Consider the following 115,343-nt stretch of genomic DNA (forward strand, 5'->3'; position numbering starts at 1 on the left):
ATCATGAGATGGTGGGTTGTAATTCACGTCTGGATACGATACAGGCCGCGGTACTGGGAATTAAATTAACGCATCTGGATGCGTACAATAAAGCGCGCAAATCAGTAGCAGCGTATTATAATGAAGCATTTGCTGTTACGGAGAAGATTACAACGCCATTTGTAGCTGCTTACAGCGATCATGTATATCATCAGTACACACTTGTTTTACATGGTGTTGACCGCGATGGATTGAATAGTTATCTTGCTGAACAGAAAATTCCATCTATGATTTATTATCCGGTTCCCGGGCACAGGCAGCAGATGTTTGCATCTTTTGGCCTTACTACGACTGACATGCCAACCACTGATTGGTTAACAGAAAGAGTGATCTCATTGCCTGTTCATACAGAAATGGATGAAGAGCAATTGGCATATATTACCAGCCATGTATTGAATTATGTAAATCAGTAAGACATGAAAATTGCAGTAGTTGGAACGGGATATGTAGGGCTTGTAACCGGTACTTGTTTTGCAGAAACAGGCAATAAAGTTATTTGCATAGATATTGATCAGGATAAAGTAGAAAAGCTTTCTAATGGAGAGATCACTATATATGAGCCGGGTCTCGAAAAGATTTTTCTTCGCAATCTCAAAGAAAACCGGTTGAAGTTTACAACGGATCTGGCAACCGGCGTACAGGATGCAGAGATCATATTTCTTGCTCTCCCCACACCACCCGGTGAGGGCGGCGCTGCCGACCTGCGGTATGTATTGGGTGTGGCCACGGAATTGGGAAAACTGCTGACGGATTACAAAGTAATTGTTGACAAAAGTACAGTGCCGGTAGGTACTGCAGAAAAAGTGCAGGCGGCTATTGCTGTGAACTACAAGGGAGAATTTGATGTAGTGAGTAATCCAGAGTTTTTACGCGAAGGAGTAGCTGTTGATGATTTCATGAAACCAGACAGAGTGGTGGTTGGTACCCGTTCCGAGAGAGCCAGAAAAGTAATGAGTGATCTCTATGCGCCCTTTGTGCGTCAGGGTAATCCGGTGATTTTTATGGACGAAAAATCAGCAGAGTTGACAAAGTATGCGGCTAATTCATTCCTTGCTACCAAGATTTCGTTTATGAATGAAATAGCGCAGCTCTGTGAGCGGTTAGGTGCTGACGTGGATATGGTACGAAGAGGGATAGGAAGTGATGAACGTATCGGTAAACGGTTTTTGTTTCCCGGTATTGGTTATGGGGGTAGTTGCTTTCCGAAGGATGTACAGGCTTTGATCATATCATCTGAAGAAGTGAATTATGATTTCAAAATTCTGAAAGCAGTGGAAAGCGTAAACGATCTGCAGAAACTGGACCTGGTGCCTAAGATAAAAGCGTATTTTAACGGAGATCTTAGCGACAAGCATTTTGCCCTGTGGGGACTGGCATTTAAACCCAATACAGATGATATCCGCGAGGCGCCAGCCTTATACCTGATAGAAGCATTACTGGAAGCGGGTGCTACCGTTACAGCATTTGATCCGGAAGCCATGGGTAATGTAAGGAAACTTGTTGGGGATAAAATCAGGTATGCAGAAAGCCAGTATGCTGCACTATCCGGTGCTGATGCATTGTTGATAGCCACCGAGTGGAGCGAGTTCCGTACACCGGATTTTGAGATGATTAACAGTAGCCTGAAGAATAAAGTAATTTTCGATGGACGAAACCTGTTTGATGTAAAATATATTTCTGATCTCGGTTACCATTATGAAAGTATTGGGCGCCCCATTGCAAAATAATATGGCACAAAAGAGGATATTAATTACGGGGGCTGCAGGTTTTTTAGGTTCGCATCTTTGCGATCGCTTTATCAAAGAAGGATATCATGTAATTGGCATGGATAACCTGATAACCGGTGATATCAGGAATATTGAACACCTCTTTCCGCTGGATCATTTTGAATTTTATCATCATGATGTTTCTACATTCATTCATGTATCCGGAGAGTTGGATTATATCCTGCATTTTGCTTCTCCTGCCAGTCCGATCGATTACCTGAAGATCCCGATACAGACCCTGAAAGTAGGGGCGTTGGGTACGCATAACTGCCTGGGACTGGCCAAAGAAAAAAAAGCACGTATCCTCGTGGCTTCCACCAGTGAAGTATATGGAGACCCGCTGGTTCACCCGCAAACGGAAGAATACTGGGGTAATGTAAATCCGGTAGGTCCGCGCGGGGTATATGATGAAGCCAAACGTTTCATGGAATCCATCACCCGTGCCTATCATACTTTTCATGGCGTTGAAACAAGGATCATCCGGATTTTTAATACGTATGGTCCCAGAATGCGATTGAATGATGGCCGCGCACTACCGGCATTTATAGGCCAGGCTTTGCGTGGAGAAGATCTGACTGTATTTGGCGATGGTAGCCAAACCCGTTCTTTCTGTTATGTGGATGACTTGGTAGAAGGCATTTACCGTTTGTTGATGAGCGATTACAGTATGCCGGTGAATGTGGGTAACCCCAATGAAATTTCTTTAAAGGATTTTGCAGAAGAAGTGTTGAAACTGACTGGCTCATCCGTAAAAATTATTTATAAAGACTTGCCTGCTGATGATCCCAAACAACGCAGACCGGATATCACCAAAGCCCGTGAAATATTAGGGTGGGAGCCAAAGATTGACCGAGAAGAGGGGTTGAAAAGGACCTATGCCTATTTTAAATCCCTGCCAAAAGAAGAATGGTCTAAACAACCCAAGGAATTTATTTCGCTGAAAAACAAATAACAGATCCATGTCAAAACCGCTTGTTGTTGTTACCGGTAAAAATGGCCAGCTGGGCTGGGAATTACAACAATTGGTTGCCAATGTTGAAACTGCTTTTGACTTCTTTTTCACCGGCAGAGAAGAGCTTGATCTGAGCGACCCCGAAATGATGCTTGCTTTTTTTCAACGACACAAACCGGCATACTTTATTAACTGCGCCGCTTATACAGGAGTAGATAAGGCAGAGTCTGAACAGGAATTTACTTACACGGTCAATGCTTCTTCCGTAGGTTTACTGGCAACGGAGTGCAGTAAACTGAACTGCCCGTTTATTACAATTTCTACAGATTATGTGTTTGATGGAAAAGGAACGGCGCCTTATGCAATAGATCATCCGGCCGATCCAGTGAATTATTACGGGTACAGCAAGTGGATGGGAGAGAAACTGGCACTTGCCAATAACCCCCATACCATTGTGATCCGGACCTCCTGGGTGTACAGCAGCCATGGAAATAATTTCGTGAAAACCATGTTGCGCCTGATGAAAGAAAAGGAAGAACTGAAAGTAGTGAATGATCAGATAGGTTCTCCCACTTATGCCGCCGACCTGGCATCGGCTATTTTGCAGATCATCACCAGACTGGCAGCTGGCAATGTACATTATGGCATTTATCACTTTAGTAATGAAGGGCAGATTTCCTGGTACGATTTTGCCGTAGCTATACGAACACTTGCCGGGTTGCCTTGTAGGGTACTGCCCATACCAACCAAAGATTTTCCAACACCTGCTAAACGACCGGCTTATTCAGTAATGGATACGCAACAGATCGTTAGAGATTTTGGCGTTCTGTTGAAAAACTGGAAAGAAAGTCTTGTTCAATGTATCAGTAAATTATCCTGATCAGTGGCTGAAAAGTTGCTGCAACTGCTCCATTCTTATTCCTTCATAATCTTTTACAATCCAGTCGGCACCGGTCAGTTCTTCCGGAGTATGCGTGGTGGTTAATGCGATCACTTTCATACCGGCGCCGCCTGCGGAAGTAATACCTACGGTAGCATCTTCAAACGCAATACATTTTTCAGCGGGTAATCCCAGCTCTTTTGCTGCCAGCTGATACATTTCCGGATGGGGTTTGCCATGGGTAATATCACTTCCCTTGATCACTCTTTTAAAATATCGTTTGATCGGTATATGCGAAAACAAAAAGTCAATATTATCCTGTATGCCGGAAGTGGCTATAACCATCGGAATCTGCGCCTGGTCCAGCAGTTCGAGGAGGGCTAATAAACCAGGTATGGGCTTGATATGTGCCGCATAAATTTCCCGGTACAGACTTTCTTTTTCGTTGGTGTATCGTTCAATCTCTTGCGCAGACATATCCCGTTGCTGAAAAACATATTTCACACAATCGGTCATGGTTCTGCCGTTGAAAGAGGCTTTGTATTCCTCCATCGTCAGTTCCCGGTTTCTTCTGCGATAGAATTCCTGCCAGGTAATAAAGTGAAACTGATTATTGTCAATCAATGTGCCATCAAGGTCAAAGGCAACGGCGAATGGAGGCATTGGGGGGGATTAGAAATTAAAAATTAGAAATTGGAAATAAGTCAGGGTTGTTTGGTTTGTGCATTTTTGACTGCATCGAGGTATTGGGAGCTGTTGCCTTTGGGGATACTGAGGGATTGCCATTGGTCATTTTTAATCAGTCGTCCGAGATACACAATCTGGCCTACATGGTAAGGATAGTGTGCGAGTTGGCGCAGGATAGCATCATATACCTGTAAGGGTTCTGTGCGGATGGTGACGGTTTTGGCCAGATCTTCGGGTTGAAGGCTTTCGAGGGTATTCAACAGGCATTTCCATCCTTCATTCCAAAAGGATAATAGATCCTGTTGACTGATCTGCATAACTTCAAACTCAGCATCCCGTTGCCGCCATTCCTTTTCGCCGTCTTCCGTGAGGAAATTAGTCCAGCGGCTCATCATATTGCCGTACAGATGCTGAACGATGACGGCAATGCTATTGCTTTCGCCGGAAGGCTGGTAAAACAGATCTGCTTCAGATAGCTGCGCAAATGTTTTATCACCCAGCTCCTTGTAATACCTGAAACGTTTGATGGCATCTTTCAGAAAATCTGCTTCGAATGACATGTTTGTACTTTTTAAAGTGCAATATCGAATGTTGCTTTCTATTACGGCATAAATCCTGCCACAGAATCATCTCCTCTTTTATCTGCCACGGTTTCTTTTTTACCGTTATTCAGTACCCTGATAATTTCTGTTCTGCCAATGCCCCCACGGCTGGTTACTTTGTATCCCATGGATTGCAATTGTTTTTTGGTTTCTACGTCAAAGTCTGCTTCCACCATCACTTCATCGGGCAGCCATTGATGGTGAAATTTGGGTTTGTTAATGGCGTCATCCGCATTCATATTAAAATCTACAAGGTTAACAATGGCCTGGTAAACAGAAGTCGGGATAGTAGTGCCTCCCGGTGTGCCTACCACCACATAAGGCTTGTTTTTTCTGAGTAATAAAGTAGGTGTCATGGAACTCAGCATACGTTTGCCGGGAACAATCGCATTGGCTTCTCCACCCAACGCCCCATACATATTAGGTACACCTGGTTTTACGCTGAAATCATCCATTTCATTATTCAACAGAAAACCGGCACCTCCCACAACTGTACGGCTACCGTACCCATTATTCAATGTAGTGGTAACAGCCACCATATTACCGGCTTCATCCATGACACTCAGGTGAGTGGTTTCTTCGCTTTCTTTGATCTGGCCTGCCTTTACGGTACTGCTGCTGCCGGCTTTTTCAGGGGTATAATCACTCATGCGCTGTTCTATATAGGCATCACTGATCAATGTTTTTACGGGTACTTTATAAAAATCAGGATCTCCCATGAATTCAGCCCGGTCGGCATAGGCGCGACGTTCGGCTTCAATCATCAGCTGCACAGATCTGGCTGTCTGGAAACCATAACTGCCTACCGGGTATTTTTCGATCATCTTCAGCATCTGTGCAATCAGAATACCTCCGCTGCTGGGAGGGGCAAAACTGATTACCTGGTAACCCCGGTACTCAAATTCCAATGGGTTGCGGAGTTTGGCGGTATAATTTTTCAGGTCATCCAGCGAAATAATGCCATTGCCTCTCTGCATTTCTTCCACTACCAGCCTGGCTGTTTCGCCTTCATAAAAACCACGGGAGCCCTCTTTCTGCATCCGCTTTAAAGTGGCGGCCAATTCTTTCTGTACCAGTGTATCGCCGGCTTTCCATTTTCCTTCTTTTACCAGAGCGCTGGGGCGGGTGCTGTTTTTGATAAATGATTCGCGGGTACTGTTCAGACTGCTGGCTTCTCTTTCTGTAATGGCAAACCCCTTTTCTGCCAGATCAATGGCGGGTTGTACCAGTTCTTTGAACGAAAGTTTGGCATAAGGCAGTGTGGCAAATAATCCGGCCACCGTGCCGGGTATACCGGATGCGAGATGACCCGCCTGCGACAGGTTCAGCTGTGCATTGCCATTTTTATCAAGGTACATATCGCGATGCGCTTTTTCGGGGGCCGCTTCGCGATAATCAATTCCGATCAGCTCGCCATTTGCTTTCCGCCCCAGTAAAAAACCGCCGCCGCCCAGGTTGCCTGCACCGGGATATACCACGGCCAGTGCCAACTGGGTGGCAATGGCGGCATCAAAAGCGTTACCGCCTTTTTGCATCATGGCTACACCTACCATACTGGCCAGCGGATGGGCACTACCCACAGATGCTTTACTGAAGTTCCCTTTTTTAACTACGGTATAGTGATAGGGGTTGATGGCTTTCCCAGGCCCCACTATGGAGCGTACCGACTGTGCATGCAGGGCAAACTGGCTGCCCAATGCCAGTACACAAATAATAACTTTTCTCATGGCAGAAAATTACTGCTTTTTGGAACACCCAATGGCTTCGGGTAGTGACTGTGTAAAAAAAAGCGGCAGATATTGCTGACAGACTTTCTTTCTTCCCTACATTCACAACTCATTTATTACTATATGAAGAGATTATTATCCGGTTTGGCACTGCTCCTGCTGGCAATTGGTGCATTTGCACAGGGATTACAAAGTCCAGAACAATACATGGGTTACAAGATCGGAACCCGCTATACCCGCCACCATAAAATTGTGGAATACTTCCGCGCGGTGGCCCAGGCTAAACCGGACATGGTGAAGCTGGAGAAGTATGGAGAAACCAATGAAGGCCGTGAGCTGATGCTGGCTTTTATCGCTTCTCCCGAAAATCTGCAGAAATTGGAAACCATCCGTAACAATAACCTCGGGTTTGCCGGATTATCATCCAGCAAATCTGCTACAGAAACAGCACCGGCTATTGTATGGCTGAGCTATAATGTGCATGGTAACGAAACTTCTTCCTCAGAAGCGGCTTTGATGACGCTATGGGCATTGGTAGATCCCAATAATATGCAGAGTAAAGAGTGGTTGCAGAATACGGTAGTGGTGATCGACCCCTGTATCAATCCCGATGGCCGTGATCGGTATGTGAACTGGTTTAACGGGGCGGTGGGAACTGCGTATAACCCCGATCCGGCAGCACGTGAACATGCAGAACCCTGGCCAGGTGGCAGATCCAATCATTACAATTTTGACCTGAACCGCGACTGGGCCTGGCAAACACAGGTAGAGAGCCAGCAGCGGATCAAAAAATATAACCAATGGATGCCACAGGTACATGTGGATTTTCATGAACAGGGTATTAATGAGCCCTACTATTTTGCACCGGCGGCAGATCCTTTGCATGAAGTGATCACTCCCTGGCAGCGCGATTTCCAGGTAATGATCGGAAAGAACAATGCCCGTTATTTTGATAAAAACGGCTGGTTGTTTTTTACCAAGGAAAGATTTGACCTGCTGTATCCTTCCTATGGAGATACTTATCCCATTTATAATGGTGCCATCGGGATGACTTTTGAACAAGGGGGCGGCCCGCGTGGCGGCATGGGTGTGATTAACGAAGATGGTGATACACTAACCCTGTTGGACAGGGCTACGCACCACTATACCACCGGACTGTCGACCATCGAAACCGCTTCGCGCAACAAACAGAAACTGCTGGATGAGTTCAAAAAATATTTTGATGACGGCCAGGCAGGTAAGGTAGGAGAGTACAAGACCTATGTGATGACTTCGAAAGATGAGAACAAGATCAAAGCGGTGATTAAACTGCTGGATCAGAATGGGATTGCCCATGGCTTATTGACCAATAAGAATTTCCGTGGTTTGAATTATTTTACCGGGAAGGACGATGCTTTTGCAGATGAAGGGTATCATGTAGCAGTTAGTGCCTACCAACCCCGTTCCGTGATGGCAAAAGTGTTACTGGAGCCTAAAACAGTGGTAACAGATTCGAATACCTACGATATCACTGCATGGAGTGTACCCTATGCCTATGGCGTTAAGGGATATGCAGTGAAAGAGAAGCTGGAATTGTCGGCTGCGACAAAACTGACCGGTACATTAAATGAGGCAAAATCGGCTTATGGTGTACTGATCCCTTATCAATCATTTAACGCTGCCAAAGCATTGGCCTATATGCTGAAGAACGGAATCAAAGTGCGTTTTGCAGAAAAACCATTTACCTATAGTGGACGCAATTTTGACCGCGGTACGCTGATCGTTCTCAAAACCAGTAACCCGGCCAACTGGAATACAGTAGCCAGTGAAGCCTGCCGCCTGAATAACCTGCAACCCGTAGCGGTAGAAACCGGGTTCATGGACAAGGGAACCGATTTTGGATCGCCTGATGTGAAGATTATTAGCAGTGCTCTAAAAGTGGCCATGTTAACCGGCGACCAAACCTCTTCTCTTTCAGCCGGAGAAGTATGGCATTTCTTCGAGAAACAACTGGATTACCCCATCACCCTGCTGAATGCAGCAGATCTGGCACGGATCAATATCCGTAATTACCAGGTACTGATTTTGCCCGATGGCAGTTACCGCATTCTGAATGATAAAACGGTATCCGATAAGCTGAAAGATTTTGTACGCAGCGGAGGAAAACTCATTGCACTCGATAATGCCGTAAGCCTGATGGCTGGCGCCGATTGGGGTATCAAACTAAAAGAAGATAAATCAGAAGATAAAAGCGAATATGCCAACGTGAAAAAGTATGGTGATCGCGAAAATCAATACCTCACTAACTCTATCCCAGGTGCTATTTATAAACTGGAGCTGGATAATACGCATCCATTGGGTTTTGGCTATCCTGATTATTATTATACCCTGAAACAGGACGCCGGCGTATTTGAATTTATGAAAGACGGATGGAATGTAGGGGTGATGAAAAAAGACGCTTATGTTACCGGTTTTACCGGTAATAAACTCAAACCCAAATTAAAAGACGGGGTAGTACTCGGTGTGCAGGATATGGGTAGCGGCAATGTGATCTATTTTACTGAAAGCCCTCTGTTCCGTAATTTCTGGGAGAACGGAAAATTACTGATCAGCAATGCGGTTTTTCTTGTAGGGCAGTAAATAAATCTTTACCGGTAAAAGTCAGGCCCTAACCGGCCTGACTTTTTTGTTGAACGGCTTACCTAATTAGCCAACTAGAGAGTATCTTCGGAAACACTTAAACCTTTGGTTCCATGCGCTTCCCTCTCAAAAACATTTTACTGCTGAGCTTCCTCTTCAGTATTTCGTATACAGCCGTATTCTCGCAGACCCCGGTTACCTATAGCAGCTCAGACATCTATCTGCAGATCAAAAAACTGAATGTACTGGGTAGTGTATTGTATGTGGCGGCACATCCGGATGATGAGAACAATGGGTTTCTGCCTTATCTCGCCAAAGAAAGAATGTATCGTACCGGTTACCTGAGTTTAACCCGGGGCGATGGTGGCCAGAACCTGATTGGCAGTGAGCAGGGGGTTGAGTTGGGATTGATACGTACACAGGAACTGCTGGCAGCAAGAAGAATTGATGGATCTGAACAATTTTTTACTTCTGCGTATGAATTTGGCTTTAGTAAAAGTGCAGCGGAAGCACTCTCTATCTGGAACAAGGACCAGGTATTGGCCGATATGGTGTTTGTAATCAGGAAATTTCAACCGGATATACTGATTGCACGTTTTCCGGGTGATGCAAGGGCCGGGCACGGTCATCACTGGGCATCCGGCTTACTTGCCAATGAAGCATTTCTCGCAGCAGCTGATAAAACGAAATTTCCCGAACAGCTTAAACTGGGATTACAACCCTGGAAAGCGAAGCGGATACTACTCAACGGATTTAATTTTGGTAATAACAATGTGAGCGGGCCATTGCGGATGGATGTGGGAGGATATGATCCGTTAATTGGCAAAAGTTCGGGTGATCTTGGTGGCGAAGCAAGATCGATGCACAAAAGCCAGGGTGAAGGAAGACCCAGAAGAAAAGGGGAGATCATTGAAAATTTTGTTGTTACCGGAGGGGATACGGCTACAACAGATATCATGGAAGGAATTGTAACTGACTGGACCCGCATAGAAGGTGGCACGGAAATAAAAGCGCGCATCAACAACATCATCAAACAATACAATTTTGAACACCCGGAATATTCTGTGGATAGTTTGATTGAAGTGTATAAAACAATACAGGGCATCAGTTACCGCGGCATGTGGCGGCAACAGAAACTGAATGAATTGCAGGATATTATATTGAACTGCAGTGGAATTTTTGCGGAAGCTACTACCCGGGAAGAATTTGTATTACAGGGCGATACAGCATCCGTTGGCTTTTTTGTCAATAAGCGAAACAATGGTAAGGCAAGCCTTGAGTCGGTTTGGTTGTCTACAGACAGTAAAACCGTGGACCAGTTATTAAAAACCAATCAGAATTATTCGTACGAACTCAAAGAACCCATCAGAGAACCTGCTGTTGTAAATGCCACACAACCTTATTGGCTCCAGCTTCCACAAACTCCGGGCAACTTCAATATCTCCCAGCCCTTTTTGGTAGGTAAAGCATGGAATGATCCTTTATTGACGGCTGTTTTCAATATTAAGATTAATGATATCACTTTCTCGGTAAGACGACCGGTACAATACAAATACATCGACCCGGTAAAAGGTGAAGTATACCAGCCCTTTATTCTGATGCCGCATTTATCTTTATCATTAAGCCCGCATGTGGCCTTGTTGAATGTGAAAAATGAAAAAGGTAAACGATCAGTTGATTCGATCTATGTCAGGTATAAATCTAATTTTACCCAACAGCATGTGCCTTCTACACTTTACTTGCTGCAGGATACTGCTAAAACAGCATTTGAAAAACAACCACGCAGTTATGAAAAAGGAAAACAGTATACCATCGCATTACCGCTGAAGCAGTTTTATAATCCATCCCAGGAATACCTGGAGGCAGCTATGCGAATCTATCTTGGGGGGCAGACATATGTATATTCCAAATATTTCAGGTCTATAGAGTATGATCATATTCCCAATATTCATTACTCAGCCAAAGACCATATCAAATTTATCAATGAAGAAATCAAAACAGTTGGCAAAAAAGTAGGGTATATTAATGGCGCGGGCGATATGGTACCGGATGCCTTAAAGGAGCTGGGGTTCGATGTGAAGATCCTGGAGGAAGCCGATGTCACAGATGCAGGACTTGCCTCTTTTAATGCAGTGATTGTCGGTATCAGGGCACCTAATATTTATGACTGGCTGAGCGATAAACAGGATATTCTCAATAATTACGTCAAAACTGGCGGTAACCTGATTGCACAGTATGTTAAAAGCAATACAGTCGGAGCTAAACGATTAAAGCTGGGGCCATACCCGTTTTCCATCAGTGCAGGATCAAGGGTAACCGATGAAAATGCCACAGTTAATTTCCTGTTGCCGAAACACCCTGTTCTCAACTACCCCAATAAAATTACGGACAAGGATTTTGAAGGCTGGATACAGGAGCGCAGCACTTACCAGGTAGACCAGGCCGATCCGCATTACGAAATGCCCCTGTCTATGAATGACAAGGGCGAAAAACCCGCGAATGGTAGTCTCGCGATTGCCAGATACGGTAAGGGTAATTTCGCGTATGTTAGCCTTGTATTATTCAGGCAGTTGCCGGCTGGAGTGCCCGGTGCTTACCGCTTACTTTCCAATCTGATAGCACTACCCAAAAACAAATAAGCATGCAACCAAGAAAAAGAATCGGATTTGTAACGCTGATAATACTGGGGCTCGGTATTGGTATTTTTCTGAAAAATGTAAAGATTGGTCTGATTGTTGGATTGATGTTAGGACTGCTGGCAGGAGGTATCCTCAGCAGCAGCACAAAAAAATAGACTGTAAACATTTATGAAGCTTGCCAAATCAAATGCATGACCGATAAAAATAAAATACCACTTTTCTCTTCCTGGCGCCGTTGGTACTTTTTTGTGATCCTGGTATTAGGGTTGCTCATTATCTTTTTTGCCTGGTTTACTAAATTCTTTGCATGAGCCAATTAGACTGGATTGTTCTGGTAATTACATTAACAGCCATCATTGCGTATGGACTGTATAAAAGCCGTACTGCCAAGAATCTGGAAGGTTATTTCCTCAGCGACAGGAATATGCCCTGGTACCTGGTGCTCCTGAGTATTATGGGAACACAGGCCAGTGCCATTACTTTTTTATCTGCACCTGGTCAGGCTTTTACAGACGGTATGCGGTTTGTACAATACTATTTCGGCTTGCCTATTGCCATGGTGATTCTTTGTATCACTTTTGTGCCGCTTTTCAATAGAGTAAAAGTGTTTACGGCTTACGAGTTTCTCGAAAAAAGGTTTGATCTGAAAACAAGAACCTTCACTTCTTCTCTATTTCTTTTGTCGAGGGGTTTGTCAACCGGTATCAGTATTTATGCGCCCTCTATCATTCTTTCTTCCCTGATGGGCTGGGATATTTTCTGGACCAATATTGTGATGGGAGGTTTACTCATTATTTACACAGTAAGCGGCGGTGCCAAGGCTGTGGCCTATACGCAGCAGTTACAGCTCATCATCATTTTTGCAGGCATGTTTGTGGCAGGTTATTGTATTGTGCATTACCTGCCCGAAGGGGTAGGTTTCACCGATGCTTTACGGGTAAGTGGCGCATCAGGTAAGCTGAATGTGATCACGACCGGTGTTTCTGAAAAGGGATTCGACTGGAAAGACCGCTATAATATTATCAGCGGCGTAATCGGTGGATTTTTCCTTGCCTTATCCTATTTCGGTACCGACCAATCTCAGGTAGGTCGTTACCTTACTGCCAAAGACAATACCGAAAGCCGCATCGGTTTGCTGATGAATGGCCTGGTAAAAGTACCGATGCAGTTCTTTATCTTGCTACTGGGTGCCATGTTGTTTACTTTTTATCAGTTCAATTCATCCCCGGTATTTTTTAATAAAGCCGTAGCCGAAAAAGCGATGGCTACTCCGTACAAAGATTCACTGGCTGGTATTGAAAAGAAATTCAATGAGCAGCAGTTAATGCAGCAGCAACTGAGCAAGAATTATGTAATAGAGAACAAGGAAAATTACAAAGACAGCCTCCGCGACGGATCTGCTAAATTATCCGAGATCCAGAAAGAGTATAAAACAGTTTTGAAAAAAGCTTTGCCAGCTGACGATACCAGTGATACCAATTATATCTTTCTTCGTTTTGTGGTAGATTTTCTGCCCAAAGGAATTGTAGGTTTATTGATTGCTATCATTTTCCTCGCTGCCTGGGGCTCTATTGCGGCGGCATTGAATTCGCTGGCATCCTGTACCATGGTTGATTTTCATGTCCGTTTCCGCGGTGCAAAATATGACAGTACCAATGTGCAGCAATGTGCCGATGAATACCGTGTATCCAAATATTACACCCTTGCCTGGGGCATTTTTTGTATCGTTACTGCTGAATTTGCCACCGGTATGGGCAGCCTGATTGAAGCGGTAAACGTGCTGGGTTCTTTGTTCTATGGAGTGATCCTTGGTATATTCCTGGTAGCTTTCTATTGCAGGAAAGTAGGAAGTAATGCCGTATTCATTGCGGCCATATTGGGAGAACTCATTGTGATCGCCTTTTTCCTCTTAGACAAATACAATATCATCGGACTCGGCTTTCTCTGGCTCAATGTAGTAGGAGCAGTGGCAGTGGTATTGCTGGCCTTGCTATTGCAGGTCTTCATGAGGAAACAATTAGTAATTAATAATTAGTAGTTAGTAATTATTTCGGATTTGTAATCCCGCTGTTCTCTTAGCATCAAACATCGGCAACAGATAGTAGCCAGAAAGAGTAATTGCTAATTATTAATTATTAATTACTAATTAACCCTCCACGGCCATTCTTTATTCCGGTAAGATTTAATGAGATAAGCAATCACCCCTAACCCAATCACCGTAACACCTCCCATCATCATTTTCTCTCCGGTAGAAAAAAAGATATATCCCCAGATCAGGATAGCCAGTATTACGGGCAGGGGGTACAGTGGCATGCGCCAGGCAAAATGCTGTTTGCCTTTTCGTTTAACCAGCCATAGAAGTCCCATACCCTGTCCAATGAACTGGATCAGGATGCGCATGGCCAAAATGGCATCTATCACATCGCGTAATTTGAACAGCAGGCTGAATACAAAGGCAATACCACCCAGGTATAAGAGCGAAATATGCGGAAAATGTTTGGTGGGGTGCAGCCTGGCGAATATTTTGAAAAAAGCCCCGTCGCTGGCAGCTGCATAGGGGATCCGGCTATAACCCAGTGTGGCAGAAAATACCGATGCAAAAGCCACCCACAATATCAGGATGGTAGCAATGGTGGCAGAAGTGGAACCTGATAAATGCTGCACAAACTCACTCACCACAAATTTACTTTTCTGGATCTGTTCGAGAGGTAATACCGATGCTACACTCACATTCATCATCAAGTATAACACCGCAATGCCAGCAATGGAGATGAACATACTCCGGGGGATATTCTTCTTTGGGTTCACGATCTCGCCACCCAGATGGCAGACATTGTAATACCCCAGGTAACTATACACACTCTTTACACTCGCAAATCCGAGAGCGGCGGCAAACGCATGGTCTACCTGTAACCCGTCATTGATCTGTTGAATAGGTTCGAGAAAATGTCCGTGAAACAAACCGCCGCCAATAATCCATGACAGCGTAATCAGAACACCCACCCACAACAATACACTGATTTTGCCAATGGCTTCAATCTTCCGGTACAGCAACACAACAATCAGTATTACCAGTCCGCCACTGATACTCTTGCTCTGCCATTCTTCCAGATGGGTGAGGTAGCCAAAATATTGCGAGAACCCGATTGCAGCCGAAGCAATCACCAGCGGTGCCTGGATCATTGTTTGCCACACAAACAGGAAACTCATCAGTTTACCCCATTTGGAACCATAGCCTTCTTTCAGGAAATTATAACTGCCCCCTGCCAATGGATAGGTAGCGCCCAACTGACTCCAGATCATGGCATCAATAAAGGAGAGAACGGCGCCAGCCACCCATGCATACAGAAACCAGGGGCCTTTCATGGTCTCTGCCACTACACTTAATACCACGAATGGGCCAATGCCCACCATGTCTGTCATGTTGATGGCCGTAGCCTGTAAAAGGCTTATCTTTCTTTCCAGTTTTGGTTGCTCACTCATGTGCTTGTGAACATAAAACTATTTCTTTGTAAGCAGACAAACCCGTTATGGACAGAAAGTTTTCAACAGTTGATTGGGCCAAAGGGGCCAACATATATGAAGTCAATATCCGCCAGTATACGATCGAAGGCACGTTTACCGCTTTTTTGAATCATTTGCCGCGACTGCGGGAGATGGGAGTAGATATTTTATGGTTGATGCCCATCACACCTATCAGTGAAAAGGAAAAACTGGGAAGCCTGGGCAGTTATTATGCCTGCAGCAGTTATATGCGGGTGAGTCCGGAGTTTGGCGATCTGAACGATTTTAAACAACTGGTGAGAGAAGCACATATACTTGGTTTCAAACTCATCATCGATTGGGTGGCCAATCATACCGGCTGGGATCATGAATGGGCCATTACCCATCCGGATTGGTACGTGAAAGATGAGAAAGGGCAGTTTACCGAACGCAACGGCTGGCAGGATGTGATTGATCTGAACTACGATAATGCAGAGATGCGCTTTGCCATGATAGAAGCGATGAAGTTCTGGGTAGACGAATGTAATATTGATGGTTTCCGCTGCGATATGGCACACCTGGTTACACTGGATTTCTGGAAACAGGCCCGTGCGGCCTGCGATGCAGTAAAACCCCTGTTCTGGCTGGCTGAATGCGAAGAAGTGAGTTACCATGATGTGTTTGATGTTTCCTATGCCTGGGCATGGATGCATGTCACCGGCAAACAGGCCAAAGGAGAAGCTTCCCTGCACGATGTTCGCGAAGTGTTGCACAGCTACTCACAATATCCAGCGGGTGCCCGCAAACTTTTCTTTACCACCAACCACGATGAGAACAGCTGGAACGGAACGGAATATGAGAAATACGGTAAAGCCGCCAAAGCCTGGGCCGTATTCACGGCCACCTGGCAGGGAGGTATGCCGCTGATCTATAGCGGACAGGAGAGTCCGAATACCAAACGGCTTGAATTCTTCCACAAAGACCCCATCAGCTGGAATGCGCCACTGCGACTCGAAGATTTTTATAAAACGCTTTTGCACCTGCACAAAAACAATCCTGCTATCACAGAAGGAGAAACGTTCATCCTTCCATCCAACCATGATAACGAACTGATGGTATTCCTGCGCCGTAAAAACGATGCCGTGGTGCTGGTGGCCCTCAACCTTTCTAGTCAGGACCGCCTTATGGTAACCGTACAGCACGAATGGCTTACCGGAACATTCACCCATATTTTCTCCGGCCTCTCTTTTGCGTTCAATGGCAAAGAGAACTTCGAATTACAGGCTGGCGATTATTTCGTGTACGAAAAACAGATGTAATAATGATCTGGTGAAGTGAATAACAACCTTAGCCGTTGTTGGAGGCTGACCAATAGTGTTCGGAATATATCTTATTATTTTTCATCAAAGAGAGTTACTCGGGACTAAAGTCCCGGAAAATGATTTTTAAGATGATCTCTCCCACGCTCTGAAGAGCGCGGCAAAAGAAATAAACAATTGGCCAAGCTCTTCAGAGCGTGGATACAAAGAATAGACAGATATCTTTAGCCGTTGTTGGTCGCTGACCAACATCAGATGCAATAAACCAAAGCAGGAATTTCTTCAAAAAAATTGTATTCCATTTCTAATTGTTCCTGTTCCATGAGAAGCTGCTTGTCAGGCGACCAACAGCGGCAATCAGGCTAGGCATGCTTCTGTTTACAGCATGTTGCCTGCAAAAAAAGGTGGTCCCGAAGAACCACCGCTCAAAACATTCGCTCATTCACTCACACACTCATTCACTCATTGCATTAATCGATATCACTCAAATCCAACGGATACGGATAAGTACTTTCAAATCCGGGATATACACCTTCAATTTTTACTTTTCTTCCTTTATTGATGGAGAGGATCTTATCCAGTTCATTTACAGTTTTGATTTCCTGATCGTTCACACTGGTAATGATAAAACCTTCCTGCATTCTTGTTTTCTTCAACAAACCGTCACCGATTTTTTTCACCAGCACACCACCATTGATCTGGTTAGCAGCTGCAGTTTTACTGTCAATCGCAACCAATTCTGCGCCCAGCTTTTCCAGGATACCGGTTGTTTTTACAATATCAGTTGTACCCGCTTTATTCTTTAAGGTAAGTGATACGGTGTTTTCTTTACCACCGCGTAAATAACTCAGCGAAATTTTATCGCCGGGTTTGTAACGGGTTACCTGCTCCTGTAATTCAGGTCCGGTAGTAACAGCGGTTCCGTTGATTTTGGTAACCACATCCCCTTTCTTCAAACCGGCAGCCGCAGCAGCACCATCGGCAGGCACATCGGTTACGTATACGCCTTCGCCTTCTTTATAACCTGTTCCGAGCTCTTTTTTCTGCTCTTCAGAAAGATTCTCGCTGGGGTATTGGATCCCGATAAAAGCTCTCTGCACCGCACCAAACTTCACAATATCGGTTACTATCTTCTTCACCATATTTACTGGAATCGCATAAGAGTATCCTGCATAGGAACCGGTAGGAGAGGCAATGGCAGAGTTGATCCCGATCAGCTCGCCACTCGTATTGATCAATGCACCACCACTGTTACCTGGGTTAACGGCCGCATCGGTCTGGATAAAAGATTCGATAGCTGTATTACTCTGCCTGTTATTGATACCGATAGATCTGGATTTGGCACTCACAATACCGGCGGTAACGGTTACATCCAGATTCAAGGGATAACCGATGGCTAATACCCACTGACCCAGTTTGGCTTCATCGCTGTTACCATATACGAGGTAAGGATATCCTTTTCCTTCAATCTTGATCACTGCCAGATCACTGCTGGCATCTGTTCCCACTAAAGTGGCTTTGTATGATTTTTTATTGGCCAGGGTTACATTGATCTCATCGGCGCCATCCACTACGTGGTTATTGGTAACGATGTATCCGTCATCTGTAATAATTACGCCACTGCCGCTGGCACGCTGCTCAGGTATGATACGTGGACCGCCACCAAAGAAATCGCCAAAATCATCTCCGAACAGATCAGAGAACGGATTGGAGAAACGCTGACGGGTATTGTTATTGCTTACCTGCCTGGCTTTTGTTTTTGTTTTGATATGCACCACCGCAGGTGTGGCACTTGTTGCAGCCGGCGTAAAATCAACAGTGGAGGCCGGCGCATTGTTATTGCCGAAATACCCCGCATAGTTAACCGGCAGTTTGCCGGCTTCCTGAATACCGGCTGTTTGTCTTTCTACAAATTTTCCATAGCCCCACACGCTCATAACAGCTGTGCTGGCGCTGATGGCCATAATGGTTAAGATGCTTTTGAGGTTCATATTCATAGTACGGCTCTTTTTGGGTTAATATTTCAAATTCTATGCCTTTCTGATAGCAAATAAACGAACCTGTTTAATTGACAGTTCACCGGTTTCACCATTTAACAAATGTTTTACGGCAATCCTCGTAGATCGGCGGGGATTGTGGATTCAAGATAGGGGTAAAAACAGAGGAGGGGGGAAGATTTTTATGAAAGGGGGAGCGTGAGGCGTGAGGTGTCAGTAGTGAGTGGTCAGTAGGCTATGGCCGTATCTTCCTATTGATTGCTCACTACTGACCACTCACTACTCACTTCATAGCCCCACCAAAAACGCCATCGTATCCACTCCGTCCGCATAATCTGTCAGTCGGGGGCTTTGCGCTTGCCCAAAAGGGATCTGGCCATGACCTACCACGCACTGGATATCCGGATTTCCTTGTAACAGGCCTGTCAGTTCCGCAGGGTTTTGGTAATACTGGTAATGCAGCTGGCTTACCGGCGAGAAAGGGGATATATTTTCCGTCATCACCACCGTATCATTGTTCATGTAGTATTTATTGCCCATGATCAGCAGGGCCAGGTGATAGTCGAAATTGTGTTTGTATTTGTGGAAATCCATGAAATGTTCATATTTCCGGAGTGCATCCAGCAGGGGGATGAAATCGTATCCCTGTGGCACATACAGCTGGGTAATATTCCGGCATCCCAATCCGAAATACAGCTGTATATCATCGGCCAGTGCCGCCAGTTCTTCCGGGGTCTCGGTGCCGTCCAGAATAGCTACGGACGTGCGGTTACGGCGGATGATATGGGGGTATTTGCCGAAATAGTAGTCAAAATAACGTCCGGAATTATTGCTGCCGGTGGCAATATAGGCATCGCAGCCCGTCAGCCGTTCGGCAAACGATACCTCGTCCTGTACGGCCGGGTCCCACTCGTACAGCTTTTTCACGAGATGTTTGATCAGCACTTCATCTTTGGAAGAGGTTTTCAGGGTGGCAATATGCCCACTCACAAATACACATAAAAAATCGTGAAAACCCACCAGTGGTATGTTCCCGGCCATGACTACCCCTACGTTTTTGGGATGGGCTTGCCGCTCGGGCACCTGGTAAGCGGCGGCCCAGTCCTGCAAAAATGACGGCTTCAGGAATTGCCGGGCGATATTTTCGACAGACCTGTCTACAAATTCAGGGATGAACCACTGGTTTTCGCGGTAGGCGCGGTCTTTTAGTTCCTGCCATTCCTCAGATGCCTCCAGCATATATTGGCCCAGCCTGCCCAACAATATAATTCGTTCTTGTAAAATCATTATTCAGCCGTATTTTTGATATGCAAATGTAGAATCACTAACCCAACAAACCCATTTTGTATGGCTATCAAAATTACAGAAGAGTGTATCAACTGCGGAGCCTGCGAGCCCGAATGTCCCAACAATGCTATTTATGAAGGTGGTGTTGAATGGTCTATCTCCGATGGAACCACTGTAAAAGGCGATTTCACCCTGTTAGACGGAACGGTAGTAAGTACTGACCAGCGTTTTGCGCCGATCAGTGTAGATACCTATTACATCACACCTAACAAATGCACCGAGTGCCAGGGTTTCCACGAAGAACCCCAGTGCGCTGCTGTTTGTCCGGTAGACTGCTGTGTGCCTGATGAAATGTATCAGGAAACCGTAGAGTCACTGCTGGCTAAGAAAGGGAAATTACACATCTAATGCACATTCCGATGTGCTAAACTTTAACACCAAAAACTTGCATTTTGCTCGTGACCGGTGTATCTTAGAGTTATTAATCGCAGTATTAATAATTGTTGCTTTTAAACGGCAACAACCAGTAACGGCGGGTGATATTTCCCGTCAACGTGAGGTGAAGAGACAAGGCGTTTCTTCACCTTTTTGTTTTTAAACCCTATCTCTTTTCAAATCCTATCATTCTCTCATTAACATTCACTCATCCACTCATTCGCTCATTCACTCATTGCTACTTATATTTGCCCACAAATCAGCAATATGAAAAAACGCATCGCCCTGGTAACCGGCGGATTGAGTGGAGAAGCACAGATCAGTTATAAAAGTGCCATTACAGTAGGAAATAATGTAGACAGGGAGAAGTATGATGTATACCGTATCGACATCAACCCCGAAGGCTGGTGGTACGAACCCGTTAACGGTGAGAAATCGAAAGTGAACCGCGATGATTTTTCTATAATTGATAATGGCAGTAAAATCAATTTCGATGCGGTATTACTCTGCATTCACGGTACCCCCGGCGAAGATGGGAAACTGCAGGGATATTTTGATATGCTGCACCTGCCGTACACCAGCTGTGATGCTGCCACTTCTGCGTTAACTTTCAATAAACGTTACACAGTGGCCGTAGCCGCATTTGGTGGTATCAACGTAGCCAGATCATTACATCTTTTTAAACATACCCCCCTTACCCCTGAAGCTATCCTGGCCCAGTTAACCCTGCCGGTTTTTGTAAAACCCAATAACGGCGGCAGCAGTATTGGTATGAGTAAAGTAAATACGGCCGCAGAACTGGCACCGGCACTGGAGAAAGCCTTTAAAGAAGATGATCAGATCCTGATCGAAGAATTTATCAGCGGCAGGGAGTTTACCATTGGTGTGTTCAAAAACAAAGGAGAGATCATGGTATTGCCGATCACCGAGATAGAGACCAACAATGAATTCTTTGATTTTGAAGCCAAATACCAGGGTAAAAGTAAAGAAACTACACCGGCATTGATCGATGATGGTATGAAGAACCAGCTGGAAGCAGCTGCCAAAAGAGCCTATGAAGTACTGAATTGCCGTGGAGTAGTGAGGATCGATTTTATTTATCACACAGCCTCCGCCCAACCCTATATGCTGGAAGTGAATACCGTTCCAGGCCAGAGCGAAGCCAGTGTGATACCCCAGCAGGTGAAAGCCATGGGCTGGACACTAAAGGATTTTTATTCAGCAGTGATAGAGCAGGCATTTAGTTAATTTTCAGATTTTGGGTGGAGGAATTTTGGAATTAACTTATCTTCCTCTCTTAATCACTGAATAATCCGTAAGTACAAGATGTCGTTCATTCATAAATATATTACTTCCAAACCGCTGTGGGTTAATATCCTCGCCGCACTGGGTATCATCATCATACTGGTGCTGCTGTTTTTTGCTTCCCTTTCGTGGATCACCGGTTTCGGGAAATATGAAAAAGTGCCGGCGGTTACCGGACAGAATGCACTGGCGGCGCAAAAAATTCTCGAAGACCGGGGATTTGATGTGGTGATTCAGGATTCCGTTTATGTAGACACGGTCGCCAAACAATCCGTGATCCGCCAGTCGCCCGAAGCCGATGCTACCGTAAAACATGGCCGCACCATTTATTTAACCATCAACCGCACTATCCCCCCACAGGTAGAAATGCCCAACCTGGCAGGTTTTTCTGTAAAGAGTGCCGAAATGTACCTGCAGAGTCTGGGTTTGAAGATGGGAGAAGTCAGCTATAAACCCGATATCGCCCGCAATGCGGTGCTGGAACAGTTACTCAATAATGTGCCTATTAAACCGGGTACAAAAATCCCCATTGGTACTGTCATCAGTTTTGTACTGGGTAGCGGTATGGGTGGAGGCGAAATGGATGTACCGAATATTGTAGGCATGACATTGGATGAAGCCAGGAATTATTTAACCACCCTCAGTATTACTATCGGTTCTATTGTTGCCATGGGCCCTATCAAAGATTCCGCCAGCGCTTTTGTAATCAGACAGATGCCGGATGTATTAACCGACTCGATCGGCATAGATGGATTACGGATACCCAATAAAATGCGCCAGGGACAGGTAATGGATCTTTATATCGGACCAACCGCACCAGCTGTGGATACTGTAAGCAACGCACCCAAAAACTGATCATACAACCTATAATATACCCAACATGCAAACCATTACTGTAGAAGAACTGAAAGCAAAATTGGATACAGGAGAATCTATTCACCTTGTAGATGTAAGAGAACCTCATGAACATGCCGAATTTAATATCGGTGGACTTTTATTACCACTGGGCAAAGTGCAGACCATGCAGGTAGATGAGATCGAAGACATGAAAGACGATACCGTTTATGTCTACTGCCGCAGCGGCAACCGCAGTGGACAGGCCTGCCTCATTCTCGAAACCATGGGTTTCAAAAACCTGGTAAACGTAACCGGCGGCATGCTGGCCTGGCAGGAGAGGATTGGGAAGTAGAAAAATAGAACAGATGAACAGACGAAGAAGGAACAGACGAACATTAAATTGATTGACTCAACAATTTTCATCCGTTCTCCATTCGTTTTTTATCTGTTCATCTGTTCATCTGTTCATCTGTTCATCTGTTCTACATTCGTATATTCACCCCCACCATATAATTCGTTCCCGCCATCGGGTAGTAGCCGTTTTCGGTACTGAGGCTGTTATTGTAGATGTAATTGTAGGTATATCCATTGGGCTCATACTTTTTGTTGAAGAGGTTATTTACCTGACCAATGATATTCCATTCTTTGAATAACAATTTCTTGATGCTGTAAGATGCGCGGATATTCTGTATGAAATAGGCATTCAGTTTGCGGTTTTCCTGCTGGCTGTTATCCATGTATTGTTTGCCCACATATTTACTGATAAAACTCAACTCGAATGATTGTGTGGGTTGCAGGTTAATGGTGGCACCACCCACCACTGAAGGGGAGAAAGAGATATTTGTGTTCTTGTGTGCTACTGCATTCTGATCGCCGGTATCCCAGTTGTCAATGTACTCAATAAAAGAAGCCACTTTATTTTTACTGATCGCAAGGTTGGCCGCTACATTGATCCAGGGGGTCAGCACGGCTCCTGCCTGCAACTCAACTCCCAAACGATAACTGTGCGGGATGTTGATGCGTGTATACGATCCCACATCGTTGATCTGTCCGGTTAAGACCAGCTGGTTATAGTAATACATGTAATAGATATTGGCCCCGGCATGAAAACGGCTGTTTCTTTTTTCAATACCCAATTCTATATCGTGCAGGGTTTCTGCTTTCGGCTGACTTTTAACACCTGCCTGAAAATCATCCCGGTTGGGTTCTTTGCGAGCCAGTGCATAACTGACAAAAGCCTGCCAGCCATTGTTGGTATAGGTAATGCCCGCTTTGGGATTGAGAAAGTCGAAACTTCTGTTCACAAACAGCGTAGGGTTGCCCTGGAAACCTTTCATATCGTGGTTTACATGGCGGTACTGCAGATCGGCAAAACTTACCCAATGGGTACTTACCTGGTGCTGCCATTTGGTATAAATATTCACATCAGTTTTGGTGGCCGGGTAATTATAGTAGCGATAGTCTTTCGAAACGGTACCGGTTTGCATCCAGGTTATATTGCCGAAATGATGGCCGTCGTATTTGGTCCAGCCGCCACCAAAAGTGAGTTCATCCTTACTGTTTTTATATTGCAGGGAAGCGATCTGTCCATAGAAATAATTATCCAGCCAGCGCTGCCTTACCAGGTCTGTTTTGCTAACTGTAGCGCCACCCACCACTACATTGGGTAAGCCATATTTGGCATAAGACTGATCGGCTTTATATTCTTCGTAATAGCCTTTCCCCCTCGTTAAAAAAGCGGCTGTATTCAAAGACCATTGGCTGTTGAGGGAATGATTGAAGAATAACTGGTAATGGGTTTGGGTATAGTTATCTGTCTGGTTATCGTAAGGTGTTCCTGTTTTTTCTGTGCCTGCCGGGTTATTGGTGCGGTCTGTGTTGAGCAGGTTTTCCGGTACACCATACCATGCCTGGTAGGTCTTTTCTTTTCCGGAAAAGATATTCAGCCGCAGGGATGATCTTTTATTGAGATAGGCAGTACTTACATAAAAGGATTGCAGATCACTTTTGGCCCGCTGTATATAACCATCGCTGTTGATCCGGCTAAATCTGGCATCTACTGTAAAATGACCGTCAATTAAACCGGTACCGGCTTTCAGCGTGTTTTTCCAGGTGTTGAACGAGCCGAAACTGTTGTTCCACTCGCCGTAGGCTTTCTCATTGTATTCGTTGGTAGCCAGGTTAATGGTACCGCCAAAAGCCCCCGCGCCGTTAGAAGAAGTTCCCACACCTCTTTGCACCTGGATGCTGTTGACAGAAGAGGCAAAATCGGGCAGATCTACAAAATAAGTGCCCATACTTTCTGCATCGTTATAAGGAATACCGTTCAGTGTCACATTTACCCTTGTGGCATCGCTGCCGCGAATGCGGATGCCGGTGTAACCCACACCATTACCTGCATCTGAATTAACTACTACAGAAGGGGTCTGGTCAAGTAGGAAAGGAATATCCTGCCCCAGGTTATTTTTTGTGATCTGTTCCTTGGTCAGGTTAGCTTTCGCAAAAGGTGCCCGGTCTGAGGCCCGCAGCGATTTAACTTCGAGGGGTTGCAGGTAAAGACTGGTGGCCGTTAAGCGGATGTCAAGTTGCAGGTCTGCAGCCGCTACTGTGACGCGTTGGGTATATATGGCAAACCCAAGGCTGTTTACGGTTAGTTCATATTGTCCGCTAGTGGTGCTTTCGAAACGGAACTGCCCTTTTTCGTTGGTCAGGGTTTGCCGGTTGCCCAGTCTTACAGAGGCCCCGGCAACCGGGGTTTGTGCATTGTTTTCTCTTACGGTGCCCTGTAGCAGGCGCTTACCGGTTTGTGCAAGGGCGATGATGGTCAATAATGTCAACATCGTTGTTCCCAAAAACTTTTTCATGTTTTTTGCTTTAAAAAGTTAATAATGGGAACAGGGAATAGCTAACGGAGAGGTATCAGGAAAAATGTACACCTTCCCTTCGCAGGAATTACCCTGTTCAGGTTCAACGGGTATTATCTCAGCCGTACAGTTATGCGTGCACACATAACAGACAGCACCCCGAGGAATGATCTGGCACAAAAATAGGGATTCGGGAAATCTCTCACAACTGTAACTTTATCAGCAGAACGTCGTTACACTGAAAAATACCCCAATCATGAAGCGGATTTCTATTGCAGTCATCTTACTGCTGGGCTTTTTTACCACCCGGGCGCAGAACGAAAAGAACCTGGTGGTGGATGCCAATGCCGAGGTCAGGAATGTGAGCGGTTTTACCGGGATCGAAGTATCCGGCGCCATCGACCTGTATATTTCCCAGGGCAATGCTGAGGCCGTGGCCATCAGTGGCAATACGGATGAGATCAAGTCCCGGATCCGGACCGAAGTGCGTTCCGGCATCCTGCACATTTATTTCGATGCCAAGGGCCTGAACTGGAAAGTTTGGGGCAATAACAAGATGAAAGCCTATGTAACCTATAAAACCCTCGATAAACTGGAAGCTTCCGGTGCCTGTAATGTAAGGGCCACCGATCCCATCCGCCAAACGGAATTAAAAATGGAAATGTCGGGTGCCAGCGATTTCAGCGGGGAAGTGGTACTCGAGAAATTCCAACTCAGTGCCAGCGGAGCCTCCAACGTAAGGGTAGGTGGTAAGGCAGATAACCTGTTCATGGATGCTTCCGGTGCCTGCAATATCAAAGCCTATGAATTATCGGCCGATATGTGTAAGATTGATGCCAGCGGTGCCTCCAATATCCGGATCACGGTGAACAAGGAACTGAATGCGGTAGCCAGTGGTGGCAGCACCATTTATTACAAAGGAACCGGTCTGATCAGGGATATCAGCAGTAGCGGAGGGGCTTCTATCAAGAAGCGTTCCGACGATTAATTCAACAAACATTTGGTTACTAAGCTCCGTACCCCTACTTTTGCACTCCAAACATCGCGAGGTAGAGCAGCGGTAGCTCGTCGGGCTCATAACCCGAAGGTCGGAGGTTCGATCCCTTCCCTCGCAACTTTAAAATGCAATTATTTGATTGTCAAATAATTGCATTCTTTTTTAGAAAATCCTGATGCGTTTTCTTTAAATTTCTATTGATCTAAAGTTTTTCATTTTCCTTTTTATTAGATATTGCTATCCAAGTGCGTTTGACAATATCTATTTTTTACTGAAAAAGCAGTTGTCTTTAAATATCAATGCATTAAGACTATATTAAACCTGTAGGTTGATTAATATGATTTAAATCTTGATCGTAAAGAAATTTGGTGTTTATAGAGTTAAATGTCTAAAATCCCATTGAAAAAATCTATAGTCCCGTTATTATCATTATTTTGACATAATCATTACGAGAAATTAAAAAAAGTGTCTTAATTTTCAGAGTAAATTATTATAAAATGGCTGATAATCAACAAAATATAATTCAAGTTCCCCCTATATTGCCAGATAAACTTGATTTCGACACGGTGATAGCTAATGAGAAGATTCCTAAAATTTTCGCTAACGGTTTTTTGTTGGCTCATTCGTTAACTGATGCCACAATTATTACTCAAATCGGTGCAACTCCAACTGCTGCTGTATTTATGTCTTTTCCGGCTTTGAAAAATTTACATAAAACTCTTTCTGGAGTTATTGCAAATATAGAAAAGGGGTTAGGCCATGAAATTGAGGACATAAAGACTATTCAGGATTCTTGGAGTAAAAATGTTTTATCTGACAAAAAAGATAAATGACTATGAATGATGCTAATAAAATTGAAACTGTATATATGTCTCAGCCTTCATATGTTTATGAAGAAGCTTTAGTTATAGGTACAATATTTAACTCCAATACCGCATCAAATTTGTACAATTTCAACGCTGCTACTACCAAGTTTAATCAATTTGAGAGTGTTTATAAAGAGTTGAAATTTGAGAAGGAAGCTATTTTAGATATAGCTCATGACATTATTGAACATGCAATTCTATTAGGTAAAGAATTGACTATATCTAAAACTGGCGATAATGAAGCCCTAATTTACACTAGCTCTAATGGGGATTTCAAGAACATTATTATTGATGATGAGGGCAATATAGAATTTCTATTTATCTCAGCTAATAGAAGCGATTCTTACAATGAGTACTTCCCTTTTATTGGAAATATTAACGCTCAGGAGTTGGCCGGAAAATTATAAAACCGAAGAATTAAATCATGCCATGTCCTGAATCTATTCCCGATTATTTACATAGAAATAATAGGCCTAAATATTCTTCTGACGAGTATTTAAATGATCATCGGTTATATTCGGTTCAAACTAAAGACAATCCTGTAAAATTTCCAAATACACTTACTGCAATATCCTGTAAGTGGTCTTTAATAATTAAAGAGGAAGATGTTATAAAATCTAATGAACCGCCCATTGGTAATGATTATAAATTTGCTGTTGTCGAAGATGTAAGGAGATTAAGTGTTAGTGTTGAGAAGAGAGATAAAGGAATCCAAGAAGGATGGCACACACTTTCTTGCGTTATAGAACATGCCCCGGAGGAGTGTGAATATTCTCATAGCGAAATCCTTATTAAACATGTTTATGTTAGTGAGGAGGCGGGAGAAAAAGTTACAAAAGAACATATAATTACATATGATGATTGGGTTTCAAAAAACACTATTCTTACGAAAGGGAATGCTATAATTTCCCAATTAAAAGGCAATTATCGACTTGAATTAATCAAGTTATTTTGTTACCCAAACATTATTGAAGGGCAAATTGATACTGTCGCTAATCCGGCATCACTTTAGTATTTAGGAATATTAAATGGTAAAAGCATATCTTTACAATAAGAACGGTTTGTTATTAAACTTAAGTAGATCTTATAAATTAGCTTTATGTAATTGTTTAGTCGAATTCAAAATATTTGACAATCAATCAGGTAGGAGGAATGAACGTTCAAGATTCACTCCCTTCCCTCGCAACAAAATAAACCAGGGCCTCGTTTTGAGGCCTTTGATTTTAATAAAAGATGTCGTTTGTAAGGCATCGAAATAATGTAAAAGGGTTTAATTACCCTTGTGAAAAGCCAGAAAAGGCTTTTTTGTTCGGCTAGAGGCTACTCTGGATACTGAATGTGAGATACCGGCTACACGCGGTTACCATTGGCAGACCCCATATAATGGGTGCGCTACTGCCTGTCTCCCTTCATTTTCCGGAAATACTAACAGGGTTTAAAATCATGGACTTCCTTTAACCGGATGTTCCCAATACGGATGATATGAAAGCAGGATTTGTAAACATATTCGGTCGTCCCAACGCAGGCAAAAGCACGCTGCTCAACGCATTGATCGGGGAGAAGATGGCGATTGTATCGTCCAAAGTGCAGACTACCCGTCACCGCATCAAGGCATTCCTGAATAAACCCGGCGAATACCAGGTGATCTTTTCCGATACCCCGGGTATCATCGATCCCAAATACAAACTGCACCAGCGGATGATGGATTCTGTGAAAAGCGCCCTGGAAGATGCAGATGTGGCCCTGCTGATCGTAGATGCCAATGAGAACCTGGAAGAAGTGGATACTATTTTTCAATCACTACGCCTCAAAGTTCCCTGCCTGGTGGTATTGAATAAAATTGATGAAGCCGCCAACGGAAAAATTGCGGAGGCAGAAAAATTCTTTGCCGGCAAAAGCTACTGCAAACAGATCGTAAAAATATCTGCCCTGCAGAAAGTACACCTGAACAAATTGCTGGATGCTATCCTGGCTTTACTGCCGGAAGCAGCACCCTTTTACAGCGAAGACGACCTGAGCGATCTGCCCACCAAATTTTTTGTGGGAGAAATGATCCGCGAAAAGATCTACCAGCTCTTCGGCGATGAAATTCCTTACCATACCGCTGTTATGGTGAATGAGTTCAAGGAAAAGGAATCCCTGGTCAAGATCCAGGCAGATATCATCGTAAACCGGGAAACCCAGAAAGCCATCATCATCGGCGATAAGGGCAGCATGATCAAACAGATCGGTATGATGGCGAGAAAAGATATTGAAGAATTTATCCAGCAGAAAGTGTTCCTCGAACTCTTTGTAAAAGTGAGACCGAAATGGAGAGACAATGATCTGCAGTTGAAGGAATACGGATATAAGTAATTAAAAATTAGAAATTAACAATTAACAATTAAAAATTGAATAGACGGGTGGTAGGTTAGTAGTTAAACATTACTCACACTAATTTCTAATTACTAATTAAATCAACGTTTACATTTTTGAATATAATACAACAACTATGAGTTATACAGTAGCCATCGTGGGAAGGCCCAATGTGGGAAAGAGTACTTTATTTAACCGTTTACTGGAACAGCGGAAAGCCATTGTGGATGATATCAGCGGGGTAACCCGTGACAGGCAGTACGGACTGGCCGACTGGAACGGGAAGGTATTTAACCTGATCGATACCGGTGGTTTTGTACCGGGCAGCGATGATATTTTTGAAACGGAGATCCGTAAGCAGGTACGTATTGCCATTGAAGAAGCAGATTCTATCATTTTTATGGTGGATGTGGCCACCGGCATCACCGATCTGGACGATTCCATGGCCGATATGTTGCGCCGCGGTAATAAGCCGGTGTACGTAGTGGTGAACAAAGTAGACAATGGTACCCGTGAACTGGAAGCCACTGAATTCTATTCATTGGGTTTCGAACATAATTTCTTTATCAGCAGTATTTCCGGCAGCGGCACCGGCGAACTGCTGGATGCAGTTACCGAACCCATAACCGCAGAAGATGTAGAAACGGCGATGAAAGACAGCGGGCTGCCTAAGTTTGCGATCATCGGTCAGCCGAACGTGGGTAAATCATCCCTGCTGAATGCCCTGATTGGTCAGGAGCGAACCATTGTGAGTGATATATCAGGAACCACCCGCGATAGCATCCATACCCATTATAACCTGTTCCAGAAAGAATTCATGCTGATTGATACGGCCGGGATCCGTAAAAAAAGCAAGGAAAAGGAAGACCTGGAATTCTATTCCATCATCCGGGCCATCAAAGCTATCGATGATGCGGATGTGTGTCTGATCGTGCTGGACGCCCATAAAGGCATCACCGCCCAGGATATCACTATTTTCAGCCTGGCCGTGCGCAAGGGCAAGGGGGTAGTGGTACTTGTAAACAAGTGGGACCTGGTAGAAAAAGACACCAATACCGCCCGTGATTACGAAAAAGCCCTGAAACAGAAACTGGCGCCGTTTACTGATGTGCCCATCCTGTTTATCTCCGTAAAAGAGAAAACAAGGATCTTCAAAGCCATTGAACTGGGACTGGAAGTGTACGAGAACCGCCAGCGCAAAGTGCCTACCGCCAAGCTGAACGAAGCCATGTTGGCAGCCGTGGCCGCCTACCATGCACCGGTGGTGAGGGGAAATTCAATAAAAATCAAATATGTAACCCAGCTGCCGATTCCGGTACCATCTTTCGCTTTTTTCACCAATTATCCGGATGATATCAAGACCCCGTACCGGAATTACCTCGAAAACCAGCTCAGATTGAAGTTTAATTTCAAAGGGGTGCCTATCAGGATCTTTTTTAGAAAGAAATAAAAAATATGTGTTAAAATTTGAAAAATAAATCTGGATTACTATCTTTGCCGCCATTAAAAACTCAAAAAAACAAGTACAAATGAAAAAAGTATTCGCAATCTTAGCAGTAGCCGGCTTCATGGCTGCTTGTAACTCTGGTGAAAATGCAGCTCCTGCAGCTGATACCACTGCAACTGCAGTTGACACAACTAAAGCTGCTATGGACACTACAGCCGTAGCTGACACTACCAAAGTTGCAGCTGATACTACTAAAAAGTAATACGTAATTCAAGTATTTGGTTACTGAATATTACTTCTTGCAAGAAGGTCCTCCCGGTTTACCGGGAGGATTTTTTTTGTGCCAGTTTGTACCAAAATGACCGTTTAGGGGCCGATGGCATCAATATTGACTTATTTTTACCGACTGATCTAAGCGCAGGGCTGTAGTGGCTATGTGACATTTTGACCCAAGAAAAAAAGTATGACGACAGATAAAATGTTTTTCCGGTCGGACGAGGATACGGATTTCATGCCGATCATCCCGATCAATGAGAATGATAGTGAGCAGGACAAAAATATTGTGATCCCTGATAGTTTACCCATTCTGCCATTGCGTAATACGGTACTATTTCCTGGCGTGGTACTGCCGATCACGGTAGGGCGGGATAAGAGTATCAAAGCGGTGAACGATGCCTATAAGCTGGATAAACTGATTGGTGTAGTGGCACAGAAAGATGCCAATGTAGAGGAGCCGGCCCCCGGCGATTTATGTAAAATAGGTACGGTGGCGCGGATTGTGAAGCTGATCAAAATGCCTGATGGCGGTACAACTATCATCATCCAGGGAAAAAAGCGATTTGAGTTGCTCGAAATGACCGGTGAGGACCCGTATTTCAAAGCAGCGATCCGCACTTTGGCCGATGATGAAGTGCCCGAGAACGAGAATTTTAATGCCTATGTCAGCAGTATCAAAGACCTGGCTACCCAGATTATTCAGTTATCGCCCAACCTGCCCACAGAAGCTTCCATTATTTTAAAGAATATCGAGAACCCTGCCTTCCTGATCAATTTTGTGAGCAGTAACCTGAACAGTGACCTCACAGAAAAACAATCCCTACTCGAGATCAATGATGTGCACCAGCGGGCAGAACGGCTGGTCTTTATTCTGCAGCGCGACCTGCAGTTTGCCGAGCTGAAAGATAAGGTAACCAATAAAACAAGAACGGAGATTGATAAACAGCAGCGTGATTACTTTCTGCAGCAACAGCTGAAGAGTATCAAAGACGAGCTGGGCGGCGATACCAATGAGCGCGAGATCAACGAAATGAAGAAAAAAGCGGAGGGCAAAAAATGGCCCGAAGCTGCGAAAAATCTGTTCAAAAGCGGGATCGAGAAACTGGAAAGGATGCATCCTACCACGCCGGATTATTCGGTGGTGTACAATCACCTGGACCTGATGCTGGATCTCCCCTGGGAAGATTATACCTCAGACAATTACGATCTGAAGAATGCCAAAAAAGTACTGGATACCGATCATTACGGCATGGCTAAGATCAAGAGCCGTATTCTCGAATACCTGGCCGTATTAAAACTGAAAGGCGATATGCGTAGTCCGATTCTTTGTTTTCTCGGCCCTCCGGGTATCGGTAAAACATCGCTGGGCCGTTCCATCGCACATGCTATCGGTAGGAAATATGTACGGGTAAGTCTGGGTGGATTACATGATGAAAGTGAGATCCGTGGGCATCGGAAAACCTATATCGGTGCCATGCCTGGCCGCATCATCCAGAATATCCGCAAATGCAAATCATCGAACCCGGTGATGATCCTGGACGAGATCGATAAAATCGGGAGCGATATGCGTGGCGATCCTTCTTCTGCTTTGCTGGAAGTATTGGATCCCGAACAGAACCATACTTTTTACGATAACTACCTGGAACTGGAGTATGACCTGAGTAAGGTACTCTTCATCGCTACCGCCAATAACCTTCAGAACATACAACCCGCCCTGCGCGACAGGCTGGAAATCATTGACCTGAGTGGCTATGCGGTAGAAGAAAAAGTAGAGATCGCCAAACGCCACCTGCTGCCCAAACAGAAAGAGGCACATGGACTGGCCAAAGTGAATTTTAAGATCAGTGATAAAGTACTCGAAAAGATCATTGAACAATATACCCGCGAAAGTGGTGTGCGTGAGTTAGACCGGCAACTGGCCAGCATCATGCGCTACCAGGCCAAGGAACTGGCGATGAAGAACAAAGTGAAATCAACGGTTACTGCACAGGATGTAGAAAAAATCCTGGGACAGTCCCGATACAGTAACGAGATCTATAAAACGGCCAATATGCCGGGTGTGGCCGTTGGGCTTGCCTGGACCTATGTTGGGGGCGATATTTTATTCATTGAAACCATACTGGGCGATGGTAAAGGAGAACTGAAACTGACTGGTAACCTCGGTAATGTAATGAAGGAAAGTGCCACTACTGCGTTGAGCTACCTGCAGGCCAATGCTAAAAAACTGGGTGTGGATCCGGAACTTTTCTCGAAGAAAAATATCCATGTGCACGTGCCGGAAGGGGCTGTGCCGAAAGATGGTCCGAGTGCGGGCATCACCATGTTAACTTCTCTCACTTCAGCTTTCACCGGCAGGAAAGTGAAACCTTTCCTGGCCATGACAGGAGAGATCACTTTACGTGGACAGGTATTGCCGGTGGGGGGGATCAAGGAAAAGATCCTGGCTGCCAAGCGGGCGGGCTTAAAAGAGATCATTCTCTGCTGGCAGAACGAAAAAGATGTAAATGAAATTGAAAGCAGCTTTATCAAAGGTGTTCAGTTTCACTATGTAAAAACCATGCAGCAGGTAATAGACCTGGCTCTGGTATAAAAAAAGAGGGGTTTCCCAAAACCAAATGCAGAATCTTTTGTAATAAGACTAACGGCATCACTTCATGTTGCCGGTTTTTAGGATACTATATCCCCCAGCAAGTGGGGGATTTTTTTTGCCCTCTCGGAAACAGGCATCTTGCCTTAGATTTACAGAGAATTCAGCCCATGCGTTTTTACCTCACTTTATTGACAACCATCTGTGTGCAATGGCTTTCCGGGCAAACGCTGGGCGGGAACGCTGTTTTTCATTTTTTATCGCAACCCAATACGGCGCAGGTGGCTGCGCTGGGCGGGTATAATATTTCGGCCATCAGTAAGGATGTGGGCATGTCGTTTCAGAGCCCCGCTTTATTGCGCGAAAGCATGCACCAGCAAATGAATGCTTCCTTTCATTCCTTTCTGGCCGGGATCCGGAATTACAGTTTCACCGGTGCCTGGCAACTGGCAGAAGCCAAAACCACCATTGCAGCTGGCACTAATTATTTTGATTATGGAACGATTACCCAAACCGATGCCTCGGGCATGATACTGGGTAGCTTCAGACCGGTAGATTATGTAGTGCAGGTAATGGCCAGCCGACGGTACAAAGATTATTTCCGGTACGGATTGACCATGAAATATATCCATTCCAATTATGGACAATACCGTTCTTCCGGATTGGCTTTTGATGTGGGGGTGAGTTATTACGATTCGCTGAACCAATTGCAGGTAAGTATGGTGGCAAAAAATATGGGTACACAGGTAAAGACCTACGATGGCAGCAACCGCAAAGAAGAACTTCCCTTTGATCTGCAGGTCGGGGTTACCAAACGTTTAGCCAACGCACCTTTACAGTTTTCTGTAACAGCCCATCATTTGCAGCAACTGAATAGCTATTACAACGATACCAGTTTCCGTGCTTCGGAAGGGGAGATTGGGTATGCGGCTAACAGTACTGTGCAGAAAATATTTTCACACCTGGTTTTCTCTGCACAGGTATTTCTGCACGAAAAACTAGAATTGGATGCAGGCATTAATTTTCAACGGCGGCAGGACCTGAATGCCTATAACCTGTCCAGTGGATTAAACGGATTCACATTCGGTACCGGTATTTTTCTTCGTCGCGTACATATCCGTTATGCAACCGGATTGTACCAGCGCAATCTCTTTCACCAGTTTTCGATCAACCTGAACTGGAGCGGTCGCGATATGTAGGATCGTTTATTGCACGGTCAGGTGCAGGTAAATAAAAGTAGAATCGTTCCGGCAGGGTTTTCTGTTGCCGGGATCCTGGCTGATGGCCAGGCTTATATTTTCTTCACCCTTATAAGCAGGGTTGGATTGGTAGTGATAAACATAGGAGAACTGGTCTGATTCGTTTTCCAGCTGGCTGATGGTATAATTGGTTCCTTTCTCCAGCAGGCTTGCCCAATCTCCTTCATCACCATAGGGTGCCAGTGGCAGCCAGAAATCTGCCCCCGCCATGATTGTTTTATCGATCCTGATCTCTGCGGGCATTTCTCTTTCCGAAATATCCTTGCGGCAGGAAGCCATTACGAACAGGAGCGCAAACAGCGAAAGGAAGTAGAAATAATTCTTTTTCATCTGCATGACTTATATGCAGGATAAGATACCCCTGAGGGCAGTTCTGTTGCCCGCCCCCAAAAACTGTGCCCTTGTGCCTTGGTGTGATTATGCTCACACCAAGGCACAAGGGCACAGTTATTTTTTATTTATTTACCGGTTCCTGTTTTCTTGGGTGGCATTAATACTGCAGGTTTTTTAACAGGAGCAGCAGGTTGGGCCTGAGGTTTATCGCCAGGTTTCTTGGTGTCTTTTTCTTTTGGATCCGTAGTGGCTGGCGTAACCGGTTTTACCACTGGTTTGCCATCTTCCAGTTGCGATTCTGGTACAATGTCTTCGATCTTTATTTTCTCAGGTACTCCATAATCAGTAGAAGCACCGGTACCCATATCTTCCACTTCACCACCCAGTACCGGAACACCGCCATTGCTGTAATCGATATTGATATCATTCACTCCATCCGGTTTCACAAATGTGAGTTTGGTATCAATACCACAGTTGGGGTCGGCAGCTGCTTTGGCCATGAAATAGGCCCAGATCGGCATGGCGGCCCGTCCGCCTTCCCCGTTTTTACTTTCTGTATTAAAGCGGATAAAACGGTCATCACAACCCACCCAGCCACCGGCGAGGAATTGCGGTGTATAGCCCATGAACCAGGCATCACTGTTATCGTTGGTAGTACCTGTTTTACCGGCTATTTCCATATCACCCGGTACATCATAACCCCAGATACCGGCACCGGTTCCGTTGGTCATAACCCCCTGCATCATTTTGATCACAGAATAAGCGGTTACATCGCTGATCACTTCTTTGCGGTGAGGCGTAAAAGTAGCGAGCACATTCCCGTTCCTGTCTTCGATACGGGTGATGTACATGGGTTTGGCATTAAAGCCGCGACCAGGGAACATACTGTATCCCTGCATCATTTCGATCAACGATAATTCAACGGCACCGATGCCGATAGAAGGGTAGGCAGGTATATTGGAAGTGAAATCACACTTACGCAGAAATTCTATTAATCTTTTGGCGCCCTCATTACCGTTATTATCCAGTTGTTTCAACACATAGGCCGTAGCACAGTTTCTTGATTTGGCCAATGCCAACGCCATGGGCATAGTGGCACCGGTACAGGTTTTGGTGGTAGCGGGTACCATGCCATAACCGCCGAAACTCTGCTGTTGGTCGTACACAATGGTATTGGGTGTAAAACCGGCTTCTTCAATGGCCAGACTGTATAACAGCGGTTTCATGGTAGAACCTATCTGGCGTTTGGTATTGATATTAACGTGGTCAAATTTAAAAGTCTTGTAATCAATACCTCCTACCCATGCTTTTACCTGTCCATCCAGCGGATTCATGACCATAAAACTGGCCTGTAACATCTGGCGGTGGTATTTGATGGAATCGATCGGTGTCATGATCGTATCCTTTCCACGCGCATTGTTCCAGGCAAACACATGCATGGGCACTTTCTGGTCAAAGGTTTTGCGGATTTCATCCTCTTCCATTCCTTCCTTCTTCAGGTTGCGCCAGCGGTCGCTTTGTTTAGCCGCAGCTTCGATCACATTTTCATAGCCCTTCCATACCGTTCCTTTTTTGATATTCTCCTGGCTGTTCAGGAGCTTCTGCATGTAGTTGATGTGTTTGGCCACGGCTTCTTCGGCATACAACTGCATGCGTGGGTTAATGGTGGTATAGATCTTCAATCCATCGCGATACAGATTGTAGTTATCGCCATTGTTCTTTTTATGCTCTTTGCACCATTTCTTCATTTCTTCTCCCAGTATCATCCGGAAGTAGGGACCGAGACCATTGTTCTCGTTCAGTTTGGTGTAATGCAGGTCAATCGGTTTGCGTTTCAGGATCTCTGCTTCAGCACTCGTAAGATCACCCTTGGTTACCAGGCGGTTCAATACCAGGTTCCGCCTTTCGAGCGCCCTGCGGGGATTGGTACGGGGGTTGTAGATACCGGGACCGTTGATCATTCCAATCAGTACAGCGGCTTCTTCCACACTCACCCTGTCGGGTTCTTTCTGGAAAAAAGTGTTGGAGGCGTTACGGATACCGTACACATTATCGCTGAACGCCACCGTGTTCAGGTATAAAGTGATGATCTCTTCCTTGGTGAAATTCCTTTCCAGTTTAACCGCAATGATCACTTCCTTTAATTTCTGGATACTGCGGAGGATAAAATTCTTGGTACTCCAGTTTTCGGTAAACAGGTTTTTGGCCGTTTGCATGGTGATGGTACTGGCACCGCCCTCACTGCCAAGATAAAGAAAGGCGCGCATCAAAGAAAAACCGTCGATACCGCTATGGTCATAAAACCGTTTATCTTCTGTAGCTACCAGCGCATTTACCACGTGTTTGCTGATATCCCTTGTTAACACGTTTACCCTGTCTTCAATATAATATTTACCCATCGGGGTACCATCATCTGCAAATACCTGGCTGGCCTGTGAGGCAGAAGGATTCTCAATATCATCTATCGATGGCATATCGCCGATCCAGCCCCAGTTGAGCATGAGCAGGAAGAGGATAACAAAAGCGAACCCTCCCCAAAAGATCTTCCAGAATGTTTTTACAGACTTCGTCATAACTGCTGAGATGAAATGTATGTTTCGGCGGTCAATCTACACAAGATTTACAAAGCCGTTGTTTTTTTCAGGTTAAAATTTATCCGGAAATACCTGGTGCATAAAGGTATGATAACCTTCAATGTCCTGTGTACTGATCAACAGCTCCATATTGGCATTGCTGATCAGGCTGAAACGGTATTTATCGGTGGTTAACCAGGGAATGATCCTGGTTCTGGCCAATGGTTTTACTTTGTCTATATACGTAAGCGCATCTCCGGCATTCACAAATGGCCCGAACATGAGAAAATTGTACTGGGCATTGATGCGGCGGTTATATACCTGGATCTGCCTGTCGGCATAAAAATCCTGATTATAACGGTTAAAAGCGTTGCGGCTTTCGGTTACAAAAATGGGGTCTACATTATTCAGTAACACTACTACGTATTGGGTATCTGATGCATTGAATGTATAGGTCTTGTTCAAAGTAGGCGCAGCGGTCACGGCATTGCCAAAATCGATCTTTTTCAATTCTTTGGGGCCTACCTGTTTTACCGAATCTTTTTTCATCACTGCGGCAGTGGAGATGGTTTTGGTATCACTGATGTCAACCAGTTGTTTGGGTGCCGCTGCCAATTGTTTGGGGGCATTCAGTGCGGTATCTTTTGTGCGGTTGGTATTGGCAATAACCGGTGCTGTTGCATTCAGGTCTACCCGGCGGGAAGCCCGATCATCTGATTTATCCAGGTTTAGATTCGTCAGATAAGCTTCGATCTGTTCTCTCCGCTTCAGTACATCAATCATGGTTTTGGCTTTTTCTGCCAGCGGCGAACTGCCAAACAGGCCCACAATATTTTCCAGCCGGTTAATGGCCACACTATCCTGTTTCTGTTTTACATAATAGATCGATTCGATATACAGTAACTGCGGTGTCCAGTAGTTCTTGCCAAACTCTTTGTCTGCTTTCAGTTTGGCTTCCCTGGCTTCTTCAAACCTGCCGGATAGGAACATGCCATAAATATCTTCGTATTGTTTCTGCGCAGGGTCTGCTTTCTTTTTATCTGCCATGGCGGTATTTAACTGCGTCAGCATTTTACCACCCGGGAATGCTGTTTTTAATTGGGCCAGGGCTGAGTCTGCGCGACTGGTTCTGCCCGTTTTTTTGTAACAGTAACTAAGGTTGAACAAAGCCTGTTCTACTTCCGCACTTTCCGGATAACGCCGCAGCAGTTCTTCATACATCTCAATAGCCGAGGGATAATCTTCCAGCTGGTTCTGGAAAGTAAGTGCATTGGATAAAAGGGCTTTGATGATGGCCTGGTTGGCAGCACTCTGTTGTTCTGCCGTTAGCGGTATATCCCTGCCAAGCGAAGCGAGGTTTACTTCTTTATCAGCTGTTTTCCGGCTGCTGTCTTTACCCGATTTCTCAGAAGTGGCTGAGCTGGTGATGGTACTTAACGAACTGTTGACTGCCGTTTGCCGGCGCCAGTTATCTACATTGGGACGGTTGCCCCATTTGGAAGCAAAGTCTACGGAACCTTTTGCTTTTACAGAATTGCTCAAGAAATAAAATTCTGAACCACTGCTTCCGAAAATATCTGCAGGTTGGTTGGCAGAACCTGCCAATGTGTTGCCGAAAGAGAGATTATCGGCCGGCACCTCTTTGATGCCTTTTTCTTTGCGTAATTGTTTGAGTAGCTTTTTCAGGATGGCTTCTCTTTCTTCGGGTGCGAGGTTGGCCAGGCGCAGCAGGCTATCTTCCCGTTGAATGGTCTCTTCATTTTCGCTGATAATCTTCAGGGCTGGTTTTCGTTCTTCTACCCGTTGTTTGTCTTCTTCTTTTAACACAGCAGTCTGGATACTATCGTAATACCTGTGAGCGGCCCCATATTTTTTGATGGGGTAATTCATGTCTCCCAATAAAAGAAAGCTGAGTTCGCGTTGTAACGGGTTCTGGGTATTGTAGCGGATACTATTTAGTAACAGCTTTTCAGCGGCTGTATAATTTTTACGTTTCAGTTCCAGTTGTGCGGCGGCGTAGTAAATGACATCCCGATTGGCTTCGTATTTATCGCGCCGGGCCATTTTCAGTAACTCGTCCAGGTTCTGCTGGATGGCGTTCTCCTGTGTAGCGGAAGCCATGGCTACGATGTTCATGCGGGCATATACTTCCAGTAGTGGATCGGTAGTATGTTGTACGGCCCTCTCAAACAGTTGAATGGATTTTGTTTCCTGGTTACCCAGTTGGTATAACTGCCCGGCCAGGTATTCCCAACGTGCTTTTTCCTGTTTCGAAGCTGCTTTGTTCAGTGCCTTCAATAAATGATCGGCCGATCCGTTGTATACCTGTTGCTTGTATAGGAGATAAGCCATCATCTCATGAAAATCGGCCTGCAAGCGCTCCGGAAAATTAGGATCCGTTCCGATCAGTTCCAGTAAACCTGCGGCTTCTGCCAATTGATCCAGCTCAATATAATTGCGTACCTGCCACAGAAAACTTTCGTTGCGGCTGGGCAGGGCAGTAGTGAGTTTTTTCCAGAGACTCCGGTTCTCATTGGTAGCGATGGTAAAAACACCATTGGTATTACTGGCATTACTACCGATCGGAATATCGTATCCATTGTCTTTGGGAGAAAAAGCGTAGTTGATATAATGAAATACCGAGCTGGCCGAGTCAAAATCTTTCCGGAACAGGTAGGCTTTGCCCATGAGCAGGTAGAGTTTGTCTACCCAATCGCTGCGCAGATCATGCAGCAAAATGCCAGCTGTACATTTGTAGATGATGGAATCCATCTGGCCCTTGGCAGTTTCTTCGAGCGTATAATTATAAAAGGACAAAAGTTTGGTATAATCGTCCTGAAAACCGGCTTTGGCATTCTCTAATGCTTCGTTCAGTTTGGTATTGGCATTGAAATAATAATTGAACCGGCTTGTTGTATTGTTATATATCCGGCGCGGCAAAGTGAAGGGTTTATTACCTGTTCTTTCAGAAGGAAGGGTCCTGTTTTCGTAGTTTTTGGGTTTCTTCACTTCTACAGGAGCGCCAGCGGCCTGTGAAAAGGCTTCAGCAGCAAAGAGCAGGGAAAAAAAGCAAAGACAGCAGGTTAATAACCACGTATATCTCCGGTCGTATGTTCGTAGTGGGATCAGGTACATAAAATGTGTCTAAAATTACAGTTATTTCTCAATTGCGCATGGTGAAAAGCAGATTCGTTGTTACCTTTAGCCTGATTTAACAAAATGAGCAATTTAGAAATCAATAATACCCTCAAACGTCTGCGTAACAGCTACCGGCTGGTGGTGATGAACGACGACACTTACGAGGAAGTAGTGACCTTCCGGCTTACCCGTTTCAGCGTGTATATCGGTCTGAGTACCATATTTGTGGTGTTGGTAGGATTAACCATTGCGCTGATCGCCTTTTCGCCCATCAAATATTATATCCCCGGGTACGGAACCCGTGAAAGCAGAACCGCTTTGCAGGTGCTGAAAATACGTACCGATTCGCTGGAGCAGGCCATCCGGTACAAGGAACAATACCTGGAAGGGGTTAAAAAAGTACTCTCCGGCAATTCGCCGGCACAGCTGGATACCATCCCGGTAAACTTACCCGGTACAGAAGCTTCAACCGAATAAGGGTATGCCAGATAAACCACCTTCCTACAATGGCCTGATGCAGTATGCCGGTTTTGCAACGCAGCTGGTAGTGGTATTGTTGCTGGCGGTATATGGTGGTACCTGGCTGGATAAGAAAGCTGGTTTCCGCAAACCGCTGTTTGTTTGGCTATTACCTTTATTTTTACTGGTGGGTATGCTGATCAAACTGGTCAGGGATCTGTCAAAGAAATCATGATATGAAAGAAACAAAGTCCTGGTACCTTCCTTTTGTTATTGTTTTTGTGCTGGTGTCAGTTACCAGTTTTTTATTGAAGGAGAGCCTGGCAACTATTAAGATCAGCTGGCAGGTGGTGATGGGTGCCAACCTGCTTTTATTCCTGTTCGCTGTGCTGAATATCTTTGCCCAACTGAAAACCATTGCTAAAGCCAAACCGGCAGCGGTGATCAGGGGTGTCATGCTGGGTACTTTTCTCAAGTTGATCGGCCTGGCCGTAGCCACTGTTATTTACCTGGTAGTAGCCGGTCCCGGCAGAAGTAAAAACGCCATTTTTGTAGGCATGGGATTATATTTTGTCTATACCTGGCTCGAAGTTCGCATCTCTTTACGGATGAAGTCAAAACCATAATGTCGGTATCAGAACATCCCATGCAGGCCCTGGCGGATTTTTTACCCGAAGGAACATTTGAGCGGGTAGTCAGTTATATTCATCACTACAAAGTACATCTCACCATCAGCAAACAGCGCAAATCTGTGCTGGGCGATTACCGGCATTCCGGCTGGGGCAGCAATCACCGTATCAGTGTAAACGGTAACCTGAATAAATACGAGTTCCTGATTACTTTATTACACGAGCTGGCCCATTTACTCACGTATGAACTGCATAAGAACAGGGTAGAACCACATGGAAAAGAATGGAAAGCGAACTACAGCCGTCTGCTGGTTGATTTTGTGCAGCAAAAAGTATTCCCGGCCGATGTGGAGAAAGCATTGCAGAAATCCATCAACAACCCCTCTGCCACCGCCAACGGCGAAACAGAACTTTTACTCGTACTGCGAAAATATAATGAAGTAAAAAGAGAGGGTATATTACATGTAATTGATGTGCCGGAAAATGCACTTTTCCAGACCGAAAACGGCCGGATCTTCCGCAAAGGCGCCCTGCGCAGAAAACGGTTTGAATGTGTAGAAGTGAAAACGGGTAACCGCTATACCTTCAGTGCCATTACCGAAGTCAGGCTCCTGCCCACGGCCTGATTTTTCTGTAACGGGATTGTTGTAGATTTAGACAAACAAACCCGTATGAAAAAGATCTTTTTCCTTGCTTTTATTCTCTTCACTTCCATTCATGTTGTTATGGCTCAGGCAACTGCTGATAAAAATTCCAAAGCCTTGTTACGGCATGTGGTTTTATTCAAGTACAAAGACCAATCAACGGCAGCGGATGTAAAAAAAATAGAACAGGCTTTTCGCGAACTGCCTTCCAAGATCAGCCTGATCAAAGATTTTGAGTTTGGGGTAAATAACAGTCCGGAAAACCTGAACCAGGGTTTAACACATTGTTATTTCCTGAGTTTCAGTTCTGCCAAAGACAGAGATGCCTACCTGGTACATCCTGCTCATAAAGCATTCACGGATATTGCGGGGCCGCATATTGATAAAGTAACTGTGGTAGATTACTGGCAGCATAAGTAAGTAACGATAGATCAGGTTCCTGTTAAACTCTTCTATGCGTTTGCATTTACTCATTTTCTGTTCTGTATTGTTGTCTGGTTTCGCGGAAACCAGTGCACAGGGAACAGCTATGCAGCAGTTGGATTCATTGGCAGGAAAATATATCCGTTCACTGCGGAGCCATGTACAGGAGCGGATTTACCTGCAAACCGACCGGCCTGTTTACCGGGCAGGGGAGCAGGTGTTTTTTAAGGCTTTTGTAGTAAAGGCAGTTTCCGGAAAACCCTCCCGGCAGAGTAATCTGTTATATGTTGACCTGGTGGATGAGCGAGACAGTAGCAGAAGCCTTTTTTTACTGCAGGCAGGAGCGTTCAAAACGGATGGTAGTTTTTCGCTGCCGGATACGATGACTTCTGGGCATTACTGGTTACGTGCTTATACCAAATTGAGTTTACAGCATGCGGCAGCGCCCATGGCGGTAGCGGCTTTGTATGTGATCAATTCTTTACAGCCCGATCCACACCCTCTGAAAGCAACCAAAGCCATGCCAGTTGCCGACAAAAAAGATGCTGTATTGGTACAGTTTTTTCCGGAAGGAGGTACGATGGTAGGAGGGGCTAGCACCCTGGTGGCTATCAGAACCACCGATACCAAAGGGAATCCGATTGCAACAACCGGTTTTGTAAAAGATGAAAAAGATTCAGTAGTGGCTATGGTAACTACGAATGCTGCGGGGTTGGGAAAATTCAGTTTTTTCTGCTGGACATGGCGCAAATACCAGTTGCATCTGCAAAGAACAGCGCTGGCGGATATGCGGTATACACTTCCGGCGGTAAACCTGTTTGGTGCACAGCTGGCGGTACATGAAGTGAATGGGGTACGTAAACTGCGGGTATTACTGGAGGATTCTGTTTTTCGCAGAGATAAAGTAACCTATGTATTGGGTGTGGCCGGAGACAGCCTTTGTTTCTCGGGCGTAGGCAAAGGTTCTTACGATCTGGTGATACCCGAATACCGGTTTCCGAAAGGGATAGCCCATTTTATTTTGTTTGATGAGAAACAACAAACATTGAGTGAAAGGGCTGTGTATATCAACGGGAATGAAACCAGCATAGCACTAACAGCCGACAAGCCGAATTACGGAGCCAGGGAAAAAGTGAATTTGTCTTTACAGGTTACCGATGCCGGTAACCGGCCGCAGGTAGCTTCTTTTTCGGTAGAAGTAAATGATATAACGAGAGCAGCTTTTTACGAACCACTCAAATCCATCGAGCCGGTGAATCAGGAAAATAATACGATTGCAATTGCTGATTGGGCCGGTAATCAACCACGTTCTGCAGAAGATTGGGAGCTGTTATTACTCACACAAAAAAATAGGCTTTCATCCTTTAATATTCATCAATCCATACCGGAATCTCCTGTGATAACAGAAGACAGCAGTTTGTACTTAGCCGGAAAAGTACTCGATGAGCGCAACAGGCCCCAGGCAAAAAAGATCATCACCATTTTTGGTGATCTGAAAACAAAGCTGTTTGAGACAGATACCACCGATGCGGATGGCCGGTTCATTTTTCCTTTTACGGCGTATGATGACCAGACCCGGTTTAACCTGCAGGTAACAGATTTCTCCGGCAGATTATATCCCGGAAAAATACAGATGGATACGCTATTTCATTTTCCGAAAGTAACTACCCCTGCGGCCGCCAAACAGTATTTTGAAATGACAGCCATAGAAACGGCGCGGAAAACGATGGTGCGTCAGTCGGTACAGGACACCCTCACATTCAAACGCGGAAAAGAATGGCTCACGGATGTAACCGTTACCGGTTTGGTTAAAAAAGATCCGGGATATGATGTGAAGAAAAGGCAGAGCCTGTTCTCCAAGATCATACCACCCGAAGTGTTTGCGAAAATGGGTGGAAACAGTCTGAGTAATGCCATTTTCCGTGTGCCGGGTATTCATCTGCGCAATGGTTATGTAACGGTGAACGGCGGTAATTCTTTTGCCATTGGGGCAGCCACGGAACCGATGTTACTGATAGACGGGGTGCCTATTCCGTCAGATACTTCTGATAAGTTGCCGGGTTCTGAACCCAGTCCTGTGTTACTGGCGCTGAACAGAATTGATCCCAGCACTGTTGAGTTTATAGAAGTGCTTACCGGACCGGAAGCGGCTATTTATGGCGTTAGGGGAGGCAATGGGGTTATCATCGTCAATACCCGTTCACGTATGATGCTGGACGAAACAGGCAAAGCCAATGGCATCCGCAACCTGGTTGTAAAAGGCTTTCATGTATCGGAACCTTTTGCACAAAGAGATTATGCTGTAAAAGAGATCCGGAACAGTAAACTGCCCGATACCCGTAGCTTGATTTTCTGGAATGGGGATGGATTAACAGATGATAACGGTAAAGCCGCTATTTCTTTTTATACCGCCGATGCAGTAGCCAGTTACCAGGTAACCGTTACGGGTATCACGGCAAATGGTATGCGTTTTGTGCAGTCAATCACCCTATCCCGCAAATAAAAACGCCGGCTGTAGGTACAACCGGCGTTGAAAATATGGTTCAGTGAGAATTAAGCTACTGCTTTTTTTACCAGGTCAGCTGCTTCGCTTAACTGGATAGCAGACTGTACTTTCAGCCCGCTTTCGTCGATCAGTTTTTTAGCTTCCACCGCATTGGTTCCCTGTAAACGAACAATGATCGGGATATTGATATTGCCCAGTTTGTTGAAGGCTTCAATAACACCAGCCGCCACACGGTCGCAACGAACAATACCACCGAAGATATTGATCAGGATCGCTTTCACGTTAGGGTCTTTCAGAATGATACGGAATCCGGCTTCTACGGTTTGTGCATTGGCAGAACCGCCCACATCCAGGAAGTTGGCAGGCTCACCGCCACTTAATTTAATCATATCCATGGTAGCCATGGCCAGACCTGCACCATTTACCATACAGCCTACATTACCGTCCAGTTTTACAAAGTTCAGGTTGTACTGTCCGGCTTCTACTTCGGTAGGATCTTCTTCTGTTACATCACGCAGTGCGGCAATATCCGGGTGACGCATCAAAGCATTGTCGTCGATGTTCATCTTACAGTCAACGGCAATGATCTTTTCGTCGCTGGTTTTGAACAGTGGGTTAATTTCCAGCATGCTGCAATCCAGTCCTACATACGCATTGTACAGGTTGGTCACAAACTTCACACAGCTTTTGAAAGCTTCGCCGCTCAGTCCTAGGTTAAAGGCAATTTTTCTTGCCTGAAAACCCTGGAGGCCACCACCTGGGTGTACCCATTCTTTGAATATTTTATCGGGAGTGTTATGGGCCACTTCTTCAATGTCCATGCCACCTTCAGTACTGTACATCACTACATTCATACCCTTGGCACGATCCAGGAGGATGGAGAGGTAGAATTCTTTTACGGGGTTAGGGCCGGGATAATATACATCCTGGGCCACCAGGATCTTGTTTACTTTTTTTCCTTCTGCACCGGTCTGGATGGTTACCAGGGTACCGCCGAGAATATTTTTGGCAATCGTGGTTACATCTTCCAGGCTTTTACCAACTGCCACGCCCCGCTGCTCAGAACCGGCGATTTTACCCTTTCCACGGCCACCGGCGTGGATCTGGGCCTTAATTACGGCGAAATTGTTACCCGTTTGGGTCTTGATCTGGCGGTAAGCCTCTTCTGCGGCCATTACGGTATCTACGGCAATGCCCTCCTGAACGGGAACATTGTATTTTTTCAGTAATTCCTTGGCCTGGTATTCGTGAAGGTTCATGTGGGGAAAAATTTTTGCGAAGATAAGCGAAACCCTCATTCAGAATTACGCATAATTATTATTGTTGTAACATTAAATCTCCTATTTTTACTCCCGCACCGTAAAATAAACTACTTAAACAACCACCATTATGAAAAAAGCAATCCTCGCCTTAGCAGGCATCGCCTTTTTAACAGGCATTTACTCTTTTGCCCCTAAAAGTGTTAAACAAGACGCAACCCTGACTGTAAACACTGATAAAAGCCGTGTTGACTGGGTAGGAACCAAAAAATCTGATTTCCATACCGGTATTTTCCCGCTGAAAAGTGGTACCGTAACCGTAGACGGTGGTAAACTGAAAGGCGGCAAGTTCGTGATCGATCTGGCTAACCTGAAAGTAACCGATGCGGGTGGTGGCGAGAGACTGGCCGGTCACCTGAAATCTGCTGATTTCTTTGATGTTGCCAAATTTGCAGAAGCTACTTACGAGATCACAGCTGTTAACTATACAGATGCCAGCAATGCAGACATCAGCGGTAACCTGACTGTAAAAGGCATAACCGTTCCTGTTAAACTGAAAGCACAGATCCGTAATTCAGATGAGAAAGGCTTTTTTGCGCAATCATTCCTGAGCCTGGACAAAACCCTGGTTGGGATCAATTATGGCGCAGGTAACGTTGCCAATGATGTACAACTGGCGATTCACCTGTTTGCAAAATAAAACGATTTACCCCCCCCCCACCGAAAAGCATTGGCGAACTGTCAATGCTTTTTTTTGTCCGGAACCCTGGTTTCCGGGTAACTTGCTCTTATAAAAATGCTAACTCATTTAACTGAAATACTATGTCAAAAATCAAAGTCGCTGCTATTGAACCCAAACAATTAATCGATGGTTATCTCGCCAGGTTTATTCATACAGAAAATATGACTTTCTCTTTTGTTGATGTGGAGGCTGGCAAAACATTGCCAGCACATGCCCATCACAACGAGCAAGTGTCCATCATGCTGGAAGGAGAGTTTGAGCTGACACTGGATGGGAAGCCGATCCGTTTTAGTTCCGGAGAAGTGATCGTGATTCCTTCGAATACGGTGCATTCGGGATTGGCGGTAACGGATTGCAGGATATTGGATGTGTTTTATCCGGTGAGAGAAGATTATCGGGCGTTGGGAAGCAGGTGAACACCGAACACCGAATATCGAACAACGAATGTCGAAGTAGGGTAGTTATCATAAGAAATCCCGCTCTAATGGAGCGGGATTTCTTATAAGGAAATGTACTTCGACATTCGACATTCCCTGTTCGATATTCGATATTCGTTCTCTCTACGCCGAAGCTTTCATTTTTCTGATCTCTTCTGTGAGCTTGGGAACTACTTCGAACAGATCGCCTACGATACCGTAATCTGCGGCTTTGAAAAAAGGTGCTTCGGGGTCTTTGTTGATGACCACTATCACTTTACTGCGGTTTACGCCGGCCAGGTGCTGGATGGCACCGGAAATGCCGAGGGCAATGTATAAGTTGGGTGCTACCTGTACGCCGGTTTGTCCTACGTGCTCATGGTGTGGCCGCCAGTGTGCATCACCCACGGGTCTGCTGCAGGCGGTGGCGGCGTGGAGTTCTTTAGCGAGGTCAAGTAACACGCCCCAGTTCTCGGGTCCTTTTAAACCGCGACCACCACTTACCACAATATCGGCTTCTGTTAAAGGCACTTCGCCGCTTACTTTATTAACGGCAGTGATCTTTACTTTGGACGCATCTACGGCTACATTCAATGCCACTACTTCGGCCGTACCTTCTCCGGCAACGGTCTGGTAACTGTTGGGGTTGAGAGAAATGACTTTGATGGGAGAGTTAATACTCACATTGGCAAAAGCTTTACCGGAGAACACTGTTTTGCGAACCACGAAACCATTGCTCGTATCGGGCAGGGCACAGGCTCCGGTTACCACGCCGGCTTTTAAACGGGCTGCCACACGGGCCGCTACCGCTTTGCCGGTTTGGTTATGCGAGAAAACCAGCACATTGGCGCCGCTGGCAGTAACTGCTTCGGCAATGACTTTGGCGTAGAGCTGCGCATCTACATGGTTCAGGGTTTCGTTGGCTACCTGGTGTACTTTGGTAACCCCGTATTTACCGAGCGAAGCCAGGTTATCGTTCACCGTTCCGAGTACCAGCGCTTCGGCCGTAGTACCCAGTTGTTTGGCTACCTGCACACCATAGGTAAGGGCTTCGTAAGCGCCTTTTTTGATGTGGTTTTCTGTCTGATCAACGAATATTAAAACTGACATGGGGTGTAATTTGAGAATTTGAAAATGTGAGAATTTGAAAATTTCCCGTGGCTGATAAAAGAACTAACTGTTCCAGTGTGCGACGCAAGCAAAGCTGAAGGAAGCAATAAAGTCTGGCCCAAAATAATTCCTAACTCCAGACTCCCAACTCCTAACTTTTATATTGCTTTCGCTTCTTCGTGTAATAGTCTTACCAGTTCTGCTACATTATCCGCGTCTACCAGTTTTACGCCGGCTTTGGCAGGGGGCAGTTCAAAACTGACCACGCTGGTTAAAGCGTCTACAGCTGTGGGTTCTACCACCTGTAAAGGTTTGGTACGGGCCGCCATGATGCCGCGCATATTCGGGATCCTTTGTTCGGCTACTCCTTTCTGGCAGCTGACCACCACGGGCAGACTCACTTCGGCCACTTCTTCGCCGCCTTCAATTTCGCGGGTGATAGTAGCAGTGGTTCCGTTGAGTTCAAACAGGGTTGCCAGAGAAATATAAGGGGCGTCTACCAGTTCGGCCACCATACCACCGATAGAAGAGCCATTGTAATCGATGGCTTCTTTACCGGTGAAAATGAGATCGTAAGCGCCTTTTTTGGCTATTTCGGCAATCTGTGCGGCGATAAAATAGCTGTCGGTACTGTCGGCATTTACGCGGATAGCTTCGTCGCCACCCAATGCCAGTGCTTTGCGGATCACGGGATCGCAATCGGGTCCGCCCACCGTAACCAGGTGAATGGTAACAGAAGCGTCTTTTTCTTTTAATTCAATGGCACGAACCAGGGAGTACCACTCGTCGTAAGGGTTGATGATCCACTGAACACCGGTCTCATCGAACTTCGTATTGCCATCGGTAAAGGCAATTTTGGAAGTGGTATCCGGGGTTTTGCTGATACACACAAGAATTTTCATAAGGAATAAGTTTACCGTTAATTAGTTGCATAAACAACTATTAGCAAATATAGGAAGGTTTTGAGAGTAGCAAAGTTTTGTGGAAGAAAAATTTAGAGAGTTGGGGGTTTGGGGTTTGGAGTTTGGGGTTGGGGAGAAATTTTGTTTGGTTGTTAACTCCAAACCCCAAACTCCAAACCCCAAACTTCCTCTTACCTTTACCACATGGATAGAATAGCCAGGATCAGGGAGTTTTTGGTAGCCAGTCCGAACGATAATTTTCTTCGGCACGCATTGGCGCTTGAGTATTTAAAAATAGGGGAGGATGCTCCTGCGCGGGAACTGTTTGAAGCCATTCTGACGGAATCGCCTGATTATGTGGGGTCTTACTATCATCTGGCCAAACTTTTGGAGAAAATGGAAGAACGCGAGCTGGCGATACAGTGGTACGAAAAAGGAATGGCCGCCGCCAAACAAGCCGGTGATAATCATGCGTATAGTGAGCTGCAGGCGGCGTATGAGGACCTGGTATACTGATAATTAAAAATTAAAAAGTAAAAATTAAAAATTTGAAATATTTTGACTTTTGAATTTTGACTTTTTACTTTAAAAGCAACGATTGCCCACATGAATACGACTACCCGTACATACGATCCCATTGCCTACAAAACTCCCACCGGTACTCAACTGAACTGCAAAGGATGGATACAGGAAGCGGCATTGCGGATGTTGCTGAATAATCTGGACCCGGAAGTGGCCGAGCGGCCGGATGACCTGATCGTGTATGGGGGCAGGGGAAAAGCAGCGCGGAATTTTGAGAGCCTGGACCTGATCATCAAAGCCCTGAAAGATATTGAAGCAGACGAAACCCTGTTGATACAAAGCGGTAAGCCGGTAGGTATTCTGAAAACACATCCGGATGCGCCGAGGGTATTGCTGTCCAATTCACAACTGGTTCCCAAATGGGCCACCTGGGAGCATTTTACCGAGCTGGAGAAAAAGGGATTGATGATGTACGGGCAAATGACAGCTGGTAGCTGGATCTATATCGGTTCGCAGGGAATTGTGCAGGGAACCTATGAAACTTTTGCAGCTCTCGCAGATAAACATTTTGGCGGAACCCTGCGTGGTAAACTTTGTGTAACGGCGGGGTTGGGTGGCATGGGTGGCGCACAGCCTTTATCAGTTACCATGTGTGACGGGGTTTGCCTGGTGGCAGAAGTAGAAGGCTGGCGCATAAACAAAAGACTGGAGACAAAATACCTGGATGTAAAATATGAAGTGATTGATGAAGCCATTGACCGGGCGCTGGATGCCAAAGCCAAAGGGGAAGCATTGAGTATCGGTGTATTGTGCAACGCAGTTAGTTTGCTGCAGCGTTTGTTGGAAAGAAATATTGCAGTGGATGTATTGACGGACCAGACATCTGCACACGATCCCCTGATCGGTTATGTGCCGCATACTTTAACCAATGAAGCTGCGAATGTGCTGCGCGAAAAAGATCCGAAACAATACATTGAACTGAGTTACGATAGTATGAAACTGCATGTGGAACTGATGCTGGAGCTGCAGAAAAAAGGAGCCATCACTTTTGATTATGGCAATAATTTACGGGCACGTGCGCAGGAAAGAGGTTTGCAGAATGCATTTGATTTTCCGGGTTTTGTGCCGGCGTATATCCGTCCATTGTTCTGTGAGGGCAAGGGCCCTTTCCGCTGGGCGGCTTTGAGCGGCGATCCGGCGGATATTGCCGTAACGGATGAACTGATCATACAAATGTTCCCCGAAAATAAAAGCCTGCAGCGCTGGATGAAAATGGCGCGGGAAAGAATTGCTTTCCAGGGATTACCTGCGCGGATCTGCTGGCTGGGACAGGGTGAGAGAGAAAAAGCAGGTCTGGCATTTAATGAACTGGTGCGTACCGGAAAAGTGAAAGCGCCCATTGTGATTGGACGTGATCACCTGGATACAGGATCCGTTGCATCGCCCAACCGCGAAACAGAAGCGATGCTGGATGGCAGTGATGCGGTGGCCGACTGGCCGGTACTGAATGCACTGGTGAATACCGCGGGAGGTGCCAGTTGGGTAAGCCTGCATCATGGCGGCGGTGTGGGTATGGGATATAGTATTCATGCAGGTATGGTGATTGTGGCCGATGGAACCGATGAGGCCGCAGCCAGGCTGGCGCGTGTATTACGCAACGATCCGGGTATGGGTGTGATCAGGCATGCAGATGCGGGGTATGATATAGCATTGGATACTTTGCGGAAATATCATCTGTCCATTACCGATCGATTAAAATAAGGCGGAACCAGCGGAAACCTTTATTTTCATTCCTGTTGTTATTCAAATCGGGTTTCCAGCACATGAGAAAAATTTATTTGCTTGCCCTTTTACTAGTGGCATCTTATTCTATGCATGCCCAGAAAAGAGGGCAGGCGAGGATCGACTCCCTGCTTTCCCAACTTCCTGCCATGGCCGAAGATACGGGCAAGGCGAAGCTGATGATTGATCTGTCGAATGTATATGCAGATATCAATCCTGCAGAAGGCATCCGTTACGGAGAATCGGCCCGGGAACTGTCTGAGAAAAAACAATATACCCGCGGACTGATGGATGCCTATAACGCCATTGGTGTAAACTACAAGATCAAAGGCGATTTTGACAGATCGATCGGTTATCATAACAGGGCTTACGCCATTGCGGAACAACTGGCAGAAAAAAAAACGATGGCGGGCTCTTTGGGTAGTATTGGTTCTAATTATCTCTATCAGGGCGCTTATCCCAAAGCGCTGGAGAATTACCTGAAAGCCCTGAAAATGCACGAAGAAACCGGTAACAAAGCCGGTATGGGATCTGTGATCGGTAATATCGGTAATGTATATTCCTATCTGAAGGAATACGAAAAATCATTGGCTTATTACGAGCGGGCTATCCGCATTTATGAGGAGTTGGGTAATAAAGCAGGTGTTGCCGCGTATACCGGAAATGCCGGGTATATTTATCTCTACCAGCATAATTTTTCCAAAGCCATCGAATATATCAGCCGTGCTTTGCAGGTGAATGAAAGCCTGGGTAACCTGAATGCGATTGCCGGTAACTCGCAGGGCATTGGCAGAGTTTACCAAACGCAGCGTAATTATGTAAAAGCGATTACCTACTACGAAAAAGCATTGCAGATAGCTGAAAAAGTGGGCAATAAAATTGCCATTGCGCAGAACCTGTTAACCATGGGCGAAGTGTACCTGCAGGCGGCCAAAGACACGGTTGCTTCTCCATTCAGCGGCGAACTGTCTACCCGCAAAGGATTACTCACCAAAGCTTTGGCCAATGCCAACCGTGCCATAACTCTTCGTAAGGAGGCCAAAGATGTTAACGGGCTGAACTTTGCCTATGACACCAAATCGGAAGTTGAATTACAATTGGGAGATGCGGTTTCGGCACTGGCTTCTTACAAAGAACATATCACTTACCGCGATAGTGTGTTTAATCTTGAAAAAACAAAAGAGATCAACCGCCGCGAACTGCAGTATGAATTTGGTAAACGCGAAGACTCCTTGAAATACCAGCAGTTAGTAACCAGTCAGCAACTGGTACAGCAGCAATTACTCGGCAAACAGCAGCAGCAGCAATTGCTGCTGGTGGGTAAAGAGAAAGACCTGCAACGGCTTACTTATTTACAGCAACAGGCCACCCTGCAGCGCGAAAAGGAACAACAGGCTTCGCAGATGGAGAAAAATACACTGGAAGCGAGGTTGGCCAAAGATATCAGCGACAAACAGATTGCCCAGCAGCTGCTGGAGATCCGGTTTAACCAAAAGCTGACCTGGTTCCTCGCGATTGGTATGGGATTGATACTGTTGATTGCCGTACTGATTTTTCAGAACCAGCGCAGAACCCGGAAACTGAATACAATTATCAGTAAACAGAAATCAGAACTGGAAGAACTGGGTTATGTGAAAGACCGGATCTTCAGTGTGGTGAGTCATGATATGCGTTCGCCGGTAAATACGCTGATCTCTTTTATTGATATTCTCGAAGATGCGGATATCCCTGCCGATAAATTACGCTTGTATGCGGCCACTTTGAAAAACCAGTTACAACATACTTCTGTGCTGATGGAAAACCTGTTGAACTGGGCATCGAGTCAGATGAAAGGTTTTACTCCCAGCATTGTTCCGGTGCCGGTAAAAGAACTGGTCAATGAAACAGTGGCTGTTTTGCAGAAACAGGCCGATGAAAAAAACATCCGCATCATCAATCAGACGGATGAAGGGTTGATTGCCTCAGCCGACAGAAACATGCTGGCACTCGTGATACGCAATACGATCAGTAATGCCATCAAATTTACACCCAATGGAGGTGCTATCGAGATCAGTGCTCTACAGAAAGAGGGGCAGGTATCCATCAAAATAAAAGATAACGGCACAGGTATGCCGGTTGAAAAAGTCACAGCCTTCAATGATCCCGTTTATCTCCAGTCGCTCGATACCCAACGCGGAACTGATGGAGAAACTGGCACGGGATTGGGTTTGCTCTTATGCAAAACATTTACCGTATTGATGCAGGGGAATATCCGGGTAGAGAGCAAACAAGGAGAGGGGAGTGAGTTTACGGTGGTGTTGCCAGCGGCGTAAAGGGAGGGAATATCGAATAACGAACAGGGAACGCCGAATACTGAACGGAGGACAAAGAACAGACGAACAGATGAACAAAAAAGAAGAGCCACAAATGCGCACGATGTTAAGTGACGAATTTGTGGCTCTTGCATTCATTAGGTAATAATGGAAATGTCAGCTGCAAAACTTCGACATTCGATATTCCCTGATCGATATTCGATATTCAAACGAAGCGCTCAGCTTCCTCTCGATCCACCGGTTTTGATCGGTTTCTTACCGCCGCCCATGGGTTTGGCTGCATTGGGTTTGGCAATGAACTTGGATCCCTGCAGTCCACCCTTGGTGCTCTTGCTGCCGGGTTTACCGCTGTTTTTATTGTTTACTGGTAATGCCATATTGCATGATTTTGTGTGAAAGAATCTGCAGTAAGATAAACAGTTTCCCGCTATTGTCCAACAGAATTTACGGATGACGGATTAACGGATGACGGATCTTGTTTTGAAAATTGTTATTCGTCAGCTTTGTGACTTGCTGGGGAGATTGTATATTGGTTATGTTTAAAACAATTTTATGGGCAAAGGCAGACTGGAAGCTTTTAGTGATGGGGTGCTGGCGATCATCATCACGATCATGGTACTGGAAATGAAAGTGCCGCATGGGGCCGCCTGGGAAGATCTGCAACCGCTGGCACCGGTATTCATGAGTTATATCCTCAGTTTTGTATATGTGGGCATTTACTGGAACAATCATCACCACCTGCTGCATGCCGCTCACCAGATCAATGGAAAAATCATGTGGGCCAATAATCATTTACTGTTCTGGCTTTCGCTGATGCCCTTTTCTTCCGGCTGGATGGGAGAGAATCATTTTGCACCACTGCCTACTGCTGTTTTCGGGCTGGATCTGCTCATGGCTGCGATCGCCTATTTTATACTGGCCCGTTGCCTGGTGGGTTTGCATGGAAAAGATTCTACCATTGGCAGGGCCCTGGGCATGGATGTTAAAGGAAAAATTTCTGTTGTTGTATATGCCCTTGCCATCCCCCTCGCATTTGTAGCCGGGTGGATCAGTCTGCTGTTGTATGCATTGGTGGCGGTGATGTGGTTAATACCGGATAAACGGATTGAGTTGAAATTAGCAGAAGAGCATTCCGAATTAAAAATTAAAAATTAAAAATTCGCGAATCCGTCATCCGCCAATCCTTACGCAAGTCTCCGGTTTAGCTCGTCATCTATCTTCTTAAAAAGATGATAAGGTTTGTACACACGCCAATCGGGTAACTCCATGAGCTCGATATAGTAGTTCAGTTTCTTTTTCCTGAAATCCTGCTGGGTGGCTTCGGGCATATTCAGGGAAACGATCCAGCCATTCTGTTCGCTGGTTTCTTCGTACCATTCCTGGTAATATTCTTTATCGCTGCTGTGAAAGTTGAGTACGTTCTCGGTGATGATAATGTATTTGTAAATGCCCTGTTTGTATAACAGATCCATCACTTCCCGCTTCAGTTCCATGATATCATTCTCGATGGCATCATTCCATTCGCCCAATAATTCCATGATGGCGAAATTGAGTTCATAATCCACATAAATGATCTTGATGTAGAGTGTACGGCTGCCAAAATCATCCCATTGCGGATGGATATAATAATTGTACACGGTTTGCGAAAATTCAAACTCGCTGTAAGTTCTGCCAAAAAAAGGAGAGCGGGGGTCTTCCTCCGCTATATAAATATGCCGCCAGTTATAAAAAGGTTCTATTTCGTGCATATTATATCTAAGAGGCCGAAGCGGCTTCTACTGCTTTTTTGACACTGCCGTGTTTCAACAGCAGGTCTTTGGCTTTTTCATAGTCGGCCAGTTGCAGGTTATCCATCACCATTTTTACGCCACGGTCAACCAGTTTTACATTACTCAACTGCATGTTCACCATTTTGTTGTCTTCCACCCTACCCAGTTGTATCATAACCGTGCTGGAGATCATGTTCAGCACCAGTTTCTGTGCGGTACCGCTTTTCATACGGGTGCTTCCGGTAATGAATTCGGGGCCAACCACTACTTCTACCGGAAAATCAGCTTCTGCCGATACAGGAGAATTCGGGTTACAGCTGATACTACCGGTAATAATGCCTCTTTTACGGCATTGTTTTAAAGCACCAATTACATACGGCGTGGTACCACTCGCTGCCAGGCCCACCACTACATCTTTATCGCTTACAAAATGTTTCTGCAGATCGCTCCAGCCTTCGTCTATACTGTCTTCTGCAAATTCAACCGCCTGGGTTATGGCTTTTTCGCCCCCTGCGATGAGACCGATCACCAATCCGTAAGGAACCCCGAAAGTGGGCGGACATTCACTCGCATCCACAATACCCAACCGGCCACTGGTACCGGCACCGATATAAAACAACCTTCCGCCGGCCAGCATTTTATCGCTGATGGCGGCAGTGAGTTTTTCGATCTGTGGGATCGCTTTGTTAACCGCTTCGGGTACGGTACGGTCTTCCGTATTGATATTCTGTAATAATTCAAGGATCGACATCTTCTCCAGATGACGGTAAGTAGACGATTGTTCGGTTACTTTAATAAAGTCTGACATGCCAGTAGTTTAACGGTGATACGTTAGTAATCCCTGCATCGGGGCCTTAATCACTTTGCCCAGTTCCAGTTCATAGGAATTGCAAAGGTCCTTTAATACATCTCTAAAACCAAATGCAATACTGCCGATGAAATGGATAGGTAAGGTCCAGCTTTCCCGGTACTTGTATAAATGAGTGAAAAAGAAGTCGTTCAGCCCATCTTCAATAATATTTTCTATCATATAATGCCCCCGGTTCTCGGCCAGAAAGATGGCGTAGGAAGCCAGGTAACGGTTGGCTAACGGTTGTTTGTACACATGGTCAAGGATCTCAATGGTAGATACCTGGAAGCGTTTTTCAAAACGGGCCATCAGTTCCTCATCAAACGTATTGTACAGGTAATACTGTACTACTTTTTTGCCGAGATAGGCACCACTGCCTTCATCGCCCAGTACATAACCCAGTCCGGGACTGTTTTTGACGATCTTTTTGCCATCATAATAGCAGGAGTTGGACCCCGTTCCGAGGATGCAGGCAATGCCTTTTGATCTGCCACATAAGGCCCGTGCCGCTGCCAGCAGGTCGGTCTGTACTTCTATGACAGACGCCGGGAACAGCGATTTCAGCACTTTTTTAACAATCGCGGCATTGTCTTTATTGCTCAATCCGGTACCGTAAAAATGGATCCTTTCGGGTACGACCTGTTTCAGTTTGGGGAGTAATTCCTTTTGTAACAGCGCTTTGATCTGGGCCTCGCTCAGGAAATAAGGACTGATGCCCTGGGTTAAGATGGTTTTATTCCTGTTGCCCTGTACCAGCCGCCATTCGCATTTGGTAGCGCCACTGTCTGCAATCAAAATAACGGGCATAATCTCTGGTTGAATGTTAGGTATCAAGTTCCGGATGCGAATTTACGACAACAATCAAATAGTTGCGGTTATTATCGCACACAACTTATGCCATTCATCCTAAATAGCAAACCTTTGCGGGCATTCAAACTTTAATATGGATATTTGCGTTTGTTATAAAAGATCCTAAGATTCGTATATATGGGAAGTAAAAAACTGCAGATCTGGCTGCCCGTTCTTTTCGCTGTTGTGATGGTGATCGGGATGGCTATCGGCTATCAATTAAAGGATAAAACCCTCGGTAACCGTTTTTTTAATCTTTCGCGCAGAACCTCCCTGCAGGAACTGGTGGAGCTGATCAAGGGCAAATATGTAGACAAAGTATCTTCCGACAGTATCAACCAGCTGGCTGCAGATGAACTTTTATCGCACCTGGATCCCCATTCGGTGTATATCCCTGCCGACCACCTGAAGGAAGTGAATGAGGAGATGATGGGCAATTTTCAGGGTATCGGGGTGGAGTTTCAACTGCTGGATGATACCGTGCATGTGATGCATGTGATGGAAGATGGTCCCTCGGCCAAAGTAGGACTGAAAGTGGGCGATAAAATGCTGCTGGTAAATGATTCGGTATCCGTAGCAGGTAAAAAACTGCAACCCGATGATATCCGTAAACTTTTACGTGGTCCGATGGATACGAAAGTGAAAGTGCAGGTGTTAAGAGGAACTGAGAAAAAAGAAGTAGTGATTACCCGTGGGGTGATACCGGTATCGCCGGTAGATGCCGCTTATATCATTGCCCCCGGAACCGGTTATATCCGCATCAACAAATTCGCGGAGCGTACCTACGAAGCGTTTATGCAGCAAACGGAAAAACTGCAGCAACAGGGCATGAAACAACTGATCCTTGACCTGCGGGGCAATGGGGGCGGACTGATGAAAGAAGCCACTGATATTGCAGATGAGTTTTTAAGTGGCGACAAACTGATCGTTTATACCGAAGGGGAACATGTACCCCGTTATGAATACCGTTGCAAACGGAACGGCATTTTTGAGACCGGTAAACTGGAAGTATTGATAGATGAAGGTTCTGCTTCCGCCAGTGAAGTGCTGGCAGGAGCTTTGCAGGATTGGGACAGGGCCACCATTATCGGTCGCCGCTCTTTTGGCAAAGGCCTTGTACAGCAGCAGTTCCAGTTAACCGATGGCAGTGCGGTTCGCCTGACCATTGCGCGTTATTACTCGCCGCTGGGAAGAAATATCCAGAAACCCTACAGCAAAGGCAAGGCAGAATATGAGGAAGAGCTGGCTGAACGGTTTCACAATGGCGAAGTGGTAAAAGGAGATACCTCTAAACAAACCGGTAAACCGTATAAAACCCCTGCTGGAAGGATTGTGTACGGTGGCGGTGGTATTACCCCCGATGTATTTGTGCCCTTTGACACTACCCGCATGGAATCTGACCTGTTGAAAATGTATTACAAAGGCACTATCGGCAATTTTGTGTACCGGTATTATATGCAGAACCAGGCTTTTTTTGATGGCATTCCCAATGCGGCGGCACTGGCTACCCGTTTTGTGCCGGGTGAGAAGGAGTGGGCCGGATTGAGCGGTTATGCCCGCAGGGACAGTGTGGACCTGTCTGGTGTAACAGCAAAGGGTAAACGGGAAATATTGAAAAGGATCCAGGTAATGATGGCCAGACAGATCTGGCGTACAGAAGGCTATTTTGAAGTGAGTAACCTGCGCGATGAAACGGTGCAGAAAGCGCTGCAGGGACTTAAATAGCCTCGCAGGCAGGCATTCGCAGGAGAAGTTGCCGGATTTGTGTTTTTTCTTATTAGATTGCGCCCGGTTTACCACCAAAACGATCACAACAAACAAGGAATATGACTATTGAACAGTTTAAGGAATTAACATTGGAAGCGAAACTGCAGGTCTTGAAAAAATCCGGCGAATTACTGGGTTCTTACGAGCGTAACAATGAGAACGGCGGTCCGAAAACCCCGGGTGATATTTATGCAGTGCATGATTTCTGGGTATACCTGAGTGATGATGAAGAAACCATCGTTCCTTCCCGCAGAAATCCTTTGCCAAAGGAAGAAGAAGAAGAATAATAATTTTCCATCGCATCCCGTACCTGTTCTCCCGGGTTGGCCAGATCATCGGCCGGCCTGTAATGGATAGGGTATTTCATACCATTTCCCCTGCAAAGGGGATTTTTTATTTACAAGGAGTTACGCAGGGTTAAAGCAAAGGGGATAGCTATCTGCTGCATCGATTGTTCGAGAATGAGTTCGGCGGTTTTTTCGCCCATCAGCTGAAAGTCGGTGGAGATGGTGGTGATGCCGTTAAGGATAATCTTTTTCAAAGGAGTTTCGTTGTAAGAGATCACACCTACATGTTTGCCCAGTTTCATTTTGGTGGCCAGCACTTTTTCCAGCAAAATCACCAGGTCATCTTCCATGAGGTTGATGTATACTTCGCCTTCTTTGATGGGTTCGTTGGCGATCTGGTGTACCACTTTGTAGTTGAAAGCATACTGCTGACAGAATCGGGTAAAACCCTGTAAGATCTCCTGCGGATGATAGGTATAAAAGGGAACGATGATTTTGATGGTATGGTATTTGGCCAGCTGCGGCAGGGCTTTTTCCAGTGCACTGTAAATATCTTTCTCAAAATTCTCATATACCGCTCCGAAAGTTCCTTCCATACCCGGTACCAGTTTGTCGAGCAGGATCAGTTTATGTTTCGGGATGGCATTCAGCACATCATGCGCATGATCTCCTCCCACCATAAAATGCGGAATGATCACATAATGCGAATAATCCTTCGCAGCATTCTGTAGCAGCCTTTTGAAAAAATCAAAATCATTGTTGTAGATATAAAAATCGATGGAAGCCAGTTCGCCCAGCGATGCTACCAACGCATCGTAAATGATCTTTTTATGCGGACTCAGTTTATTGAACAGCAAAAAGATCTTTCGTTGCTGTTTCGGGTTGGCATTTTTTACAAAATAGCCCTTGCCCGGTACCGAGCCGAGTACGCCGATCGATTTTAAATATTTATATCCTTTTTCTGCCGTATCGCGGGCTATCTCAAACTCAAAACTCAATTCGTTAATGGAGGGAAGCATATCATCTTTCCGGATCCGTCCTTCCGCAATGGCTCTGATAATGGATTGTGCCAGCTGCAGGTACTTGGGGGTAGCTGAATAGTAGTCGATGGAAAGATGCTGAAAAATGTTTTTTTTCTTCATAGCTATCGCTGCAGTAGCCAAACTTACTGATTCTGGCGCCAAACTGATGATACCTTGTATTTTTAGGGAAGAATTCAGGGGCTTTGCCGGGATAAGCATGACGGTACATGACAGCAAATACCTCATAGCCAATAGCTTTGAAATCAGTAAATTCAATTTTGCTTAGCCATCCTGAAAATAACTGCTCATGGGTATCCTCTTTGGTGTCATTTTCCATTTTATCGGCGGTTTTGCCTCCGGAAGTTTTTACATGCCTTTCAAAAAAGTAAAAGGCTGGAGTTGGGAAAGCTTCTGGATCGTAGGTGGTATATTTTCCTGGCTGATCGTTCCGCCGGTGGCGGCATGGCTGACCATACCCGGTTTTGCAGAAATCATCCGCAACAGTTCCTCACAGATTCTGGGAACTACTTTTCTTATGGGTTTACTCTGGGGTATTGGCGGCTTGCTGTATGGATTGGGTGTTCGGTACCTGGGCATGAGCCTGGGTAATTCGGTGATCCTTGGTTTCTGTTCCGCATTCGGTTCCCTGATTCCCGCCCTCTATTACAATTATGTGCCAACGCCCGGTAAAGAAAAACAAACACTGGATTTTATGCTGCACAATACCGGCGGTCAGTGGGTATTGGTGGGGGTATTGGTTTGTATCCTGGGTATCGCTATCTGCGGTCGGGCCGGTATGCTGAAAGAGAAGGAGATCAGTGATGAACATAAAAAAGCCTCGGTAGCCGAGTTCAGTTTGGTAAAAGGATTGATCATTGCAACCATTTCCGGCATCCTCAGTGCCTTCTTTAATTTTGGTATCGAAGCCGGTAAACCCATGGCAGAGATCGCCAATACCAACTGGCAGCTGGCACATCCCGGTGAAGGAAATTTTCTCTTCCAGAACAATGTAATTTTTGTGGTGATCTTATGGGGTGGCTTAACCACCAATTTTATCTGGTGTATGATCCTGAATGCCCGTAACAAAACTTTTGGTGATTATACCAACCGCAAAACACCGTTAACGGGAAACTATCTTTTTTCGGCACTGGCTGGTACTACCTGGTTTCTCCAGTTCTTTTTCTATGGGATGGGCGAAAGTAAACTGGGTAATGGCGCCAGCTCCTGGATCCTGCACATGTCTTTCATTATACTCGTGGCCAATATGTGGGGTATCATGCTGAAAGAGTGGAAGGGGGTGAGTGGTAAAACAAGAGCAACGATCATCATAGGGATACTTACCATCATGGCTTCGGTAATGATTGTAGGGTATGGCAATTCCCTTCCCAAATAAATTAACTATATCAAACTGTAACTGTGAAGCAAGCAAAAGACTTTAAACATGTAAGTTATCTGTGGGACGATGCAAAAGCTGCATCTATGGCCGGAGATGAAGTAGCACTGCTGATCTATCGTTCCAACCTGTTGGGCGCAGATCTGCGTTTAACCAATTATGGAGGTGGTAATACTTCCTGTAAACTGATGGCGAAAGACCCGCTAACGGGAGAAGATACCGAAGTAATGTGGGTGAAGGGCAGTGGTGGCGATCTGGGCACCCTTAAAAAAAGCGGACTGGCCGCATTGTATGTGAACCGCCTGCATAACCTGCAGAAAGTATACCGCGGTATTGCCCATGAAGATGAAATGGTGGCTTTGTTTAATCACTGCATTTTTGATCTTGATTCAAAAGCACCATCGATCGATACACCGCTGCATGGATTTCTTCCCTTCAAACATATCGATCATCTGCATCCTGATGCAGCCATTGCCATTGCAGCGGCCAGAGATGGAAAAAAAATCACACAGGAACTGTTTAAAGGAACCATCGGCTGGGTAGATTGGCAAAGGCCAGGTTTTGATCTCGGGTTACAACTCAAAGCATGCCTCGCAGAAAACCCCGGCATCCGCGGTATTATGCTGGGATCGCATGGTTTGTTTACCTGGGGCGATACGGCTTATGAAAGTTATGTGAATACACTGGAAGTGATTGAACAGTGCGCGACTTTCATAGAAACCGCAGTAGCATCTAAAAAAGTATTCGAAGGAGAAAAGATCGCTGCGCTGCCTAAAGAAAAACGCAGACCGCAGGCAGCAGCACTGGCACCGGTTTTACGGGGTTTCTGTTCTACACATACTAAAATGGTGGGCCATTTTACGGATGATGAAAGGGTATTAACCTTCATCAACTCTCATGCATTGGGCAGACTGGCACCCATGGGTACTTCCTGTCCAGATCATTTTCTGCGTACCAAGATCAGTCCCTTGGTACTGGCGTTATCTCCGGATCAAAACCTGGAAGATGTATCTGCGCTTCAACAACAACTGGCGCCCGTTTTTGAAGAATACCGGAAAATGTATGCCGAATATTACAACAGTTGTAAACATGCCAACAGTCCGGCCATGCGTGATGCCAATCCGGTAGTGATCTTATATCCCGGGGTAGGTATGTTCACTTACGCTGCCAACAAACAAACAGCCCGAGTGGCGGCGGAGTTTTATACGAATGCGATCAATGTGATGCGCGGTGCAGAAGCGATCTCTGCCTACACCTCACTTCCCCGGCAGGAAGCCTTCAATATCGAATACTGGTTACTGGAAGAAGCCAAACTGCAACGGATGCCCAAGCCCAAAGCTTTGTCGGGCAGGGTGGCATTGGTTACCGGTAGTGCCGGTGGTATCGGTAAAGCCATTGCAAAAAAAATGGCGGAGGAAGGTGCCTGTATCGTGGTGAATGACAATGATGCAGACCGCTTGTCAAAAGCAAATGCCGAGCTGCAACAACAGTATGGCAAAGATGTATTTACCACTGTGTTACTCGATGTGACCAATGGCGATGCAGTAAGGCATGCCTACGATCAGGCAGCATTATATTTTGGTGGAGTAGATATTGTGGTGAACTGTGCCGGATTATCCATTTCAAAACCACTGGAAGAACATACGGAAAAAGACTGGGATCTTTTATACAATGTACTGGTAAAAGGCCAGTTCCTGGTTACACAGGCAGGTGTGAATATGATGCGCAAACAGGGAACCGGAGGAGATGTTATCAATATCGTCAGTAAGAATGCATTGATGAGTGGTCCTAATAATGCCGGTTATGGTTCCGCCAAAGCGGCACAATTGCATTTGAGTCGCCTGAATGCAGCCGAACTGGGAAAGGATAAGATCCGTGTAAATGTGGTGAATCCCGATGCAGTAATCACCGACAGCAAGATATGGGAAGGTGCCTGGGCCGAAGGAAGAGCGAAAGCTTACCAGGTTACCGTAGCAGAATTGCCTGCTTACTATGCGAAACGTACCCTGTTGAACGAGATCATTCATCCCTCCGATATCGCCGATGCCTGTTTTGCATTGGTAGGAGGATTGTTAACCAAATCAACCGGTAATGTATTGAATGTAGATGGCGGAATTGCTGCCGCATTTGTAAGATGATATGGTCAATTGTCAATGGGCAATTGTGAATGGTGAATGGTCAATAGGATATTCTATCAATCAGTAGCCATTCCCAATTCACCATTGCCCATTCACCATTCACAACTGCCTATTCACCACTCACAACTCACCACTATGCCTCGTGTCGCTTTTAAAATGCAGTTGCACAAAGGATTTGAAGAAGAATATGCGCGCCGTCACCGGCGGATATGGCCCGAGCTGGCGCAATTGCTGCATGAATCAGGCATTGAAGACTATTCCATTTTTTTGGATGAAACCACGCTTGAATTATTTGGTGTGTTGAAAATAAAAGACAAAACCCTGCTGGAAAAGTTGCCAGCCAGTCCGGTAATGCAGAAATGGTGGGCCTACATGAAAGATATCATGGAATCTCATCCGGATCATTCGCCGGTAAGTGTACCTTTAAAAGAAGTTTTTTATCTGCCATAAATTATACAGTTAACGATTGCATATGTTGATGAATTCACAAATCATACAGGCCCATAACGAAAGATTATCCGTACAGCATGCCCGCCGTTTTGCATTTGCTGCAGAAACGATTTCCGGTATCGAAAGTATTTTACAAAAGCTGATCGATTTTCAGATCGCCATTCCTTCCTGGGCATTGGGCACCGGCGGTACCCGTTTTGGCCGCTTCAGTGGTGGCGGCGAGCCACGTGCACTGGAAGAGAAGATTGAAGATGTGGGATTATTGCATGCGCTGAACCGATCGAGCGGTGCTATATCACTGCATATTCCATGGGACATCCCATCTGATCCCAAAAAGATAAGAGAACTGGCCGCACAACACGGATTGGGTTTTGATGCAGTGAACTCCAACACTTTTCAGGACCAGCCCGGTCAGCAGTACAGTTATAAATTCGGCTCTCTGCAACATGTAAACAAAGCAGTAAGAAAACAGGCGATAGCACATAACCAGGAAGTGATACAACAGGGGATCGCGCTGGGTTCGCAATCACTCACCGTATGGTTATCGGATGGCTCCTGTTTTCCCGGTCAGCTGAACTTCCGCAAAGCTTTTCAAAACACATTGGAAGGGTTACAGGAAATTTATGCGGCTTTACCGGCAGATTGGAAAATGTTTGTAGAGTACAAAGCCTATGAGCCTAATTTTTATTCTATGACAGTGGGTGATTGGGGGCAATCGTTATTGTACGCCAATAAACTGGGCAACAAAGCCTATACACTGGTTGATCTCGGACACCATTTGCCCAATGCCAATATCCAACAGATCGTAGCCTTGCTGCTGCAGGAGAAAAAGCTGGGTGGATTTCATTTTAATGACAGTAAATACGGCGATGATGACTTGACCGTAGGCAGTATCGATCCTTATCAGCTCTTCCTGATCTTTCATGAACTGGTAGAGGGGATGGATGCCAGGCAGATGAACCATGCCAAAGATCTTGGCTGGATGATCGATGCGTCACATAATGTAAAGGATCCGCTGGAAGACCTGCTGCAAAGTGTAGAAGCCATCATGATCGCCTATGCGCAGGCGCTGCTGGTAGATGCTGCTGCTTTAGAAGAAGCACAGGAAAACAATGATGTAGCCGGGGCGCAGGAAATATTACAGGAAGCCTACAGAACCGATGCGCGCGCGATGGTAGCGGAAGCCCGTTTGCGTGCCGGCGGGGCATTGGCACCTTTACAGTTATTCCGCGACAAATCAGTTCGTCAGCAATTGATAAAAACAAGGGGCGATAAAACCACTGCTACCGGCTTATGAGTAAACTACCTGTCATAGCCGTGTTTGATATTGGCAGGACCAATAAAAAATGTTTTCTGTTTGATGAACAGTACCGGATAGTATGGGAACAATCTGTGGAAGTAGCTGAAACAGAAGACGAAGATGGATTTGCCTGCGAAGATATACATGTCCTCACGGCATGGATAAAGCAGACGATGAAGCAGGTTTTGCAACTGGAAGGATTTGCTGTAAAAGCCGTTAATTTCTCGGCCCATGGCGCCAGTTTTGCGTATATCAATGAACAGGGGCAGCCGGTGGGGCATTTGTATAATTACCTGAAACCTTACCCCGAAGCATTGCAGCGGAAATTCTATACCAGTTACGGCGGTGAACAGGCTTTTTCTTTGGCAACCGCATCACCTGTGCTGGGGAGCCTTAATTCGGGTTTGCAGGTGTACAGATTGCAAAAAGAAAAACCGGAACTATATGCACAGGTCCGGTATGCATTGCACCTGCCGCAATATATCAGTTACCTGGTTACAGGAAAACCCTGTGCAGAAATTACCAGTATCGGTTGTCATACGGGCTTGTGGCATTTTTCGCAAAGGCAATACCATGAATGGGTGTATGAAGAGGGATTAGATGAAAAATTTCCCTCTGTACTTCGTTCTGATGCGGTACTAGAAGCAAGGGAGACGTATGGTAAGATCAAGGCGGGCGTAGGATTACACGATAGCTCGGCGGCACTGGTTCCTTATTTGACTTCGTTTGCGGAACCCTTTGTGTTGCTTTCTACCGGTACATGGTGTATCGGTCTCAATCCATTTAATACAGAACCATTGACTGCTGCCGAATTGGAGCAGGACTGTTTATCTTATCTGAGTTATCAAAGACAACCCGTAAAAGCTTCGCGTTTATTTGCCGGACAGGAACATGAACTGCAGGTAAAAAGATTAGCCAAACATTTTGCAGTGGCAGAAAACTATTACAGACAGGTAGATTATAATGAATCATTGCTGGAAAAAGTATTTACTGCCAGTAAAAAAGAACCGGTGTTTACCGGTTCGCGTCCTTCTGCCTTTGGCGAAAGGGAACTGAAGGGTTTTGCGGGTTATGAAGAAGCCTATCACCAGTTGATCAGTGATATCATGCAGCAGCAGCAATTGGCTATTTCGCTGATACTTTCTTCTCATCCACCCACCCGAATTTTTGTAGATGGCGGTTTCGCCAGAAATTCCGTGTTCATGCACATGCTGGCCGCCGGTTTTCCGGCAATGAAAGTGTATGCGGCGGCTGTATCGCAGGCTTCTGCCCTGGGTACAGCACTGGTACTGCATGCTGCCTGGAACACACAGCCCCTTCGTCGGGATCTGGTAGCGCTCACAGCCTATTCCAGTGGCAGTTGACATTGATATCTTAACGTAACTTTATTGACTGCCTGTTTTGGGCAACCTGTAACTTTGCAGTGGTCTAATTGTTTAGAATATGTATTTTTCGTTGATGAAAAAGAACCTGTTTCCGGTTTCCATATCTGTCGTGTTAGCGATGGGACTGTTTGCCTCATGCGGTTCGGCCAGGAACAGTCAGGAATCAAACCTCGTACAAAATAGCTATTGGCAGAAAGACAGTCTAACCGTAAATGGCGATAATACCGACTGGACCAACTCTTTCACTTTTACAGATGAGAAAACTGGATTGTCCTGCATCGTTTCCAACGATCGGGAGAATGTATATGTACTGGCAGCTACCGCTAACGAAACAACCATACAAAGGATACTAAGAGGTGGACTAACCTTATACATTAATAACCACGGCGTGAAAGAAGAAGCAGGTGCAGCAGGCATCAGTTTCCCCACAGGTAACAGGATACAGCGGGGAGATAAACTGCTGAACGACCGCCCCGAATTGCAGCAGAACAAACAAGTGGCATTAGCTGCCGTGCAGGATTATTCTCTCTTCGGGTTCCCTGATCTAAAAACACCGGAGAATTTTGACTATGGTAAATCCAATCCTGTGGGAATTCAACTGGCAATCGGGTTAAACGCCACAGGTGCATTGGTGTATGAAGCTGCGATTCCCCTGGCATCTTTTTTAAGTAAAGCGGCAGCACTAAACCCCGGCAGAGCCAGTATTGCCATGGGTTTAGTACTGGAAAATGTTCCGGGGCAGCCGGGCTCGGGTGGTCGGGGTGGTGGCTTATCCATTGGCAGCGGTTTGGGCTTTGGCTCTTTCGGCAGTGGTGGCGGGGTAGGTTTATCAATAGGTACAGGAAGTCTTGGCAGAATTGGTGGTGGTAACCGGCAGGGAAAACCTACCAAACTCTGGAAGGAAGTGATGCTCTCCAGGCCTCCGGCAGTTGCTCCCGCTAACAAGTAATCCTTCTTCCGACCTTAGCCGTAATTCACTTGTTTTTTGTAAATTGTTGCTATCAAAACCTCTAACGATGGCAACTTCCCGTAGAAAATTTTTGCATACACTGGGTGCTTCCGGTTCATTATTACTGGCCGGACTTCCTGCAATGGCAGATCCCGGAAAAGTACAACAGTTATTATCCTCCGTAAAAGTAAGCGCCAATGACAAAGTGCGGATCGCTTTGATAGGAGCCGGTATCATTGGTCATTACGATACCGAAACAGCTCTTAAAGTACCGGGTGTGGAACTGGCTGCAGTTTGCGACCTCTACCAGGGCAGGCTGGACAGAGCCCGGGAGAAATGGGGTAATGATTTGTTTGTTACCCGCGATTACAAGGAAATTCTTTCCCGAAAAGATATCGATGCTGTTTTGGTTTGCACCTGCGATCACTGGCACGATCATATCACGATCGACGCACTGAAAGCAGGTAAACATGTGTACTGCGAAAAACCCATGGTGCATCATGTAGAAGAAGGACTGGCTGTGGTGGCCGCACAAAAAGCCAGTGGCAAAGTGTTGCAGGTAGGAAGCCAGTCGGCCAGTTCGGTTTTATTTTTAGAAGCGCAGAGATATTATAAACAGGGTATCGTGGGCGAACTGGCCTATGCAGAAGCTTACAACGACCGTAACTCAGCCAATGGTGCCTGGCAATATACCATCCCTTCTGATGCGAGTCCGAAAACCATTGATTGGGACAGGTTCCTGGGCGATGCGCCGAAGATCGCTTTTGATCCCGTTCATTTTTTCCGGTGGCGTAATTACAAAGCCTATGGTACAGGTGTAGCTGGTGATCTGTTTGTACACAATTTTACAGGCCTGCATACGGTAACCGGTTCTTATGGCCCGGATACCATCTACGCAGCAGGTGCTTTGAATTACTGGAAAGATGGCAGAGATGCCTATGATATTGTAACCGGTATTATGCGGTATCCAAAAACAGCAGAACATAACGGTTTCCAGTTTTTTACAAGAGTGAACCTGGCGGATGGTGCAGGTGGGGGTGCGGGCAATCGGTTTATTGGTACAGAGGGGGTGATTGAAGTAAGATCAAACAGCATCCGCGTCAAACATTTTAAAAGACCAGTGGCGCCGGGTATTGGTGGCTATGATTCGATGGAGAGTTATACAAAAGCCATGCAGCAATCTTTATTGGCGGATTATGATGCGAAATACAGTGCAGAAGATAAAAAAGCGAAAGTAGGGGAGGAAATCATTTTTGAATCGCCTAAAGGGTATGACAGCAGGCTGGATCATATGATTAATTTCTTTGAATCTGTGAGAACCGGTAAAACAGTATTGGAAGATGCTTCTTTTGGACTAAGAGCCGCAGGCCCCGCCATTTTATGTAATACCAGCGTTGAGAAAAACGAGGCCATTCACTGGGATCCGGTAGCGATGAAAGTAATTAAAGCAAAAGCATAGTTTTATAATACATCCATCAGTAAAATCATCATGTATATATATCCTGTTAATGTAAGACTACTCGTTATTTCTTTTCTGCTGTTATCAACTGTTTCTGCACAGAAGGGGAAATCCATACAGGCCTGGTTCACCAGTCCGGGGCAAAATGTATTTTTCAAAAAACAAGTAACGCCTGTTTATTTCAAAAGCAAGGATTCAGCCCGGCAAACCGTGATTGAGATTGATGAAAGCAAACGTTATCAGTCGATCGATGGTTTTGGCTTCTCCTTAACGGGAGGCAGTGCCTTGAACCTGATGAAAATGAAGAAGGAGGAACGCCTGGCTTTGTTGCAGGAATTATTTGGTACAGAAAAGAACCATATCGGCACCAGTTATCTCCGCATCAGTATCGGTGCATCTGACCTGGATGAAAAAGTATTTTCGTACAATGACCTCCGCGAAGGCGAGAAGGATGCTGAACTAAAACGGTTTGACCTCGGTTATGATAAAAAATACCTGCTCCCGGTTTTAAAAGAGATTCTGCAGATCAATCCATATATCAAAATCATGGGGTCGCCCTGGTCGCCACCGGTATGGATGAAAAACAACAATGATACCCGCGGCGGTAACCTGCTCAAGTCTGCTTACCCTGTATATGCCCGTTATTTTGTTAAGTATATAGAAGCGATGCGCAAAGAGGGAGTCAGGATAGATGCGGTAACAGTGCAGAACGAACCACTGCACCCCGGTAACAATCCCAGTTTACAGATGCTGGCCAATGAACAGGCTGAGTTTGTGCGCGATCATCTCGGACCTGCTTTTGCTGCCGCCAAACTGAGCACTAAAATCATCATCTACGATCATAACGCAGACAGGCCCGATTACCCGATCACGGTACTGAATGATCCGGAAGCTAAAAAATATATTGATGGTTCTGCCTTTCACCTCTATGGAGGAACGATCGATGCTTTATCGCTGGTGCATGATAAACATCCTGATAAAAATATCTACTTCACAGAGCAATGGGTAGGGGCACCGGGTAATTACCTGGGTGATATCAGCTGGCATGTAGAGAACCTGATCATAGGTGCTACCCGCAACTGGGCCAAAACGGTATTGGAATGGAACCTGGCATCTGATGAGTTCTACAAACCTTTTACCGACAGGGGAGGATGCACCAGCTGTCTGGCAGCTGTAACTATTGATCAGGGTAAAAAGAAAGTAATACGCAATCCAGCGTATTATATCATTGCACATGCAGCCAGATTTGCAAGACCGGGTTCGGTACGGATAGGTTCCAATATGGTAGCGGGATTACCGAATGTGGCGTTTAAAACGCCCGCGGGCAAATATGTATGTATTGTGCTGAACAAAGAAACGGCTATCCGGAATATTACCATCCGCTGGCAAAATCAGACAGCCGATCTGATCATACCCGCCAAATCCGTAGCTACGTATACATGGTAGATCAGGAAGAACTGTTTCTCTCTATCAGGCTGCTTTTGATCACAATCTTGTCTACCCGGTTACCATACACTTTTTTCTCTACCATCCTGAAGAGAAGCGAAGCAGCTTCCTTACCTATTTCAAAAGCTGGTGGTGTAATGGTGGATAAGGAAGGTGAGAGGAGCGAAGCCGTTCTTAAACATGAGAAACTGATTACTTTCAGATCTTTCGGGATCTTCAGATTGATTTCGTTGCAGGCATAATAAGTAGAGATCGCCAGTTTTTCTACAGAAGAAAGAATGGCATCGGGTCTGCCGCGCATTTTCAGCACTTTTTTGATCAACTCCTGGTTGGCTGCATCATCGTTGGAGCATTCCACAATCATTTTAGGATCCTGTGGCAGGTTATACTTTTTCAGTGCAGCGAGGTAACCATTCATCCTGTTAACAGTGGTGGACAGGTACCCGGCCACTCGCAGGTAGGCAATTTTCAGGCACCCCGCTTTGATCAGTTGCTCTGTGGCTTTAAAACCTCCGTCAAAATCATCTGTTGTTACAGTAGGACAACCGGGGTCATCCGGTACACGGTCAAAAAACACCACAGGGAAACCCGCATTCTGCAGTTCAGTGAGCTGGCTGCCGGTAGAAGTATCGCTGCAAAGCGAAATCAGTACACCATCTACACGCCCACCCTGCAGGTGTTTGATGGTAGATTCCTGATCCTTGGCATTTTCGTGGGTAAGGTAGGTAAGTACATGGTACCCTTTTTGCTGAGCCACTGTTTGAATACCATTGATGGCAAGGGCAAAATAATTATTGGCGATCTCGGGAATAACTACGGCAACTGTAAGACTTTTTTTTCTTCTGAGACTGCTGGCAAAGGGGTTGGGCTGATAATTCAGCTTTTCGGCCATTTCCAATACCCGTTTTTTTGTTTCGGCACTGATTTCGTAACTGTCGCGCAGTGCCTTCGATACCGAAGAGATCGATAAACCCAGTTCTTCTGATAGTCTTTTTAAATTGATACTGCTCATAAGAGTGGTGATCAGTTTTTCGCACCAGCTATCAGCTGCGTGGCAACAACAATCAGTCTAATATACTGATTTTACGAAAACAAGGGAAAACGTTTTCGTAAAACCCGGTAAAGTTTTGATAATAACCGGTGTATCACGAAAATGGGCGTAGAATTTTTTAGTAGTTCTACGCCCGTTTGGCTAAACAAACCGGATCTATTTTTTCGCTTTCAGTGCTTTGTATCTTAACAGGGCTTCGATATAATAATAGTCGGCATAGGTAAGTGGCACATCTATCTCTGAATTGCCCGGTAAATGTCCGGTGCTGTGTTTCAGGATAAACCCGCCATTTTGTCCATATGGGGCTGTATAGGTAGGCGATGATAATGAACGGATCACTTTTTCCGCAAATCCGGTATACGAATTACCGGATGTTGGATCAACATATTTCGTTAGTTCCAGCAAGGCAGAAGCTGTAATAGCGGCCGCCGATGCATCGCGATAAGTGGCCGGGATCTCAGGTGTGTTATAATCCCAGAAAGGGATTTTATCTTCCGGAGTGGTGGGATGATGCATGATAAACGCTGCGATCTTTTTTGCATGTGCCAAATACCTGGAATCTTTTGTACAACGATACATCACTACATACCCATACAAACCCCATGCTTGTCCCCGGGCCCATGCAGAGTTATCCGCATACCCCTGGTGTGTTTTTTTGGAGATCACATGCCCATCACTGATATCATAATCCACCACATGCCAGGAACTGTTGTCGGAGCGGTAATGATTTTTCATGGTGGTATTGGCATGCGTTACAGCGATCTTGTAAAAGGAAGAGTCGCCGCTGAATTGTGTGGCCCAGAACAGCAGTTCCAGGTTCATCATATTATCGATGATTACCGGGTATTTCCAGGCACCATGGTCCCATGATTTGATCACACCTGCGGTAGGGTTAAAGCGGGTAGACAAAGATTTGGCGCTGTTCAGCAGAATCTGCTCATATTCTTTGGATGGCCTCAAACGGTTAGCGGCGCCAAAACTGCAGAACATCATAAAACCCAGATCGTGGGTGCCTTTGTTGAATTGTTCATTTTCAATGATTTTCTCTACTCTCTTTTCTTCCGCCAGCAAAGCAGGATCTTTTGCATATTCATAGAGATATAATAAGGATCCGGGATAAAAACCGCTTGTCCACCAGCTGGATTTGCTGGTCTCGAATTTTTTAGTGAGGGGATAGTAGGTTTTCGGTAAAACATCGGCCGGCAATTGTGTGCTCAGGTATTTGTATTGCAGTACTGCTTTTTGCAGGGCTGAGTCAATTACTGTCAGTAAATCCGGTTGAACTTTCTGTGCCTGTTGTGCAGGCAGGGATCCCGATAGAAGAGCCAATAGCAGGAAGCGACCGATTATTTTTTGTATCTGCCACATATAAAATGGTTAAGGTGAAGTCTTTGTGTGAAAAGAGAATGCCACACAAGGTGCGGCATTCTCTTTTGTGCTTAATAAACAATACGGATAAAAGAGTTATTCAGGAATCTTATCCAATGGCGCAACATTTAGTTCTGCACCTGAATAGCCAATATTCTGATTGATGCGCCCATCTGTATTACCCTGGATTGCGGATTGAGGAATAGGCCATAACACATGGTAAGGGCTTATCTTCATCATATCCTGGTGGTTGGTAATGAAATTCTGCGCATAGAAAACATTTTTCTCTAAAATCCGGTCAATCATAAAATTGGAAGTAGAAAAGTTAGCCAGTGTATAGGTTTTGCCATTATAGGATTTACCTGTTTTGGCAAATAAATAGGCAATTCTGGTTAACTCTGTTTTACGCCCTTCCTCATAGTATAATTCCCTGGCTCTTTCATCCAGCACAGTACCAATATTCATGCTGGCAGCATTGGTGTAAGGGGCGCATTTAGCCCTTGTTCTTACCGCATTTATATCTGCCATAGCGAGATCATTCTGACCTTTCCATACGTAGGCTTCAGCACGGATCAGGAAGGTTTCTGCCAAACGCATCACATACCAGTCTGTATGACCACCTCTCATTGGTGTGTTTTCAATATCAGGAACATATACTTTGTAATGAGGCCATGGGTACCATCTGCGTAAAGTGTCTTTACCGTTACATAATTGTTTACCTGTAGAACTGAATAGCTGTAGCCTTTGACCATAATAAGGATCCACCCCTTTTAAAGCCGGATTACTGTAACGCAGGTTTTCCATGTACATCCAGTTGCCAGAGGTAGAATCATGTCTTAGATCCTTTACATCATCCCAGATATCCTTGTAGTGATAAGATGTTGAGCGGCATCGGCCAATACCCCTGCCATACCATTGCATATTATCAAATTCAACTCCGGCGAGCGGAGAAATGCCTACACCGCCATTGGGTGTAACGATACCGGCAATGGAAATTCCGGGAACACAATTACGCATGGTCTGGATACCGCCGGCAAAGTTATTAGGAACACCTATACGTTCTGTAACCAGGAATAAAACTTCTGTATTGGCTGCAGCAGCTTTATTTTCCGGACGGTGTAAATCCCAGGTTACATTTTTTGCGGCATTACCCGCATCAATACCAAAACGGTTTGTCATCAGTTTATAGGTGCCACTATTTATTACGGCCGAAGCGGCTGTAATGGCCTCATCAAACAATCCAAGTGAAAGATTGATCTTTGCCAGTAAATGATACACGGCGCCCTTGTTCACATCACCTTTATCAGCAGTCCAGGGTACATATTGAACAGCAAAGTCGAGGTCTGACTTCATTCGCTGCAGAATCACTTCTCTTTTAACTGAAGCGTAATCTGTTTTAGCTTCTGTTAATTCTTTTAATGGACAGGGAACATCTCCAAACTGATTGGTTAAGCGGTAGTAATCATAAGCCCTGTAAAAATAGGCTTTGCCTAAAATGATATTTCTGGTCGCTTCCGGTATAGCAGTAGCCGCCGGCAAACGGGAAACAATTGTATTGGCTAAACGAATGCCAACCCACTCCTGGTTCCAATACCAACCGATTTTATTGAAATCGCCACTGTTCAATTGTGCGTCCGGTTTGATCTGCAGGTCCATATTCTGCGCCGGACCGGTTTTGTCATCTGTTCCTTCTACTGCCACTTCCGAGAAGATGGTTTCAGTGATGATGGGGGCACCATCGCCATACCATTCGTCGCGAAGATTGCGGGCACAGGCATTTAAGGCAGCATTAAAACCAATGGCATCTACCAAAGTATTTTCAGGAGAATTGATGGATAAGGGTTTTGGTTCCAACCAATCCTTCTTACAACTCTCTAAAATCATCACGCCAAGTAGCATGATGGCTGATGAACGGATTATTTTATTAATATTTTTCATTTACTTTTTTTTAACAGGTTAGCTTATAAAGTAAGGTTTAATCCAAAATTATAAGTCAAAGGTGTTGGGGTTTGATTAGTCGTTCCATTGGCACCATGATATTCCGGATCAAAATAATCCCAGTTAGAGAATACTTTCGCGTTTACGATGTTGAAATAAACTTTGAGAGCATCAATTTTCCATTTTTTGGTAATTTCTCCGGGAATGGTATAGGCAAGACTAATATTACTTAACCTGATAAAGGAAGATTTTTTATAATGGTTCCAGGTAATACCGCCACCTCTCTGGCCATATAACTTGCCCCATTCATTTGTAGGATTGGAAGGAGTCCAGTACGGAGTTTCATAAAAGTTTACACGATCATAAAATACCAGTCCCTGGTTTCTTTCTCCGTTGGTAGCTTCATTGAATCTGGTAATCTGCCCCATTTTCGCGTATAGGGTAAATGAGAAATCAAAATTCTTATAAAGTTTAAATTCATTTCTCATGTTCCAGGAAAATTTAGGTGCAGAATTGCCTACAAATTCTCTGTCTGCTACGGTATATTTTCCATCACCATTTTTATCATTCAATCTGAAATCGCCAGGGGTAAAGCCAAATGATTTGGCCAGGGCAGCATCAGCGGTTTGCCACACACCTATTGTTTTGTAATCATAAATCTCAGAAATAGCATGACCGATAAACCATCCATTGTTAATATCATCTTTCTCGGATGAACCTATTTGTTTTCCGGTTGCATCATAATCCGGAGTGGCGCCGTATAAATGGATGATTTTATTCTGGTTGCTCCAGATCCCAAATGTGGTGCTCCAGTTGATATTTTTCTTCCGCATGTTCTGGGTAGTAACAGAGAATTCAAATCCTTTGTTTTGTACCTCACCCAGATTTACCAATACAGAACTGAATCCTGTAACAGTAGGTAACGAGCGGTTAACCAGCAGATCTTTGGTAGTTCTGTTGTACAAATCAAATGTACCACTAACTATACCTTTAAAAATGGAAAAGTCAATACCAAAATTCACAGAACTGTTTCTTTCCCATTTCAAATTCGGGTTCGACAGGTTGTTTGCCTGTACATAAGAGGTATTATACACAGCTCCACCTGATGTCACAAAATTATAGGTGCCTGAGGAAAGGTTTGATAGGGCGGCATAACGACCGATTTGTCTGTTCCCGTTTTCACCATATGAAATTCTCACTTTGGCATAATCAAGCCAATTAGCTGTTTTCTTCATGAACCGCTCTTCACTAATAGCCCATGAGAATGCGGCAGAAGGGAAGGTAGCTCTTGGATTAGACTGGCCGAATGCGGAATAACCATCCCGTCTTGCTGTGAAAGTGAAATAATAACGTTGGTTATAGTTGTAGTTGATACGTCCCATCAAGGCATCGCCGGTTTCGTACTGATCGTCGCTGGAAACAATAGGGGCCAGCGTACCTGCCTGTATGGCATTGTATCCCAGGTTGTCATTGGGTGCAAAATTTTCTGCCTGAATATTGGTATTCCATGACTGGAATTTTTCCGCATTGAAGAGGAAGGTAGCTTCAAATGTATGTTTACCAAATTGTTTATTCCAGCGGATAATGTTATCCCACTGCCAGGAATAAACAGTCTGATTTCTTCTGTTCACGATACCTTTTCTGGAAGCCACATCCGGCTTTTTAGAAGAGATATGCTGGTATTCGCGCAACACATCGTAGCGGGGTGAAAAGTTAACCTGGTAAGAAAACCCCCATGGCAATTTCCCTTTAGCAAAAATCGAGGCAAAGAAATCGTCGTACTTGTATAAACGGTTGGTGTATGCCTGATCTAAAAAAGGATGTGTATTGGAACCAGGGTCGTCATTGGAACTTTGCCTGAGTGTTACACCATCAGCCTGATAGAATGATCCCCATGGCGGAGTAGAGGCAATATCTCCAAACCTGACAGGTACACTACTTTCATCCCGGTTGGAATACTGGAAATTAATACCTACGGTTAAAAATTCAGCAGCTTTTGCTTCTAAATTAAAACGGGTACGGAAGGTTTTGTACTGGTCACCAACAGTGATACCTTCATTGGTAAGGTATCCCAAAGAGAAATAATAGTTATAATCATCTCTTCTTTGTGCAATACTTACGGTATGATCATTTTGCAGGGCATTTTTATTATAAATCAGGTCTTCCCAGTTCAGATAATTCCCGGCTTTGATATTGGTTTGTTCTATGGGTTTCCACTCGTTGCGGTTAAGCCACACATTGGTAGGGTCAAGACCGTTTGACCCATCGAGTGCCAGCCACTGTGCTACTGTAAAGGTAGAAGGCAGTTTGGCAGGATTTAGAAACTTATATTGAATACCAGGTTTGGAAGTTGAATCAAAGTTGGTTTTAGCCCATTCTGCCGCTTCACGGAAATCCAGGATTTCAGGCCCGGTTAACAGATGGGGTTGGTTAACCACTTTATTGATACCGAAATTGCTGTTAACTGTAATAACGGGTTTGCCGATTTTTCCTCTTTTAGTAGAGATCAGTATAACGCCATTGGCAGATCTGGCACCGAATACGGCAGCAGAGCTGGCATCTTTCAGGATATCAATAGTAGCAATATCGTTCGGGTTGATATCGGCCATGGTGCCGGGATAAATTACGCCGTCAAGCACTATCAGCGGATCGGAGCTGGCAGTCAGGGTACCCTTTCCCCTTACCTGTAAACTGGCACTGGCACCCTTGGTACTTGGGTCAAAACCCACATCCAGGCCAGGTGCATTTCCGCGAAGCATATCCTGTACGGAACGTGGATTTTCATTTTCAAGTTGTGTGGCTTTCACCTGCACAACCGAACCTGTAAGGTCTTTTTTGGTACGTGTACCATATCCAACTACTACTACATCATTCAGTCCAGACACTTCTTCTGCGAGTGAAATGTTGATACTGGTTTTGCCTTTTACGGCTACTTCTTTGGTTCCATAGCCCGTATAACTGAATACCAGTGTACCATTCTCCGGCACATTGGGGATCGAAAACGATCCCTGGGCGTTGGTGGTAACTCCTCTTGTAGTACCCTTAATCATCACACTCACACCTTCGAGTGGAGAATTTTTGGCATCAGATACTTTACCTGTAATAGTAACAGGAGGTGGTTTAAGGGCAGATAGCTTGTATTCCACCCTCCCGGCTTTTGCCGGATTTGCGAAGGATCCCGAAAATATCACAAAACATACCAAGCATAGTATGCACGTGAACGGGCCTGCTTTGAAAGCATTCGTTTTTTTCTTCATAATGGCAAGTGTTGGTTTTGATGAATAACAGTTGCAAAGGGTGGTTAACCCTGGTTTTCGCAACCATTAATTGTTTGTTAAATTATAATAGTTTTCCAAGTCTTTATCAATCCATCGGATTTTGTCTTCCGATTTCTACGAAAAGGTTTTCGTAGATAAACCCCCTTGCGCCCCCCGGTTAGCAGTAAATTTATTTGCGGTAAATTGATCAACGATTGCTTATGCCAACTACTAATTTATTCTCCGGAATACTGTGTGTCACAGTAAGGATAATCCCTTTAAACGATTGGTGGCAAAGGGTTTCGGCGTATGCTACTGATTGTTTGTTTGCCGGGTTATCTCGCCGTTTTTTTTCTGTAACCGCTTTTCCCGCTACGCAAAACAGAAGCGGCTATGATCGATACTGCCTTGCGACTGCTGCATGGCACCCCAATTTTGTTTTCAACACGGTTGCGGTTAGCTTCCACTATGTGGAATTATTGCTTGCTTCATCAAAACCTGAATCAATCCTTTAAAAATCTGATTATGGTAAAACAACCAATGTATACCCTCTTTTTCCGAAGTCTTTTTTTTGTTTTTCTGTTACTAACTGTACTGCCAGTGATAGCCCGGTTAGACGGTAAACTGAAAAACAGCCGGGTGCTCGTGTATACGAAAAACGGCAAAGGGTATGTACACGATAATATTGCTTCTGCCGTAACCTGTGTAAAAGAACTGGGAGCCGCCAACGCTTTTACGGTAGATGTATCCGATGATGCATCTGTATTTACAGAAGCCAATCTGCAGAAATACCAGTTGCTCATTTTTACGAGCACCAATAATGATGTATTTGATACAGATGAACAGCGGGTAGCCTTCCGCCGCTATATCGAAGCCGGTGGCGGTTTTGTGGGGGTACACTCTGTTACAGGTACGGAACGCAACTGGAAATGGTTTAAACAGATGCTGGGCGAAACTTTTTCATGGCATGCCAAAGGGCAGGTATTCCGGCTGAAGAATATCGATCCCGCACATCCTTCTATGAAAGATGTGCCGACTACCTGGGACCGGCATGATGAATGTTATTTCGGAAAAGAACTCTATCCCGGTATGAAAGTGCTGATGGTACACGAACTGAGCTCGCTGCAAAAGGACCAGGCCGATCTGATCGATAAAAACAAAGGTTCTTTTGCGGATTATTACCCTGCCGTTTGGTACCAGCAGTTTGAAGGAGGAAATATCTGGGTAACTACACTCGGCCACAGCAAAGAAAGCTACCAGGACCCCGTATACAAGAACCATTTATTACAGGGTATCCGATATATTGCTACCCGATACAAGGGACTGGATTATTCAAAAGCACATGCTATTTCAAAAGATGACCCTCTTAAAAACTAATACTATGTCAGCCAAAAAACCATTTAACCGCAGAGATTTTGTGAAAACAACCTTTAAGGGCGGTGTAGCCACTTCTCTTGCCATGACAGGATTTCCTACCATTGTTCCCGCTTCTGTATTCGGGAAAAATGCACCAAGTAATAAACTGAACATTGCAGCCATCGGTGTGGGAAGGATCTCCCGCGATCATGATATGGCAGAAACCCTGAAATACGATCATGCGCGGATCATGGCTGTTTGTGATGTTGACAGCAAACGTCTCGCGGAAGGGAAAAAATATGTGAATGATTACTATACCAGAAAAACAGGCAAGGCATACGACGGGGTTACCATGTACAGCGACCATCGCGAGATGTTACTGAATAAGGATATTGATGGTGTACTGATCAGTACCCCTGATCATTCGCACGCTTACCTCGGTATTCATGCGGTGGAAGCAGGGAAGGATGTGTACCTGCAGAAACCCGCTTCCTTAACCATTGCCGAAGGCCGGGCTTTGAGTAATGCGGTTCACCGCACGGGAAGGATCCTGCAGATCGGCAGCCAACAACGTTCTTCTGTGCAGTTCCGTTATGCGGCCGAACTGGTTCGTAATGGCCGTATCGGTACATTGAAAAATGTGTATATCGGATTACCCGGCGATCCGGGAGGTGACGAAGAACCTGAAATGCCCATTCCTTCTACCTTGAATTATGATGCCTGGCTGGGATCAACCCCTTATGTATATTATACGGAGAAAAGGGTACACCCGCAGAATGGTTATGATCGTCCGGGTTGGTTGCGTTGCGAACAGTTTGGTGCCGGTATGATCACAGGATGGGGAGCACACCACATCGACTGTGCGCATTGGGGCATGGATACAGAATATACCGGTCCGGTAGAAATTGTTTGTAATAAAGTAACTTTCCCTTCCAAAGGTTTATGGAACGTACATGGCATTTTTGAAACCCAGGGAACCTATGCCAACGGCGTAAAAATGATCGTGAGCAATGAACTGCCCAACGGTATCAAGTTTGAAGGAACCGAAGGCTGGATTTTTGTAACCCGTGGTAACTATCGTGCCAGTGCCAGTGATCCGGTGCAGAGTAATGCCAATACAAAGGCACTCACTGCCAGTGATGGTAAGATCATCACATCTGTGATAGGAGAGAATGAGATCAACCTCTATAAAAGTGCCGAACAGCACGGCAACTGGCTGGATTGTATCCGTACACGCCAGCAACCTATTTCACCAGTAGAAGTAGGACACCGTTCCTGCTCTACCTGTTTGCTGCATCATATTTCCATGAAAGTGAAACGTAAGATCAACTGGGATCCGATGAATGAGCGTTTCATCAATGATGATGAAGCCAATAGCATGCTGAACAGACCACACCGTTTTCCGTATGAAGTAAAAGGACTGGATTAATCTATCATTGAATAATTGTAAACTGATATCAACAGCAAATGCGTACTACATTATTAACAGGACTTGGTTTATTGCTATTACATGCTGCGATGGCTCAACAGAAAGTAAAACTGATCACGCTGGACCCCGGGCATTTTCATGCGGCGCTGGTGCAGAAATCCATGTACCCGCAGGTAGATCCTACGGTGCATGTATATGCAAAGAAAGGACTGGACCTGCAGTTGCATCTCGATAAGATCAAGGGTTATAATAACAGCACTGTTTCTCCCACCAGCTGGAAAGAAGTGGTGTATGAGGGCGATGATTTTTTTAACCGGATGCTGCAGGAAAAGGCAGGTAATGTAGTAGTGCTGGCAGGAAACAACCAACTGAAAACCGATTATATTCTCAAATCCGTGCAGGCGGGTTATCATGTGTTCTCAGACAAACCAATGGTGATCAATGAAAAAGGGTTTGGTCAGCTGAAGCAAGCGTTTGCCACAGCCAAAAAGAAAAATGTATTACTGTATGATATTATGACGGAACGGTATGAGATCACAACCATTCTGCAGAAAGCTTTCTCGCAACAACCGGCCTTATTTGGTAAGCTGCAGAAAGGTACAGCCGCCAATCCTGCTGTAACCAAAGAGAGCGTACATCATTTTTATAAGTATGTATCCGGTTCTGTGTTAACCCGCCCGGCCTGGTTCCTGGATGTGGCGCAGGAAGGAGAGGGGATCGTAGATGTGACCACACACCTGGTAGACCTGGTGCAATGGGAATGTTTTCCGGAGCAGACGCTCGACTATACCACAGACATAAAAATTCAGGCTGCGAAAAGCTGGCCCACCACTATCAGTAAAACACAATTTACAGAGCTAACCAAGTTGTCTGAAATGCCCTCTTATCTCGATAAGTACACGGATAAGAGCAAACAGAATATTCAGGTACTTTGCAATGGCGAGATCAATTATACCCTGAAAGGGCTGCATGCAAAAGTATCGGTGATCTGGAATTACAAAGCGCCCGATGGCACCGGTGATACCCATTATTCCATTATGCGCGGAACAAAAGCCAACCTGGTGATCCGTCAGGGTGCAGAACAGAATTTCAAACCTACTTTGTACATTGAGCCGCTAGCGACAACAGCTGCATACGAGAAAGCGGCAGCGGAAGTAGTAGAAAAAATCGCGCAGCAATACAAAGGGATTTCTTTGAAAAAAAATACAAAGGGGTGGGAAGTAATTATTCCGGATGTGTTGAAAGAAGGACATGAATCTCATTTTGCACGGGTAACGGAGAAATACCTTGAGTATCTTTCCAAACATAATATGCCGGCCTGGGAAGTGCCAAATATGCTGGCCAAGTATTACACCACTACGCAGGCACAGAAACTGGCCGCCAAAAAATAAATGTATGAAAACACTAACCTTTGCCGGAAGTATTTTTTGGGTTTGCCTGTGTTGTATTTCCTTACAGGCCATGGCGCAGCTAAAACCGTTGCAAACCATCAAAGGAACTACTTACAGGTCTATTTTTGAGATGCTTCGGGATGTACCTGGTTTGGAGGTTACATTGAGTAACGACAAAACAGGTGGTTCTGTGGTTGTTCGCGGGATAGGTAGTTTTAATAACCAGAAGCCGCCGCTCTTTGTAGTAGATGGTGCAATTTATTCAGGCGATATCAGCGCTGTCAATCCACAGGATGTAGACGGGATCAGTGTACTGAAAGATGCCGCATCCGCATCGGCTTATGGTGCGCAGGGGGCAGCGGGGGTGATCCTGATCACCACTAAAAAGGGGCAGGGCGTAAGCAGACAGGCCGTTGTATCCAGTTACAATGCATCGGCCTATACTTATTTTATAGAACATAAAACACCGCTGAAAGTGTTTGATCATAATGATAGTGTGATCATGGAAGGTGTGATACAAAAGCAACAGGATAGTGTTTTGGTCTTTATCAAAAAAAGAAAAGAAGTACGGGTAGCCCTGAGGGATATTAAAAGAGTGGAAATGATACACGAATAAAAGGAGTGGACGCTACATCGTTTTCGTAAATTTAAAAGAGCCATAACGCATATCAGCCAAAAAAGAATCAAATTCATAGAATCAATAAACGAAGGACATGGAATCGAATGAGTTGTTTTCACTAAAAGGGAAAGTAATTGTTGTAACTGGCGGAACAGGCATTTTAGGCGGGGCTTTTGTAAAAGGAATTGCAGCAGCAGGTGGAACAGCGGTGATCCTGGGTCGCAATGCAGCCATAGCAGAACAAAGGGCTCAGGAAATCATAAGCAATGGTGGTAAAGCACTGGCTGTAGTAGCAGATGTACTGGAAGAAGCAGATCTGGTGCGTGCGAGAGATTTTATACTGGAGAAATGCGGCCGGATAGATGGGTTGGTAAACGGTGCAGGCGGTAATATGCCGGAAGGAGTATTACAGCCGGATGCTGATATCTTCTCCATGAATATAGACGGAATGAAAAAAGCGATGGTGCTGAATGTATGGGGTACCATTATTCCTACACAGGTATTTGGCGGTGTAATGGCGAAAAGCGGCGGCGGTAGTATTGTGAATATATCTTCTGTCAGTTCCAAACAGGTGGTGACCAAAGTGCTTGGATACAGTATGGGTAAGGCAGCGGTAGATTGTTATACCCAATGGTTTGCTGTTGAAGTAGCCAACCGTTTTGGGGATAGTATCCGCGTGAATGCCATTATGCCTGGTTTTTTTCTTACTGAACAGAACAGAACCTTGTTAACCAATAGCGACGGCAGTTTTACCGATCGTGGTAACCTGGTCATCAAAAACACCCCTTTCAAACGTTTTGGTAAACCGGAAGAACTGGTAGGGGCATTGATCTACCTGCTGAGTGATGCATCCCGTTTTGTTACCGGTATGCAGCTGGGCGTAGACGGTGGGTTTACTGTATTCAGCGGTGTATAATCCTTTTATCCCTTTAACACAGAAGCCATGAGCGAATATTTTTTAACGGAAGATTTTTTATTACAGGGAAAAGCAGCGAGGCGGTTATACCACGATCATGTGAAAGGGCTTCCTGTGATCGATTACCATTGCCATTTGTCTCCTGCAGATATTGCCGCTAACCGGCAGTTTGCCAACCTGACCGATATCTGGTTAAAAGGCGATCATTATAAATGGAGGGCACAGCGTACCCTGGGTGTGCCGGAAAAACTGATCACCGGCGATGCAGGTGACGAAGACAAATTTCATGCCTGGGCCAGGGTGGTTCCGCAAACCGTGCGCAACCCTTTGTTTCACTGGACACATATGGAACTGAAGAATGTGTTTGGCATCAACGGGTATCTCGATGCGAAGTCGGCTTCCTCCGTGTATCAAAGATGTAATGAATTATTGGCACAGCCCTCGCACAAAACAAGGGCCATTCTGGGTTCTTTTAATGTTGAATACATCGGTACCACAGATGAGCCTTGGGATAGTCTTGAATATCACCAATCACTTGCAGCAGAAAATTTCTCTATCCGGGTATCACCTTCTTTCCGTCCTGACCGGGTACTGATGATCGGCAATAAAAAAAGTTTTTTTGATAACCTGGCACTGCTGGAACAGGCAAGCGGTATTACAGTAAAAGATATCAACTCCCTGTTGCAGGCATTACAGAACCGGGTGGATTATTTTCATGCCAATAGCTGTCGAGTATCCGATCATGGATTAACACAGATGCCTGCCCGCTTCGAATTCAGCGCACAGTTGGAATCTGAACTGCAGTTTTTTCTGTCAGACAGAAAAGGCAGTTATTCCGACCCGGAAGCGTTCATGGGGTATGTATTGGTGCAGCTATGTAAGATGTATCATGCCAAAGACTGGGTACAGCAGTTTCACCTGGGCCCTATCCGGAATAACAATACCCGCCTGAACCAATTACTGGGTGCGGATAGTGGTTTTGATTCCATCGGTGATTTTCCGCAGGCTTTACAAATGTCAGTATTCTTCGATCATCTCGACCAGTCCAATCAATTGGCCAAAACGGTTATCTATAATATCAATCCCTCCGATAACGAAGTGTTTGCGACCATGCTTGGAAATTTCAACGATGGCAGTATCAAGGGTAAAATGCAGTTTGGTTCCGGCTGGTGGTTCCTTGACCAGAAAGAGGGTATGGAAAAACAGCTGAATGCCTTATCCAATATGGGATTGATCAGTACCTTTATAGGGATGATCACCGACAGTCGCAGTTTCCTCTCGTTCCCGCGGCACGAGTATTTCAGACGCATTCTTTGTAACCTGTTAGGGGATGAAATGGAGAAGGGCATCCTGCCGAATGATGAAGCCTGGATCGGAGGTATTGCCAAAGACATCTGTTACCATAACGCGAAAGAATATTTTAACCTGTAAATTTTCATTCAAATACAATTGCCATATGTCAAACTCACGCAGGGATTTCATCAAGCAAACCGCTAAGGCAGCAGCCGGCACTTATATTGCTACGGCAGGTATCAGTGCACAAAGTTATGCGCGTATCATGGGTGCCAACGATCGGGTAAGGGTAGGTGTGGTGGGTTTCTCTGACCGTCACCGCAGTTCGCATATCCCGCCATTCATGAAGTTTTATAAAGAGATGAACTTTGATATTGTTGGGGTATCCGATATCTGGAAAAGAAGAAGAGAAGAAGGCGCAGCCTTCCTGAAAGATAAAATGGGGCACGATGTTACCGGTTACCGCAACAACGAAGAAATGTATGCAGCCAAAGCTGTGGATGCAGTATTCATCAGCACCGCCGACTTTCAGCATGCCCTGCATTGCATAGAAGCCGTGAAAGCCGGTTGCGATGTGTATTGCGAAAAACCATTTGCCGAAACCATGGAAGATAACCGTGCTGCTCTGAAAGTAGTAAAAGCATCCGACAGGATCGTGCAGATCGGTTCACAGCGCAGAAGCGGGCCTAACTATAAGGCGGCGGCTGACTTTATACAGAGCGGAAAGTTTGGCCCTATTACCATGGTAGAATTAACCTGGAATGTGAACCAGCCCGGTCGCTGGAGAAGGCCCGACCTGGTAGCCAATTGCCGCGAAGCCGATCTTGACTGGAAACGCTTCCTGATGAATCGTCCTTACGAAAATTTCGATCCGAGAAAATACCTCGAATATCGTTTGTTCTGGCCTTATTCATCCGGTATGCCGGGTCAGTGGATGAGCCACCAGATTGATACGGTTAACTGGTTCAGTGGATTGGATCACCCCAGAAGCGTTACCGCCAACGGTGGTATTTACCAATGGAAAGATGGTCGTAGAAACTGGGATACTACTACTGCTGTATTTGAGTATGGACCAGCCAATGATCCTACTACCGGGTTCCAGGTAGTGTTCATGTCGCGCATGCACAATGGGGATGACAATCCCGCTGAACTTTATTACAGCAATGGGGGAGAACTGAATCTGATCACCAATAAAGTGTCGCCCAAAGGTGGTTTGCGTGCAGGGGCCGCCGCCGCCATGAAAATGCAGCCCAATCTGTTGCCGGAGCTGAATCTGACCGATACAGTTGTGAAGGTAGAAGCCGGTGCCAATACCGGAGGTGATGCCTTAACCACGGCACATATTCGTAACTGGATGGAATGTATCCGCAGCCGTAAGCAACCCAATGCACCGGTGGAAGCAGGCTATACACATTCTATCGCCACCATCATGGCAAATGCGGCCTGCCGCACCGGCGAGAAAGTAACTTTCGATGAAAAAACACAGGAAGTGATGGCGGGTGGAAAAGTGTTTAAATATTAGTAGTAGCAGCAGTTGGGTTTATATAGCAACGGAAAGGGAACTCCTTCGCGGATCATCCCTTTCTTTTTTTATGCAAGGGTGAAAAGAGGATCAGCTAATGACTGAGAAACAAAAAGCAAGAATCGCCGTATTACTCGGGAATTTTTTCTTCGGCACCAGTGTGATAGCTGTTAAGCATATCAGTCCGCACCTGGTTCCTCCACTGGCTCTAACAGCGATCCGGATCTGTTCGGCCAGTTTCCTTTTCTGGTCCATGTTTATTTTGAACCCGGTTAAAACCGGTATTGAAAAAAAAGATTATCTCCGTTTATTTCTCTGCGCCCTGGCAGGTATTACCATGAACCAGACTTTTTCTGTGCTGGGCATGGCGTTTACCAGTCCTATCCATGCGTCCTTACTCATTCTCACCACACCTATTACCATTACCATACTGGCTGCCTGGTTCCTGGGCGAAAGATTAACAAGGTTAAAAATAACCGGACTGTTATTGGGGATTTCAGGTGGTGCTTTACTTGTATTTGCGAGAGATGTATCCAGCATAACCGGCGAGAACCAGTCACTGGGCGATATGTTCGTGATACTGGGGGCACTGAGTTACTCTACCTATGTGATCGCTATCAAACCGCTGATGATGAAATACAAGGCCAATCATATCCTGCAATGGGTTTTCCTGTTCGGTATGTTTGCCAGCCTGCCCATTGGCTGGGGGCCGCTAACTACCGTGCAATGGGCATCTTTCGATTTTCTGAGTTGGTTCTGCCTGGTATATGTGGTGATGGGCGGAACTTTTTTTGCTTACCGCTTAATGAATTACAGTATCAATAAACTGGGTGCTGCCGTAACGGGTTCCTATATTTATACGCAACCTTTTTTTACTACTATTGCTTCTGTGATCATCCTGCATGAAGTATTGAGTCCGCCAAAGATCATGGCAGCGGTATTAATTATGGGAGGCGTATTCTTGGCGAATTACAAAAGAAAGTGAATAGGGATTAAGTAGTAAACAACCATCTCTCTGCGAAACCTCCGCCTCTCTTGTTCTCTGCGGTTGGTGTAAACTTCATCCAACCGCAGAGAACAGGGAGTTTTCGCAGAGAAAAAAGATTATCATTAACACAAACAGTTTATATGACAAGAGTTCCTTTTGCAGACATGAAGCAAACCATCAAAACCGCTTTCATCAAAGCAGGTATGTCAGAAAAAAAAGCAGATATCTGTGCACAGATCCATACAGAATCTTCACGCGATGGCGTGGCTTCGCACGGACTGAACCGGGTAGAACGTTTTGTAGAATACCTGTTGAAGGGATGGGTAGTGGCCGATGCAGAACCCAGTTTGGTAATTAATCTCGGTGCATTGGAAACCTATAACGGTAACCTGGGGCCAGGCGTACTGAACGCTCTGTTTGCCATGAACCGCGCTACTGAAATGGCTGCGGCGAATGGGATCGGTATGGTTGGTTTGCAGAATACCACACACTGGATGCGTGGCGGAGCCTATGGCTGGCAGGCAGCTGATAAAGGTTTTATCGGTATCTGCTGGACCAATACCGAATCCTGTATGCCACCCTGGGGTGCCAAATCGGAAGCGGTGGGTAATAATCCTTTTGTAATGGCCGTGCCACGTAAAGAAGGGCATGTGGTATTTGATATGGCCATGTCGCAATATTCATACGGAAAGATCTGGGGCATGGAAGGGAAAAACCAGCGCCTGCCTTTTCCCGGAGGTTTTGATGAAGAAGGAAAACTGACAGATAATCCCGATATCATTTCCAAAACCAGAAGGGTAGTGCCTATCGGTTACTGGAAAGGAGCTGGTTTTACCATCATGCTCGATCTGATCTCGGCACTGGTATCCGGCGGCTTATGTACGGCTGGCATTGATCAGAACGGCAAAGGCAGTTGTGGTGGTTGCTCACAGGTGTTCATCGCTATTGATCCGTTAAAGATCAATACGCAGGAGATGATCGATCAGGTACTGGAAATGACCGTGGCACAGCTGAAACACGCAGTGCCGGCAGAAGAAGGGAATGAGATCTTTTTTCCGGGTGAACAGGCAGCTAAAAAGAGAAAAGAGAACACGGAAGCTGGTATACCCGTAGATGATCTGATCTGGAATAAAGTAAAAGAACTGGCCAGCTAAGTGCGTTTAAAAATCTCTGCGAAAACTCTGCCTCTCTTGTTCTCTGCGGTTGGTGTAAGTTCTGGCAAACCGCAGAGGGGCGGAGAAGGGGAGTCTTCGCAAAGGGAATTCTATAAATCAATGCATGTATGAAAGCACTCTGTGTACAATCTCCCCATCATCTCATGATCGAGGAAAGGCCGATGCCTGAGATAAATACAGGCAATGAAGTACTCATCAAAGTAAAAGCCGCAGGTATCTGTGGGTCAGATGTTCATATCTATCATGGTACATCACCCGTAGCCACTTATCCGCGGGTAATTGGGCATGAGATAGCGGGAGAGATCATGGCTATCGGTACACAGGTAACTGATTTTGCTGTGGGCGATCGGGTGGTAATGGATCCGGTGATCTACTGCGGTAACTGTTACCAATGCAAAACTGGGCGGCGCAATGTTTGCAGCCAACTCCAGGTAAGATCGGTACATGTAGATGGCGGTTACCAGGAATATATTGTATTGCCACAGGAAAGTATCTATCTCATACCCCCGCAGCTCAGCTGGGAAGAAGCCGTGATGATTGAACCTTTTACCATTGCAGAACAGGTTTGCTGGCGGGCGCAGATCACCAAAGAAGATACTGTATTTATTATGGGAGCGGGGCCGGTAGGATTAAGTGTATTGAAGAGAGCGAAACTATCCGGTGCCACCTGTTATATTTCTGATATACTCGATACCCGACTGGCACTGGCTAAAAGCTATGATGCCGATGCGGTGATTAATGCAAAACAAACCGATCCCGGAGAAGAGATCAAACGGTTGACGAATGGAAATGGTGCCACAGTAGTCATTGATGCCGTCTGTTCCGTCAAATCTTTTGAACAGGCACTTAGCTATGTTTGTGCCGCAGGCAGGGTAATTCCATTGGGCTTTACCAAAGAACCTTCTGCAATTATGCAATTGAGTATTACCGCCAGAGAAATAGATGTGCGCGGATCGAGATTGCACAATAACCAATTTCCGGTAGTGATCGAACATTTCAAACAAGGGAGAATTGAAGTAGCAGATATGATCACCCACCGTTATCCTTTCACCGAAATTCATGCAGCACTCAGGCTGATCGAAGATCCGGCAGTGGAAAAAGGAAAAGTGGTCCTGTTATTCTAAGCAATAAAAAACCGCGCCTTTGCGCCTTTGCGTGAAAATTTTCTCGCGGAGGCGCAAAGGCGCGGTTAAAGACGACGGTTAATATTTGGTTACCCCAGGTGTTGCAATCGGGTAAAATCCATCCGCACCAGGCAATACCGGTGGTGCTGCATCCCATGCAAACACTTTTGGCATGATATCGAGTCCGGAATTAATGGCTTTATCCCAGTTCACTACCTGTCCGCTGTAAGTGGCCATTCTTCCCAGGATAGAAGTCATGGTACTATGCGCCCCATTCTCTGCATCAGCAAATTTGTATTCGCCTTTGGCAATGGCAGCAAACAGCTCATCATGTTCTACCTGGTAAGGGTTGGGTTCTCCCTTGGTATCAAAATGATATACCACTTTTCCTGATGCATCTGTGATATTGGCGGCACCGCAGAAAATTTTTCCTTTGGTACCGATCAGTAATTCATCCACTTTACTCATAGTGCCGGGTATGTGGCGGCACTGGCTGTTCAGGATCGATCCATCGGCATAGGTAAACTCCACATAGTGGTGATCAAAGATCTCGCCATGTTCTTTCCCTTTACGTACCTGACGGCCACCCATACCCTGGGCTTTCACAGGGTAGGCGCCTTTGAACCAGTTGATCACATCAATATTGTGAATATGCTGTTCGGTAATATGATCGCCGCAGAGCCAGTTAAAGTAGTACCAGTTACGCATCTGGTATTCCATTTCGGTTTGTCCGGCTTTGCGGGGTCTTACCCAAACACCATCATTGTTCCACCAGGCCTGCGCCGAAGTGATATCGCCGATCATGTCTTTGCGTTTGTACAGTTCACGGTAAGAGTTCTGGTAATGGCGCTGTAAGCCCACCACTACGTTCAGTTTTTTCTGTTTGGCAATAGCCGCGGTAGCCAATACTTTCTGCACACCGGCCGGATCGGTAGCTACCGGCTTTTCCATGAATACATGTTTGTTCTGTTTGATGGCTTCTTCAAAATGGATCGGGCGGAAACCGGGAGGTGTGGCCAGTATCACCACATCTGCCAGCGGAATGGCTTTCAGGTATCCATCAAAACCGGAGAACCTTCTTTCTGCGGGTACGTCGATCCGTTTGCGCGCATCGGCGTTTTTGGCATCTTCTTCATTGGTGAGCGACTCGTAACATTTATCAAGGTTGTCCTGAAAAGCATCTGCCATCGCCACCAGTTTTACATTCTGTTTGCTCTTCAGCGCCTGCATGACAGCACCGGTACCGCGGCCACCGCAGCCAATAAGGGCTACTTTGATCACTTCATCCGATCCGGCAAAATAATTGGCGCGGCTTAAAAAAGGTGCAGCAATCAGTCCACCGGCAATCAGTGAACTTTGTTTTACAAATTCTCTTCTGGAGTTGTTTTGGGAAGCATCGTTTTGCATAAAACAGATTTTAAAAGTTTATCGGCCCAGGTATTTGTTAAAAAAATCGTTGATCTCTTTTGCGGAAGGTGCTTGCACGGGTCTCACCAAACGGATACCCACCCAGCTGCCATCTGTTAACCACCATTTGCTCTGCGGAATCTGCGGGTCGCGGATATTCCAGTCGGGGTGAGATGCAAAACGATTGGCACTGCGTAACTCGCCGGCTGTTTGTTCAAAACCACCACCGCGCAGGGTTTTGGGGTATTTCTTTTTGTTGGGTGCCATTATCGGATCAATAGCGCTACTGAGTGCACTGTAGCGGTTGGCCTCATAATGATCCATGGTCCATTCCATCAGGTTGCCGAGCATATCATAAAGCCCCCAGGCATTGGGTAATTTTTCGCCCACTTTGTGAAACTTGTCTTCACTGTTATTGGCATACCAGGCATATTTGTCTAATTGGGTGCTATCGTTACCAAAATAGTAGGAGGTGGTACTGCCTGCGCGGCAGGCATATTCCCATTCGGCTTCTGTGGGTAAGCGGTAGAAGACGCCGGTTTTATCGTACAACCAGCGGCAGTACATCAAAGCCGCCATCTGCGACATACTGTTTACCGGGTAACCACCTTCTTTGCCCATGCCCCAGCTAAGGTCAATATACTGCGGACTGGGCCTCGTGATCGCATCAACATCGTTATTAGCGCTGGTATTCTCGTCTTTGAAAAATACATCAAAAGCATCGCGTGTTACTTCGTGGGCACTCATCCAGAATGCGGAGAGTTTGATTTTTTGTTGCGGACCTTCATCGGCTTCTCTTCTTTTTTCTGCGGGGGCACTGCCTATCAAAAACTCGCCCGCAGGAATAGGCTTCATGGTAAAACTGAGCGTACTGCCGGGTATCGATTGTTCGTAACTGGAAAATATGGTTTTATTGGTCTGTGCCCTGCCTGTTGCCACAAGCAGGAGGGAAGAAAATAACAGGAAAACAACTCTTTTCACGTAGCAATATTTGGTGGTGAAAAGATAGTGAAATAATCAAACCGAAAGCAGGATTCAATATGGTGGAATTTAGGTGATGGTCTTCACTGGATCGTATTGATTCCTATGTGAAAATGCGGCTTCGCTGAACTCTGTGGGTGCAGTAAAAACACTATCCAACCGCAGAGAACGAGAGGGCAGGGAGTTTTCGCAGAGAAAGTTTCATAGCAGATAGTTAAAAGAACATTACTCATCTCTTCCAGTACCGATTGAACCCCGGTGAGTCATAATACACAACATGCTTGTTCTGTAATTCTGTGATCAATAATTCAGCTTTCATTTTTTTCGCCAGTTGCATTGCTTCCTTAATAGAAAGAATACTACAGGCAGTAGCCAACCAATCGGCCAACGCGCCGTTATCAGCAATCACCGTTACATTTCTTTGCGAAGAAATACCATAGCCGGTTCGCGGATCTGCAATATGCGAATACCGTTTGCCTTTGTGTTCAATATATTGATACGCATCGCCGGATGTGGCAACGGCTTTGTTTTGCAATAACAGTTTTCGGGGTAAGAGATCATCAGTTGTTTCAGGTACGTTCACACCAATGGTCCAGCCCCGGCTATTGGGCGGGGGCTGACTCATCACCATATCTCCACCCGCATCTGCCAGCGATCGGGTAATTCCTTTACGGGTGAGATAGTTCACCACTTCCTGTGCCGTATACCCTTTGGCAATGCCGCCAAGGTCTAATTGCATTCCTTTCAGTGGTAAATACACACTGTGATCAGCCGGGTGCAGCTGTAGTTGCTGAAAACCCACCTGGGCTTTCCGTTGTACAACTTCTGAACTGTCAGGAAATTTTTTCTCCTTTCTTGCTTTCCGCCACAAACGACTCAGCGGACCGATGGTAATATCAAATGCATGTTTACTCTCTTGCCAGGCCTGGCGACTGCTGATCAATAGATTCCATAATCTGGAAGAAACAATCATGGGTTCTTTACCGGCGCTGGCATTGAGACGGCTCAGTTCACTCGTACTATCGTAATCACTGAACAGGCCATTGAGTGTATCTACGAGGGCAAAACATTCCCGCGCCAGCGCTACGGCTTCCAGCGAATCATCGGTTACGAGTAGCAGGTTAAAGGGCGAACCCATTTTATTTTCGGTAAAATGAAACTTTCTTTCCTGTGCGTGGGTTAACAGCCCGGTCAGGCAGGTTAAAAAAAAGAAAAGGAATAGTTTGTGCAAACTGTCTGTTTTGTGGTTGTTATCAGTAAATTTAAGCACAAAAAAAAGGCATATGCAAAGAAGAAAGTTTATGCAGCAAAGTTTACTGGCCGGTGGATCGCTGATTACAGCCAGCACTGCGTTCTCTGCACAGCAAAAAAAAGACCTGCTCGATAACAATGAACCCTTTCATCTGCCTTATGCCATCCACGATGGTATGTTCAAAAATCATGGAGGTGCTGATATTGTAGACCAGATCAAATTTGCACACTCTGTAGGCTTCCGCGCACTGGAAGACAATGGTATGATGAGCCGCACACCCGAACAACAAAAACGCATCGGCGACATCATGGAACAACTGGGCTGGCGCATGGGCGTGTTTGTGATCGAGTTCGATAAATGGCCCCTTTCAACCAATATGGCCGGTGGTAAAAAGGAATGGAAAGATAAATTCATCCAATACTGTAAGGATGCACTGGAAGTAGCCAAACGCTGCCGTGCCAAATGGGCAACCGTAGTGCCGGGTAATTTCGACAGAACCCTCCCCATGGGTTTTCAAACAGCCAATGTGATCGAGTTCCTCCGTCGCGGCGCAGAGATACTGGAACCTTCCGGATTGGTAATGGTGCTGGAACCTTTAAGTGATACGCCGGATCTCTTTCTGCGTTATTCCGATCAAACCTATGCCATCTGTAAAGCAGTTAACAGTCCTTCCTGTAAGATCCTGTTCGATATGTACCACATGCAGCGAAATGAAGGCAATATCATTCCCAATATGAACCGTGCCTGGGATGAGATCGCTTATCTGCAGATAGGAGATAATCCCGGTAGAAAAGAGCCCGGTACAGGCGAAATGAATTACCGGAATATCTTCAAACATGTTCATGGTAAAGGATACAAAGGGGTGTTAGGTATGGAACATGGTAATGCGGCTCCGGGTAAAGAAGGAGAACTGGCCCTGATCAAAGCGTATCGCGAGGCAGATAGTTTTATGTAACGCTCTGCGAAACCTCCGCTTCTCTTGTTCTCTGCGGTTGGTTAAAGCTTCATCCAACCGCAGAGAACGAGAGGACGGGGAGTTTACGCAGAGGAGAACGAGCTAATTCAAACAGCTTAATAATTATATACCGGCTTTATGTCATTTGCCTTCACCGCTTCACAGATTGCAGCATATCATCGGGATGGTTACCTGTTGATCAAACAGTTCTGCAGTAAACCTGAGGTAGACAAACTGTATCATACAGCACTGGAAGATGATGCCATGCATAAAAACGCCCTGGATCTGAATGACCAGTCGGGCAAAAAAACAAAACTCTCTCTCTGGTTCACGCCAGGTAACGATGTATTTGGCTATTTAACGCGGAGCGAAAAAATGGTGAATGGAGTAGCTGCTTTACTCGATAGTGATGCCCCTGTCTGTCATTTTCATTCCAAGCTGATGCAGAAAGAACCGCGGGTAGGTGGTGCCTGGGAATGGCACCAGGATTACGGGTATTGGTATAAAAACCAGTTTATGTTTCCAGACCAGCTGATCAGTGTTATGGTGGCTTTAACACCTGCTAATAAAGAGAACGGCTGTTTGCAGGTGATCAAAGGTTCGCATAAAATGGGTCGGGTGAACCATGGTTTTGCCGGCGAACAGGTAGGTGCCGATATGGTAATGGTGAACAATGCGCTGCAAAGCATGGAACTGGTGTATTGCGAGCTGGAAGCCGGGGATGCCTTGTTCTTTCATCCCAACCTGCTGCACCGCTCAGAAGCCAATCTGTCGGAACATCCGCGCTGGTCCATTATTTCCTGTTACAGTTCCCAATCCAATCTGGCGTATAACGAAAGTTCTGAGTCATGGAAAGTGCCGGTGAACAAAGTACCGGATGAAGCTTTGTTACAATGGGATGCGGCTTCTTTATCGGAAGCCGACTTTCTCAAAAAAGAAAATGATCCGGCCTTGAAAGAAACAGGATGGGAGAAGGACGAGAGCAGCATCGATCAAAAGAAAATATAGCGCTGCGAAACCTCCGCTTCTCTCGTTCTCTGCGGTTGGTGTGAGTTCCATTCACCGCAGAGAACGAGAGAGCGGGGAGTTTACGCAGAGAAAAGAAAAATACATCTATACAATTGATAACACCACTATGAAAAAGATCCTGCTTGCCTTTTTACTGGTTACCCTATTCACAGATACCCATGCCCAGTTACGTATCCCACAGATTTTTGGTGATAGTATGGTGCTGCAAAGAGACAGATCCATTCCTGTCTGGGGTTGGGCCGCCAAAGGAGAGAAGATCACTGTTCAGTTGCATGATCAAACCAAAACAGCGGTAACCAGTGCTGATGGTAACTGGCGGGTAAACCTGGATGCTGAAAAAGCAGGTGGTCCTTATCGTTTGGTAGTGAAAGGCAGTACGCAGATTGAATACAAAGATGTACTGGTGGGGGATGTATGGATCTGCTCCGGACAGTCGAACATGGAATGGACCGTAACCAATACCAACAACAGCGAAGCAGAAATTGCTGCGGCCGCTTATCCAACGATCCGCCAGCATAAAATCCCTAATACCATCTCGGTTTATCCAGCTACAGATACCAAGGCCGGTAACGGATGGCATAGTGCCAACCCCGCGCAGGTAGGTAGTTTTACCGCAGTAGGTTATTTTTTTGCCAGGAACCTGCAGCAGGAACTGAAGATCCCCATCGGTTTGATCAATACCAGCTGGGGGGGTACCGATGTGGAAACCTGGACAAGTCGCGAAGCTTTTGAACGCAGCGAAGAATTCAGGGATTTGTATAAAGGAGTACAGCGGGTAAATCTTGATTCCATTGCTGCTACTAAAAAGAAACAGACAGAAGCAAGGATCCAAAAAATACAAGGTGTATTACCCACCGAAGCGGTCATTGCCTCCTGGAAAGAATCTGGATTCAACGATCAGTCATGGCCCGAAATGAAATTGCCGGGTTTATGGGAGTCGCAGGGATTGCCCGATCTGGATGGCATTGTATGGTTGCGTAAAACCATTACACTTACCGCAGCACAGGCAGCCAATGGCGCCGATCTTTTGCTTGGTATGATTGATGATAATGAAGAAACCTATGTAAATGGGGTGAAAGTGGGTTCTACCAATGGGTACAACCAGAAACGATTATACATTGTTCCGCCAGGTGTTTTTAAAGAGGGTTCCAATACCATTGCCATCCGGGTAGAAGATACCGGTGGGGGTGGTGGTTTGTATGGAGATGCTGCTGAACTGCAGTTAATCTGTAAAGGCAGTACTGTTGCGCTGAGTGGTGCATGGAAATTCCAGGTGGCATCGGTTACGCAATCTTCTTCTGTAGGACCGAATAGTTTTCCTTCTCTCTTATTCAATGCCATGGTACACCCGCTGATTCCCTATGCCATTAAGGGAGCCATCTGGTACCAGGGAGAGAGTAATGCGGGCCGGGCCTATCAATACCGCAAAGCTTTCCCGCTCATGATCAATGATTGGAGAAGCCGCTGGAAACAGGGCGATTTTCCTTTCTATTTTGTGCAACTCTCCAGTTTCAACTCGGCCAACGGAAACAGCCAGCAGGGCAGTACCTGGGCCGAACTGCGAGAGGCGCAAACCATGACGCTCTCTTTACCTAATACCGGCATGGCCGTAACCACTGATATCGGTAATGCAAAAGATATTCATCCCCGCAACAAACAGGATGTAGGGAAACGGTTGGCATTGGTGGCCCTGCATCATACCTACAGTAAAAATGTGGTCTTTAGTGGACCCGTTTATCAGTCTATGAAAGTAACCGGCAAAGATGTGACAGTTTCTTTTACGCATGATGAGGGTTTAAGAACCCGAGGACAGGCCGATATGCTGGCAGGATTTGAAATAGCCGGTGAGGATCATAAATTTTACAGAGCCAATGCACGCATCCAGGGCAGGCAGGTGATCCTCAGTGCCACAGAAGTGGCTGTGCCCATGGCTGTTCGGTATGCCTGGGCCGATGATGCAGGTGCTGCCAATCTATTTAACCAATCCGGGTTACCGGCAGTGCCTTTCCGTACCGATAACTGGCCTGGGATTACTGTGAACGGGAAATACCGGATAGCGGGCAGATAGTTGTCTACCTGTTGGGGCAGCACAGTTCATGATGGTTAAAAGAGAACTTAGTTTAGTTTTCCGTATATACTTATAACGCTATCGATAAACATTTCCTGCCATGAAGAAAATTCTATGCCTGCTGCTGCCCTGTTTGGTAGCTACTGCTTTTGCCCAGACCTCAGTAGGTCATCTCCTGACTGAGAACAAACCCAACCCTATTGAGGTAGAAGAACAGGCGCCCCGCTTTAGCTGGCAGCTTTCGGCCACACAGCGTAATACCATGCAAACAGCTTATGCCATCCAGGTATGGGAGGCAGGTAATAAAAAGAATACGGTATGGAGCTCCGGAAAGATCATGTCTGATCAATCCGTGTATGTTCCTTACGCAGGCAAAGTTTTGCAGAGTGGAAAAAAATATAATTGGTCGGTACAGGTATGGGATAACCATACAGCCCAACCCGCTTCCAGCGAAGCCGGGAGTTTTCAGATGGGCCTCTTACAAATCACCGATTGGAAAGCCCGATGGATAGAGCCCGGCTATAGGGAAGATTCGGTGATGCGTCCCAGCCCGCTATTCCGCAAACAGTTTGCTGCCAATAAAAAGATCGTATCCGCTACCGCGTATATTACCGCACATGGATTGTATGAGGCACAAATCAATGGGAAGCGCATCAGTGATGCGTATTTTACGCCCGGCTGGACAGCTTACAAGAAACGTCTGCAATACCAGGTATATGATGTAACCTCACTTTTGCAGAAAGGAGCCAACGCTATTGGCGTTACCCTTGGTAGTGGCTGGTATAGAGGGGTAATCGGTTTTTCCAATAACAGGAATGTGTACGGAAAAGATATCGCGCTGCTGTTTCAGTTAACCATCACTTACAGCGATGGCAGTACCGAACAGGTGGTATCTGATGACAGCTGGAAATCAAGTACCGGAGCCATCCGTTACAGCGAGATCTATAATGGTGAAACCATTGATGCCCGCGAAGAAAAAACCGGCTGGACATTACCGGGTTATGATGATAGTAAATGGAGCGGCGTAAAAACCACTTCACATCCGATGAATGTATTGGTAGCCACCTACAATGAACCGATCAGACGGAAAGACGAATTCCAGGCAAAACGGATCATCACCACCCCTTCGGGCGAAAAAGTGATCGATTTTGGCCAGAACCTGGTAGGCTGGGTTACACTGAAAGTGAAAGGTAATGCAGGCGATAAGATCGTGGTATCGCACGCGGAAGTACTCGATAAAACAGGCAATTTTTATACCACCAATCTTCGTGCCGCCAAAGCGCAGGATACCTATATTCTGAAAGGAGGCGAAGAAGAAATATTTGAACCGCATTTTACCTGGCATGGTTTCCAGTTTATCAAACTGGAAGGATATCCCGGCGAACTAAAGCCAGAGAATTTTACTGCAGTGGCACTGTATTCAGATATGCCCACAACCGGCACCTTCTCTTCTTCGCATCCATTGGTGAACCAGTTACAGCATAATATTGAATGGGGACAGAAAGGCAATTTCCTCGATGTGCCTACGGATTGCCCGCAGAGAGATGAACGGCTGGGCTGGACGGGTGATGCACAGGCATTCTCCCGCACCGCTGCCTTTAATATGAACGTGCATAATTTCTTTGCCAAATGGTTAAAAGATGTGGAGGCCGACCAGTTACCCACCGGCAGCGTGCCCTTTGTTGTACCGAATGTATTAGGTGCCGGCTCAGCAGGTTCCGCCGGTTGGGCCGATGCAGCTACCATTATTCCCTGGAATGTATATCTCGCCTATGGCGATAAAAAAGTATTGGAGAACCAGTACAACAGTATGAAAGCCTGGGTGGGTTACATGCAGAATAATAGTACAGATTATCTCTGGAACAAAGGATTCCATTTTGGTGATTGGTTGTTCTACCGTCCACATGATGATAACGATGGAAAATCTGCTGTAACAGACAAGTACCTGATTGCACAATGTTTTTATGCGCATTCTACGCAACTACTGATCAATACAGCGCGGGTGTTGGGGAAAACAGCAGAAGTAACCAGTTACGAATCGCTGTTGAAAAATATCAAAGAGGCTTTTGCTAAAGAATACCTTACTGCCACCGGCCGACTGGTATCCAGCACACAAACTGCGTATGTGTTGGCGTTGAATTTTGATATGTTGCCTGAAAACCTGCGCGCGCAGGCTGCAGAAAGACTGGCGGCCAATGTGAAAGATTACGGCAATCACCTCACTACCGGTTTTCTCGGAACGCCTTATCTCTGCCATGTGTTAACCCGTTTTGGTTATACAGACCTGGCGTATAGTTTATTGCTGCAGGAAAAATATCCTTCCTGGTTATATCCTGTAAAAATGGGTGCCACTACTATCTGGGAAAGATGGGATGGTATCAAACCCGATGGAACCTTCCAGGTGCCATCCATGAATTCATATAACCACTATGCTTATGGTGCCATCGGCGATTGGATGTATAGGGTAATGGTGGGCCTGGATACTTATGAAGACGGTACCGGATACAAACACAGTAAAATTCAACCGCATATTGGAGGTGGTTTTACCAACGCCGCTGCCAGCCTGCAAACCTATTACGGCAAACTCAGCAACAGCTGGAAAGTATCCGGCGATCAACTAACGATGGAAATAGAAGTACCTGCCAACACAACTGCTACCGTATTCGTTCCCGCCAAAACTGCCGATGCTGTTACAGAAAGCGGTACTCCCATTGCACAATCAAAAGACATCAAATTGCTCGAAACCAGAGAGGGCTACGTAAAACTCTCCCTCGGTTCCGGCAAATATCAATTTGTAGTAAACAAAAAATAGTCCATATCCAAATTCACTCATTCACTCATCCACTCATTCACTCATTGCTCCTATATGCGAACCCTATTCAACATCTGCATTGTTTTCTTCCTATGCCTTGCAAACCTCTCTGCCCAATCCCCCCGTTGGTCCATCGAAAAAGCCAATGCCTGGTATAGCCAACACCGCTGGCTGGCCGGAGCCAATTATATTCCTGCCAATGCCATTAACCAGCTCGAAATGTGGCAGGCCGATACCTTTGATCCTGCTACCATTGATAAGGAGTTAGGCTGGGCAGAGAACCTCGGTTTTAATACGCTTCGCGTTTACCTGCATAGCCTGGCCTGGCAGCAGGATGCAACCGGGTTCAAAAAACGGATGGACCAGTTTCTCACCATCGCAGCCAAACATAAGATCGAACCCATTTTTGTTTTCTTCGATGATTGCTGGAACAAAGTGCCCCGCATCGGCAAACAACCCGAACCTAAAACAGGAATTCACAATTCCGGTTGGGTACAGGATCCGGGTCAGCCGATGTCGAACGATGTAAGCATTTATCCCCGCCTCCAAAAATATGTGACGGATGTATTAACGCATTTCAAACACGACAAGCGTATCCTTTTATGGGATCTGTACAACGAACCGGGTAACAGCGGCAAAAAAGATTCTTCGCTGGTATTATTGAAGAAAGTGTTTGAGTGGGCCAAAGCAGCCAATCCGGATCAACCGATCAGTGCGGGTTTGTGGGACTGGAACCTGGAGAAATACAATTCGTTTCAGGCACTTAATTCAGATATCATCACTTACCACAATTACGATGCACCGGCCGATCACAAACGGGTGATCCAGTTATTAAAAGCGTTTGGCCGACCCATGATCTGCACCGAATACATGGCCCGCACCCGTAACAGTTATTTTGCCAATATCATGCCCATGCTGAAGCAGTACAAAGTAGGTGCCATTAACTGGGGATTTGTAAATGGGAAAACCAATACCATTTTTGCCTGGGACGATCCGCACGGCGATGGTTCGCAACCCAAAGAATGGTTCCATGATATTTTCAACAAAGATGGCAGCCCTTATCGCCAGGAAGAAGTGGACCTGATCAAAAAGCTGACGAAACAATAGTAACAGATCAATACCTGTTCATCATGAAAAAGTATTCCCTCCTTTTCTTATGCTTCACCATACTGGTTGCAGCGGCACAGGAATCCATTACTATCAATCCTGCTTTGTTAAAAAACAGCTGGCCCGCTTCCTGGATCAGTTGTCCGGATGCACCTCAACGCGAATACGGTGTCTATCATTTCCGTAAAACCATTTCGCTGGCGCAGAAGCCTTCCCGTTTTGTGGTGCATGTATCGGCTGATAACCGGTATCGTTTATTCGTTAATGGGAAAGCAGTTTGTAATGGCCCTGCCCGTGGCGATCTGTATAACTGGTATTTTGAAACGGTTGATATAGCACCTTACCTGCAGGCCGGCAACAATACCCTGGCAGCACTGGTATGGAATATGGGAGAGCTGGCGCCGGTGGCACAGATCAGTAACCAGACAGCTTTTGTATTGCAGGGCGATGGGGATGCAGAAAAGATGGTGAATACAGGCGATAGCTGGAAAGTTTTTCGTGATACGGCGTATACACCTTGCTCAACAGATAATGGTTCGCGTTTAAGAACCTATATGGTGATTGGTCCCGGCGACAGGGTAAATGCTTCTGCTTATCCCTGGGGATGGGAACAGCCTGGTTATAACGATGCTCACTGGCAACCAGGTAAACGTCTCAGTAACCCGGTAACGGCTGGTTATGGCACTGATAATCTCTGGACCTTACAACCACGTAATATTCCACTGATGTTCGAAAAGCAGCAACGGATCGCATCGGTTAGGGAAACAAAAAATATTTCGGCTACAACTGATTTTCTGAAAGGAGGCAAACCATTGGTGATACCGGCTCATCAAACCATATCTGTTTTACTGGACCAGGGATTTAATACCGTTGCGTATCCTGAATTACTGGTCAGCAAGGGTAAAGGCGCTTCTGTTACGCTTACTTATGCCGAAGCGTTGTTCGATAAAAATGGGTTGAAGGGAAACCGGAATGAGATCAAAGACAAAACCATCAAAGGCAATTACGATATTTTTTTACCTGATGGAGGAAGCCAACGTTTTTTCCGTCCGCTCTGGTTCCGTACGTATCGGTTTTTGCAATTGGATATCACCACGCAGGACGAACCCTTGCAGATAGAAGACATCTATGGTTCAGCAACGGGCTATCCCTTCACCGTAAAAGCCTCCTTCAACAGTAACGATGCCTCACTGCAGCAGATCTGGGATATTGGCTGGCGTACCGCGCAACTTTGTGCGGGAGAAACTTATTTTGATTGTCCTTACTACGAGCAGTTGCAATACGAAGGCGATACGCGTATTCAATCATTGATCTCCTTGTATGTTGCGGGTGATGACAGACTGATGCGCAAAGCCCTGCTGGATTTTTATCATTCCCGTGTGCCGGGAGGATTAACCCAGGGACGTTATCCCAGCAGCCGTTTACAGGTAATTCCGCCGTTTTCTTTATACTGGGTATCGATGATCTATGATTACTGGATGCACCGGAAGGATCCAGCCTTTATCCGAAATTTTCTGGTACCCATTACCGGTGTGCTGGATTGGTATGAACAGAAAATTGACCAGCAGCAACAAATGCTGGGCCCCATGAAATGGTGGGGTTTTGTAGATTGGAACCATGCCTTCCCCAATGGCGTACCCGATGGGGCCACCGATGGAAATTCTTCCGTGATCACTTTACAATATGTAGCCACTTTACAACAGGCCGCAGCATTGTTTGATGGGTTTGGCAGAAAAACAGAAGCGGCCCATTACCGGCAACTGGCAGATCAACTGAACAAAGCCACTTATCGTTTATGTTTTGATCAGACAAAAAGGGTAATGGCCAATACACCGGCTAAAAAAACATTCAGTCAGCATGCAGGTATCATGGCTGTATTAACCGGTGCTATTCCGGAAGCAGACCAGCAGGCAGCTTTGCAGAAAATTCTTTACGATACCTCTCTCAGCCAGGCCACTTTCTATTACCGGTTTTATCTGAACCGGGCATTGAAAAAAGCAGGCATGGCAGACAGGTATTATTCGCAGTTAACGCCTTGGCGGGGAATGATCGCCAATGGCCTCACTACTTTCGCAGAAAATCCTGATCCCACCCGTTCTGATTGTCATGCCTGGAGCTCCAGTCCGAATTACGATTTCCTCGCCACCATCTGTGGTATTGTACCGGCTTCGCCGGGATTTGCTTCTGTGCGCATTGAGCCAGCCATGGGAGAGTTAACCAGTGTGCAGGGCGAAATGCCCCATCCGCAGGGAACCATTAAAGTGAATCTGCAGCGAATAGGAAGTATCGGTGTAGAAGCCCGAATCAACCTGCCAGCCCAACTCAAGGGCGAATTCATCTGGAAAGGAAAACGCATTCTGTTAAAAGGAGGCGAACAAATGATTCGGCTGTGAGTTGGCAGTCAGTGCATTAGACTTTTTAAACTAACATCCATTCGTTCTGTTTTCTGCTACTGAAAAAAAGTCTGTTAATTTTATTGTCTATTAAGTATGTAGACTATATATTTGCCTATCAATTAAGTAGACTTTATGCTTTTCAGAACAACTTCTATTAAACCGTTACCGTGTTGCTGTTGCTGATGTAATCACATTTGGCATAACAGTTCTCTTTACCCTACAACACGTTAACCATGGAAGTTATTTCAACACCAACCCTCGCACAACTACAAACAAACATCAAGTCTCTCAGCATCAGAGAAACCTTACAGCTATTAGCAGAACTCTATCCGGGCAAACTGGTGTTCTCTACCAGTTTCAGTATGGAAGACCAGGTAATTACCCATGAAATTGCTGAAAGCGGATTGCCCGTTCATTTGTTTACGCTGGATACAGGTCGCTTGTTTGCAGAAACCTATTCTGTCTGGAATAGTACGCTTACACGTTATGGCATTCCGGTAAAAGCCTATTATCCTGATCGTTCATTGCTGGAATCCTTTGTAGAAAAAAATGGTCCCAATGCATTTTACGAATCGGTAGAGAACCGGAAAACCTGTTGCCAGATCCGGAAAGTAGAACCCCTGAAACGGGCTCTTGCAGGCAACGCGGTATGGATTACCGGCTTACGTGCCGAGCATTCTTCTTCCCGGCAGGATCTGTCGCAGCTGGAATGGGATGAAGCCAACCAACTCCTAAAATACCATCCTTTGCTTAACTGGGATACGGCAGCGGTAAAAAACTATATCGCGCAGCACAACGTGCCGTATAATCCTTTGCACGACCGTGGTTTTATCAGTATCGGTTGTGCACCCTGTACCAGGGCCACCCAACCCGGCGAAGATTTCAGGGCAGGCCGCTGGTGGTGGGAAGACAGCAGTAAAAAAGAATGCGGCCTTCACGAAAAACAACATTGAATCAATTATTATAACAGAAACAAATGTCGAAATATCAATTGGATTACCTGGAGCAGCTGGAGTCGGAAGCCATACATATCATGCGCGAAGTGGCAGGACAATTTGAAAAACCAGCTTTGTTATTCAGTGGAGGAAAAGATTCCATTACACTGGTTCACCTGGCACTGAAAGCATTTCGGCCGGGGAAATTTCCTTTTCCGCTGGTGCATATCGATACCGGTCATAATTTCCAGGAAGCCCTGGATTTCCGGGATGCACTGGCAGAAAAAACCGGAGAGAAACTGATCGTTCGCCAGGTGGCAGACACCATCAAACAACAAAATCTGACAGAACCCAAAGGGAAATTTGCAAGCAGGAATGCTTTGCAGACATTCACCCTGCTTGATACTATTCAGGAATTCAAATTTGATGCCTGTATCGGTGGCGCCCGGCGCGACGAAGAAAAAGCACGTGCCAAAGAAAGAATCTTTTCTGTGCGGGATGAATTTGGCCAGTGGGACCCCAAACTGCAACGCCCCGAACTCTGGAATATATACAATGGCCGTATTCACAAAGGGGAGAACGTTCGCGTGTTCCCCATCAGTAACTGGACGGAACTGGATATCTGGAATTATATCCGTCGCGAAAACATAGAACTGCCCTCGATCTATTTTGCACACGACCGGGAAGTGCTGGAGCATGAGGGGCAACTGGTGGCGCTGTCGGAGTTTATTCAGCGGGAAGACACTGATAAAATCAGCACCCGCAGAGTTCGGTACCGTACGGTAGGAGATATGACCTGTACGGCAGCTGTTGAATCCAATGCCACTACCATCGATGATATCATCAACGAGATCATTGCCACCAAAACCAGCGAAAGGGGAGAAACCCGGATCGATGATAAAGTGTCGGAGGCAGCAATGGAAGACAGGAAAAAAAGCGGATATTTTTAGGTCAATAGTGAATGGTAAATAGTCAATCATCATTTCATCATTCACCATTGACAATTCACCATTCACAACTCACAACTCACCATGGACATACTAAGATTCATTACTGCCGGCAGTGTAGACGACGGCAAAAGCACACTGATCGGCCGTTTGCTATACGACAGTAAATCGATCATGATTGATCAGTTGGAAGCGATTCAGAAACAGACACGAAACCGCGAGGAAGGAGATATAGACCTTGCCTTGCTCACAGATGGTTTACGGGCTGAACGCGAACAGGGGATTACCATTGATGTGGCTTATAAATATTTCTCTACGCCCCGCCGTAAATTCATTATTGCCGATGCACCCGGCCATATCCAGTACACCCGGAACATGGTTACCGGTGCCTCCAATGCCAATCTGATCATTATCCTGATTGATGCGAGGCATGGAGTAATAGAACAAACAAGAAGACATTCGATCATCGCATCCTTACTGAATATACCACATGTAGTGGTAGCTGTGAATAAAATGGATATGGTGGCATATTCACAGGATACCTATAATAATATTGTGATCGATTATGCAAAAGTGGCAGCTTCACTGGGCCTGAAGAACGTGACCTATCTTCCTATCAGTGCATTAAATGGCGATAATATTGTGGATCGTTCTCAGTTTCTTTCCTGGTACGATGGACCTACTTTACTGCACCTGCTCGAAACAGTAGAAGTGCATAGCGATATTGATCTGACACATGCCCGTTTTCCGGTACAGTATGTGATCCGTCCGCAAACCGATGCATTGCATGATTACCGGGGTTATGCCGGTAAACTGATCAGCGGGATCTATCAAAAAGGAGATGCCGTTACGGTACTGCCTTCAGGTTTGCAGAGCACTATTAAAACCATCGAAATCGGAGGCAAAGAAGTGGAAGAAGCTTTTGCACCGCAAAGTATTGTTTTACACCTCGCCGACAATATAGACGTTAGCAGGGGAGATGTGCTGGTATCGTCCGATGATCTGCCCAAACTGGAACAGGAACTGGATGTACTGCTCTGCTGGATGGATAATAAACCTTTGACAGCCGGAAGCCGTTACCTTTTACAGATCAACAGCTATCTCGTAAAAACGATTGTGAAAGAGATCCAATACAAACTGGATGTGAATTCCTTGCAGCAGGAACCTTCTCCGGCAACAGTAGGACTGAACGAGATCGTGCGGGTCAGGATCAAAACCGCCTCTCCTGTGGCGTTTGATGCTTATAATGACCTGCGGATAAATGGAGGTGCCATTCTGATAGATGAAACCAGTAATGTAACGGTAGGGGCCTGTATGATACAATAAACAACTAAGAAAATGGACAATCATTCATTCATACAAAAATTGCACGGGCGGCATGTTCAATGTGTTCTCTCTTTTCCAGACAGGGCATTGGCGCATGCGTTTATTGATGATCTGTTTGAATTTTTGTTCATACCCAAAGACAGTAGACTGGTGTCGGCTGATGATCTGGACAAAGCGTACGAACTGCTGCAACAACGTTTTTCTGTGCTCGCATCCGCTGTGATCAGTGATAAGAAGGAATTAGAGAAAGTGACCCTTGCTTTTTTTGCTTCGATACCTGATCTGCACGATAGGTTATTAAAAGATGCACAGGCTATTCTGGCATTTGATCCGGCGGCTGGTTCGGAAGAAGAAGTCTTGTCTGCCTATCCCGGTTTTTATGCAACGGCGGTATATCGGTTATCGCATCTGTTATCGAAGGAGCATGTAAAGATCCTGCCAAGGCTGTTTACAGAATATGCCCATAGTAAAACCGGTATCGATATTCATCCCGGGGCCATCATCGGCGAATCTTTTTCGATCGATCATGGAACCGGCGTTGTGATCGGTGAAACAACAGTGATCGGTAACAACGTGAAATTATACCAGGGGGTAACATTGGGCGCATTAAGTGTGGAGAAAAAAGATGCCAAGAGTAAAAGGCATCCAACCATACAGGATAATGTAGTTGTTTATTCAGGGGCCACTATTCTGGGAGGCGATACCATCATCGGCCATGACAGTATCATTGGTGGTAATGTATGGCTCACCTATAGTGTAGATCCTCATTCGGTTGTATATCATCAAAGTGAGATCCGGGTAAGGGATAACAACCCTTTTCCGGAACCCATCAATTTTATCATTTAATAAACAGTAAACACAAATAAAAAAACTATGAAATTCAATAACATTCTCGCCACCATCGGAAATACACCGCATGTAAGAATCAACCGCTTATTTGGTCAGAACCATGAAGTATGGATCAAACTGGAAAAAACCAATCCGGGTGCCAGCATCAAAGACAGGATTGCTTTGGCCATGATCGAAGATGCAGAAGCAAAGGGCTTGCTGAAACCCGGCAGTATCATTGTGGAACCTACTTCCGGGAATACCGGAATCGGACTGGCACTGGTGGCTGCCGTTAAGCAATACCGGATCATCCTGGTGATGCCCGAGAGTATGAGTGTGGAGAGACGTAAACTGATGTCGGCTTACGGCGCTGAATTTGTATTAACTCCCCGTGAGAAAGGCATGAAAGGTGCCATAGAGAAAGCCGGAGAAATTGTGAAAGAAACCTCAGGAGCCTGGATGCCGCAACAATTCGATAACCCGGCCAATGCAGAGATACATCGTAACACAACAGCAGCAGAAATCCTGCAGGACTTCCCCGACGGGTTGGATTACCTGATTACAGGTGTGGGAACAGGCGGTCATATTACCGGTGTGGCTGAAATACTGAAAAAGAAATTCCCCTCGCTGAAAGCATTTGCGGTAGAACCGGAATTATCTCCTGTATTAAGCGGCGGTGCGCCATCACCACATCCTTTACAGGGAATCGGGGCAGGTTTTGTGCCTTCGGTGTTGAATGTATCCGTACTGGATGGCATTATACAGGTAAGTAAAGAAGAAGCTTTTTTCTTTACCCAACGCCTGGCCAAAGAGGAGGGAATCCTGGCAGGAATATCTACCGGTGCATCGCTGGCGGCAGTTTCTAAAAAACTGGCTGAGATCCCTGATGATGCAAGGATTCTGACATTTAATTACGACACAGGAGAAAGGTACTTATCTATAGAAGGACTCTTCTAAAAACCTAACATGAACCCATTACAAGCAAAAGGCAAAGTAATTCTGGCAGGCGCCGGTCCGGGCGATCCCGACCTGATTACGGTAAAAACAGCCAATTACCTGCAACAGGCCGATGTGGTACTGACTGACAGATTGGTGAGCAAGGTGATCCTGCAGCGCTATGTAAGGCCTGCGGCCCAGATCATAGAAGTGGGTAAACAATGCCGCCGCGGCGTTTCAACGCCACAGGAAACCATTAATCAATTGATTGTAAAATATGCTACAGCAGGCAAACTGGTGGTAAGACTGAAAGGCGGAGATGTGGCTTTTTTTTCCAATGTGCTGGACGAACTGGAAGTGTTGGTTGCCAATGGGATTTCTTATGAGATCGTTCCAGGTATTACGGCAGCATCAGGCGCCTCTGCGTATGCGGGGATTCCGTTAACTGCCAGAAACCATGCTACCGCTGTTCGTTTTTTAACCTATTACCAATCATCTGTGGTGAGTGATGATTATTGGAAAGAACTGGCAGCCACTACTGATACATTGGTATTTTATATGTCGTCCGAAACCCTCGATGGATTGGTGAATCATCTGATTGCAAATAAAATTGCTGCTGATACAAAGCTGGCAGTAATAGAACAGGCAACTACCCCCTACCAACAGGTATATACCTGCGGTATTTATGAATATGCAGAAAAACTAAAAGACCGTTCCTTCCTTTCGCCCTCGCTGATCATCGTAGGTAAAGTAGTGGCATTACAGGAATCATTTGCCTGGTTCAGTGGCAGCAATCTGGGAGAATATTATTTCAAACCCTTGACCAGTACGGTTAAATCCATACATACGCATGAACAACCCAAACAATATGCTGGCAGAGCATAAACAACAATTGCTGACCGAACTGCTAACCGGTGCAGGTAAAGAGGAATTGATCTGGATCAACGGGTACCTCGCTGCCCTGATCAATGGTGCGGAAGTTCAGTCGGAAACAGTTTCGCCGGCAACAGCCAAGAAAAAAATAACCCTTGTTTACGGCACAGAAACGGGCAATTCAAAACGGGTGGCAACTGAATTGGCTGCCAAAGCCAAAAAACAGCAGCTACAGGTAAAACTGGCCAGTCTTGACCAGTACCGGTTAACAGATCTTGCCCGGGAAGAAAACCTGTTTGTGGTTATCAGTACCCAGGGTGATGGGGAACCTCCGGTGGCTGCGCAGAAATTTTACGATCATATTCATCGAAATGGTTTCCGCTTAGACCAGGTAAACTTCAGTGTACTCGCTTTGGGCGATTCCTCTTATCCTTTGTTCTGTAAAACAGGGGAAGAGGTAGATGCACAACTGGAAAAACTGGGAGGTAACAGACTCGTGCCCATCCGTAAATGCGATGTGGAGTATGAGCAGGATGCAGCTGCCTGGTTTGCCGAAGTATTACATTCTGTACAAACATCCTCAGTGCCACTTCCATCAGCTGTAACATTACCAGCATCTTCTTCTGCCAAAGCAAATAAAAAAATATACACGGCCACCGTAGCTGGTAATCAATTACTGAACGATAAGGGCTCAGACAAAGCCATTTATCATATTGAGTTACTCGCCGATGAGGTAGACTATCTGCCGGGAGATTCAGTGGGTATCGTTCCGGAAAATGATACGCAGCTGGTTGAACAGATCATAAAGCTAAGCGGTGCCGACCCACAGCAACAGGTATTGCATAAAAACGAATCATTAACTATCGAAACTGCGCTGAAAAAAAAGCTAGCTGTTTCGCACCTGCACGAAAGAGTAGTTAAAAAATACGCAGCTATTGTTGAACAGGAGATCCCGGAACAGAAAATGGATCTGCTGCAGTTGCTGCAATTGTATCCGCTCAAAAGTACAGCTCAGTTTGAAGAAGTGGTTAGTATCCTGCCCGCACAATCGCCGCGGATCTACACCATTGCTTCTTCGCCCGCTGCACATGCAGGCGAGGTGCACCTGACAGTGGAAGAAGATCTATTTGACGTAAACGGCGAACAGAAAACAGGTTTGTGTTCGGGTTATTTGTCAGGAATATCTGAGGGGCAGCCCCTTGATTTCTTCGTACAGAAAAATAAACGTTTCCGCTTACCAGCAGAGGATACAGATGTATTGATGATTGCAAAAGGTACAGGTATTGCTGCTTTCCGCTCTTTTCTGGCAGAAAGGGATGCTGCTGGCGCAAGGGGCAGTAACTGGTTATTCTTTGGGGAAGAAAATTTTACAACCGACTTTCTGTATCAAACAGAATTACAGGATTGGTACCAGACAGGTGTGTTAAATGGTATCTCACTCGCATTCTCAAAAAACCAACCACAGTCTTTTCAGGTCCAGGATAAACTGCGGGCACATGGCAAAGATGTGTATGCCTGGATCTCAAGGGGTGCGCATATCTATGTATGTGGCGAAAAATTGCCCATGAGCGAAGAAGCAGAAGCGGTTTTGCAGGAGATCATAATGCAGTATGGTAACTTATCGGAACAGGAGGCCAGTACTTATTTTGAAAAAATGAAAGAAGAGGGAAGATATTCGAAGGATGTTTACTAAGCAGAAAACAGCAAATATGTCAGAGAAATCAGCAATAGAAAAAATCAAGGAAGCCAGTGATGGTTTGCGTGGAACACTAAAAGAGAGTCTGCAGGACGAGATTACCGGCGCCATCCGGGAAGATGACCAGGCCGTGATCAAGTTTCATGGTATGTACCAGCAGGACGATCGTGATCGTAGGGAAGAGCGTGCCGCCAAAAAACTGGAACGGCTCTACTCATTTATGATACGGCTTCGTTTGCCCGGCGGTCTTTTAACACCGGAACAGTGGATAGCTGTACATGATGTGGCCGGAGAAAACTCGACAGGAGTAATCAAAATCACCTCAAGACAGACGCTGCAATTGCATGGAATCATCAAATCAAAGATCAAGCCCACTATCCAATCCTTTAGCGAAGCCAAACTGGATTCGATAGCTACCTGTGGCGATATTAACCGGAATGTATTGTGCAGTTCACATCCCAAAGAATCACCGTTACATGCAGCGGTTTTTGCGTATGCAGATAAGATCAGCCAGTTACTGATGCCGAAAACAAAAGCCTATTATGAAATATGGCTGGATGAAGAACCCCTGCTGGATAAAAAAGAGGAAGAAGATCCTTTGTACCAGGATCGGTACCTGCCGCGGAAATTCAAGATCGCCATTGCTATACCACCCAATAATGATGTGGATGTATTTGCTAATGATATTGGTTTGATTGCAGTGATAGAAAATCAACAATTGAAAGGATTTAATATTGCCATTGGTGGCGGATTATCCAGCACCCACGGTAATCCGGAAACCTATCCGCGGCTGGCAACACTGATTGGTTTTGCAAATAGTGAAGAGAAAACACTAAAAGCGGTCTATGAAATTGCCACCATACAACGCGACTATGGCAATCGCAGCGACCGCAAACTGGCCCGTTTAAAATACACAGTAGACAGGCTGGGCGTAGATTGGTTTAAAGCGGAACTGGAGCGGCGTACCGGTTTCGTGCTGGAGCCAGTTCGCCCTACGTCATTTACCAGCCGCAAAGATCATTTTGGCTGGTTTAAAAATGAAGAAGGTCTTTGGTACTATACCGCTTTTGTAGAGAATGGACGGATCCTGGATGATGAAAGCTCGCAGTTAAAATCCGCCCTGCTGGCAGTGGCGCATACCGGTAAAGCTAATTTCCGCTTTACCTGCAACCAGAATGTGATCATCAGTGATATAAGCGAAGCGGATAAAGCGGTTATCGACAATATTCTGGATCAGTATGCCGTAAAACAGCGTACTGAAAACAGTTCCGTCATCAGACTGAATTCCATGGCCTGTGTGTCTTTGCCTACCTGTCCATTGGCATTGGCCGAGGCGCAACGGTATTTACCTTCTCTGCTCGATAAAATCGAAGGACTGTTGTTACAACACGCTTTGCAGAAAGAAGAGATCATTATCCGCATGACGGGTTGCCCCAATGGTTGTGCCCGTTCTTATGCAGCCGAGATCGGTTTTGTAGGAACGGCACCCGGAAAGTACAACCTGCAGCTCGGTGGTGACAGGATAGGGCAACGATTGAATAAGATCTACAAAGAAAATATCGGAGAAGAAGAAATTCTGGCTTCTTTAAACAGTTTGTTCGAAGTCTATGCAGCCGAACGAAATTCTACGGAAACCTTTGGTGATTTCTCTCTTCGTAAACAGTGGGTGTGATATTTGTTACTGCGATTTACGGGGAAGATTGTTCTGCAACTATGTCTTTCCTGTGCTATTCTAATCAATATTATGTCGTTACCAATTGAACCTACAGTAATACCCGGATCTGAGAATACGCTGTTCCCTGTTTTTCTGAAACTGGAAACATTGTCGGTGCTATTGGTAGGTGGAGGAAATGTAGCATTGGAGAAACTGCAGGCATTGCTGAATAACGCACCCCGAACCCGTATCAGGATGGTGGCTATTACGGTAGATGAAAGAATCCGCCAACTGGCTACCCGTTTCCCGGCCGTTAGTATTGAGAAGAGAGCTTATGTAGCGGCAGATCTTGCCGGAATCGACATCCTGGTAGTAGCGGTGAATGATATTCCGCTCAGCGAAGCGATCCGGAAGGATGCCAAAGCAAAAGGGATCCTGGTAAATGTGGCAGACAAACCCGCTCTCTGCGATTTTTACCTCGGCTCAATTGTGCAAAAGGGTAACCTGAAGATCGCCATCTCTACCAATGGTAAATCGCCTACCATTGCCAAGCGTTTAAAGGAAGTATTGAATACCATCATCCCCGCCGAAATAGATGATGTACTCAACGATATGCAGCATATCCGGCAACAACTGGATGGAGATTTTTCGGATAAGGTGAAACAACTCAATGAC

Annotated in this window: 94 protein-coding genes, 1 tRNA gene and 1 riboswitch (2 of these 96 running past the window's edge); of the genes, 70 read left to right on the forward strand and 25 right to left on the reverse strand. The window is 45.6% G+C overall.

The features are described from left to right. The 4 genes in view from AC1RNB_RS08090 to rfbD are tightly spaced (at most 7 nt apart) and all read left to right on the forward strand, a layout consistent with a single transcriptional unit that may run on beyond the window. On the forward strand, nucleotides 1-452 hold the end of the coding sequence (locus tag AC1RNB_RS08090; protein WP_493082162.1) for a DegT/DnrJ/EryC1/StrS family aminotransferase. It extends 679 nt beyond the left edge of the window; only the last 452 of its 1,131 coding nucleotides appear in the window; its start codon lies beyond the left edge, outside the window; it ends in the stop codon at nucleotides 450-452. A gap of 3 nt (nucleotides 453-455) precedes the next feature. Beyond that, nucleotides 456-1,766: a UDP-glucose dehydrogenase family protein gene (locus AC1RNB_RS08095; protein ID WP_493082163.1), complete on the forward strand. Its 1,311-nt coding sequence runs from the start codon at nucleotides 456-458 to the stop codon at nucleotides 1,764-1,766. 1 nt (nucleotide 1,767) lies between these two features. Continuing rightward, nucleotides 1,768-2,757 carry a UDP-glucuronic acid decarboxylase family protein gene (locus tag AC1RNB_RS08100; protein ID WP_493082164.1) on the forward strand — a complete coding sequence of 330 codons (990 nt, stop codon included), beginning with the start codon at nucleotides 1,768-1,770 and terminating at the stop codon, nucleotides 2,755-2,757. A 7-nt stretch (nucleotides 2,758-2,764) separates the two neighbouring features. Next, nucleotides 2,765-3,637, forward strand: coding sequence for a dTDP-4-dehydrorhamnose reductase (gene rfbD / locus AC1RNB_RS08105; protein ID WP_493082165.1), 873 nt, complete (start codon nucleotides 2,765-2,767; stop codon nucleotides 3,635-3,637). Here rfbD and AC1RNB_RS08110 read toward each other — a convergent pair whose 3' ends face one another. From AC1RNB_RS08110 to ggt, 3 genes are read right to left on the reverse strand one after another with little or no spacing between them, the layout of a single operon-like run. After that, nucleotides 3,638-4,300, reverse strand: coding sequence for an HAD family hydrolase (locus AC1RNB_RS08110; RefSeq protein WP_493082166.1), 663 nt, complete (start codon nucleotides 4,298-4,300; stop codon nucleotides 3,638-3,640). It abuts the gene before it with no gap. Nucleotides 4,301-4,341: 41 nt separating this feature from the next. Further along, nucleotides 4,342-4,884, reverse strand: coding sequence for a DUF1572 family protein (locus AC1RNB_RS08115; RefSeq protein WP_493082167.1), 543 nt, complete (start codon nucleotides 4,882-4,884; stop codon nucleotides 4,342-4,344). 41 nt (nucleotides 4,885-4,925) lie between these two features. Continuing rightward, nucleotides 4,926-6,653, reverse strand: a complete 1,728-nt coding sequence (ggt, locus tag AC1RNB_RS08120) for a gamma-glutamyltransferase (RefSeq protein ID WP_493082168.1) — start codon at nucleotides 6,651-6,653, stop codon at nucleotides 4,926-4,928. A gap of 123 nt (nucleotides 6,654-6,776) precedes the next feature. On the opposite strand from ggt, the gene AC1RNB_RS08125 reads away from it, so the two are divergent. The 4 genes from AC1RNB_RS08125 (at nucleotide 6,777) to AC1RNB_RS08140 (ending at nucleotide 13,946) form a co-directional block, all read left to right on the forward strand. Continuing rightward, nucleotides 6,777-9,272 (forward strand): M14 family metallopeptidase, encoded by a 2,496-nt coding sequence (locus tag AC1RNB_RS08125; RefSeq protein WP_493082169.1) that lies wholly within the window; start codon nucleotides 6,777-6,779, stop codon nucleotides 9,270-9,272. A gap of 113 nt (nucleotides 9,273-9,385) precedes the next feature. Continuing rightward, nucleotides 9,386-11,911: a PIG-L family deacetylase gene (locus AC1RNB_RS08130; RefSeq protein ID WP_493082170.1), complete on the forward strand. Its 2,526-nt coding sequence runs from the start codon at nucleotides 9,386-9,388 to the stop codon at nucleotides 11,909-11,911. A 2-nt stretch (nucleotides 11,912-11,913) separates the two neighbouring features. Continuing rightward, nucleotides 11,914-12,066: a hypothetical protein gene (locus AC1RNB_RS08135; protein ID WP_493082171.1), complete on the forward strand. Its 153-nt coding sequence runs from the start codon at nucleotides 11,914-11,916 to the stop codon at nucleotides 12,064-12,066. 152 nt (nucleotides 12,067-12,218) lie between these two features. Further along, nucleotides 12,219-13,946 carry a sodium:solute symporter family protein gene (locus AC1RNB_RS08140; RefSeq protein ID WP_493082172.1) on the forward strand — a complete coding sequence of 576 codons (1,728 nt, stop codon included), beginning with the start codon at nucleotides 12,219-12,221 and terminating at the stop codon, nucleotides 13,944-13,946. Nucleotides 13,947-14,053: 107 nt separating this feature from the next. On the opposite strand, the gene AC1RNB_RS08145 is transcribed toward AC1RNB_RS08140, so the two are convergent. Next, nucleotides 14,054-15,394: an APC family permease gene (locus AC1RNB_RS08145; protein WP_493082173.1), complete on the reverse strand. Its 1,341-nt coding sequence runs from the start codon at nucleotides 15,392-15,394 to the stop codon at nucleotides 14,054-14,056. 47 nt (nucleotides 15,395-15,441) lie between these two features. Here AC1RNB_RS08145 and AC1RNB_RS08150 point away from each other — a divergent pair, with 47 nt between their 5' ends. Beyond that, nucleotides 15,442-16,713, forward strand: coding sequence for an alpha-amylase family glycosyl hydrolase (locus AC1RNB_RS08150; RefSeq protein ID WP_493082174.1), 1,272 nt, complete (start codon nucleotides 15,442-15,444; stop codon nucleotides 16,711-16,713). A gap of 470 nt (nucleotides 16,714-17,183) precedes the next feature. Here AC1RNB_RS08150 and AC1RNB_RS08155 read toward each other — a convergent pair whose 3' ends face one another. Together AC1RNB_RS08155 and AC1RNB_RS08160 are read right to left on the reverse strand one after the other, a co-directional pair. After that, the gene (locus AC1RNB_RS08155) at nucleotides 17,184-18,710 is read right to left on the reverse strand and encodes a trypsin-like peptidase domain-containing protein (RefSeq protein ID WP_493082175.1); all 1,527 of its coding nucleotides are present in this window, start codon (nucleotides 18,708-18,710) and stop codon (nucleotides 17,184-17,186) included. Nucleotides 18,711-18,998: 288 nt separating this feature from the next. Continuing rightward, nucleotides 18,999-19,997, reverse strand: coding sequence for an acyl-CoA reductase (locus tag AC1RNB_RS08160; RefSeq protein ID WP_493082176.1), 999 nt, complete (start codon nucleotides 19,995-19,997; stop codon nucleotides 18,999-19,001). Nucleotides 19,998-20,057: 60 nt separating this feature from the next. On the opposite strand from AC1RNB_RS08160, the gene AC1RNB_RS08165 reads away from it, so the two are divergent. The 4 genes from AC1RNB_RS08165 (at nucleotide 20,058) to AC1RNB_RS08180 (ending at nucleotide 22,926) form a co-directional block, all read left to right on the forward strand. Continuing rightward, complete coding sequence (locus tag AC1RNB_RS08165) at nucleotides 20,058-20,405, forward strand: 4Fe-4S dicluster domain-containing protein (protein ID WP_493082177.1); 348 nt, start codon at nucleotides 20,058-20,060, stop codon at nucleotides 20,403-20,405. A gap of 294 nt (nucleotides 20,406-20,699) precedes the next feature. Continuing rightward, nucleotides 20,700-21,680: a D-alanine--D-alanine ligase gene (locus tag AC1RNB_RS08170; RefSeq protein WP_493082178.1), complete on the forward strand. Its 981-nt coding sequence runs from the start codon at nucleotides 20,700-20,702 to the stop codon at nucleotides 21,678-21,680. A 78-nt stretch (nucleotides 21,681-21,758) separates the two neighbouring features. Further along, nucleotides 21,759-22,592, forward strand: a complete 834-nt coding sequence (locus AC1RNB_RS08175; RefSeq protein ID WP_493082179.1) for a PASTA domain-containing protein — start codon at nucleotides 21,759-21,761, stop codon at nucleotides 22,590-22,592. A 25-nt stretch (nucleotides 22,593-22,617) separates the two neighbouring features. Next, nucleotides 22,618-22,926 carry a rhodanese-like domain-containing protein gene (locus tag AC1RNB_RS08180; RefSeq protein ID WP_493082180.1) on the forward strand — a complete coding sequence of 103 codons (309 nt, stop codon included), beginning with the start codon at nucleotides 22,618-22,620 and terminating at the stop codon, nucleotides 22,924-22,926. Between the two features lie 130 nt (nucleotides 22,927-23,056). Here AC1RNB_RS08180 and AC1RNB_RS08185 read toward each other — a convergent pair whose 3' ends face one another. Continuing rightward, a complete protein-coding gene (locus AC1RNB_RS08185; protein ID WP_493082181.1) occupies nucleotides 23,057-25,438 on the reverse strand; it encodes a TonB-dependent receptor in 2,382 nt (793 codons plus the stop codon). A 57-nt stretch (nucleotides 25,439-25,495) separates the two neighbouring features. Then, a riboswitch (TPP riboswitch) is annotated at nucleotides 25,496-25,610 on the reverse strand. 84 nt (nucleotides 25,611-25,694) lie between these two features. Between AC1RNB_RS08185 and AC1RNB_RS08190 the strand changes: the two genes are divergently transcribed. From AC1RNB_RS08190 to porQ, 10 genes are all read left to right on the forward strand, one after another. Further along, entirely contained in the window at nucleotides 25,695-26,426 is a 732-nt protein-coding gene (locus AC1RNB_RS08190) for a head GIN domain-containing protein (RefSeq protein ID WP_493082182.1), read from the forward strand. Between the two features lie 55 nt (nucleotides 26,427-26,481). Then, nucleotides 26,482-26,553 (forward strand) — tRNA-Met (locus AC1RNB_RS08195). 379 nt (nucleotides 26,554-26,932) lie between these two features. Then, entirely contained in the window at nucleotides 26,933-27,268 is a 336-nt protein-coding gene (locus tag AC1RNB_RS08200) for a hypothetical protein (protein ID WP_493082183.1), read from the forward strand. Nucleotides 27,269-27,270: 2 nt separating this feature from the next. After that, a complete protein-coding gene (locus tag AC1RNB_RS08205; RefSeq protein WP_493082184.1) occupies nucleotides 27,271-27,708 on the forward strand; it encodes a hypothetical protein in 438 nt (145 codons plus the stop codon). Between the two features lie 17 nt (nucleotides 27,709-27,725). After that, nucleotides 27,726-28,313, forward strand: coding sequence for a hypothetical protein (locus AC1RNB_RS08210; protein WP_493082185.1), 588 nt, complete (start codon nucleotides 27,726-27,728; stop codon nucleotides 28,311-28,313). A gap of 470 nt (nucleotides 28,314-28,783) precedes the next feature. Next, a complete protein-coding gene (gene era, locus AC1RNB_RS08215) occupies nucleotides 28,784-29,656 on the forward strand; it encodes a GTPase Era (protein WP_493082186.1) in 873 nt (290 codons plus the stop codon). 136 nt (nucleotides 29,657-29,792) lie between these two features. Beyond that, nucleotides 29,793-31,106 carry a ribosome biogenesis GTPase Der gene (der, locus tag AC1RNB_RS08220; RefSeq protein ID WP_493082187.1) on the forward strand — a complete coding sequence of 438 codons (1,314 nt, stop codon included), beginning with the start codon at nucleotides 29,793-29,795 and terminating at the stop codon, nucleotides 31,104-31,106. A gap of 79 nt (nucleotides 31,107-31,185) precedes the next feature. After that, a complete protein-coding gene (locus AC1RNB_RS08225; protein WP_493082188.1) occupies nucleotides 31,186-31,365 on the forward strand; it encodes a hypothetical protein in 180 nt (59 codons plus the stop codon). A 201-nt stretch (nucleotides 31,366-31,566) separates the two neighbouring features. After that, the gene (lon, locus tag AC1RNB_RS08230; protein WP_493082189.1) at nucleotides 31,567-33,969 is read left to right on the forward strand and encodes an endopeptidase La; all 2,403 of its coding nucleotides are present in this window, start codon (nucleotides 31,567-31,569) and stop codon (nucleotides 33,967-33,969) included. 167 nt (nucleotides 33,970-34,136) lie between these two features. Further along, entirely contained in the window at nucleotides 34,137-35,165 is a 1,029-nt protein-coding gene (gene porQ, locus AC1RNB_RS08235; RefSeq protein ID WP_493082190.1) for a type IX secretion system protein PorQ, read from the forward strand. Between the two features lie 6 nt (nucleotides 35,166-35,171). On the opposite strand, the gene AC1RNB_RS08240 is transcribed toward porQ, so the two are convergent. The 3 genes from AC1RNB_RS08240 to porW form a co-directional block, all read right to left on the reverse strand. Continuing rightward, on the reverse strand, nucleotides 35,172-35,555 hold the full coding sequence (locus tag AC1RNB_RS08240) for a hypothetical protein (RefSeq protein ID WP_493082191.1): 384 nt from the start codon (nucleotides 35,553-35,555) through the stop codon (nucleotides 35,172-35,174). 128 nt (nucleotides 35,556-35,683) lie between these two features. Further along, complete coding sequence (locus AC1RNB_RS08245) at nucleotides 35,684-38,131, reverse strand: transglycosylase domain-containing protein (protein ID WP_493082192.1); 2,448 nt, start codon at nucleotides 38,129-38,131, stop codon at nucleotides 35,684-35,686. A gap of 72 nt (nucleotides 38,132-38,203) precedes the next feature. Continuing rightward, a complete protein-coding gene (porW, locus tag AC1RNB_RS08250; RefSeq protein ID WP_493082193.1) occupies nucleotides 38,204-41,266 on the reverse strand; it encodes a type IX secretion system periplasmic lipoprotein PorW/SprE in 3,063 nt (1,020 codons plus the stop codon). Nucleotides 41,267-41,350: 84 nt separating this feature from the next. On the opposite strand from porW, the gene AC1RNB_RS08255 reads away from it, so the two are divergent. Genes AC1RNB_RS08255 through AC1RNB_RS08280 form a run of 6 tightly spaced genes read left to right on the forward strand, consistent with a single transcriptional unit; the run spans nucleotide 41,351 to nucleotide 45,927 of the window. Continuing rightward, nucleotides 41,351-41,746 (forward strand): hypothetical protein, encoded by a 396-nt coding sequence (locus tag AC1RNB_RS08255; RefSeq protein WP_493082194.1) that lies wholly within the window; start codon nucleotides 41,351-41,353, stop codon nucleotides 41,744-41,746. A 4-nt stretch (nucleotides 41,747-41,750) separates the two neighbouring features. Next, nucleotides 41,751-41,963 carry an AtpZ/AtpI family protein gene (locus tag AC1RNB_RS08260; protein WP_493082195.1) on the forward strand — a complete coding sequence of 71 codons (213 nt, stop codon included), beginning with the start codon at nucleotides 41,751-41,753 and terminating at the stop codon, nucleotides 41,961-41,963. A gap of 1 nt (nucleotide 41,964) precedes the next feature. After that, nucleotides 41,965-42,354, forward strand: coding sequence for a hypothetical protein (locus tag AC1RNB_RS08265; protein WP_493082196.1), 390 nt, complete (start codon nucleotides 41,965-41,967; stop codon nucleotides 42,352-42,354). Continuing rightward, nucleotides 42,354-42,983: a SprT-like domain-containing protein gene (locus tag AC1RNB_RS08270; protein ID WP_493082197.1), complete on the forward strand. Its 630-nt coding sequence runs from the start codon at nucleotides 42,354-42,356 to the stop codon at nucleotides 42,981-42,983. Before AC1RNB_RS08265 ends, AC1RNB_RS08270 begins: the two co-directional genes overlap by 1 nt. A 45-nt stretch (nucleotides 42,984-43,028) precedes the next feature. Further along, nucleotides 43,029-43,421 carry a Dabb family protein gene (locus AC1RNB_RS08275; RefSeq protein WP_493082198.1) on the forward strand — a complete coding sequence of 131 codons (393 nt, stop codon included), beginning with the start codon at nucleotides 43,029-43,031 and terminating at the stop codon, nucleotides 43,419-43,421. Between the two features lie 34 nt (nucleotides 43,422-43,455). After that, entirely contained in the window at nucleotides 43,456-45,927 is a 2,472-nt protein-coding gene (locus AC1RNB_RS08280) for a TonB-dependent receptor (RefSeq protein ID WP_493082199.1), read from the forward strand. Nucleotides 45,928-45,977: 50 nt separating this feature from the next. Here the strand turns inward: AC1RNB_RS08280 and sucC are convergent, their stop codons facing one another. Further along, nucleotides 45,978-47,189 carry an ADP-forming succinate--CoA ligase subunit beta gene (gene sucC / locus AC1RNB_RS08285; RefSeq protein ID WP_493082200.1) on the reverse strand — a complete coding sequence of 404 codons (1,212 nt, stop codon included), beginning with the start codon at nucleotides 47,187-47,189 and terminating at the stop codon, nucleotides 45,978-45,980. A gap of 130 nt (nucleotides 47,190-47,319) precedes the next feature. On the opposite strand from sucC, the gene AC1RNB_RS08290 reads away from it, so the two are divergent. Then, nucleotides 47,320-47,889 carry a YceI family protein gene (locus tag AC1RNB_RS08290; RefSeq protein WP_493082201.1) on the forward strand — a complete coding sequence of 190 codons (570 nt, stop codon included), beginning with the start codon at nucleotides 47,320-47,322 and terminating at the stop codon, nucleotides 47,887-47,889. Nucleotides 47,890-48,011: 122 nt separating this feature from the next. Continuing rightward, a complete protein-coding gene (locus tag AC1RNB_RS08295; RefSeq protein WP_493082202.1) occupies nucleotides 48,012-48,347 on the forward strand; it encodes a cupin domain-containing protein in 336 nt (111 codons plus the stop codon). Nucleotides 48,348-48,491: 144 nt separating this feature from the next. On the opposite strand, the gene AC1RNB_RS08300 is transcribed toward AC1RNB_RS08295, so the two are convergent. Then, a complete protein-coding gene (locus tag AC1RNB_RS08300; protein WP_493082203.1) occupies nucleotides 48,492-49,457 on the reverse strand; it encodes an electron transfer flavoprotein subunit alpha/FixB family protein in 966 nt (321 codons plus the stop codon). A 158-nt stretch (nucleotides 49,458-49,615) separates the two neighbouring features. Next, a complete protein-coding gene (locus AC1RNB_RS08305; RefSeq protein ID WP_493082204.1) occupies nucleotides 49,616-50,359 on the reverse strand; it encodes an electron transfer flavoprotein subunit beta/FixA family protein in 744 nt (247 codons plus the stop codon). A gap of 204 nt (nucleotides 50,360-50,563) precedes the next feature. Between AC1RNB_RS08305 and AC1RNB_RS08310 the strand changes: the two genes are divergently transcribed. The 3 genes from AC1RNB_RS08310 to AC1RNB_RS08320 all read left to right on the forward strand — a co-directional run bounded on the left by AC1RNB_RS08310 (nucleotide 50,564) and on the right by AC1RNB_RS08320 (nucleotide 54,975). Further along, nucleotides 50,564-50,875 carry a hypothetical protein gene (locus AC1RNB_RS08310; protein ID WP_493082205.1) on the forward strand — a complete coding sequence of 104 codons (312 nt, stop codon included), beginning with the start codon at nucleotides 50,564-50,566 and terminating at the stop codon, nucleotides 50,873-50,875. Nucleotides 50,876-50,965: 90 nt separating this feature from the next. Further along, nucleotides 50,966-52,642, forward strand: a complete 1,677-nt coding sequence (hutU, locus tag AC1RNB_RS08315) for a urocanate hydratase (protein WP_493082206.1) — start codon at nucleotides 50,966-50,968, stop codon at nucleotides 52,640-52,642. A 62-nt stretch (nucleotides 52,643-52,704) separates the two neighbouring features. After that, nucleotides 52,705-54,975, forward strand: coding sequence for a tetratricopeptide repeat-containing sensor histidine kinase (locus tag AC1RNB_RS08320; protein WP_493082207.1), 2,271 nt, complete (start codon nucleotides 52,705-52,707; stop codon nucleotides 54,973-54,975). 218 nt (nucleotides 54,976-55,193) lie between these two features. Here AC1RNB_RS08320 and AC1RNB_RS08325 read toward each other — a convergent pair whose 3' ends face one another. Then, complete coding sequence (locus tag AC1RNB_RS08325) at nucleotides 55,194-55,352, reverse strand: hypothetical protein (protein ID WP_493082208.1); 159 nt, start codon at nucleotides 55,350-55,352, stop codon at nucleotides 55,194-55,196. 175 nt (nucleotides 55,353-55,527) lie between these two features. Here AC1RNB_RS08325 and AC1RNB_RS08330 point away from each other — a divergent pair, with 175 nt between their 5' ends. Beyond that, complete coding sequence (locus AC1RNB_RS08330) at nucleotides 55,528-56,130, forward strand: TMEM175 family protein (RefSeq protein ID WP_493082209.1); 603 nt, start codon at nucleotides 55,528-55,530, stop codon at nucleotides 56,128-56,130. Nucleotides 56,131-56,159: 29 nt separating this feature from the next. Here AC1RNB_RS08330 and AC1RNB_RS08335 read toward each other — a convergent pair whose 3' ends face one another. From AC1RNB_RS08335 to AC1RNB_RS08345, 3 genes are read right to left on the reverse strand one after another with little or no spacing between them, the layout of a single operon-like run. Next, nucleotides 56,160-56,723: a hypothetical protein gene (locus tag AC1RNB_RS08335; protein WP_493082210.1), complete on the reverse strand. Its 564-nt coding sequence runs from the start codon at nucleotides 56,721-56,723 to the stop codon at nucleotides 56,160-56,162. Between the two features lie 7 nt (nucleotides 56,724-56,730). Continuing rightward, entirely contained in the window at nucleotides 56,731-57,552 is an 822-nt protein-coding gene (gene murQ, locus AC1RNB_RS08340) for an N-acetylmuramic acid 6-phosphate etherase (protein ID WP_493082211.1), read from the reverse strand. A 9-nt stretch (nucleotides 57,553-57,561) separates the two neighbouring features. Further along, the gene (locus AC1RNB_RS08345; RefSeq protein WP_493082212.1) at nucleotides 57,562-58,401 is read right to left on the reverse strand and encodes an N-acetylglucosamine kinase; all 840 of its coding nucleotides are present in this window, start codon (nucleotides 58,399-58,401) and stop codon (nucleotides 57,562-57,564) included. Between the two features lie 180 nt (nucleotides 58,402-58,581). On the opposite strand from AC1RNB_RS08345, the gene AC1RNB_RS08350 reads away from it, so the two are divergent. Both AC1RNB_RS08350 and AC1RNB_RS08355 read left to right on the forward strand, forming a co-directional pair. Beyond that, complete coding sequence (locus AC1RNB_RS08350) at nucleotides 58,582-60,168, forward strand: S41 family peptidase (RefSeq protein WP_493082213.1); 1,587 nt, start codon at nucleotides 58,582-58,584, stop codon at nucleotides 60,166-60,168. 101 nt (nucleotides 60,169-60,269) lie between these two features. Further along, a complete protein-coding gene (locus AC1RNB_RS08355) occupies nucleotides 60,270-60,497 on the forward strand; it encodes a hypothetical protein (RefSeq protein WP_493082214.1) in 228 nt (75 codons plus the stop codon). Nucleotides 60,498-60,607: 110 nt separating this feature from the next. Here the strand turns inward: AC1RNB_RS08355 and AC1RNB_RS08360 are convergent, their stop codons facing one another. Then, complete coding sequence (locus AC1RNB_RS08360) at nucleotides 60,608-61,639, reverse strand: GntR family transcriptional regulator (RefSeq protein ID WP_493082215.1); 1,032 nt, start codon at nucleotides 61,637-61,639, stop codon at nucleotides 60,608-60,610. Between the two features lie 187 nt (nucleotides 61,640-61,826). On the opposite strand from AC1RNB_RS08360, the gene rhaT reads away from it, so the two are divergent. From rhaT to AC1RNB_RS08400, 8 genes are all read left to right on the forward strand, one after another. Beyond that, entirely contained in the window at nucleotides 61,827-62,912 is a 1,086-nt protein-coding gene (rhaT, locus tag AC1RNB_RS08365) for an L-rhamnose/proton symporter RhaT (protein ID WP_493082216.1), read from the forward strand. A 23-nt stretch (nucleotides 62,913-62,935) separates the two neighbouring features. Next, nucleotides 62,936-65,050, forward strand: a complete 2,115-nt coding sequence (locus AC1RNB_RS08370) for a bifunctional aldolase/short-chain dehydrogenase (protein ID WP_493082217.1) — start codon at nucleotides 62,936-62,938, stop codon at nucleotides 65,048-65,050. Nucleotides 65,051-65,086: 36 nt separating this feature from the next. Further along, entirely contained in the window at nucleotides 65,087-65,500 is a 414-nt protein-coding gene (rhaM, locus tag AC1RNB_RS08375; protein ID WP_493082218.1) for an L-rhamnose mutarotase, read from the forward strand. Nucleotides 65,501-65,522: 22 nt separating this feature from the next. After that, nucleotides 65,523-66,797: a sugar isomerase gene (locus AC1RNB_RS08380; protein WP_493082219.1), complete on the forward strand. Its 1,275-nt coding sequence runs from the start codon at nucleotides 65,523-65,525 to the stop codon at nucleotides 66,795-66,797. Then, nucleotides 66,794-68,164, forward strand: coding sequence for an FGGY-family carbohydrate kinase (locus AC1RNB_RS08385; RefSeq protein WP_493082220.1), 1,371 nt, complete (start codon nucleotides 66,794-66,796; stop codon nucleotides 68,162-68,164). The genes AC1RNB_RS08380 and AC1RNB_RS08385 overlap by 4 nt, the downstream gene beginning before the upstream one ends. A gap of 94 nt (nucleotides 68,165-68,258) precedes the next feature. After that, nucleotides 68,259-69,134 carry a hypothetical protein gene (locus tag AC1RNB_RS08390; RefSeq protein ID WP_493082221.1) on the forward strand — a complete coding sequence of 292 codons (876 nt, stop codon included), beginning with the start codon at nucleotides 68,259-68,261 and terminating at the stop codon, nucleotides 69,132-69,134. A 67-nt stretch (nucleotides 69,135-69,201) separates the two neighbouring features. Beyond that, entirely contained in the window at nucleotides 69,202-70,593 is a 1,392-nt protein-coding gene (locus AC1RNB_RS08395; RefSeq protein WP_493082222.1) for a Gfo/Idh/MocA family protein, read from the forward strand. A 30-nt stretch (nucleotides 70,594-70,623) separates the two neighbouring features. Beyond that, the gene (locus AC1RNB_RS08400; RefSeq protein WP_493082223.1) at nucleotides 70,624-72,039 is read left to right on the forward strand and encodes a glycoside hydrolase family 30 protein; all 1,416 of its coding nucleotides are present in this window, start codon (nucleotides 70,624-70,626) and stop codon (nucleotides 72,037-72,039) included. A gap of 1 nt (nucleotide 72,040) precedes the next feature. On the opposite strand, the gene AC1RNB_RS08405 is transcribed toward AC1RNB_RS08400, so the two are convergent. The 4 genes from AC1RNB_RS08405 to AC1RNB_RS08420 all read right to left on the reverse strand — a co-directional run bounded on the left by AC1RNB_RS08405 (nucleotide 72,041) and on the right by AC1RNB_RS08420 (nucleotide 79,542). Continuing rightward, entirely contained in the window at nucleotides 72,041-73,051 is a 1,011-nt protein-coding gene (locus tag AC1RNB_RS08405) for a LacI family DNA-binding transcriptional regulator (protein ID WP_493082224.1), read from the reverse strand. A 195-nt stretch (nucleotides 73,052-73,246) separates the two neighbouring features. Beyond that, the gene (locus AC1RNB_RS08410) at nucleotides 73,247-74,458 is read right to left on the reverse strand and encodes a glucuronyl hydrolase (RefSeq protein WP_493082225.1); all 1,212 of its coding nucleotides are present in this window, start codon (nucleotides 74,456-74,458) and stop codon (nucleotides 73,247-73,249) included. 96 nt (nucleotides 74,459-74,554) lie between these two features. Continuing rightward, nucleotides 74,555-76,396 (reverse strand): RagB/SusD family nutrient uptake outer membrane protein, encoded by a 1,842-nt coding sequence (locus AC1RNB_RS08415; protein WP_493082226.1) that lies wholly within the window; start codon nucleotides 76,394-76,396, stop codon nucleotides 74,555-74,557. Nucleotides 76,397-76,419: 23 nt separating this feature from the next. Continuing rightward, entirely contained in the window at nucleotides 76,420-79,542 is a 3,123-nt protein-coding gene (locus tag AC1RNB_RS08420) for a SusC/RagA family TonB-linked outer membrane protein (protein ID WP_493082227.1), read from the reverse strand. 636 nt (nucleotides 79,543-80,178) lie between these two features. Here AC1RNB_RS08420 and AC1RNB_RS08425 point away from each other — a divergent pair. The 10 genes from AC1RNB_RS08425 (at nucleotide 80,179) to AC1RNB_RS08470 (ending at nucleotide 91,466) form a co-directional block, all read left to right on the forward strand. Beyond that, nucleotides 80,179-81,030, forward strand: a complete 852-nt coding sequence (locus tag AC1RNB_RS08425) for a ThuA domain-containing protein (protein WP_493082228.1) — start codon at nucleotides 80,179-80,181, stop codon at nucleotides 81,028-81,030. 4 nt (nucleotides 81,031-81,034) lie between these two features. Then, the gene (locus tag AC1RNB_RS08430) at nucleotides 81,035-82,438 is read left to right on the forward strand and encodes a Gfo/Idh/MocA family protein (protein WP_493082229.1); all 1,404 of its coding nucleotides are present in this window, start codon (nucleotides 81,035-81,037) and stop codon (nucleotides 82,436-82,438) included. A gap of 38 nt (nucleotides 82,439-82,476) precedes the next feature. Further along, the gene (locus AC1RNB_RS08435; RefSeq protein WP_493082230.1) at nucleotides 82,477-83,829 is read left to right on the forward strand and encodes a putative oxidoreductase C-terminal domain-containing protein; all 1,353 of its coding nucleotides are present in this window, start codon (nucleotides 82,477-82,479) and stop codon (nucleotides 83,827-83,829) included. Between the two features lie 4 nt (nucleotides 83,830-83,833). Then, the gene (locus tag AC1RNB_RS08440) at nucleotides 83,834-84,445 is read left to right on the forward strand and encodes a TonB-dependent receptor plug domain-containing protein (RefSeq protein ID WP_493082231.1); all 612 of its coding nucleotides are present in this window, start codon (nucleotides 83,834-83,836) and stop codon (nucleotides 84,443-84,445) included. 97 nt (nucleotides 84,446-84,542) lie between these two features. Beyond that, nucleotides 84,543-85,364 (forward strand): SDR family oxidoreductase, encoded by an 822-nt coding sequence (locus AC1RNB_RS08445; RefSeq protein WP_493082232.1) that lies wholly within the window; start codon nucleotides 84,543-84,545, stop codon nucleotides 85,362-85,364. Nucleotides 85,365-85,391: 27 nt separating this feature from the next. Further along, nucleotides 85,392-86,795, forward strand: a complete 1,404-nt coding sequence (uxaC, locus tag AC1RNB_RS08450) for a glucuronate isomerase (RefSeq protein WP_493082233.1) — start codon at nucleotides 85,392-85,394, stop codon at nucleotides 86,793-86,795. Between the two features lie 25 nt (nucleotides 86,796-86,820). Then, nucleotides 86,821-88,179, forward strand: a complete 1,359-nt coding sequence (locus AC1RNB_RS08455) for a Gfo/Idh/MocA family protein (RefSeq protein WP_493082234.1) — start codon at nucleotides 86,821-86,823, stop codon at nucleotides 88,177-88,179. 97 nt (nucleotides 88,180-88,276) lie between these two features. Beyond that, the gene (locus AC1RNB_RS08460; RefSeq protein ID WP_493082235.1) at nucleotides 88,277-89,164 is read left to right on the forward strand and encodes a DMT family transporter; all 888 of its coding nucleotides are present in this window, start codon (nucleotides 88,277-88,279) and stop codon (nucleotides 89,162-89,164) included. 143 nt (nucleotides 89,165-89,307) lie between these two features. Beyond that, on the forward strand, nucleotides 89,308-90,321 hold the full coding sequence (gene yiaK, locus AC1RNB_RS08465) for a 3-dehydro-L-gulonate 2-dehydrogenase (protein WP_493082236.1): 1,014 nt from the start codon (nucleotides 89,308-89,310) through the stop codon (nucleotides 90,319-90,321). 128 nt (nucleotides 90,322-90,449) lie between these two features. After that, the gene (locus AC1RNB_RS08470) at nucleotides 90,450-91,466 is read left to right on the forward strand and encodes a zinc-binding alcohol dehydrogenase family protein (protein WP_493082237.1); all 1,017 of its coding nucleotides are present in this window, start codon (nucleotides 90,450-90,452) and stop codon (nucleotides 91,464-91,466) included. 78 nt (nucleotides 91,467-91,544) lie between these two features. On the opposite strand, the gene AC1RNB_RS08475 is transcribed toward AC1RNB_RS08470, so the two are convergent. The 3 genes from AC1RNB_RS08475 to AC1RNB_RS08485 form a co-directional block, all read right to left on the reverse strand. After that, complete coding sequence (locus tag AC1RNB_RS08475; protein WP_493082238.1) at nucleotides 91,545-92,873, reverse strand: Gfo/Idh/MocA family protein; 1,329 nt, start codon at nucleotides 92,871-92,873, stop codon at nucleotides 91,545-91,547. Between the two features lie 18 nt (nucleotides 92,874-92,891). Beyond that, on the reverse strand, nucleotides 92,892-93,854 hold the full coding sequence (locus AC1RNB_RS08480; RefSeq protein ID WP_493082239.1) for a formylglycine-generating enzyme family protein: 963 nt from the start codon (nucleotides 93,852-93,854) through the stop codon (nucleotides 92,892-92,894). Between the two features lie 229 nt (nucleotides 93,855-94,083). Then, on the reverse strand, nucleotides 94,084-95,085 hold the full coding sequence (locus AC1RNB_RS08485) for an FAD:protein FMN transferase (RefSeq protein ID WP_493082240.1): 1,002 nt from the start codon (nucleotides 95,083-95,085) through the stop codon (nucleotides 94,084-94,086). 52 nt (nucleotides 95,086-95,137) lie between these two features. Here AC1RNB_RS08485 and AC1RNB_RS08490 point away from each other — a divergent pair, with 52 nt between their 5' ends. The 15 genes from AC1RNB_RS08490 to AC1RNB_RS08560 form a co-directional block, all read left to right on the forward strand. Next, nucleotides 95,138-96,061, forward strand: a complete 924-nt coding sequence (locus AC1RNB_RS08490; RefSeq protein WP_493082241.1) for a hydroxypyruvate isomerase family protein — start codon at nucleotides 95,138-95,140, stop codon at nucleotides 96,059-96,061. Nucleotides 96,062-96,199: 138 nt separating this feature from the next. Then, on the forward strand, nucleotides 96,200-97,069 hold the full coding sequence (locus tag AC1RNB_RS08495) for a phytanoyl-CoA dioxygenase family protein (RefSeq protein ID WP_493082242.1): 870 nt from the start codon (nucleotides 96,200-96,202) through the stop codon (nucleotides 97,067-97,069). Between the two features lie 127 nt (nucleotides 97,070-97,196). After that, entirely contained in the window at nucleotides 97,197-99,158 is a 1,962-nt protein-coding gene (locus AC1RNB_RS08500; protein WP_493082243.1) for a sialate O-acetylesterase, read from the forward strand. Between the two features lie 100 nt (nucleotides 99,159-99,258). After that, nucleotides 99,259-101,970, forward strand: a complete 2,712-nt coding sequence (locus AC1RNB_RS08505) for a family 78 glycoside hydrolase catalytic domain (RefSeq protein ID WP_493082244.1) — start codon at nucleotides 99,259-99,261, stop codon at nucleotides 101,968-101,970. A 54-nt stretch (nucleotides 101,971-102,024) separates the two neighbouring features. Next, nucleotides 102,025-103,077 (forward strand): cellulase family glycosylhydrolase, encoded by a 1,053-nt coding sequence (locus AC1RNB_RS08510; RefSeq protein ID WP_493082245.1) that lies wholly within the window; start codon nucleotides 102,025-102,027, stop codon nucleotides 103,075-103,077. Nucleotides 103,078-103,100: 23 nt separating this feature from the next. Beyond that, nucleotides 103,101-105,470: an alpha-L-rhamnosidase-related protein gene (locus tag AC1RNB_RS08515; protein ID WP_493082246.1), complete on the forward strand. Its 2,370-nt coding sequence runs from the start codon at nucleotides 103,101-103,103 to the stop codon at nucleotides 105,468-105,470. 236 nt (nucleotides 105,471-105,706) lie between these two features. After that, entirely contained in the window at nucleotides 105,707-106,426 is a 720-nt protein-coding gene (locus tag AC1RNB_RS08520) for a phosphoadenylyl-sulfate reductase (RefSeq protein ID WP_493082247.1), read from the forward strand. A 23-nt stretch (nucleotides 106,427-106,449) separates the two neighbouring features. Beyond that, complete coding sequence (gene cysD, locus AC1RNB_RS08525) at nucleotides 106,450-107,358, forward strand: sulfate adenylyltransferase subunit CysD (protein ID WP_493082248.1); 909 nt, start codon at nucleotides 106,450-106,452, stop codon at nucleotides 107,356-107,358. An 81-nt stretch (nucleotides 107,359-107,439) separates the two neighbouring features. After that, complete coding sequence (locus AC1RNB_RS08530) at nucleotides 107,440-108,681, forward strand: sulfate adenylyltransferase subunit 1 (protein ID WP_493082249.1); 1,242 nt, start codon at nucleotides 107,440-107,442, stop codon at nucleotides 108,679-108,681. Between the two features lie 12 nt (nucleotides 108,682-108,693). Beyond that, nucleotides 108,694-109,527 carry a serine O-acetyltransferase gene (locus tag AC1RNB_RS08535; protein WP_493082250.1) on the forward strand — a complete coding sequence of 278 codons (834 nt, stop codon included), beginning with the start codon at nucleotides 108,694-108,696 and terminating at the stop codon, nucleotides 109,525-109,527. 27 nt (nucleotides 109,528-109,554) lie between these two features. Continuing rightward, nucleotides 109,555-110,466, forward strand: coding sequence for a cysteine synthase A (gene cysK, locus AC1RNB_RS08540; protein WP_493082251.1), 912 nt, complete (start codon nucleotides 109,555-109,557; stop codon nucleotides 110,464-110,466). Nucleotides 110,467-110,475: 9 nt separating this feature from the next. Further along, on the forward strand, nucleotides 110,476-111,330 hold the full coding sequence (gene cobA / locus AC1RNB_RS08545) for a uroporphyrinogen-III C-methyltransferase (protein ID WP_493082252.1): 855 nt from the start codon (nucleotides 110,476-110,478) through the stop codon (nucleotides 111,328-111,330). Then, on the forward strand, nucleotides 111,296-113,011 hold the full coding sequence (locus AC1RNB_RS08550) for a diflavin oxidoreductase (RefSeq protein ID WP_493082253.1): 1,716 nt from the start codon (nucleotides 111,296-111,298) through the stop codon (nucleotides 113,009-113,011). Before cobA ends, AC1RNB_RS08550 begins: the two co-directional genes overlap by 35 nt. 16 nt (nucleotides 113,012-113,027) lie before the next feature. Continuing rightward, nucleotides 113,028-114,686, forward strand: a complete 1,659-nt coding sequence (gene cysI, locus AC1RNB_RS08555; RefSeq protein ID WP_493082254.1) for an assimilatory sulfite reductase (NADPH) hemoprotein subunit — start codon at nucleotides 113,028-113,030, stop codon at nucleotides 114,684-114,686. Nucleotides 114,687-114,758: 72 nt separating this feature from the next. Continuing rightward, nucleotides 114,759-115,343: the 5' end (the start) of a TSUP family transporter gene (locus AC1RNB_RS08560; protein WP_493082255.1), read on the forward strand. It continues 954 nt past the right edge of the window; only the first 585 of its 1,539 coding nucleotides appear in the window; its start codon is at nucleotides 114,759-114,761; its stop codon lies beyond the right edge, outside the window.

The sequence above is a fragment of the Sediminibacterium sp. GW821-FHT12F12 genome (assembly GCF_058806635.1).

Bases quoted from the DNA above. Each gene is read 5' to 3' on its own strand.
- AC1RNB_RS08300 (WP_493082203.1), bottom strand. From the start codon at position 49,457: ATGTCAGTTTTAATATTCGTTGATCAGACAGAAAACCACATCAAAAAA.
- AC1RNB_RS08440 (WP_493082231.1), top strand. From the start codon at position 83,834: ATGAAAACACTAACCTTTGCCGGAAGTATTTTTTGGGTTTGCCTGTGT.
- AC1RNB_RS08225 (WP_493082188.1), top strand. From the start codon at position 31,186: ATGAAAAAAGTATTCGCAATCTTAGCAGTAGCCGGCTTCATGGCTGCT.
- AC1RNB_RS08385 (WP_493082220.1), top strand. From the start codon at position 66,794: ATGAGTAAACTACCTGTCATAGCCGTGTTTGATATTGGCAGGACCAAT.
- AC1RNB_RS08350 (WP_493082213.1), top strand. From the start codon at position 58,582: ATGGGAAGTAAAAAACTGCAGATCTGGCTGCCCGTTCTTTTCGCTGTT.
- AC1RNB_RS08200 (WP_493082183.1), top strand. From the start codon at position 26,933: ATGGCTGATAATCAACAAAATATAATTCAAGTTCCCCCTATATTGCCA.
- AC1RNB_RS08275 (WP_493082198.1), top strand. From the start codon at position 43,029: ATGAAAAAGATCTTTTTCCTTGCTTTTATTCTCTTCACTTCCATTCAT.
- AC1RNB_RS08100 (WP_493082164.1), top strand. From the start codon at position 1,768: ATGGCACAAAAGAGGATATTAATTACGGGGGCTGCAGGTTTTTTAGGT.
- AC1RNB_RS08390 (WP_493082221.1), top strand. From the start codon at position 68,259: ATGAAAAAGAACCTGTTTCCGGTTTCCATATCTGTCGTGTTAGCGATG.
- porQ (WP_493082190.1), top strand. From the start codon at position 34,137: ATGCGTTTTTACCTCACTTTATTGACAACCATCTGTGTGCAATGGCTT.
- AC1RNB_RS08495 (WP_493082242.1), top strand. From the start codon at position 96,200: ATGTCATTTGCCTTCACCGCTTCACAGATTGCAGCATATCATCGGGAT.
- AC1RNB_RS08535 (WP_493082250.1), top strand. From the start codon at position 108,694: ATGGACAATCATTCATTCATACAAAAATTGCACGGGCGGCATGTTCAA.
- rhaT (WP_493082216.1), top strand. From the start codon at position 61,827: ATGGGTATCCTCTTTGGTGTCATTTTCCATTTTATCGGCGGTTTTGCC.
- AC1RNB_RS08115 (WP_493082167.1), bottom strand. From the start codon at position 4,884: ATGTCATTCGAAGCAGATTTTCTGAAAGATGCCATCAAACGTTTCAGG.
- AC1RNB_RS08445 (WP_493082232.1), top strand. From the start codon at position 84,543: ATGGAATCGAATGAGTTGTTTTCACTAAAAGGGAAAGTAATTGTTGTA.
- AC1RNB_RS08240 (WP_493082191.1), bottom strand. From the start codon at position 35,555: ATGAAAAAGAATTATTTCTACTTCCTTTCGCTGTTTGCGCTCCTGTTC.
- rhaM (WP_493082218.1), top strand. From the start codon at position 65,087: ATGGTCAATAGGATATTCTATCAATCAGTAGCCATTCCCAATTCACCA.
- AC1RNB_RS08415 (WP_493082226.1), bottom strand. From the start codon at position 76,396: ATGAAAAATATTAATAAAATAATCCGTTCATCAGCCATCATGCTACTT.
- AC1RNB_RS08330 (WP_493082209.1), top strand. From the start codon at position 55,528: ATGGGCAAAGGCAGACTGGAAGCTTTTAGTGATGGGGTGCTGGCGATC.
- yiaK (WP_493082236.1), top strand. From the start codon at position 89,308: ATGACAAGAGTTCCTTTTGCAGACATGAAGCAAACCATCAAAACCGCT.
- AC1RNB_RS08305 (WP_493082204.1), bottom strand. From the start codon at position 50,359: ATGAAAATTCTTGTGTGTATCAGCAAAACCCCGGATACCACTTCCAAA.
- AC1RNB_RS08155 (WP_493082175.1), bottom strand. From the start codon at position 18,710: ATGAATATGAACCTCAAAAGCATCTTAACCATTATGGCCATCAGCGCC.
- murQ (WP_493082211.1), bottom strand. From the start codon at position 57,552: ATGTCAGACTTTATTAAAGTAACCGAACAATCGTCTACTTACCGTCAT.
- AC1RNB_RS08490 (WP_493082241.1), top strand. From the start codon at position 95,138: ATGCAAAGAAGAAAGTTTATGCAGCAAAGTTTACTGGCCGGTGGATCG.
- AC1RNB_RS08325 (WP_493082208.1), bottom strand. From the start codon at position 55,352: ATGGCATTACCAGTAAACAATAAAAACAGCGGTAAACCCGGCAGCAAG.
- AC1RNB_RS08270 (WP_493082197.1), top strand. From the start codon at position 42,354: ATGTCGGTATCAGAACATCCCATGCAGGCCCTGGCGGATTTTTTACCC.
- porW (WP_493082193.1), bottom strand. From the start codon at position 41,266: ATGTACCTGATCCCACTACGAACATACGACCGGAGATATACGTGGTTA.
- AC1RNB_RS08185 (WP_493082181.1), bottom strand. From the start codon at position 25,438: ATGAAAAAGTTTTTGGGAACAACGATGTTGACATTATTGACCATCATC.
- AC1RNB_RS08160 (WP_493082176.1), bottom strand. From the start codon at position 19,997: ATGATTTTACAAGAACGAATTATATTGTTGGGCAGGCTGGGCCAATAT.
- AC1RNB_RS08145 (WP_493082173.1), bottom strand. From the start codon at position 15,394: ATGAGTGAGCAACCAAAACTGGAAAGAAAGATAAGCCTTTTACAGGCT.
- AC1RNB_RS08310 (WP_493082205.1), top strand. From the start codon at position 50,564: ATGGATAGAATAGCCAGGATCAGGGAGTTTTTGGTAGCCAGTCCGAAC.
- AC1RNB_RS08210 (WP_493082185.1), top strand. From the start codon at position 27,726: ATGCCATGTCCTGAATCTATTCCCGATTATTTACATAGAAATAATAGG.
- AC1RNB_RS08515 (WP_493082246.1), top strand. From the start codon at position 103,101: ATGAAAAAGTATTCCCTCCTTTTCTTATGCTTCACCATACTGGTTGCA.
- AC1RNB_RS08135 (WP_493082171.1), top strand. From the start codon at position 11,914: ATGCAACCAAGAAAAAGAATCGGATTTGTAACGCTGATAATACTGGGG.
- AC1RNB_RS08165 (WP_493082177.1), top strand. From the start codon at position 20,058: ATGGCTATCAAAATTACAGAAGAGTGTATCAACTGCGGAGCCTGCGAG.
- AC1RNB_RS08510 (WP_493082245.1), top strand. From the start codon at position 102,025: ATGCGAACCCTATTCAACATCTGCATTGTTTTCTTCCTATGCCTTGCA.
- sucC (WP_493082200.1), bottom strand. From the start codon at position 47,189: ATGAACCTTCACGAATACCAGGCCAAGGAATTACTGAAAAAATACAAT.
- uxaC (WP_493082233.1), top strand. From the start codon at position 85,392: ATGAGCGAATATTTTTTAACGGAAGATTTTTTATTACAGGGAAAAGCA.
- AC1RNB_RS08520 (WP_493082247.1), top strand. From the start codon at position 105,707: ATGGAAGTTATTTCAACACCAACCCTCGCACAACTACAAACAAACATC.
- AC1RNB_RS08290 (WP_493082201.1), top strand. From the start codon at position 47,320: ATGAAAAAAGCAATCCTCGCCTTAGCAGGCATCGCCTTTTTAACAGGC.
- AC1RNB_RS08180 (WP_493082180.1), top strand. From the start codon at position 22,618: ATGCAAACCATTACTGTAGAAGAACTGAAAGCAAAATTGGATACAGGA.
- AC1RNB_RS08295 (WP_493082202.1), top strand. From the start codon at position 48,012: ATGTCAAAAATCAAAGTCGCTGCTATTGAACCCAAACAATTAATCGAT.
- AC1RNB_RS08095 (WP_493082163.1), top strand. From the start codon at position 456: ATGAAAATTGCAGTAGTTGGAACGGGATATGTAGGGCTTGTAACCGGT.
- AC1RNB_RS08190 (WP_493082182.1), top strand. From the start codon at position 25,695: ATGAAGCGGATTTCTATTGCAGTCATCTTACTGCTGGGCTTTTTTACC.
- AC1RNB_RS08430 (WP_493082229.1), top strand. From the start codon at position 81,035: ATGTCAGCCAAAAAACCATTTAACCGCAGAGATTTTGTGAAAACAACC.
- AC1RNB_RS08125 (WP_493082169.1), top strand. From the start codon at position 6,777: ATGAAGAGATTATTATCCGGTTTGGCACTGCTCCTGCTGGCAATTGGT.
- AC1RNB_RS08355 (WP_493082214.1), top strand. From the start codon at position 60,270: ATGACTATTGAACAGTTTAAGGAATTAACATTGGAAGCGAAACTGCAG.
- AC1RNB_RS08205 (WP_493082184.1), top strand. From the start codon at position 27,271: ATGAATGATGCTAATAAAATTGAAACTGTATATATGTCTCAGCCTTCA.
- AC1RNB_RS08110 (WP_493082166.1), bottom strand. From the start codon at position 4,300: ATGCCTCCATTCGCCGTTGCCTTTGACCTTGATGGCACATTGATTGAC.
- AC1RNB_RS08345 (WP_493082212.1), bottom strand. From the start codon at position 58,401: ATGCCCGTTATTTTGATTGCAGACAGTGGCGCTACCAAATGCGAATGG.
- AC1RNB_RS08530 (WP_493082249.1), top strand. From the start codon at position 107,440: ATGGACATACTAAGATTCATTACTGCCGGCAGTGTAGACGACGGCAAA.
- rfbD (WP_493082165.1), top strand. From the start codon at position 2,765: ATGTCAAAACCGCTTGTTGTTGTTACCGGTAAAAATGGCCAGCTGGGC.
- era (WP_493082186.1), top strand. From the start codon at position 28,784: ATGAAAGCAGGATTTGTAAACATATTCGGTCGTCCCAACGCAGGCAAA.
- AC1RNB_RS08280 (WP_493082199.1), top strand. From the start codon at position 43,456: ATGCGTTTGCATTTACTCATTTTCTGTTCTGTATTGTTGTCTGGTTTC.
- cysI (WP_493082254.1), top strand. From the start codon at position 113,028: ATGTCAGAGAAATCAGCAATAGAAAAAATCAAGGAAGCCAGTGATGGT.
- AC1RNB_RS08505 (WP_493082244.1), top strand. From the start codon at position 99,259: ATGAAGAAAATTCTATGCCTGCTGCTGCCCTGTTTGGTAGCTACTGCT.
- AC1RNB_RS08320 (WP_493082207.1), top strand. From the start codon at position 52,705: ATGAGAAAAATTTATTTGCTTGCCCTTTTACTAGTGGCATCTTATTCT.
- AC1RNB_RS08460 (WP_493082235.1), top strand. From the start codon at position 88,277: ATGACTGAGAAACAAAAAGCAAGAATCGCCGTATTACTCGGGAATTTT.
- AC1RNB_RS08140 (WP_493082172.1), top strand. From the start codon at position 12,219: ATGAGCCAATTAGACTGGATTGTTCTGGTAATTACATTAACAGCCATC.
- AC1RNB_RS08425 (WP_493082228.1), top strand. From the start codon at position 80,179: ATGGTAAAACAACCAATGTATACCCTCTTTTTCCGAAGTCTTTTTTTT.
- AC1RNB_RS08175 (WP_493082179.1), top strand. From the start codon at position 21,759: ATGTCGTTCATTCATAAATATATTACTTCCAAACCGCTGTGGGTTAAT.
- AC1RNB_RS08550 (WP_493082253.1), top strand. From the start codon at position 111,296: ATGAACAACCCAAACAATATGCTGGCAGAGCATAAACAACAATTGCTG.
- cysD (WP_493082248.1), top strand. From the start codon at position 106,450: ATGTCGAAATATCAATTGGATTACCTGGAGCAGCTGGAGTCGGAAGCC.
- AC1RNB_RS08470 (WP_493082237.1), top strand. From the start codon at position 90,450: ATGAAAGCACTCTGTGTACAATCTCCCCATCATCTCATGATCGAGGAA.
- AC1RNB_RS08255 (WP_493082194.1), top strand. From the start codon at position 41,351: ATGAGCAATTTAGAAATCAATAATACCCTCAAACGTCTGCGTAACAGC.
- AC1RNB_RS08395 (WP_493082222.1), top strand. From the start codon at position 69,202: ATGGCAACTTCCCGTAGAAAATTTTTGCATACACTGGGTGCTTCCGGT.
- AC1RNB_RS08265 (WP_493082196.1), top strand. From the start codon at position 41,965: ATGAAAGAAACAAAGTCCTGGTACCTTCCTTTTGTTATTGTTTTTGTG.
- hutU (WP_493082206.1), top strand. From the start codon at position 50,966: ATGAATACGACTACCCGTACATACGATCCCATTGCCTACAAAACTCCC.
- AC1RNB_RS08170 (WP_493082178.1), top strand. From the start codon at position 20,700: ATGAAAAAACGCATCGCCCTGGTAACCGGCGGATTGAGTGGAGAAGCA.
- AC1RNB_RS08410 (WP_493082225.1), bottom strand. From the start codon at position 74,458: ATGTGGCAGATACAAAAAATAATCGGTCGCTTCCTGCTATTGGCTCTT.
- AC1RNB_RS08360 (WP_493082215.1), bottom strand. From the start codon at position 61,639: ATGAAGAAAAAAAACATTTTTCAGCATCTTTCCATCGACTACTATTCA.
- AC1RNB_RS08260 (WP_493082195.1), top strand. From the start codon at position 41,751: ATGCCAGATAAACCACCTTCCTACAATGGCCTGATGCAGTATGCCGGT.
- AC1RNB_RS08380 (WP_493082219.1), top strand. From the start codon at position 65,523: ATGTTGATGAATTCACAAATCATACAGGCCCATAACGAAAGATTATCC.
- AC1RNB_RS08500 (WP_493082243.1), top strand. From the start codon at position 97,197: ATGAAAAAGATCCTGCTTGCCTTTTTACTGGTTACCCTATTCACAGAT.
- cobA (WP_493082252.1), top strand. From the start codon at position 110,476: ATGAACCCATTACAAGCAAAAGGCAAAGTAATTCTGGCAGGCGCCGGT.
- der (WP_493082187.1), top strand. From the start codon at position 29,793: ATGAGTTATACAGTAGCCATCGTGGGAAGGCCCAATGTGGGAAAGAGT.
- AC1RNB_RS08400 (WP_493082223.1), top strand. From the start codon at position 70,624: ATGTATATATATCCTGTTAATGTAAGACTACTCGTTATTTCTTTTCTG.
- AC1RNB_RS08435 (WP_493082230.1), top strand. From the start codon at position 82,477: ATGCGTACTACATTATTAACAGGACTTGGTTTATTGCTATTACATGCT.
- AC1RNB_RS08405 (WP_493082224.1), bottom strand. From the start codon at position 73,051: ATGAGCAGTATCAATTTAAAAAGACTATCAGAAGAACTGGGTTTATCG.
- lon (WP_493082189.1), top strand. From the start codon at position 31,567: ATGACGACAGATAAAATGTTTTTCCGGTCGGACGAGGATACGGATTTC.
- AC1RNB_RS08150 (WP_493082174.1), top strand. From the start codon at position 15,442: ATGGACAGAAAGTTTTCAACAGTTGATTGGGCCAAAGGGGCCAACATA.
- AC1RNB_RS08455 (WP_493082234.1), top strand. From the start codon at position 86,821: ATGTCAAACTCACGCAGGGATTTCATCAAGCAAACCGCTAAGGCAGCA.
- AC1RNB_RS08130 (WP_493082170.1), top strand. From the start codon at position 9,386: ATGCGCTTCCCTCTCAAAAACATTTTACTGCTGAGCTTCCTCTTCAGT.
- AC1RNB_RS08245 (WP_493082192.1), bottom strand. From the start codon at position 38,131: ATGACGAAGTCTGTAAAAACATTCTGGAAGATCTTTTGGGGAGGGTTC.
- AC1RNB_RS08475 (WP_493082238.1), bottom strand. From the start codon at position 92,873: ATGCAAAACGATGCTTCCCAAAACAACTCCAGAAGAGAATTTGTAAAA.
- AC1RNB_RS08335 (WP_493082210.1), bottom strand. From the start codon at position 56,723: ATGCACGAAATAGAACCTTTTTATAACTGGCGGCATATTTATATAGCG.
- ggt (WP_493082168.1), bottom strand. From the start codon at position 6,653: ATGAGAAAAGTTATTATTTGTGTACTGGCATTGGGCAGCCAGTTTGCC.
- cysK (WP_493082251.1), top strand. From the start codon at position 109,555: ATGAAATTCAATAACATTCTCGCCACCATCGGAAATACACCGCATGTA.